Genomic DNA, 115,343 nt, shown 5'->3' with positions numbered 1-115,343 from the left:
TGTGCAAGGCCATTCACGAGCAGACCGATGTGCGTGTGCTGCTGACCGGCGAGATCTCGGACGAGCTGTTCGGCTACAAATACACCGACTACGCCCCCACCGCCGACGCCTTCCAGCAGGAGAGCCAGAAGCGCATCCGTGAGCTGTACATGTACGATGTGCTGCGGGCGAACCGCTGCATCTCCTCCAACAGTATCGAGGCGCGGGTGCCCTTTGGCGACTTGGATTTTGTGCGCTACGTCATGGCCATCGACCCGGAAAAGAAGCTGAACCGCTACGGCAAGGGCAAGTACCTGCTGCGCAAGGCCTTTGAGGGCGACTGGCTGCCGCCGGAGATCCTGTGGCGCGAAAAGGCCGCCTTCTCGGACGCCGTAGGCCACAGCATGGTGGACGACATCAAGGAGTACGCCGAGGGCCTGTACACCGACGAGGAGTTCCAGATGCGGCGGGCAAACTACTCGGCACACTGCATGCCCTTTACCAAGGAGAGCCTGTTCTACCGCGAAATTTTTGAGAAGTACTACCACGACCAGAGCCGCACCATCGTGGGCTTCTGGATGCCCAACAAGGCATGGCCGGGCTGCAACGTCAACGACCCGTCCGCCCGCGTGCTGGCAAACTATGGTGCCTCCGGCGTGTAACACCAGAGCATTTTGAATGCGCTCCGCTGCGCTTTGCGCATAAATAGCGGAAAACATATTTTATCAGAACAACGTCGGACAGCCTGCGGGCTGTCCGACGTTGCATTTTTACGGGAAGAATGTGCTTTCTGCCATTGGCAGCGGCTGCCTTATTTCTGCATAACAGCAAGCAAAAAAGCCCCCGCCGACAGAGGGAAAAAAGTGTCGGCGGGGACTCGGGGTAATGTCAAATCAGGGGTTCAGGGCTCAGTCTTCTGCGGCTTCGTCCAGATTGCCCAGCTTCTTGGCCTGCTCCACAACGGCAGGCACCAGCATCTCGGGCAGGGTCTCATAGCGGGCAAACTCAGTGGTGAACCAGCCGCGGCCCTGCGTGGTCTGGCGGATAAAGGTGGTAAAGTTTGCAAGCTCTGCCAGCGGCACCTCGGCGATGATGGTCTGCAAGCCGTCCTCGTCCGGCTCCATGCCCAGCACACGGCCGCGGCGCTTGGTCACATCGCCCATGATATCGCCGGTGTTGTCGTTCGGCACATGAGCTTTCAGGGTGTGGATGGGCTCCAGAATGACGGGGCCGGCCTCCGGCATAGCGGCCTTGTAGGCCAGCTTTGCGGCCATGATAAAGGCCATTTCAGAGCTGTCCACCGGGTGGTAGCTGCCGTCCAGCAGAGTAGCCTTCAGGCCGACCACGGGGTAACCGGCCAGCACGCCCTTTTCGGCAGCCAGACGCACGCCCTTTTCCACGGCGGGGAAGAAGTTCTTGGGCACGCTGCCGCCGAACACCTTCTCCTCGAACACCACCTGCTCGCTGTCGCAGGGCTCGAAGTTGATGATAACGTCGCCGAACTGACCGTGGCCGCCGGTCTGCTTCTTATGGCGTCCCTGCTTCTGGCAGGCCTTGCGGATGGACTCGCGGTAGGCGATGCGGGGAGCTTCCAGACCGATCTCCACGCCGAACTTGTTCTTCAGCTTGGCCTTGACCACATCCAGATGCTGCTCGCCCAAGCCGCCGATGACCTGCTGATGGGTCTCGGCGTTGTTGATGTAGCACAGGGTGGGATCTTCTTCCATCAGGCGTGCCAGTGCGCTGGAGATCTTGCCCTCGTCGCCCTTCTTGGCCACGGTAACTGCCATGAACAGGCTGGGCTTGGGGAACACAGGCGCAGGCAGCTTGACCACGCGGTCTGCATCGCACAGAGTATCGCCGGTTTTTGCGCTCACCAGCTTTGCCACTGCACCGATATCACCGGCACCGATGCCATTGTTTTCAATCTGCTTCTTGCCGAGGACGGTCAGAGGCTTGGTGATCTTTTCCACCTCGCCGGTGCGGGCGTTGGTCAGCGGTTCGCCTGCGGTCACCTTGCCGCTGACGACACGCAGATAGCTCAGCTTGCCCACGAACGGGTCGGCCACGGTCTTAAAGACGTAAGCGGCAGTGGGCTCGTCCTCGGTGCAGTGCAGCTCCACCGGCTCACCGTTGGCATCCTCGGCCAGCGTGCTGGCTTCGTGCTCCGGGCTGGGCAGCAGCTTGTGCATATTGAACAGCAGCATATCCAGCGCCTGCATGTTCACGGCGCTGCCGCAGAACACGGGGGTGATCAGGCCGTCCTTAACGCCCTTGCGCATACCCTCCACGATCTCCTCGGTGGTAAAGGGCTCGCCGCCAAAGAACTTTTCCATCAGTTCATCGTCAGTTTCTGCAATGGCTTCGCTCATGGCCTCGATCAGGCCCTGGAAGCGGTGGCCGATGTCCGGCAGCTCCACCTGGATCTGCTTGCCGCTCTCGTACTTGAAGGCCTTCTGGCTGAACAGGTTGATGTACACAGGGGTGCCGTCATCCAGCTTTGCAGGCACGACACAGGGGCAGACGGTGGAGCCGAAGCGGATCTTCATATCCTCAAGGATCTTGAAGTAGTTGGCGTTTTCCAGATCGCACTTGGAGACGAACACCATGGTGGCCTTGCCGTTCTTGCGGGCCAGCTGGAACGCCTTTTCTGCGCCCACGGTAACACCGCTGCGGCCGGACACACACACCAGCACGCTCTCGGCGGCGCGGATGCCCTCGTACTCGCCTGCTTCAAAGTCGAACAGACCCGGTGCATCGATCAGGTTGTACTTGATGCCCTCGTACTCCACCGGCACAACGGAAGCCGACAGGCTGGCCTTGCGCTTTGCTTCCTCGGGATCAAAGTCCGAAATCGTGGTGCCGTCCTCAACCCGGCCCATACGCTCGGCAGCGCCCGAAAAATAGACCAGTGCTTCGGTCAGCGTGGTCTTGCCGCTGCCGGCATGGCCGGCAATCAGAATATTGCGGATGTTGTTGCTTGCGTATTCCATATCGGTTTTTCCCTCATTTCCGCCGCACGGAGCGTTCTCTCCGTTTTTGTGGCATATTTTACAAAGATAATACCACACTTGAAACGATTTTTAAATATATCGTTTCAAAATTTGGCAAAAACGCCTGCCAAACTTCCGGGCACTGTTTTGTGCAAGTTGACATTGGGGGAGATCTCCCCGCAGAAAAAGCAAGCCCCCGGTGCCGCACACAGGTGCGATGCCGGGGGTGTTTTCGTTGCAAAGCGTATGATTTTATGGTATGCTGTAGATGCCGCTTCGGCGGCGATCAGGTGCTGTCTGCATTGCAGGTGGTCTAACTCCTTCCGGCTGCGCGCCAGAGGGGACGAAAAACTTTTTGCTTCCCCTGATGCGAAAGCGGAAAGGGGGGATGCCTCATGACGTTTGAACAGGTCGTGCTGCTGCTCACGCTTCTTGGCGGAGCAGTGTACATTACCTTCGAGATCACATGGACGATTTCCAACGGCAAAAAGAAATGACCGCTCATGCCCTCAGAAAGCAAGCGGTCATTCTTTACGACTGATTCGCCGGATGAGGAGCTGACCATTGCAGTCAGCACCTTTTCTATTCGTAGTATAGTGTATTTTACCGGGTTTGTCAAGCGGCGGCCGCCGGGGGTGTTTTCGTTGCAAAGCGTATGATTTTATGGTATGCTGTAGATGCCGCTTCGGCGGCAAGGGCGTTGACCCAAAACGCAAGGCGGCTCTGTGTCCTCACTGGTTCTGCATGTTCACCCCAGAGTGAAGCAGGTGTCAGGAGGGCAGCTTTTTGAAGTGATCTTTCCTGATGCTTTCGGCGGAAGGAGGGATGTTGGATGTCGATCTCCGAGATTCTGATGCTTCTGACGCTTATCGTCACCATCGTACATGTGACCTTTGAAATCACATGGAAACTCGAGCAGAGAGAAAAACACCATGACAACGACAAAAAGAAAAAGTGACCGCCAGCGCTTCCCCAAGCCACGGTCACTTGATCTTTTGGTCATTTGATCCATGAGGAGCGGAGCCGTTTTGCCGGGCAGCGCTCTTTCTATTCGTAGTATAGTCTATTTTTCCGGGTTTGTCAAGCCGCAGACCCGTTGGAAAGGGCAGGAGGTTTTACGCGATGAAACGCGAGGATTATATCAACTGGGACGAATATTTTATGGGCATTGCGCTGCTTACCGCCATGCGCTCCAAGGACCCCAACAGTCAGGTGGGCGCGTGCATCGTAAGCCCGGAAAACAAGATCCTTTCCTTGGGCTATAACGGTATGCCCATGGGCTGCAGCGATGACGAGATGCCTTGGGAGCGGGAGGGTGCGCCCTTGCAGACCAAATATATGTATGTCTGCCATGCCGAGCTGAACGCCATTCTTAACAGCGCCCACAACAACCTGAAGGGTGCCCGGGTGTATGTGACCCTGTTCCCCTGCAACGAGTGTACCAAGGCCATCATCCAGTCCGGCATTGCCGAGGTGGTGTACTACGGCGACAAATACCACGACAGTGATTCCAGCATTGCAGCGCGGTTCATGTTCGAGCACGCCGGTGTCCGGCTGACCCCCTATAAGCCCACCGGGCGCCGGGCAGAGCTGGAGCTGTAAGCATAACCTTTTTATTGCAATTCGCAATAATTTATGTTATTCTACCCATAAGACGCTGATTGCATCATTGGTGGTCATGCTTTCTGTCCCGTATCGCTGATTCTTCCTGTACATGGAACGAAGCAGAGGTTCAGGGAGGGAAACTTTTTTGAAGAAAACCTCCCTGCGCTTTGAAGGCGAAGGGAGGGATATCGTTTGAATCTGACAGAAGTTTTGAATCTTCTCATGGTCATTCTCACACTGTTGGGACTGATTTTGGAAGTAGTCCGTCTGACCGTCGAGGTCATGGATAAGAACTCGCAGAAGAAAAATGACGACAACAAAAAAGATTGACCGCCTCAAGCCTTCCAAACCGAGCGGTCAATCTTTTGACTAATACGGGACAGAAAGCTGACCTATGCAGTCAGCGTCCTTCTATTTATAGTATAACCTTCTGTGTGTTCTTTGTCAAGACAAGCACGAATGTTCCCTCTTGACCTTCCCGATGCAACGTATTATAATAGAATCACAGCTTGAATAAATATTCAGTAGTTCTTGCATAGAGAGGGAAATATACAATGGAACTGAAAAATCGGAGCTTTTTGAAGCTATTGGACTACACCCCTGCTGAGATCGGGCAGCTGCTGGAGCTGGCCGCTGACCTGAAAGCCAAAAAGAAGGCCGGTATCCGTCACGACCAGCTGCGGGGCAAGAACATTGCCCTGATCTTTGAAAAGACCTCCACCCGCACCCGGTGCAGCTTTGAGGTGGCCGCCCATGATCTGGGCATGGAAGTGACCTATCTGGATCCCTCCGGCAGCCAGATCGGCAAAAAGGAATCCATCGCCGATACCGCCCGGGTGCTGGGACGGATGTTTGACGGCATCGAGTATCGGGGCTACGGCCAGCAGATCGTGGAAGAGCTGGCGCACTACGCCGGTGTGCCTGTGTGGAACGGCCTGACCAACGAATTCCACCCCACCCAGATCTTGGCCGATTTCCTTACCATTCAGGAACATTTCGGCCACTTGAAGGGCATTCACTTCGTTTACTTTGGCGACGCCCGCTACAATATGGGCAACAGCCTGATGGTGGGCTGCGCCAAGATGGGTCTGCACTTCACCGCCTGCGCCCCCAAAAAGTACCAGCCGGATCCCGCGCTGGTGGAACAGTGTCAGGCCATTGCCGCCCAGACCGGGGCTACCCTCTCCTTTGAAGAGGACCCCGTCAAGGCCGCAAAGGGCGCAGATGTGCTGTATACCGATGTGTGGGTGTCCATGGGTGAACCGGTAGAGGTTTGGGCTGAGCGCATCCACGATCTGGCCCCCTACCAGATCAATCAGGATCTGATGAATATTGCAGGCCCGGATGCAGTGTTTATGCATTGCCTGCCCGCCTACCACGACCACAAGACCACCGTGGGCAAGGAGATGGGCGAGCGCTTTGGCCGCGATGCCATGGAGGTGACCGACGAGGTGTTCGAAGGCCCCCAGAGCATCGTGTTTGACGAGGCCGAGAACCGGATGCACACCATCAAGGCGGTCATGGCGGCCACCTTGGGATATCAGGAATAAAGAGATAAGCCCGGAAGTTTCGCAGACCTTCCGGGCTTATTCTATCTAATAATTTTCCGCTCAGCGATCATTCAGAAACTGCATTCTGCAGTTTCAGCACGCCTGCCTGGGTCAGGCGCTTACGCAGCAGCGCACCCACGATGCAGGACACCACGATCTTGCCCAAGTCCAGCGCAATAAAGGGGTAGACGCAGACGGTCAGCGCGTAGCCCAGCTCGCACTGCATCTGGAACACGAACCATGCCGTGCCCAGCACATAGCAGGCGGCATCGCCCAGCACCAGACCCACAGCGGAGACCACCGGGTTGCCCTTGCTCTTTTCAATGAACATACCGCCGATGAAGGCCAGCAGCAGATAGCCCACCAGATAACCGCCGGTAGGGCCTGCCAGTTTGGTAAGACCGGCACCGTAGCCAGAAAACACCGGAATGCCGATGGCGCCCAGCGCCAGATAGATGACCACGCTCAGGGTGCCGAACTTCGGCCCCAGCAGCCATGCGGTCAGGCAGATGACAAAGTTTGCCAGCGAGATGGGCACGGCTCCGATGGGCACGGTCAGCGGGCCAAGCACGCACAGCACGGCAGCCATCACGGCGGTGACGGCCATCTGGTAGGTGGTCAGTTTTTTGTCTTTCATAGTCAGTTTTCCCCTCTGTTTTTTCGTTTTGCAAGGCATCTGTGCCCGAGTATACCGCACCGGTGCGCCGCAGGTCAACGGAAAAGTTTGTAAGGGGTTTACAATCAACAGATATATTGTAATCCGTCGAAAAATATGATATTCTAAGAATACGGCGCTGATTGCATAATCGGTGGTCATGCTTTCCCATCCCGCAGCACTGCTTCTTCCTGTACATGGAACGAACCAGCGGCTTGTGGGAGGAGAACTTTTTTGAGCCAGGCCTCCCAAACCCTGAAGGCGAAGGGAGGGATATCTGATAGATCTGTCGGAGATGCTGAACCTGCTGATGGTCATTCTTACGCTGTTGGGATTGATCATCGAGGTGATCCGCCTGGCCCTTGAGGTCATGGATAAAGCTTCACAGAAGAAAAACGATGACAACAAAAAAGATTGACCGCCCAAGTCTACCAAACTAGCGGTCAATCTTTTTGACTAATGCGGGATGGAAAGCTGACCTTTGCAGTCAGCGCCCCTTCTGTTTATAGTATAATCGCACCATCGTGTTTTGTCAAGGAGGTCCCCATGGGTGGAGGTCATGTATCGCGGCCGGATTTCGGGATGCCGCAGCCGGATGCGGCGTACCCGCTGACCGAGTTCTATCTGCTGGCGCAGCAGGCGCTGGAAAAAAGCGGCAGCTTTATGCTGCCCGCCCTCTACGCAGCGCTGCACGCCCCCGCCCGGCGTATCTACCGGGAGGAAGCCGCCGGGTATTTACAGCTTGTGGCAGCTCCGGCAGAGGGTCTGACCCGGCTGCTCTCCCCTGCCCGGATGCAGCTTTTATACAGCAGCTTACAGGTGCAGCCGGACGGCACCCCCGCCGCCCTTTTGCTGACCGAGGAGTGCACCCGCCTGACCGTGGCAGTGCAGCTGCTGCCGCCCTTTGTGTGGGAGGACCCGCTGCCGCCGCTGCCGGATGTTCCGGCGGCGCTCACCCTGCAGCTGACCATGCAGGACGTGATGGCCATCGACACCGCCCCTGCCGCACTGGCGCAAAAACTGGTGCACAGCACCGATGGCAAATGCTGGCTGCACCACCCCAAGGCCGAGACCTTTCTCTCCGAGCGGCTGGCGCTGCTGCAAAGGGTCTATAAATAAGGAGGCCCCCTTTTCCTTTTTGCGTTTCCGTGGTATACTGACCGGTAAACCGGCAGGATATCCAACCTCTGTCGGAGAACGTGGACGTGCCATGCGGCCCGGTGCGTCCGGCACACAAAAAATGGAAGAAACCGGGTTTTGTTCTGCAATAATCGGGGATGCTGAGCCGTATATTGAGTGAACGTCCCCGTGAGAACCACAAACATTCCATCGAGAAGCCCGCTTCCGGGCATCCAAGGAGAGTTTATAACAATGGGACAGCTGACCAGAAACGAAGTATTTACCTTGGCGGTGCAGCGTTACAGCGACGCCGTCTACCGCACTGCGGTGCATAATTGCCGCTGCACAGCCGATGCTGAAGATGTGGTGCAGGATGTGTTTGAAAAGCTGCTGCACTACAACGGCATCTTTGAGAGTGAGGAGCATCTCAAAGCATGGCTGCTGCGGGTGGCCATCAACCGCTGCCGGGACCTGACCCGCGCCGCCCACCAGAAGGACACCGAGCTGGACGAGAACCTGCCCGCCCCCGATGTCCTTGCGGAAGACGGCAGCGTGCTGGATGCCATCCGCACGCTGCCGGAAAACTACCGCAATGCCATCTATCTGCATTACTACGAAGGATACACTGCGGCAGAGATCGGGCGGATGATGGCGGTGCCCACAAACACGGTACTAAGCTGGCTGCGGCGCGCACGGGCACAGTTACATACGATGCTGAAGGAGGAGATCGAAGATGAGGTGGTATGAATATAAAATGGAGGTCGATGACCTGACTGCCCCGGACGATCTGAAGGCAAAACTGCTGGCCATGACCGACACCCTGACTGCGGAGGAAAAGGCTGAACCCATGATGGCCGCCCCTGCCCCGCAGACCGCTGCACCCGCAGCACCCCTGAATATCGAACCCAAGAAGAAAAAGCCCATTCACTTCCCGGTAAAGCAGCTGGGCACGCTGGCCGCCTGTCTGGCCGTGTGCGTGCTGGGTTACAGCACCCTGCATCTGGGCATCGGGATGGGCAGCGCCAAAAGCAGCGCACCCGCCCTGTACGCAGCCGAAGGCGCTGCCAACAGCTCCGCTGCCTCTGTGGCAGCGGGCGGTTTTGATCTCCAGCACGCCGCGCTGGACAGCGCCCCCGAGGCGGTGAATTATAGTCTGGAGGCAGACGACCGCTCTCTGGAAACGGAGTACAGCGGCACCGGCAGCACCGAGGCTGCTGCCCCTGCGGTGGACAGCGCCAAGATCATCTACACTGCCAACCTGACGCTGGAAAGCAAGGACTACGAAGCCGCCCGCAGTGCGTTGGACAGTGCCCTTGCCGAAGCGGGCGGCTATCTGGAATCCAGCAGCGAGTATTCCAGCAGCGGTTCCAGCCGCTCGGTCAACCTGACCTACCGGGTGCCGCAGGCCAACTACCAGAGCTTTCTGGACGCCGTGGCCGCTGCCGGCAATGTGACCTACCGCAGCCAGCAGGCCGATGATGTGACCACCCAGTATATGGACGTGTCCGCACGGCTTTCTAATTTGCAGGCACAGCGCACCCGCTTACAGCAGCTTCAGGCACAGGCCGAAACTCTTTCCGACCTGTTGCAGATCGAGGATTCCCTCACCGAGGTGCAGTCCCAGATCGAGAGCTGGCAGAGCCAGCTGGACTGGTACAGCAACCAGGTGCAGCAGTGCACCGTGTATATCGACCTGAACGAGGTGCAGACCTACACCCCTGCGGACGAAGGTTTCTTCTCCCGCATCGGCACCGCCTTTACCTCCGGCTGGGGCAACTTTGTGAACGGCTTGCAGCAGCTGGTGGTGGGGCTGGCCTCCGTCTGGCCGCTGGCCGTGCTGGCGTGCGCTGCGGTCGCCCTTGCGCTTGCATGGCGCAAAAAGCACCCGAAGAAGTGACCTCATAAATTTTCCACATAAAGGCTTCCCCCGGCTGGGGGAAGCCTTTTGTTCCACCCCGCTGAAAACGACCACCCCTGTCCCACCGGGCTGCTGCACCGGGAGACAGGGGTGTTTTTTGTATATTTTGCAGTGATTATTACACGCCGGAATAGGCCGAGAAGCCGCCGTCCACCGGCAGGCAGATGCCGGTGATGAAGCCCGCTGCGTCATTGTTCAGCAGGAACAGCAGTGCGCCCACAAGGTCCTTTTCGCTGTCGCCGAAGTGTCCCATGGGGGTGGCGGCAAGGATCTTTTTGGTGCGGTCGGTGGGGGTGCCGTCCTCGTTGAAGAGCAACTTTGCGTTCTGCTCGCTGGCAAAGAAGCCCGGCGCGATGGCATTGACCCGGATGCCCACCTTGCTGAAGTGCACCGCCAGCCACTGGGTAAAGTTGGTCACAGCAGCCTTGGAGCCGGAGTAGGCAGGGATCTTGGTCAGGGGCAGGTAGGCGTTCATGCTGGAAATATTCAGGATGTTGCAGCCCTCGCGGCCTACCATCTGGCGGGCGAAGGCCTGCGTGGGCAGAAGCGTGCCGATGAAGTTCAGGTTGAACACCATCTCCACGCCGCTCTCGTCCAGATCAAAGAAGGTGACAGTGTCGCTTTCCAGATCGGCCATCTCAAAATATTCCTTGTCCGTGTTGGCACGGGCGTTGTTGCCGCCTGCACCGTTTACAAGGATATCGCAGGGGCCAAGGTCTGCCAGCACGTCCTCGGCTACCTGCAGGCAGTTGGCTTTGTTCATCACGTTGCAGGTGTAGCCTTTGGCGATGCCGCCCTCGGCTTCGATCTCGTCCGCAAGCTCCTTGAGCTTATCCATGTTGCGGCCCAGCAGCGCCACCTTTGCACCGGCGCGTGCCAGCGCCTTGGCAAAAATGGAGCACAGCGTTCCGCTTGCGCCGGTGACGACCGCCACCTTGCCGGTGAGATCGGTGTTCAGTACATTCTTTTCCATAACATCCTCCTGTTACAGTTACATTCATTGGCTAGAGTATAACAGAAAAAGACGGTCTTTGCCAGAATATTCTTATTATAAAATGGGAATGTTTTACGCTTTTTCGTGGGCAATAAGCACGATATCTTCTGGATACCGTGCAGACGGAATCGTGCAAAATCGCAAAAATGACCGTTTTTACCTTGAAAATCTTCTAACTCTTCCAAAGCAAAACCAGTATGATAAAAGCATGACAAACACATACTGACTTCGGCTCCGCGCGGCCTGCGGAGCCAGAGCAAGAAGCGAAGAAGAAAAGGAGATTTTTATGGCATCTGAAAGCAAGAGTGCCCTGCGTCCCTTCGGCATGAAGGACAAGCTGGGCTACATGTTCGGTGATTTCGGCAACGACTTCACCTTCATCCTCTCGTCCCTGTTCCTGATGAAGTTCTACACCGACGTGATGGGCGTTTCTGCCGGTGTGGTGGGCATCGTAATGATGGCAGCCCGCATCGTGGACGCCTTTACCGATATCACCATGGGTCAGATCGTAGACCGCTGCAAGCCCACCACGGACGGCAAGTTCCGCCCGTGGCTCAAGCGGATGTGCGGCCCTGTGGCCATTGCTTCCTTCCTGATCTTCCAGTCCGGTCTGGCCGGGATGCCTTACGGCTTCAAGGTGGCTTGGCTGGCAGTCACCTACATTCTGTGGGGTTCCATCTTCTACACCTCCATCAACATCCCCTACGGCTCCATGGCTTCTGCGGTCTCTCCTGAGTCCAAGGACCGTGCCGAGCTGTCCACCTGGCGCACCATTGGCTCCAGCCTTGCAAGCCTTGTCATCGGCGTGGGCACCCCGATGATCGCCTACGTTACCGTGGACGGCAAGACCATGCTCTCCGGCTCCCGCATGACCATCATCGCCGGTGTGTTCTCCGTTTGCGCCATCATTTGTTACCTGCTGTGCTTCAAGATGGTGCAGGAGCGCGTGCAGCTGACCACCAAGAATGAAAAGCTGGACTTCGGCAAGCTGGTCAAGAGCATTGCCACCAACCGCTCCCTGATGGGCATCATCGCCGCCGCCCTGATGCTGCTGCTCTCTCAGCTGACCATGAGCGGCATGAGCAGCTATGTGTACCCCAACTACTACGGCAGCGCCGCTGCACAGTCTCTGTCCAGTCTGGTGGGCATGGCAGGCACCCTGCTCATCTGCGCTCCCACCGCTGTCAAGCTCTCCCAGAAGTTCGGCAAAAAGGAGCTGGCTACCGCCGGTGCTGTCGTGGGCGCTGTTTCCTACCTGCTGTGCTTTATCCTGCGTCCTTCTAACCCCTTCGTCTTTGTCGCCTTTGCCGCTGTGGCTACCATCAGCATGGGCTACTTCAACACCGTGGTCTGGGCTATGATCACCGACGTCATCGACGACACCGAGGTGCGCACCGGCGTGCGTGAGGACGGCACTGTGTACTCCGTCTACTCTTTTGCCCGCAAGCTGGGTCAGGCTATCTCCTCCGGCCTCATCGGCGCTCTGCTGACCATGATCGGTTACTCTGAGGCTACCGCCTTCGACCCCGCCGTCACCGGTAAAATCTTCAATCTGGCCTGTCTTGCACCCTTTGCAGGCTTTGTGGCACTGGCGCTGATCCTTGTTTTCCTCTACCCGCTGAGCAAGACCCGCGTGGAGCAGAACGTTGCTACGCTGGCTGCGCGCCGTGAGGGCAAGGAAAACTAAGCTATTTTCCCTTCCTTATCATTTACCTCAGTTGCGCAGAACAGGCACCCTGCCAGAACACAGAAATGTGCCCGGCAGGGTGTTTGTTCTCAGTGAAAAAAAGCGGTATACTGAACCTGTACGAACCACCGCACAAAAAGGAGCAGACCATGAACGTAGATCCCTTACAGGTGCTCAGCAAGCTTGCTGCCGTTTACAATATCCCCGCCTGCCGGGTGACCCCGCCCTTTGCCGGGCTGGAAAATTTCGATTACGGTCTGCGCAAGGCACTGGACCCGGAATTTGACTGGCAGGAGTTCGGCTATACCCTGCTGAAGCACACCCCAGAGCAGACGCTGCTGATCGTCGAGGGCATCTTTGAGCTGAAGTTTGCCCTGTTCCGCGTGCCGGACGAAAAGGACACCGTGTTCATGATCGGCCCGTGGACGGACGGCCCCCGCAGCGAGGAATCCCACCGGTGGACGCAGAAAAATCTCGGTAAAGCCGGGGACGAGGCTGTGCAGGAATATTACAACGGCGTTCACACCCTTTCCGGCGATGACTTTGCCACCGCCATCTACTCCGTGGTCTCTGTGCTGATGGGGCAGCGGGAGCTGCGCACCCAGAACGTGAAGGAGTTTCTGCCCTTTATGTTCCAGCCGGACACCCGCTACTTCACCGAGCCAAGCTTTGAGCGGGATATCCCTGTTGCCATGATCGAACAGCGCTATCAGGTCGAAAACGAGATGCTGGAAGCTGTGACCCGGGGCGATGAGAATGCCGCGATCCTCAGCTTCCACCAGTTCGGCCGCTTTTCGCTGGGCGATCGGTTTATCGGGACGCTTTACCGGGAAAAGAGCCAGTTCATTATTATGAACACCCTGCTGCGCAAGGCCATTGAGCAGAACGCGGTGCACCCCTTTTATGTAGATAAGATCTCCTCCAGCTACGCCCGCCGCATCGAGGCGCTGGACACGGTGGAGGATGTGCAGGCCACGATGCAGCAAATGATACGGGACTACTGTGCCTACGCCCGCCGCTACTCCCTGAAGGGCTACTCCCCCACGGTGCAGAAGGTGATCAATCACATCAACCTGAACCTCTCGGAGCCGCATACCCTGAAAAGCCTTGCGGCGCTGTGCCACATCAGCCCGTCCTATCTTTCCTCCCTGTTCAAGCAGGAGACCGGCAGCACCCTGATCGATTATATCAACACCCAGCGGGTCAAGCGTGCCGCCCAGCAGCTGACCACCACCGACCGCTCCATCTCCGAGGTAGCAGAGGAGATGGGCATTCTGGACGTAAATTACTTTGCCAAAATCTTTAAGCGTACCTTCGGCATGACCCCCACCCGCTACCGCCGGGAGACCCGGAAAAAATAAAAAAATTTACGATTCCGGCACAAAAATGTTCTAGCAGTTCCAGCGTTTTCCATGCTAGAATAACATCAGTAAAAGAAGATACCCGAACCTATCACGATAGAAACAACACAAGAAATAAGACAGGAGAATTCATCATGCGAGAGATCATTTCCCTGAACGAAGGCTGAACCCTGAGCTTCCCCAAGGGCGAGCGCGCCGCTGAGGCTGTTACCCTGCCCCACACCTGGAACGCCGTGGACGGCATGGACGGCAACGGCAGCTACCTGCGCACCACCGGTGTGTACAGCCGCACCTTTAAAAAGCCCGATCAGCCGCTGGCGGGCGGCCGCGTGTATGTGGAGGTGCTGGCAGCCGCGCTGGATGCCACCGTCAAGGTGAACGGCACTGTTGCCACCACCCACGAGGGCGGCTTTTCCATCTTCCGCGCCGACATTACCGACCTGTGCCGTGACGGCGACAACGAGCTGACCATCGAGGTCAGCAACGAGGACACCCCCTCCATGTACCCCGCTTCTGCGGACTTTACCTTCTACGGCGGATTGTACCGCGGCGTGAATCTGATCAGCGTGCCGAATGCGCACTTTGATCTGGACTACTACGGCGGCCCCGGCATCATGGTCACCCCCAAGCCCACCGCAGACGGCGGCGCAACCTTTGAGATCAAGAGCTTCGTCACCAACCCGGACGACAGCTTTACCGTGATGTACAGCATCGAGGACCCCTACGGATGCGAGGTCGCTTCCGCTGTGCGCCCCGCTGACAGCACCGCTGTTACCATCTATGTGCCGGACGCCGAGCTGTGGAGCATGGACGAGCCGAACCTTTACACCGTGGTGGCACGTTTGCAGCGCAACAACGAAGCCTTTGACGAGATCTACGCCAACGTGGGCGTGCGCAGCTACACCGTCACCCCGGACGGCGGCTTCTCCATCAATGGCGAGGCCACCCCGCTGCGCGGCGTTTCCCGCCATCAGGACAAGCTGTACAAGGGCAACGCCCTGACCGTGGAGGATCACTATCAGGACGCACAGATCATCAAGGAGCTGGGTGCCAACACCATCCGTCTGGCACACTACCAGCACAGTCAGGATTTCTATAACGCCTGCGATGAGCTGGGCTTTGCCGTCTGGGCAGAGATCCCCTTCATCAGCGTGTTCAAGTCCGGCAAGGACGCCCACGAGCACTGCCGCCGCGAGCTGACCGAGCTGATCGTCCAGAACTACAACCACCCCTCTATCCTGTTCTGGGGCATCTCCAACGAGATTTTGATTGGCGGCATCAGTCAGGAGCTGGTGGACTGCCACCACGACCTGCAGAAGCTGTGCAAGGAGCTTGACCCCACCCGCCTGACCACCATCGCCCACGTCTCCAGCACCCCCACCACCGGCCCCATGCACCGCATTACCGATGTGGAAAGCTACAACCACTACTTTGGCTGGTACGGCGGCAAGATCGAGCAGAACGGCCCGTGGCTGGACAAGTTCCACGCCGAGAACCCGGATATCTGCCTTGGCATCTCCGAGTACGGCTGCGAGGGCATTATCAACTGGCACAGCAACACCCCCCAGTGCAAGGACTACTCCGAGGAGTATCAGGCACTGTACCACGAGTATATGGCACAGGCCTTTGAGGACCGCCCGTGGATCTGGGCAAGCCACGTCTGGAACATGTTCGACTTCGGCTGCGCAGCCCGCAGTGAGGGCGGCGTGAAGGGCCGCAACAACAAGGGTCTGGTCACCATCGACCGCAAGACCCGTAAGGACAGCTTCTATGTCTATCAGGCCTACTGGGCAAAGGACCCCATGGTGCACATCGCAGGCCGTCGTCACGCACAGCGCGCCGGTGAGACCACCGAGGTGAAGGTGTACTCCAATCAGGACACCGTGACCCTGTACTGCAACGGCAAGGAAGTCGGCACCCAGACCGCACACCGCGTGTTCAAGTTCAATGTTGCACTGGACGAGGGCTTCAACGTGTTGATGGCTGTGGCCGATACCGTGAAGGACAGCATCACGCTGGAAAAGGTGGACGCCGAGCCTGCCTGCTACACCCTGCCGGAGTTCAACGAGCGTCAGGAGGGCGTGGCCAACTGGTTCAAGCAGATGGGCAGCATGGACCTGACCGCTCCCATGGAGTTCCCCGAGGGCTATTACAGCATCAAGGACAGTCTGGAAGAGCTGGCTAAGAACGAGGAAGCCTTTACCGTTACCGCCAAGGCGGTCAAGCTGGCCACCAACTTTGATATCAAGCCCGGCGAGGGCATGTGGGCCATGATGCAGAAGATGACCCCCGAGGCCATGGCAGGCATGATCTCCACCATGCCGGACGGCTTTATTGAGAGCCTGAACGCCCAGCTCATCAAGATCAAGAAGTAATAGGCAAAAACATATAAAAGGGATACCGGAACATCTGCGGATGCTCCGGTATCCCTTTTTGTATGAAATGATAGCAAAAAAGCAGGTCAAATTCGTAGAATTTGACCTGCTTGGTGGTTGCGGGGGCCGGATTTGAACCAACGACCTTCGGGTTATGAGCCCGACGAGCTACCAGACTGCTCCACCCCGCGATATTTACTTTTTGCCCTTCAGCGGTTCTCGCTGACTGCTCAAGTATAATACCACAGGGTAGGCAGAATGTCAACCCTTTTTGAGAAATTTTTTTCGTTTTATGCGCTCCGGGTCTTGCGCAGCGCCGGAGCGTATAAAAGCCGCACCCCGCTGCCGTGGGATCGGCCTGCGGGGTGCGGCTTTTTATGATGAAGGAGAAAGAAGATAGCAGTTTAGCCCTTGTCTGCGCCGGAGGTGATGCCCTCGACATAGAACTTCTGCATGATGACGAACAGGATGGAGATGGGGATGGTATCAAAGAAGCCCTTGCAGATCAGGTAGCCCAGACCGGACGAACCGGCCTAGACCATGATGAGGCCCGCATAGGAGTTGGTCAGGTTGAGGTACTTCAGCACGAAGTAGACCGCGATCATGGCCAATACGCCCGGGAACAGGTTGACTCTGACCGAGAGGTTCTGCAGCAGCTTGCGGCCCTTGAACCGGCAGCAGCTCAGCGCGTAGGCCACCATCAGCACAAAGCAGGTTGAGATCACGCAGTTGAAGCAGGCCACCACAAGGGTGTTCGTGAACCAGCGCGGGAACTGCGCCACAGAGTCCGGGTGGAACAGAATGTTGACGTAGTTGCTTACCGTGTAGCTTGCCGGGAAGAACCGCCGCACATTAATGCCCCGGTCGGTGGAAAAGGAGGTGACCAGCAGCCACAGAATGGGCACCAGCCAGATGCCTGCCAGCAAAGCCAGCAGCAGATGCCGCAGAATGCTGCGGACAGTACGGAGGATGCGCCCGCGGCGCAGCTGCGCTGCGGTTTCCGTCCGGCGTGCCGGAGAAACAGTTGCCTGTGTCAAGAGAATGTCGCCTCCTTTTTATTAAGGAACCGGAAGCAGACCAGCGTGAACACGGCACAGATGATGAACACCATAATGCCGATGACAGCGGCTATCTTGTAGTTGTACTGTTCCTGCGTCAGGCGGAACAGCCATGTGACCAGCAGGTCCACCTCTTTGGCGCTGGAGGATGCCAGTGCCTGATCCTTTGTAATGTAAACGTCCTGCGTGAGCAGGTAGATGACGTTGAAGTTGTTGACGTTCTTGACGAAATCCGTGACCAGTGCAGGCCCCTGCACGCTGAACAGATAGGGCAGCTTGATGTAGATGAAACTCTGCCACGGCGAAGCACCGTCGATGGTGGAGGCCTCCAGCATATCGCCGGGGATGTTCATCAGCACACCGGTGGCGATGATCTTCTGGTAGGGCACGCCCACCCAGACATTGATAAGGACGATCATGAACTTTGCCCAGTGCTGATCGGTCAAAAACGGGATATGGTTCATGTTCTGCCCCAGCAGGCCGATGGTCTTTAAAAAGTCGGTCACGCCTGCATTGGTCATCAGAGTGTTGAAGATACCTGCGTCCGAGAAGAAGTTGCGCACCAGCAGCAGGGTGACGAACTGCGGCACCGCAATGGTGACCATGAACAGCGTGCGCCAGAGCTTCTGGCACTTGGTCTTTTTGTTGTTGATGAGCATGGCCAGAAATACGCCGCCGAAGAAGGTGGTAAAGGTGGCAAAGAAGGCCCACACCAGCGTCCAGCCCAGCACCCGGCCAAAGGCGTAGCTGAAGGTCACCGTCAGCGACTGCCCGCCGAACAGGGCGGCAAAGTTTGCCAGCCCCACCCATGTGAACAGGGCGGCGGGCGGCATGTGCTGCTGGTCGTAGTTTGTGAACGCCACGGCGATCAGGATGAACAGCGGCACAATGGTAAACACCACCACACCCAGCACCGGCAGGGTGAGCAGGGTCACATAGAACTTCTCGTTCAGGTACAGGGTGATGTCCTGCCGGAAGTTGTTGGGCTTTTTCCCGGCGGCAGCAGCCTTTTCCAGCATGGTGTCCATGCTCTGCACATCCTCGGCAGTCAGAACGCTTGTGTCATAGTACAGGAAGTAGCTGTTGTCAGCGGTCATGGGGTAGGCGTAGAGCTTATCGTTCAGGGTGGCAGCGCCCACAGAACCAGGCAGGTTGCGGCTCTTGATATCGTCCGGGTTCAGCAGGATCTCCTGCAGAGCGCCGGCGTTCACCAGCTCGTTCAGCTGGTCGTCTGCAAAGGCGAAAACGTCTGCGGCAGACTCCGGGTCAGCCAGAACGGTGTCCTTTGCGCTGGACTCGGACTGCACGCCGATCTCAATGGTTACATTACCCTTGTCTGCATTCTGCTCGATAAAGGCATCGGCCATCTCGCGCAGCATGGTCTGGTTCTCTTCTGCGCCCCACATGGTCAGCTTTACATCGCCCCAGCTCTCCGCAGCAGAGGCAGCCGTGCTGGAAGCGGCAGCAGAGGAAGCAGCGCCAGAGGAAGAGCCACCGCAGGCAGTCAGCAAACCGGCAGCAGCCACAGCACCCATGGCAGCAAGGAAGTTGCGGCGGGAAATCAGCTTTTTCATGATCCAGTTCTTCTTCGTTCTCAATCTGAACTCTTCAGGCGCTCTTTGTTGCGCACGCAGGTTGCGCGCATTTGAGCAACTTTTTTCTTGTAACCATAGAATGCTGCATTCTTTTGTTCACGTCAATGGACGAAATTCACGGGATTGTTGGGTCAAAACTGGAAAATATGACGGTAAAATCGGGATGCACGGGCAAAAATGCGCAAATTTAGCGCAACCTTCACCCGCAAAAAGCAAAAATGCCCGCTCCGAAGAAGGAGCAGGCACGGAAAGTGCGTTATTTGATGCTGCGGGAGCGTTCCATCCACTTGGTGGAATCCCGCAAAATGACCTGATAACCCTCCAGCTGCCGCATCACGGTCTCCTTGCCCGCCAGCCGGTCCAGCAGCATCCGGCAGGCTGTCTTGCCCAGCTGTTCTGCATCATACTGCACCGCCGAGACCGAGGGCGTAATGCTGGCAAGCATGGAGCTGTCGTACAGGCTGGCGACCCGCAGGTCGTTGGGCACGAGGATATGCCGCATCCGCAGCTCCCGCATGACCTCAAAGGCCATCTCATCATCACCGCAGAGGATGCAATCCGCTTTCTGCTCCAGCGCAGCTTCCAGTGCATCAATGGTCTGCCCGGCAGATTCCACACCGGAATGAACCAGCCGCTGGTCTACCGGTACGCCAAATTCCGCGAACCCACGCAGATAACCGCGCGTGCGGTCGGTATTGACCGCATAGATGGTACTGCCCACCAGCAGTGCGATGCGCTTGGCGCCCAGCTGCAAGAGAATGCGGGTCATCTCGCAGGCGGCAGCGACCTGATCGTTGTCTGCCTGTGGGATGGTCTTGTCCTCGCTGCGTCCGATGAGCACGAAAGGTGTCTCGTATTGCCGCAAAAGGTCGATGCAGGGGTCGTCCGCCATGGCGTAGGTCAGGATCACGCCGTCCACCTTGTGGTTGGCCAGCTGTCGATGCAATTGCGGGTACTCGGTGTTGGAGGAGTAGCAGAGCATCAGGTCGTAGCCGCGCTGGTCCGCCATGGTGCAGATGCCGCCCATGCACTTGCGCAAAAAGGGCAGATCCAGCGCAATAAACCGCTGCGGCACGATCATGGCAATGTTGTTGGTGCGCAGTTTTTCCCCGCTCTTTGCGGAAACCGGCTCGGAGCGGGTGCGTCCCATATAAGCGTACACCTTGGCGCGAGTCTCCTCGCTGATGCGTCCCTTGCCGGAAAGTGCGCGTGATACCGTCGTTTTAGAAACACCAAGCGCATCGGCCACCTGCTCGATCGTCATTTTTTCGGTTTCCTTTGCAGCCACGGAATATCCTCTCCTTTTCACAGCTCTGCGCAACAGAGCGCCACCCCAGCATACCGGGATAAGCCCGCTTTGTCAAGTATGAAAGCAAACAAAAAGCGTTCTGCTTTTTCGGCAGAACGCTGAAAATTGGTATTTTTGCTCCTTACAAAATCTGCTCGCCGCTTTTCCAGACGGCCGTTCCGTAACGGTTCAGCGCAACACCGCCTACTTTGACCGGATGCTCATTGCAGTTCTGTACAAAGACGAACGTACCGCGCCGCGCCGCCAGAACGCCGTCCGGCAGCATTTCCGGCCATGCCGGTGTCAGACCGACCTCCCGCGCTGCATCGCAGTAAAATGCGCGATAAAACGCAGCATCAAAGCGGCTTGCCAGATAGTACGCACGGCCTGCGCCGTAAGCATGAACCGCCACGGCTGGGCAGCCGGTAAAGTAATCCTCGGTGTAAACGCTGAGCGGCACAGCTGGGTCGGTATCCTGCAGTGCGGCCACCTCGCAAAGCACAGAAGCCTGTGCTTCCGGCAGCTTTGCGCCCTCCACAGGGGCGCAGCGGCGGGTTTCGCCGTCATACATCCCGTCGATCTCGGTGCGGCGCAGACCCAGCAGCTCGGTCAGGCCGTAGGGCGTGTCCCCCAGACGGCACAGATCGCTTTCGTCCACCACACCGCTCCAGTAAGTGACAACAACGGTGCCGCCGTTCTTTGCAAAGGCGCAGAGCTTTTGCGCAAATGCGTCCGTCAGCAGGTAAAGCATCGGAACAACGACCAGCCCATAACCGGTCAGGTCTGCTTCCTGATCAACAAACTCCACCGCGATGCCCTCGCGTGCAAGGGCGTTGTAGTGCAGCTTCAGCTCGTCCCAGTAGCCCATCCCGGCATTGCGCGGCCCGCAGGAGCCTTCCAGCGCCCACTTGTTCTCCCAATCGTGAACGATTGCAGCCTGTTTTTCGCGTCAAATCGTTGTAATTTCAGAAAGCATCTCCAGCTTCCGTCCCACTTCCATCGTTTCCCGGAAGGGGCGGGCGTCCTCCCGTCCATCGTGCCCGATGACCGCACCATGGAGCTTTTCCTCTGCGCCGCGGCTGGCACGCCACTGGAAATAGAGCACGCTGTCCGCGCCGTGCGCCACGGTCTGCAAGGCGGAAAGCTCTGCGATGCCGGGCTTTTTCTGTTTGGAGACAGGCTGCCAGTTGGTAAAGCTGGGGCTGGACTCCATCAATAGGAACGGCTTGCCCTTCATGGAGTAATACAAATCGTGCATCATGGCGGTGTCCAGCGCGGTCTCTTCCACAGTCTCGATGGGCTTGTGCCATGTGGGATAGTTGTCCCAGCTGGCAACATCGATCTCTCTGACCATCCTTTCCGGGATAGCCTTGGTTCGGGTTCGTTATGTAGCGATAGAAAGTTAAAAATTTGCTCCGGCTCCTTCGGGAGCCGAGCTGGAACTCTAAGTAAATATGTTATATTAAATTGTTGGAATGGACTACCACAAAAATCGAGCCGTGTCAACAAAAAGTTTCGAGAGCACGCCGCTTTCGGCAGATTGCGAGAAAATACTCTGAAAACTTTGGCGAAAAGAGAGCCGGATAGCTCGTTTTACTTATTTGTTTTTTACCAGCAGTGCCTGATACGGTTCCAGCTCCACATCCGCCAGCCAGACGGAAGTGCCCTCCGGGGTGTGATACTCGCCGCCCAGAGCGTCCATACTTGCCCCTGCCGGATACTCGGTAAAGTTGAACAGTCCCACCAGCGTTTCCTCGCCGCGCTTGCGTACCAGTGCCAACACACCAGGGTTGTGGCTGTCCCATGTGGTCACCCATGCATCCGGGGCAAAGCAGGGGTCTGCCCGCATTTGGCGCAGCTGCTCCATACCCTGCCACAGCTGGTTTTGCAGCGTGCCCTTTCGGGTGCGCTGCTTGGCATCTTCCCAGTTGAATTTGCTGCGGTGCAGATTGCGGCTGTCCTCCACACGGTCGGGGTCATTTTTGTAGTCCCAGCCGTTGAGTTGTGCGATTTCATCGCCGCAGTTCAGCATGGGGAAGCCCTGCAAGAACGCCATGGCAGTATGCAGCAGCAAGTCGCGCTTCACGGCATAATCCAGAGCGATCTTATCGTCCTTTTCCAGTGCCTGCTCCACGCCGCACAGGCTGGCGGTGGTGCCGCAGCTTCGGGCATCGCCGGTGGCAGGGTCGTAGTTGTACAGCTCGCCCTTTGCCCAGCTGCCGGGGAAGCTGCCCTCGTAGAAGTGGTACAGATATTCCTTGTGCTTCTGCGGGTCAATGCCCAGCCGGTTTTCCACTGCCTCATCCAGACCCCAGCCGATGTCATCATGGCAGCGCAGATAGTTCACGAACCAGCAGTTGTCCGGCAGGGCGTGCAGGGCATCCAGCTGTGCTTTCAGCAGCCGGGTGTCCCGGCTGGCAAGGGCACTCCACAGGTTGACCATGGTGGACACGTTGTAGAGCATATGGCATTCCGGCTTTTCGGGAGTGCCGAAGTAGGCGGCAAGCTCCTTGGGCGCCATGACCACCTCGCCCTTGAGAATGACCGCCGGGCAGACACATTCCAGCACCATGCGGAGCATCCGCACGATGGTGTGCACCTGCGGCAGATTGCGGCAGGTGGTGCCCAGCTGCTTCCAGATGTAGGGTACCGCATCAATGCGGAACACCTCTACACCCAGATTTGCAAGGTGCAGAATGCTCTTGGTCATGTCCACGAACACCGCCGGGTTTGCGTAGTTCAGGTCCCACTGGTAGTCGTGGAAGGTGGTCAGCACCCACTTGTGCATTTCCTCGCACCATGTAAAGTTGCCGGGTGCGGTGTTGGGGAACACCTGCGGCACCGTCTGCTCGTACTGGTCGGGGATGGTGCGGTCGTCATAGAGGTGGTAATACGCCTGAAACCACGGGTCGCCCGCCTTTGCCGCCATGGCCCAGCGGTGGGTGCTGGCGGTGTGGTTCATGACAAAATCCAGACACAGGCTGATGCCGGCTTTCCGCAGCTCCCGGGTCAGGTTTTCCAAATCCTTGTTGGTGCCAAGGGCAGGGTCTACGGTGTCGAAATCCTCCACCGCATAGCCGCCATCGTTGTGGGGATGGGGCATCTGCAGCAGGGGCATCAGGTGCAGATAGGTCAGCTTCTGCTCCTTGAGGTAGGGCAGCTTCTTTGCCAGTTCTTTCAGATTTCCGGCAAAGAGGTCGGTGTACATGGTCATGCCGAACATATTGCCCCGCTTGTACCACTCCGGGTCGGCAGAGCGTGCCTTGTCCAGTGCTTTCAGCTCGGCGCTGCGGGCGTTGTAGGCGTCTGCCATCTCCCGCTCCAGAACCTCCAGCCCTTCCCGGTTGTGGTACAGTTCCATGAACAGCCATTCCAGCTCGTCCTTGTGCTTGGCAAACCGGGACTCAAATTCCTGCTTTGCTGCCATGGTTCAGCCCTCCACTTCTGCAAGGGTGGGCATGGCGGGGATAGCACCATGTCGGCTGGTGGTGATGCTGGCCGCTTTGTTGGCAAAAGCCAGAATGCCTTCCAGCTTGTCCACCGTCAGGGTGTCCAGCTCCTCCTTGCAGAGCTTGGACAGGGCAGCGCCAAAGAAGGTATCGCCTGCGCCGTTGGTGTCGCCCACCTTGCAGGGAACGCCAGCCACATGGCCGGTCTTGTCCCCAAAGCGGTAGAATACGCCGTTTGCACCCAGGGTGACAAAAATCAGCCGGATGCCGTTCTGGGCAAGCTGGGCTGTGCCCTCGGCACAGTCGGTGGTGCCGGTGAGCAGAGGCAGCTCTTCATCGGACACTTTCAGGATATCCACCAGCGGCAGGGGTGCTTTCATCTGGGCAATGGCATCCTCTTTGTTCTTCCAGAGGTTGGCGCGGTAATTCGGGTCATAAGTAATGACAGCACCCAGCTTTTTGGCGCGGGCAGCAGCGTCCAGCGTAGCGGTGCGGGAGGGGTCAGCGGTCAGGCTGACAGAACCGAAGTGGACGATTTTAGCGGCTTTCAGAGCGCCCTCCGAAATGTCCTCTTTGCTCAGCATCACATCGGCGTTGGCGCTGCGGTAGAAGCTGAAATCCCGCTCGCCGGTGGCATCTACCGAGACCACCGCCATGGTGGTGGGGTGGTCTGCATCCACCGCTATGCCGGAAACATCCACCTTGTTCTCTGCCAGAACCTCTTTCAGGTAGCGGCCAAAGGCATCCGCCCCCACCTTGCCGATAAAGGCAGTCTGTGCCCCCAGCCGGGCGGCAGCCACAGCCAGATTTGCCGGAGCACCGCCGGGATTTGCGGCAAACTGAGGGATGCCGCGCTCATCCTTGCCGGTCTGGGTCAGGTCGATCAAAACTTCACCAATCGTTACAATATCCATGGTTGCTCTCCTTATCATTCATCATAGCGGGGTGTCTGCTCCGGGAACTGTTGACTGATTTTTTCTTCAATGCCATAGGCGGCATTGAAATCGTTGTACAGCAAAAAGAAGCAGACGAACCAGATAAACCACACACCGAGGAAGGGCACAAGAAACCCCGTCCACGGCAAAAACAACACAAACAGCAGCCACCATACCAGCTGAAGTGCGGCTGCACCCAAAACGTGCCTGCCGTATTTCAGGCAGAACAGCACAGCGTTTTGCAGGCGGTGGAGGTTGCTTTCCTCAAACAGCACCACCTGCGGCCAGAACGCAGTAAACAGCATGAACAGGATCAGCAGCCCGGCCAGAAAAACAGCCATGGTTCCGATACCGGGCATCCCTTCGCCGGAGAACAGCACCATGCCGAAAAACAGCTCGATGCCGAGTGCCAGACTGAACACCACACCGGGCAGAAGGGATGCTTTCCAGTTCTGTTTCATGCCCTTGCAGTAGTTCTCCCACCAGCCCCGGGGCGCATCCCGATAGCTGCGGAACAGCGCGTCCATCAGGCAGGAGATGGCCGGACCCACCAGCAGTCCGCCCACCACGCAGACCGGGATCAGCACCAGCAGACTGGAAGAAAGCAGTGCGTACCCCACTCCCAGCCCGTAGGGGATGCACAGACCCAAGGTGACAAAATCTGCAAAGAGAAAGCTTTTCCAGTCCCGTTCCAGCAGCTCCTGATACCGGGGCAGACCAGTGGCACGCTGGCCGTGGATGATCGGGTCACTCGGAAAGAATAAGCCCATTTCTACGCCTCCTTAATAGGTGCAGCCGTTCAGAAATTCGGTCAGTACAGCCAGTGCATCGCCGGTGTAGCCTTCCTGACAGGAAAGCTCCCACTCTATGGCACTGGTGCCCTTCTGTCCAAAGGCGGCAACGCCAAAGGCATAGGGGTTGCTTTCGTCCTGATAGGTAAACTGAATGACAGTGTACTCCTGTCCGGCAGCAGTCAGGGTCTGTGTGTCGGAAATATCGTAGTTCTGCTGCGCCAGCTCCTGCCAGCCGGAAACTGCGGAAGCTGCCTTTTCTTCGGTCTTGTTTTCCTGCACCACCAGCGTCAGCTGGGCATCGTAAAGGTTCACGGTTTTTCCCTCGCTGTTTTCATAGGGCTGGGGTTCTCCGCTGACCCAAGAAGCATAGTACAGACCGTTGGCTGCAAGAATGTCCTTGTTGTCCAGCAGGGTAAAGCCCTCCGGCGGGGCAGGGGCAACCAGCGTTTTGCCCACCGGGGCGGTGCCGTCGGCATTTACCAGCGGGTCACTTTTCAAATTTTCATCCTTCACACCGCAGCCAGTACAGAGAACTGCCGCCAGCGCAAGTGCTACAACACACAGCCATTTCCGTTTCATGGAGTTGCTCCTTCCGTCAGAATCTCCCACAGCCGCTGTGCCCCTTCGCGGGCAAGGGTGGCTTTTTGGTTTTTTGCTTCCTCATAAAAGGCACGGCGGCCCAGAGATAACCCCTTGACCAGCTCTGCGCTTTCCCCGGTGACCGTAGTACCAAGGACGGTAGTGCGGTAGCTGCCAAGGTCTGCGGCCGCCAGCACCGGGCAGTCTGCCCAAGACACGGTCTTTCCGGCGGCGGTATAGTCGTTGTCGCCCGGCGGAGTGCCGTCCCAGTTGGCAAGTGCCTGATAGTCCAGCTGAAAATGCACCGGGTCATCCAGCAGCAGGAAATAGCTTTCCTCCGCATTCATATCGGAGAGAAACTGCATCTGCGCCGCAAGCGCATAGGTGGAAGCGTTTTCCACGTCCTCTGTATCGCTGACATACTGGTTGAGCTTGACCGCAACGATTCCGTCACCGTTCAGATCCTCGCCGTACTGCGCAAGGGCAGCTTCAATGGCGTGGGCGGTATCCTCCGGCAGAGCACTTTTGCCCACATAGGCGATCTGGTAATCCGGCAGTGTTTCGCCCCAGTGCAGAGCGTTTGCCAGCCAGCTGATGCCGACCCAAAGCACCACAGCCGCAATGATAAGGTAGAGCCAGTGGTAATGCAGCCAGTTTTTGAACCGGTACCACCGGCCTTTTTCCGGGGCGGTCATGCCTTGGTGGTGCCGCCGTAGGCGTAGCGCACCGGCAGGCACAGCAGAGAGGGGGTGTTGGGGTTGGTCTCGCCCAGCACCAGCTCCACGCAGGTCTCAGCCATAGCCTCCACCGGCTGGATGATGGTGGAGCAGTAGTAGTCCTGATCTCCAAAGGCGCGCAGACCGTCGTAGCCGATCACCTGCACATCCTCCGGCACGCGCTGCCCCATCCGGCGCAGCGCCTTGATGACGGCGACCGCCAGCTTGTCGGTGACGCAGAAGATGCCGTCAAACGCCAGCCGTCCGTCCTTCAGGTTCTCTTCTAAAAAGTGCTCGAATTCACTAAAGTGCTCGGATTCACTGAACGGTGCACCGTCTATCAAAATTTTCTGGGTGCAGGGCAGCTGCATGGCTTCGCACTCGGCGACAAAGCCGTCCCGGCGCTTGTTGGTCTCGCTGGCAAGGGGAGAGCCGGTGCGGAGGAAGGCAAGGCTCTTGCAGCCGTTTTCCACCAGCTTCTGGGCCGCCAGGCGCCCGCCGTTGTAGTTATCGGAGGCCACGCAGGTGGTGCTGCCACTGAGATAGCGGTCGATGGACACCGACCGCACATCCGGGGGGATCTTCAGGTCGGGGTTGTAGGTCAGGGCAATGATGCCGTCCACCTTGTTCTGCGCCGCCATCTGTACCATTTCCTGCTCCTTGGTGTAGTCGTATTCCGTATCGCACAGCAGCATCCGGTAGCCGCGGTTGACCAGCGCCCGGTTGATGTAGTGTGCCACCATACTAAAGAAAGGGTTCAGCAGGTTGGGCAGGATGACCGCCACAGTGTAGGTGCGGTTGTTCTTCAGCCCCTTGGCGTAGGCGTTGATGTGGTAATCCAGTGCTTTGATCGCCTGTTCTACCTTTTTACGGTACTCGTCACCCACCGGGATGCCGTTGATGACCTTGGATACAGTGCCCAGAGAGACCCCTGCCTCCTTGGCCACATCCTTCATAGTAGGGGCGGTGTTCTGTTTTGCCATGCGGTCCACTCCTTTGTTCGTGAAACGTTTTTATATCAAGCGGATATATCAAAGGGAATCTTGCTGCATCCCCTGTAGTTCTGAGGTTCTTGCAGCTTCAGTATAGCATGGTTTTTCCAGAATGTAAAGACTTTTTCGTGAAATTTCATGAATCGTTTCACGAATGCACGATGATGCATTTTACACAAAAATATCCTACCACAAGTGTACAAAACGTTGAAAAAATGGATACAAGGCTTTTTTTGCGCAAAATTCTGTTGACACAAAAACGCTGGCGTACTATCTTTGTGTTGCAAGCCGTATAACGTTTCACAAAACGTCAAAACCGATCCCCGAACGGCAGGGGCCCCGCCCACGGGCCTGTGGGCAGCGTAAAAACAAGAAGGAGGAGTTTTTATGACGCAGACCTCTCCAGCTGCTGCACGTCAGCTGGACGCCATCCCGGTCCACCGCAAAAGCCTCAGCCAACAGCTGCGGGAAAACTGGCAGCTCTATGTGATGCTGCTGATCCCGGTGGTGCTGACCATCGTTTATAAGTACTGGCCCATGTACGGCATCCAGATCGCGTTCCGGGATTTCAAGGCAAGCCGGGGCATCACCGGCAGCGAGTGGGTCGGCCTGTACTGGTTTGAACGGTTCTTCACCGCACCCAACTGTGTGCGCATGATCAAGAATACCGTGCTGCTGAGCCTGTACAGCCTGCTGTGGAGTTTCCCCATCCCCATCATCCTGTCCCTGTGCATCAACCAGCTGCGCTTTGCAAAGTTCAAGCGGGTGGTGCAGACGGTGCTGTATGCACCCCACTTCATCTCCACCATGGTCATCTGTGGTATGATCAAGATTTTCCTCAGCCCCTCGGGCGGTCTGCTGAACCTGATTTTGGGCACCAGCGTGGACTTCCTCTCGGAGAGCACCGCATTCCGTACCATTTACGTGGCATCCGGCATCTGGCAGGAAGCCGGATGGGGCACCATCATTTATATGGCTTGTCTGGCTGCTGTGGATACCAGCCTGTACGAAGCCGCTAAGATCGATGGCGCGTCCATGTTCCAGCGCATTCTGCACATCGACATTCCGGAACTGGTACCCATGATCGTGCTGCAGCTCATTATGAGCGTAGGCAACCTGATGAACGTGGGCTTTGAAAAGGTGCTGCTGCTGCAGACCGAGCTGAACAAGGCCACCAGCGACATCATTGCCGTGTACGTCTACGAACAGGGCATCATCAACGCCAAGTACAGCTATTCCACCGCTGTGGGTCTGTTCAACACGGTGGTCAACATCATCCTGCTTATCGTCGTCAACCGCATCGCCAAGAAGGCGGCAGACGTCAGCTTTGTGTAAAGGGGGCGAACCGTTATGGCAAAAAACATTGCAGCATCCCGTCAAAAGAAGCCCGGCGGTCTGTCCGATAAGGTCAGCGACATCGTTCTGGTGGTCATCTGCGCCGCCGTCATGCTCATCGTGGCCTACCCGCTGTACTACGTTCTGGTGGCATCCTTCTCGGATCCCTACGACGTGTACGCCGGCAAGACCTTCCTGCTGCCCAGCCAGTTCACCCTGAAGGGCTATCAGGCGGTGTTTGCAGACAGTGCGCTGTTCTCCGGTTTTATGAACAGCATCAAGTACACCGTTATCGGCACCATCTACTCGGTGGTCATGATCTATCTTGTGGCTTACCCGCTGAGCGTGAAGGATATGCCCGGGCGCAAGTACATCAGCCTGTTCTTCGTCATCACCATGTATTTCGGCGGCGGTCTGGTGCCTACTTACCTCATCGTCAAGCAGACCGGTCTGCTGGGCAGTATGTGGGCGCTGTTCCTGCCCGGCGTGGTGGCTGTGGGCAACGTGATCATCGTCCGCAACTTCTTCGAGAACAATATTCCCCGGGAGCTGCTGGAGGCCGCCGAGATCGACGGTGCCTCCAAGTGGACCGTCTTTGTAAAGATGGTCATCCCCCTGAGCCGTTCCATCATGGCAGTTATGGTGGTGTACAGCATGGTGGCCTGCATCTACGGTCTGCCCGCTGCCGAGCAGATGGGCACTGCCGGTATCGGTGACGACGCGGATTACAGCATCTTCACCATTCCGCAGTTCTCCATGATCAACAAGCGCTGGCTGGACGAGCTGGGGCTGGAAGTGCCCACCACGCTGGACGAGCTGCACACCGCCCTGAAGGCCTTCAAGGACAACGATATGTCTGCCAAGGTCTACGGCAACGCTCCCGGCAGCACCATCCCCATGTCCACCGGCTTTGACGAGTGGTGCTGGGGTCAGAACATCTTCTACGCAGGCTTCGGCTTCACCAACTGGCCTAACGATGTGTGCAACGATCTGGTGCTGCAGAAGGACGGCAAGTGCCGCTTTGTCTGTGCCGAGGACAACTACCGCAAGGCGGTCACCTACTTCCACGACTGGTACGCCGAGGGTCTGATGGACGTGGAGATGTTCAGTCAGGATACCAACCAGCTGCTGGCTAAGGGCGCACAGGGCTATCTGGGCGTTTCCACCTGGTGGTACATCGAGGAACTGATGGGCGATTACGCCAAGGACTATGTGTTCCTGCCCGTGCTGGACGGCCCGGACGGCACCCACAACGTCACCGTGCGTACCGGCGGCGGTACCAACAGCGGCAACCTGAACGTGACCAACAAGTGCCAGAGCCCCGCCAACCTGCTGAAGTTCTTTGACCAGTGGTATGACGGCGAGACAGTGATGCAGCTGCAGTACGGCCCCATCGGCGTGTTCTTCACCGAGCAGGATGCCAACGGCAAGTGGAAGTCCATCACCGAGGAAGAAGCCAAGGCAAAGTACAACAAGGGTGCCGGTGAGCTGAAATCCACCTACGAGGTCTGGGGTCCCAAGCTGATCCTCAGCGAGTACTACGACGAGTATTTCTACATGGAGGACCGCGCCATCGAGCGTCTGACCGACCTGAAGGACTTCTGGATGCCCTTTGTGGACGACACCACCACCTACCCCATCGACTGCGTGTTCACCAGCGAGGAACTGGACACCATCGACCGCTACCGTGCTGATTTTGAGAATGCAGTCTCTGAGCAGGAAGGTCTGTGGCTGAAGGACGGCGGCCCCTCCGACAGCGAGTGGGCAGCTTATCTGGACACCCTGACCAATAGCTGCGGCATGGATAAGCTGCTGGCAGCTTACCAGAGCGCATATGACCGCTACAAGGCGAACGCCTGATTCTAAGACGCAAGGAGGCATCCGCGATGCCAAGTGAAATTTTGAAAAAAGCCCGTGCCTACGAGGCCGAGCACGGCGCTGCCATTTCCCCGGCGGAACGCCCTGCCTACCACATGACCCCCTATGTGGGCTGGCTGAACGACCCAAACGGTTTCTCTTATTATAAAGGGAAGTTTCACCAGTTCTATCAGTATAATCCCTACGATGTGCGGTGGGCACCCATGCACTGGGGTCACGCCGTCAGCACCGACCTGCTGCACTGGGAGTATCTGCCCTGTGCACTTGCCCCGGATTCCCCGGCAGACAATGGCCCCGGCTGCTTCTCCGGCTCTGCCACCGAGATGGATGACGGCAAGCAGCTGCTAATGTACACTAGCGTGGTGGCAGAAAAGCAGCCCAATGGGGAGATGCGGGATATCCAAACCCAGAGCATCGCCATCGGTGACGGTCTCGACTACGAAAAGCCTGCCTGCAACCCGGTGCTGACCCAGAAAGACCTGCCGGAAGGCTTCAGCAAGTTCGATTTCCGGGACCCCAAGATCTGGCGTGAGGCCGACGGCACCTACTCTGCCGTCACCGTCTGCCTGGCCGAGGACGGCAGCGGCGCAGCGGCACTGTTCCAGAGCAAGGACGGCTTCGACTGGCACTTTGTCACGGTGCTGGAACGCTGCAACAATCAGTACGGCAAAATGTGGGAGTGCCCGGACTTCTTCCCACTGGACGGCAAACAGGTCTTGATGCTCGGCCCTATGGAGATGCTGCCCAAGGGCGAGTTCCACAACGGTCACAACGTGATTGCCTTCATCGGCAGCTACGACGAAGCTACCCACACCTTCACCAGGGAAAATGTGCAGCTGATGGACGGAGGCATCGACTTCTACGCCACCCAGACCACCCTTGCCCCGGATGGCCGCCGGATCATGACCGCATGGCTGCAGACCTGGTCGGACACCGAGGATAAGCCCCAAGGCTGCAAGTGGTTCGGACAGACCATCTGTCCGCGTGAGCTGCACATCAAGGACGGGCGCATTGTTCAGGCCCCGGTGCGGGAGCTGGACGCCGTCCACGGCAAGCGCACCTTCCACGAAAATGTGACGGTGCAAAGCGAAACGGCACTGGAAGGCATCAAGGGCCGTGTGGCCGACCTGACCGTTACGGTGCAGCCCGGCGAATACCGCTCCTTTACCCTGAAGCTGGCCGCCGATGCAGACCATTACACCAGCCTGGCCTACGATCCCTACACCTCCGAGCTGACGCTGGATCGCAGCTATGCCGGTTCCCGTGCCGACATCGTTCACCGCCGCAGCTGCAAGGTGCGCAGCCAGAACGGTGCGCTCAAGCTCCGCATCCTGCTGGATAAGAACAGCATCGAAGTTTTCGCCAACGATGGCGAGCAGACCATGACCGCATGGATCTACACGCCCCAGTCTGCCGACGGCATCACCTTTGCCGCAGACGGCAAAGCAACCATCACGGCAGAACAGTTCGAGCTGAATCTGTAACCTGATATTCCCTTCATTTCTCCTTCATTTCCTTTTGAATACAGCCCCGCTTTGGCTTCTTCTTCACCAAAGCGGGGCTGTGTTTGTTATATTATTGATCTTCCAGCCTGCCGTGGTCGCAACCAAGCGAGAGATAATGCTCAATCTCACCACCCAGCACAAGCTTGGCGTACTCCAAGGGCTTGTTGTAGAGCATCCAGTCCAGCTCTGCCCGCTGTGCCGGGGTGTTGCCGTATTCGTCCTCCACGGCGATGCAGTCGATGGTAAGGGTAGTGCCACCCTCGAACCGGGCTTCTACCCGGTTGGTGTCCATGTTGTAGCGGCAGGAAAGCCGTTTGTTCATAAGGAAACCTCCAAGTTCTTCACAGTTGCTTCTTCTGCGGTGGAGAGTTTCAGCTGTCCGTTTGCAAATATATAAAGCCACTTCCTGATGCAGCCCTTTACAGGTCTACACTCATCCACCACACGCCCGATTCTTACACCAAACGCGAACTTGTCGGGGCGAGGCCCCTCCATCTTGCTTACGCAAGACCGTTCTGTCGCTTAAAAGCCCCACTGGGGCTTTCATTGCTCCACTTCGCTGCGCAAACGCGAACAACGCTTTTTTGCTCTGCACAAAATCCTGCATCGTTTGGCGTAAAATTGGCGTATGGCGTAGTTTTCGCTGGAAATGAACGCTTGCTAAACTGCCCGTCATAGTACAACCACCCCTTCCTTTGTGATTATCCCAATTATATTGAGAAAATCGGGATTGGTGTAGTTTGCGAATAATAAGAAAGACCTTGGGAGAAAATATCTCTCAAGGTCAATAAGTGATTCCTCAGTTAGAATTTTATCTTTCCTGTCGGGCAATAAGAGTGGTTACACTATAATAAATCATCACTAAACCCGCACTTAAAATTGCCCCGCCAATAATATCAGTAATCCAATGAACACCGGATATCAACCTGCCAATTACCATAAAAGCAGTAAATGCAATTAAAGCAAAGGCAAATGCTCTTTTCATTTTTGTATTTCTAATTCTACTGTTTAGCTGCATAACAGCTGTCGGCATAACACACATAACAAGCAAGGTTGTCGATGATGGATACGAAGCTTCAAGAAAACCGTTAATCAATACCGGGCGGTAATTGACAACATAAAATTCAAAAAACAAATATGCCGCCATTACAACAATATAGAATGCTCCCAACACCAAAATACTGGAATCGACCTTGAATAAGCTTTTTCTTTTAATAAGCTGTATAAGTCCAAGCAACGCAAATCCCAAAATAAAGCAAAGCGGTATCAGTCCTAACCAGTCCGTAACGGTATATATTGCCATATGCACACCTGTCAGGCTGTGGATAAAGCCGTTCAAGGTTGCAAATCCAACAGAAGAGTTTTGTGGCCCGATGGGCTGAACATCAATAAGGCTTATTGCCACTGTCCACAAAATAAATAACACTACCATTGCTATTCCTGAAAGCAATACTTTTTGACTTTTTTCTTTTTTCATTTTTATCAATCCTTTGCCATAATTATTTGGCTTTCGCCTGTTTACAATATAGGCGGAATGAATAAAAATGAAAAGAATTTCACCGTCACATTGGCGACACGCTTCGTATCATCGCCATTTTATCAGCATCAGAGACTTTATCGCCAAGGAAACAAAAGTGAAAAAGGCTGCATAAGGTTGAAGTGTTATCATAAATTCTATTGTAGCAACTGTGCTTAACACAATGGATATTTGATGTTTGTGTTTCAACCAAAACACTGCTTCATAATTTTGTAGAGCGAGAAGCAAAACACCTGTAAGTACAATTCCAAATACAATAATTAAATACGGTATTTTGATATACTGCGGGGTACCTGTCAGCGAAAGTAAAGATACCTCTTTTATAATCTCATCACCCTTTTGTCCAAAGAAAGGCAGAAACAGAAACATAATCAAACTGCAATCGAGTAAACCAAACACTAAGTCTCTTGTATGTTTTTCCTTTTGCTTATTATCCTCGTCAGCAATTTTAAGTATTTCTTCACCGGACAATAACTCATCTATCGACACTGAAAAAAACTTTGAAATTGCTTTTAATGACTCGATATTGGGAACTCCTCTGCCGGATTCCCACTTAGAAATTGCAGTGCGAGACACAAATAACGCTTCCGCAAGTTCTTCCTGCGTGAGTCCTTTTTCTTTCCTCAACTCTTGTAATTTTTCACTTAATTCCATAATAAACATTCCTTTTGCACTCAAATACGAATGTATCCTTTATTAGAAATGGGCAATCCCACTATGGGACTGCCCATTCATTCCGTAAATTATGCGATTTTTTAGTCTCTGCACCGTTTTTAGCACCGATTGGTGTAAATTTGGTGTAAAGAGGTAAATTTATTCGGTTTGGAAAGTCCCGAAACCCGCATAAATACTGGGGTTTTCTTACTTGTCGTTCGGTAAGGACTTCATTGTGGGGACGTGGCAAGAACTAGCCCTGTTTTCGTCCAACAGGCTCCAACAACGTCCACGATCCCGGTGGATTTCTTGAAGAACCCTCCAACAAACTCCAACAGCGTCCACGAAAGTTGTGTACAGTTTTGGTCACAGCCCTTTTTTGACGGAGCGTGACGGAAACCGCGACAACGGGTGTTGGTCACTGTCAAACCGTGATAAACGAGATGTGCTTCTTTGTCCAGCAGAGGAGAACATTTCTGTTATTTTGAATCTATGCCTTACCGCACAAGCAATGCGCTTTGCAGAGAGGTCATGGATTCTTTCTTTTTCTCTTGGGTTGCTTCTGCGTATACATCCATTGTGGTGGAAATATCCGCATGACCCATGATTTCCTGAATGACCTTCAGGTTGGTTTCGTTCTCGCAGAAGCGAGTGCAGAATGTGTGCCGCAGGATATGGCAGCTAAACTTTGGCAGAAGAACCGGGTCACGATTTTCTTCCTTCGCCTTGGATTCTTCTTCCTTATTGTAGTCTGCACAAATCGAGCGGATAGTGCGGTTGATGGCGTTAGGAAGATAAACCTTGCCATCGCCAGTGCAGAAAACGAAGCCGGAGTACCCATCAATTTCATCGGTACAGAAACCAATAACCTTTTGATACTGGTATTCTTCCAGAAAAGCATCGAATACTTCATCAAGCATCGGGATAATGCGGATGCCAGCTTTCGTTTTAGGGGAATTCACATGGTTGGTGCAAGTGCCATCTTCCTGCACACGATAAACAAGGTTGTGATTGATGCTGATCGTGCGGTTCTTGAAATCAACATCCTGCCACCGCAGACCTAACACCTCGCCAATGCGACAGCCAGTACCGAGCATTACGGTAAACAACGGATACCACCCGCGGTATTCTTCGCTATTGGCGATGTAATTGGTAAACGCACGCTGTTCTGGAACAGTCAGCGCATGACGCTTTGTCTTTTCCCAGCAGTGACTTTTCTTAATTTCTGCCATAACGCCCTCCGTGGGATTCAAACGCAGCAGTCCATCGCGGACAGCCATCGTAAAGGTTGGATGCAAAAGTGTATGTACGATTTCCATGCTGTTAGGCTTGAATCCTTTTTCTAAAATCAGTGAGTAATAGAATTTCTTAATATCGCTGTACTTGATTTTGCTGATACGAAGTTTTCCAAATCCATCCCGAACATAATGGTTGTACATATATTTATAGTTCGTCATGGTGGACTGTTTCAGATCATACTTCTGTGAAATGTAATCATCAAACAGCTCGTTCAATGTAATGCGCTCGGCACGGTCAGGGTCAAGACCATCTTCGATTGCTCTGCGTATTTTAACTTCCTTTTTTCTAAGCTCGCTCAACTCCTTTGCATAGACCGACCTGTGTTCGCCACGAAGCGTAGTATAGCGGAACACATAGCGGCCATCTTTTCGCTGCGATTCACCTTTCTTCAAGGCATAACCACGAGAATCTTTTCTTGTTGCCATTCTTCTCACCTCGTAAAATTCGATTTAAGGAGAACAGTCATATCCTGATGACGACCTATGTAGTACGGTACGTCCGTCCTGTTCTAAGGATACACAAGTTGCTCCTGTCCTGCAACGATGACGAAAAAGTAATTTCTTTTGATACTTTTCCTATATGTAATACCCCGAAGAACGGAGTATTTAGCCTTACATTCTAAAGGTGTCCAAATATTCCTCAAAAATTTCCAGATTCACAAGGACAACGCGCCGGATTTTGTAAATTGCCCCGGCTTCTTTGGCAAGCTCTTCAAATGTATGCAGCCCCATCGAGTACAACTCGGCACCTTCCTGATAGCGGACGAATTTTTTCTTGCCAGCCTTTACCATAGGTTCCAACTCTTTGACTTCGGTTCGTGCAAATGCCATATATCTACCTCTTTTCAGTTTCTGTTTGCTCCATCTCCAATTCGTACTCGTCAAAATGAATTATCCTATTTGTTTATTCCGAGGCTTCTCAGCAGAGCTTCCTCAATTTGTTTCATTTCCCATTCGCTTGTCAGCCCCATGAAATTGTTGATACGTTCTTTATCTATCGTGAAAATCTGTTCCAACAGCACAACAGATGGTCGGCTGAAAGCGGGGTTCTTGTCAATAAGAACGTGCGTTGGCTGATTAGGCTTTTTGGAAATACGTGAGGTCACAGCAGCTACAATTACGGTCGGAGCGAACTTGTTTCCAACATCATTTTGAATAATGATGACAGGACGCTTTCCACCTTGCTCTGAGCCGTAATGTGGATCAAGGTCAGCAAAATAAATCTCGCCACGTCGAAAGCCAAAATTCTTAGTCACATAAACGATAGCGGTCAACCCCCTTTTCGCTATGTAGGCAAAGACCGTTCTCCCGGACGGTCTTTGCAGTGAGAAAGGAAAACTGCCATGAGCATGAAGCGTTTTACTGTTTAATGGGAAGGCTCTTGGTACGGCTGGAGCCGTTGTAGGCTTTCAAAATCTGATGCATATACTTTTGATAGTTCGGTCCGCTCATGGCCTGACCGCTGCGATAGATTGTCACGGGGCTTGTACGCTTGAGCTGACGAATCAACCGCACCGGGTCGTATTCGTGATCGTACAGAGCGATGAAACGGACAACGCCTTGCAGTACCTCGGATCGAAGCGAATCAATGTCGCCTTCCCATGCTTCGGCCAGAACACGGAGAGCCTCCGTATAAATGCGTTCGCCATGCTGCCGATACTCACCAAAGGCCGTAGCGATGCAAGCGATTTTCCATTTTGCATGGCTCTGATTGAAGCTCAGGCCAAATCCGGCACGCTGGGTAGCACTCTGAAATGCGATGGCTTCCGGGTCGCCGCCATGAATTTTGGCGCGCAGCTTTGCACCTGCCGTAAGCGGTGCCGAGATACCCGTCTGCTGTGCAAACAGCAGGGCTTCTTCCTGTTCGGTCAAGCCAGAGTACACCTTGCAGACGATGTTGAGATCAGAATTGTTGTTCAGCAGCTTGCGAGCAGCGATGGTGTGCTGACCATCAAAGACATAGTAGTGACCGTCACGATAACTGACCTTGGGTGCGTTGGCAATGCGCTCGTCAAACTCAGCAGCGATGCGCTTGACGCGGCTGGCGTTGAGATGCCGCTGGTAGTAGCTACGAGGAACTTCCAGAAACTTACTGTTGATGACCATTTCGTGATGAACGAGTTTAATCATAGGCAAATTCTCCTTCCAGTTTAACGATATACTCTTTTGCTTTCTGCAAAAGTTCAACGACCTTTTGACGAATGTTCGGATTTTTAAGGAACTCTGGATAATGTTCAAAGCAGACGTCCAGACGATAGATCATTGCATCCGCTGCCGATTCCACCTCACTGAGCATTCCTTCTGCATCGGCCACCTGCTCAACGGATTCCATCTTATTGGACAAGACACGGATGGTTTGCAGTTCAGTCAATGCTTTTTGAGGTTTAGGCGGCTCCTCTATGACAGCAGGTATCGTTTCTACACTGCATGATAGTTCTTCCACAGCATCGGGCTGTTTCTTTTTCGCTTTTTTCTTTTTTGTAGTGGATGAAGATTTATTGGTGGACTTCTTTGGTTCCTTTGGCATACAGATTTTCTCGACAAGTGCAGAGCGTTCTTCAGGAGGGGTTCGGGCAAGCGACATAATGTCTTTGGCCGTGCCTTTTACTGTACCTGACAGAATTTTCTGACGGCTTCCGGGTGAGATTCTCTCCGCTTCGTCTACGCAGTTTGCAAACTTTTCAGCACGAATGACCGTAATTCTGTTGACCCCATTTTCTTTTGCAATTCGATCACATGTTTTTTCTCCGCTGATCAAGTTATCATTATGATAACTTGATTTTGCATCTGTACTTTTGCGATCACCGCCATGGGCGACTTTTTCGGCTTCATACTGCTTTCCTAATAGATAATTTTTCTGTTCCGGCGAGAGGTTGCGCCGCCCAAGCTGGTTTTTACAAATCCAGATGATTGCTTCAAAGCGATCTGCAAATTCCTTCTCATGGACGGTATACGGGATGTCAGGATGCTTCTGGAGAATAGCGTATCGGTTATGACCGTCAACAATCAGCCCGTTCCAGACGATGATAGGATTGATAACCTTGCCATCATTGACGATGTTTTTCTCAAGTTGTTCCAGCTCCTCAAAAGTGAGTGGTGGAATCTTGCCCTGAAACTCCGGGTCAACTTTAAGCGCAGTCAATTTCATCATCGAACCGTCCTTTCTTAAAATAAGTGGCTTTAGGGCTGGTAGGCTGAATGTAATAGTCATAGCCAAAATTGGTCTGGCAGTAGGTGCAAGGTTCTCTGGTGAGCTGGTAGGGGTCTGCACGGCGGACGCGGATACCGCGCGCATTGCGGAATGCATTCAGGCAGCGGGGGCAGAGGGTGGTCAGGGTCGATTCATCGGGCTTGCGAGAAAAATTACGGCTCATAATCATTACCTCCGTATCGTTGGTGTGAATATTCGGTATGGAAAAAGCCCACCGCCTTGATTCAAAAGAATCCCGGTAGTGGGCTTTGGAGTCTTAGTTAAGTGTTCCACCCTATTTGTCCTCAACGCCCGGTGGATTTGGAATACACCTCGGTAAGCGGGGATTTGCACCAGCCGCTTTCATTGGCCTCTCGGCCACCCCGCCTTCTTTATGGCCGGGCCGCGAATTACGGAAGTCTCATTATTCTGTCCAAGGGAATGATATTCAGTTTTCAAGGTACGGCTTACAACTCCGGGCTTTTCCCTCGTTTTGGGGTAGTGCCCTTGCTGTGACCATAGTGTACTTGAAAACTGAACGCTTTTTTAGGACGTAACTGGTCCGGTTTTCCACTCAAAAACCGGACCTACTATGTCCGGTTTTAAGAAAAATAAATCGTTGATGCGATAAAATGAAATTTACGACTTTCAAAAAGCGAAAATTGAATTTTTTCATAGAAAAAGCCCTCCCGGACGGAGACTATTACAAGTCATCCGTCCGGGAGGGCAATCGCATTACAAGTCCCTCGCTATTTCATCTAAGTTACGAGCAATGCGATGTAATTTAGCATAAAGCTGTCTCTTCAGTTGTTCTTCACGCTCCGATGGAGCCTTTCCCAATAACAAATAATCAAGTGAAGTATTGAAAGTTGCCACCATTTCAACATAAAGGTCAATTGATGGCGTTTCTTCCCCTCGCTCTATTCTACGGATATGGCGGTCGCTAGTGTTTAACTCGATAGCAAACTGCTCCTGTGTCATTCCATTTGCTTTACGCAATTGCTGAATTCGCTTGCCTGTGGCATAAGAATCAAAGTACATATGCCAGCCCTCCGACCACAGTCCAGCGCAGCCAATCGCCGCACCACAGGGTCAGAGAACAGACAGACATTCGGCGGCGGCATACCTGACCGCCGGGGCTAGGTTTGTACTCAATCAATTTCTTTTTCATGATTCTTCGTCCTTTCTTTGTCGTCGTTGATGGCAAGGCGGGCGGAGCATGGAAAATGTACAGTACACCTTCCATGATAGAAAAAGGGTGAAACCCTATTACTATCCATGTGAAATCAGGGAATCGTATTCAATAAACTCAAAACTGCTTCCTGCTGGTCGGGGCGCAGCACCGACCAGCGATCAATGACCTGCATCTGCTGGGGAGTAAGTACTACTGGGGCGGATTCGTTTCCTTCTACCTTGGCAAAAAACTCAGAAAGCGTGATCTGAAAGGCATCGCAGATCTTTACAAGCGAAGGAATGGACGGAGTCGCATTGTTGTTATACCATGTGGAAATGGTGGTCGATTTCATCTCTGCATGAGTTGCTAGATCATATAGCGACCAGTTGCGTTCTTCACGGTAGGCAGTAATAGTATTCAGAATGGTGTCCACCGCCACTCCTCACTTTCGTACAGTAAACTTTTGCCTATTATACCGTACTACGCACAAAATTATAATCCTTTTCTCCGTACAAAAAATACGAAGTTCAGGAGTGCTAAAAACATGGATAAACCGTCCACACATAGCAATCAAGAAGTGAAAGAGTATTGCCATTTCGAGGCAGAAAGAATATACTTATGTTAGCTAAATTCCAATACTAGATGGAGGGACTACTATGCCTAGACCAAAAGGAAGCAAGAACGCAGTGCGTACCAAGAAAGCAAACATTGACTATGCAGCTGTTGTTGCTGAAAAGACCACTGCCAAGGAGCAAATTGAAGCCGAGATTGTTGCACTGTCTGATAACATCAGCGCACTGAAAGACCAGCTGAAAAGTAAAAAATCTGCTTTGAAGGTTGCAGCAAAGGAACTTTCTAAAGCAGAGGCAAAAAAGGCTGCTGCCGAAAAAAAGGCCGCAGAAGAATCCAAAAAGGCTGAAGCAGAATCCGTATTGAAAAAGCTGCTCGCCAGCGGTATGTCTGCCGATGAAATTATCGCCAAGCTCCAGTAAACTATTATGGGAGCCAGCAAACGAGTTTGTCCGAACTGCGGTCGCAAAATGAAGCAGCAGTTCATTGGCCTGTTCCACTGCAAATGCGGAACAAGCTGGCGACGTGATATAGGATTCTTTGAGCGAATTCCAGATATGGTGTTCTCACTGGAACGCAAAAAGGTCGGAAATAAAATCAAACAGTTGCCGACGATACGCCATAAGTAAAAAAGACCACCAGCCGTTTTTCTGGCTGGTGGCCTTTTTGCGCTCAATGCTCTGTAATGCCGAGATATTGGTCGATCTCCATGATGCCCTCCCCGCTGATTTCCACCAGATCTTCAAAGGGCACCACGGTGTCGCCCACTTGCAAGGTGCGGAACACCGGGTCGATGCGGTCTGCTTTTCCGGTCAGTGTGATGTAGTTACCCACTGCTGGAACCTCCGGGTGGGCGGTGTCCTCCTTGAAGTAGCGCACCGTGATGGTCATGCCCTTGGTGACCTGCATCAACCGGTCGGACAGAGCCGACATTTCTTCCTCGGTCAGAATGCGCTTGGGCACACGCTCGGTGCGCTGCTTTTCTGCGGCAAGCTGCTCATCATAACCCCGCAGGGCTGCAAACGGAGAAAAGATTTTGGCCCGGTTCTGAAGCGTCATTCGAGGGTGCTTGCGCAAGGATTCTTCGTTTTGAGGACGCTCCATATCAATAATGTCGGCATACTTTCGGGCCGTTTCCATCCCAACTTTACTTGTTTTGTAGTTTTCCATCGTGACCTCCTGCCCGGTGTCCGCCGATCTGTTCATTTCGCTGGCGCATTGTAGCACCATCCGTATAGCTGCTGGCCTTTAAGACTGCATTTTTTCCGTACTTTGTTTTGATACCAAGCATGGTCTGCTGGAGCTTCTTCTCCTTTTCCTGCTTCTTTGTGTCCGTGAAGAAGTCTACCTGATATATGCCCTCGTCTGGCGAAACTTTATTGGCGTTGAGCGTAAGGCGGCGCACCGTCAGTACAGGATCAGAAATACGCTCGAACAGCTTTACGCTTTCGGTAATGATGGTGCTTCCAAGGTTGGTAGGAACATCAAAACGGATTGTGCCATGTGCGGCCTTTGGTATCGTCCTGCCGTAGCGGTCAGTCTGGGTCTGACCGCGATAGCCGCCGTTATCTACATTTTCCCGGTCATATCCGACTTCCAGCGTCAGCGATTCTGTGACCAGCTTTTTCTCCGTCAGCCGGAACATCAGCGTTTCGGCCATTTCTCGGACAATGAGTTTGGCTTTATCGTTTGGATAGGGGCAGGATAGCACCTGTCCCTCGGAAATGCTGTTGGTGCTGGGCTTGTAACTTTTTATCTGCGCCATGCCACAAGGTTCATAACCCCATGCGTGGTCGATAAGCAGTTCTGCATCCACACCGAAAATCTCATAAAGCCTGTCCTCACCATGAACCGAAAACCGGGCAAGATCGCCCATCGTGTAGATACCATGCGCTTCCAGCTTTTTTACCGTTCCGGGGCCTGTCATCCAAAAATCTGTTAAAGGCCGATGATTCCACAGCAGATAGCGATATGATTGCTCATCCAGCTCTGCGATGCGAACACCGTCCTTATCTGCCGGAATATGTTTTGCCACAATATCCATTGCCAGCTTTGCAAGATATAAGTTGGTGCCGATTCCAGCGGTGGCTGTAATACCCGTAGTGTACAGCACCTCCCGCACCATCGTCATGGCCAGTTCGTGTGCGGTCATTTTATAAAGCTGAAGATACCCGGTGGCATCGATAAAGACTTCATCAATGGAATACGGGTAAATGTCCTGCGGAGACACATATTTAAGATAAACTTTGTAAATTTGGGTGGAAACGTCCAGATAACGCTGCATCCGGGGCGGCGCAATTATGTAGCTCAAGCCCAGCGATGGGTCAGCATTCAGCGCATTTGCATCAAAGGACAAACTCGCAAAATGATATTTACCATCCTCACCATGCACGGCCTTTTGGTGCCGGATAGCGTTTTGCAGTCGCTGTGCATTGACTTCTTTGACACGCTGCACGGCTTCAAAAAGCCTTGCACGTCCGGGTATCTTATAGGTTTTCAGTGAGGGTGATACTGCAAGGCAGATTGTTTTCTCCGTCCGGGATGCGTCAGCCACCACCAGATTAGTGATCAGAGGATCAAGATGGCGGTCAACGCATTCCACGGACGCATAGAAACTTTTGAGATCGATCGCCAGATAAGTGCGCTTTGCAGCCATCTTCTACACTCCTTTATTTGGATTCCACCTCCACGAACCATCTTCCAAACCGGGATGGAAATCGTGGGTCGCTGCGTTCAAAGAACAAATACTTTTCTTGACCTTTTACCATTACAGTATAGCAATCGCCGGGTAGATCGGCAATGGTATTTGCAGGGCGAAAATCTCGTACCTGTTCGATGGGATAGGTTCGCCCATCACCCCATGTAATTTGTCGGGGCTGCATATAACCTGTTGCATCAAAATCAGAAGTGACCTTAACATACACTTTTTCTGTTTTGCGATGGCAGCTCTGATTCATCATGTACAACTCCTTTCAAACGCGGATACAACTTTTAATTTTATTATAATAAGTTCGTAGGCTGTTTTCAAGAGGAAATTGTAAAACGCAACGTCAATCAAACAACAATAAAGCGTGTTCGCATTCCGGCGATGAAATGCGGACACGCCTTCGGCTTTATGATTCTTGAGTTCTCAGCGCATTTTCAAGCATTTGACGGTAATCTTCGCAAACCTTTTGAGGGGATACAATCTTAACCAATGTAAGCGGTCAATCTTCATCCGTATTATAATCAACTCCACTTTATGAGATAATAGACTCTAAGAAGTCTCAGAAATCCAAAAAGTCCAAGGCAAATAGCAAGGAACTATTAAAAGACGCAAAAGTCTCGGAAGTTTCAGATATCGAACGAGACGTATCAGAAGTCTAAAAAGTCTCAAAGGATGGAGCGTGAACTATGGCCGGTGAATATCATAGCCTGAAAAAGCAGCAGTATCTGAATCTGATCAAAGAGTGTGCGCACAGCGGAAAGAACAAGCGCGAGTGGTGTTCCGAAAAAGGAATCAAGTATTCCACATTCATGCGTTGGCAGGCTTTGCTACGGGATGAGGTGGCAGAGCAGGTCATGGAACAGCAGGCGATCGTACCAGTGAAAATTGCTCCACCGGCATCTGGCACTCGTATTCCAGATCGTTCATCCCGGCAGGAGGTCGAGATCCGGAAAGGAGAACTGTCGATCTCTTTGCCGAATTCAGTGTCTGCCGCATACATCCTGGAAATCATAAAAGGTCTTTCCTGATGCTGGGGGATATCCGACAGGCGAAGAATGTGTACATCGTTACAGGCTACACAGATATGCGAAAAGGAATACGAAGCCTGGTGCCCTATGTGATGCAGAATTTCAAAATGGATCCATATGAAAGCGGCCTGTTTCTGTTCTGTGGCAAGAAGTGTGACCGCATAAAGGCACTGCTTTGGGAACCGGATGGATTTGTTCTTCTGTATAAGGTACTGGACAACGGCAGATACCAGTGGCCCCGGAATGAAAAAGAAGTCAAAGAGCTGACATGGGAACAGTTCACTTGGCTCATGCAGGGCCTGAGCATCGAGCAGCCCAAAGCGATCCGTCCAGGCAAGCCAAAATTCTATGTGTAGTTTTCAACAGTGCTTGCGTTTTTCGCGTAATATTCTGACCAAACGAACCGCCTTTTTGACCGTAATTTTCTCCGTGGCAATCTCCCTCATTTTGCTGGAAATCTGCTCTTTTCTCCTGTATAATCTTCTTGTGAAGAATGCAGAAGAAAGGCGGCAAAGAATATGACGGAGATTGATTTGAGCACTCTGACCCCGGAGATTGCCGCCTACATTCGCGCTCTTGAAGCGAAGAACCAGAAGCTGGAAGAAGAAAACCGCGCCCAGAAGGATGCGCTTGTCCGGCTGCAGTCTCTGAACGAGCAGCTCGTTTGCCTGCGCAAGCGTATGTTCGGGCAATCCAGCGAGAAGATCGAATACGTCGACTGCAAGCAGTTGGATTTTTTCAATGAAGCGGAAGTCTGCTGTGATGCCGCAGCTCCCGAGCCGGGGAAAACTGTTCCGGTAGCAGCCCATTCACGCAAAGCAAAGCGTACCAAGGCTGAGCTCACCGAGGGCCTGGAACACCAGAAGGTCTTATGCGAGCTGCCAGAGAATGAGCGGATCTGCGCCCGGTGCGGCACTGAGATGGTTCGGATCGGTGAAAAATACATTCGCTCTGAGCTTACCATTATCCCCGCAAAACTCTCTGTGATTGATTATTATACAGCAACCTACAAGTGTGCTCACTGTGAGCAGGAAACGGGTGAATGCTACATTGAGCAGGCGAAAGCCCCGGTTCCGGTCATGAAGAAAAGCATGGCTGCTGCTTCCACAGTCGCTTATGTTATGCAGGAAAAGTTCCAGAAAGGCGTACCTCTCTACCGACAGGAAGAATATTGGAAGAGCCAGGGTGTTGACCTGCGACGGAACACAATGGCAAACTGGGTCATTCGAAGTTCCCGGTGGTTTGCCCCTTTATGGGATGCCTTCCGGGATGAACTTCTCCAGAGTGGCATTGTCAATGCAGACGAGACGGACTGCCACGTTCTGAAAGAGGATGGCCGCGAATCGAAACAGATGTCGAAGATGTGGGTGTTCTGCTCACCGGAAAAGAACATTGCGCTTTACCAGTACAAACCCAGCCGTAAGGGCCAGGTAGCAAAAGAGATGCTCAAGGGCTTCTCAGGCTATCTGCAGACCGACGGCTACTCGGGTTACAATGCGGTAGAAAATGTAACTCATATTGGCTGCTGGGCGCATGCGCGGCGTAAATGGGTGGACTGCTTCGTGGATAACAAGCCTGTGGAGGGCAGCAAATCTCAAAAAGCGTTTGAGTACGTTGAGAAAATCTTTGCGCTGGATTCGTCGTGGAAGGATCTGCCGCCGGATGACCGAAAGTCACATCGCCTGGCAGAACTGAAACCTGTTATGGATGAGTATTGGGAGTTTCTGAACAGCTTTGAATCTGACAAAAATTCAAATCTTGGCAAGGCACAGACTTATTCATTGAACCAGAGGGAAGCCCTGGAAAGTGTTCTGCTGGATGGCCGTCTGACGCTTACCAACAATCTTGCAGAGCGGACCGTGAAGCCTTTCGTTATGTCCCGAAGGAACTTCCTGTTTTGTGACACCTCGAAGGGTGCAGATGCAAGTGCGCTGTGCTTCAGTATGATCGAAACGGCAAGGCGAAATGGTCTTGATCCTTTTGGGTATCTGCTGTTTCTGCTGCAGGAGCTTCCTAAACTTGGTGAAATGCCTGCAATGGAACAGCTCAAACCTCTTTTTCCGTGGTCTGAGTCCATCCCGCAGTATTGCCATCTTACCTGATTTTCTGCACCTCCTGTCCGAGGTGCTTTTTCTTTTGCCCTTGATGGGTGATTATTGACCGCTTACTAACCAATCCATTCCATCCAAAGACCCATCTTAAAAAGGTAGGGCTTACGCACACTTTAATCCATGCAGTAAAATGCTCAGAATCGGCGGTTTTGGTTTCAACATCATTTCCAAAAACATCAATTAACGCCTTCATCACAATCTGATGACAGAAAAGCTCAACACACGTTGTGTTATCTGCTCCAAACATCTGGAAAATTGATTTTCGGTACAGATTAAGATCAAACCCATTTGGCATAGGTTCGCAGTCATCTTCCAAAACTTCCGGCCTTTTCGCAATACGGTCAAGTCTGAAATTTTGTACCTTGCTACGCCCATCGTTATATCCCACCACATAATAGAAGTCTCCGTCCCAAATCAGTTCGTAGGGACTTACAAGGTATGGCTTTCCATCATGCTTAAGAAATTGTCTGCCAGCGACATCATAATCTATGTACTGAAAAGATATTTTCTTTTTGGAATCAATAGCCGAATTGATAGCATCAAGAATATAATATCCCTTTTCATTATCCGACTTTACTCTCTCGGACACATCAAGATGTCTTTGAAGCTGCTTAGCGTTGTATTCGTTCGTTAGTGATAAAAGATGTGAAATCAGTTCTTTACTTTTTCGTTCTGTTATGAACTTAGACGAAAGGACAGCATCGACTAAAACTTTCAGCTCTGCAAGATCAAATACTTGTCCATCATAATAGTATTTATTTTGCGTTGAGTGTATCACTTCGACTGGAAGACCGCCCTGTTTCATGACCTCCAAGTCTTTACCTAGAGTATTTCGATTGACATCTATGGAATAGCGATTCTTTAGGATTTCGATAAGCTCCATCGTAGAAAGCGGATGATTTTCATCTGAGCATTCAATAAGGATTTGATACAGATAGATGAGTCTATACTTGCTTTTGTTTTCCATTTCAGAATCACCCCCTCATCTTATTTTTTCATCAAAACGCAGACTGCACAATCAGAATATGCCTCAATAATTCTAGCAGACATATTGTCCTCGATAATATAATTGAGGTGACTCGTATCCTTACAAAAGAACTTTTCAATCAGTTGCCGTGCAAATAGGTCTCCTGCAGTAGTGGAAGAAGCGACTGTTCCAATCATTCCGTACCCATCCGCATAAGCGCGAATAGTTGAATTGCGGAATGGTGTTATGTCGTCTTTTCTTAGGGTTATTTCAAGATCATTTTGGAAGAGACTTTCTTCACCTTTTTTCGTTTTTCTAACAATAACGAATGTCACCATTTGACTATACTCTGGATGTTCATGGAAGTATGGCATCTCATTTGCAATGGCATATTGCTCTGCATAAGAATCGTTTTGAACAATCAAGCGATAGCGATTACGCAACGATGCTGAGCCAAATGCTTGAGGATCAATACTTTCTACTGACTCAGGGATATAGATTGTTGAATACTCGCAGTGGTCAAATGCGTCTGCATCAATTTTCTTTACTGTTTCTGGCAAAATTATACGCTGGATATTATACCTCATTTCAACATCTTCATAAACAAGTTTTCGGTTCCAGTTCATTGGTGAAAATGCCGCAGAACAAATACGTGTCACGGGGCAATCGTTTATCATCGACGGAACATAGACACAATCGACAGCAGCTCCCTTGAATTGGACAATCATTGCGTTCCTTTTCTTTGAATCAAATTTATAAGCCCACTCAGACTTCAACGATTCTGTATCCTGCTTATGAATCTCCCAATAATCGGAAACGATTTGCGTTCTTTTTTCTATTGCTTCACGGTAATCATTATACAGAAGAATGTCTAAAGTGCTAGATAACACCTTCTGCGGAAGCATATTGTAGTCAATTAAATATCGAAGTATTATCCGATCGTGGCGCACAACTGAATAATAAAAAAGCTGCTCTCGATATTTACTGATGTATTCGTTGGTTTCTTTGATGATTTTATCTGCAAAGAAAACGCCACTTTCCGTTGCATACATAAAACCTCTTATTACAGCAAAATTGTCAAAGCCATGCAGCCATTTATTTATACTTTCTTTCATGAGAATTACAAGGGCGTCTTTTGGAGGTACTAGGGAACTCGATTTCTTACTACTACCATAGACAACTAAAACATTCGGGACACTGGGCACGCTCTCTGGCAGGTCACCTAAAAAAACAAATCTTCGCAGGTTTGGGCATAGTCTAAAAGAGCCCCCCTGAATTGATTTGAGTGATTTTGGAAAGACTACGGTATCAAGGTTCGGACACTCCGAAAAGCAATAATTACCAATCGATTTCACACCGTCAGGAATCCTGATACTAACTATATCGCCGTTTTTCTCCAAATAATAATCTGGCAAATCCGTAAGACCATCTACATCTAGTGTCTGAGCGGAAGAATAATCGGTAAGGTCTACATAGGCTTCATGTTGGATAGAGTTGCTATTTTCGGTGTTCTGCCCATCATCGTTGTCGGTAATAAAATTCGGCAATTGATTTGTTACCCAGTCCACTTCTGCAGGCGTCAAATCATAGTCATCGCATAAGTCTAAGAGGGAATCGAGCGTGAGCTTTTTATTTAGAGTCTTTACTGATTCAATCAATTTTTCACAAGGGTTGTTCATCGCAATTATCCTTTGCTTCATTCAAAATAGCAATAGCGTATTGTGGATATGCCTCAACAATTGTGGCCGAGGCGCACGTACCAATCATATCACAGATTTCTTTAGAACTTGTGCACCCTGACCGTATGGTGCGGGCACTATTTGCAATATGTCCTACACATCCGACTCCATCTATTTCAACGCGAACAGCATAAGGATCGTATTCATTTTCTGGCTCCTTGTAAATCTCAATGGTAGTCCCATTTTGAAGAAATTGTCTGTTACCATAGGCATGTATACCAACAATCGTGAACCGCGTTTCCGAACTTTCCACAGCTTCTTGAACTGGCAAACGGTGCTTTAAGGCGTATTGCATTGCATAAGAACCTTTTGGAGCAATAACCGTCAAGTTACGGCATCCCTCAAACGCATTTTCGCCAATTGAAGTAACCGACGCAGGGATATTGATTGTGAGATTAGAGCAATACTCGAACGCATTGTCAGCTATACTCTGTATTGTATTCGGCAATTCGATTTCCTTAATCAATTTGCGTAGAACATATCTTTCGTCACTCGGTTTTCCGAGTATCGAGCGACTGCGGTAAAAATCACGCAAACATGAGAAGGCATATTGAGAAATGTGAGAAACGGTAGTCCCATCAATCATATTGGGGACACGAATATAATCGATATTATCCCCTCGATAGGATGTTATAGCTATAGTGGAATTATTATCCACTCGTACATATTTCCAATATTTTTTTATAGCTTCTTCGGATAAAGGAAATACCTTTTCATAATCATTTAAGACTTGAATTTTTGTTGTCAGTTTACTCCTAAGCTCTTCTGGAAAAATCGAATCTAATGTTTTTTTATGTATTCTGTTTGGGAGTAAATCATAATTGTATAGATACTCCATCAAAGAGGAGTCATGCTTAACAACACCATAATAAAACAGTGCTTCATAGTGTTGCTTAATGTAGCTCTGATTCTTTTTGTAAACCACGTCGTCAAAGGTATCTCCGCGAAGAGCCGCATAGGCAAAGCCCTCAATACACAAAAAGCAATGTTCTCCGAATATTTCATAACAGTCAGAAAGAGCTGTTGAGTATAAAATGATTTTGAGCTTATCGTATATCGACAGACCGCCCCGCAGCATTTGATTTTTTTCTACTTTTCCATAAATGACAAGCCTATCAACATTAGAATTCAAAAGTGGCAATAAATAAAGACTCCCTTGTGGAAGATCACCCCTAAACACAACTTCTTTTAGCTGTGCACAACCTAAAAAACAATCATCTCCAATATATTTCACAGATGACGGAACGACGATTGATTTCAGATGTTTGCAATTTGCAAATGCGCCGTTTCCGATAGTTTCAATTGTATCGGGAATCACTACGTTTTCTAATTCTTGATGGTTTTGAAAAGAATAATCGCATATTTCGTTACAATTGATTGGAATGGGAAGTATGCTAATTTGCTTTTCTTGGGTTCCATGTACAGAATCTGATGGTATGTCATTCGTTTTGATTCGATGCAACTCTAATAATTTTTCGGCTACCCAGTCAACTTCTGCTGGTGTCAAATCATACTCGTCACACAAATCCAAAAGATAATCTAACGTGACTTTTTTGTTTGAACTAATTACAGAATTGACCAATTTCTCGCAGTGTTCATTCATCCGTATTTCCTCATATACTAAAGCCTTATTGAGTCCACCATGCCGACTGCCCTTTTGTAGCTTTTCCTCCGCATTCCTTGAAATGAAACACATATCCCATCAAGCTGAGTCGATTGATGATCGTCTGAATTTCAGTTCCACCTAACACCCATAAAACACCCTTTTTAGGTCGATTATCTATATATGAAACATTCAACGATTTCAATGCCTCAATTAGATCGTCCTTTGGTTTCACTGATGAAGTTTCCTTACGGAAAAGATTTTTTTCCAAAATCTTTGTGGATAAAAAAACTACATCAATGGGCGGCAAAGAATATTTGTCACATATATCTAAGAATTCCGATGTGGAAATTTTTCTTCCTTGGCGAATCAGATTTGATAAAATCTTTTGAATCTTTTCACTCATATAAATAAAAAGCCTGTGCCCGATATGAGCACAGGCTTACACCATGTTAATTATTGGTTTCAGTCTTGATAAAATATTTTGCCATCTCTTCATCCGAAATATCCGCATTAAAGCGTTCATCGAAGTCGGTGACAAAATCCGAAAGACGGTTCACAAAATCATCCGTAGAAGTTGCGCCCTCGACAAGTTTTTCATAGAGGACATCTACACCCCCGCGCACATAGCTGTCATAACGTTCCTCATCTTCCGGTGTGTGCTTCCGAAATGCTTTATCAATGCGTTTCTGTGCATCATGTTCATAGGCACTATCCAGAAGCATGATAAGCCTAAAATTGAAAAGCATTTCTTCGGACGAGTAGATCACGCGATCACCCATGACATTGGTGTTATAGACTTCGTTCGTTGTCGGATTTTTGGTATTGTCAAGATCAGCTCTTCTGTTATACAGGAAACCGATTAGCGGCGCATTGCACAACACATCCACATTGCGTTCAAATACCTTTGTACCCGAAATGGATTCAAACTGACTTGTCAATTTTGTGACACGATCCGCATGGGAACCTCTGAATCGATATTGTTTATCAAACATTGTTCCACTTCTCCTTATGCAAGATGGGTTTCAAACTCATCGACCTTATTGAAGCGATGGCGGCTTCCAATCTTATCACTCATGTACTTCTCAGCCAGATCACCATCGGTATCCTTGATGAAAATAATAACCTGTTCTGCGACATCGGGCAGTGCTTTACACACAGACTCAATGCGCTTTTTATCAAATGCAGACAGAGGAGCATCCATTACAAGGGGATAAGGCTCAGACTCCAGCATCCGAAGTTCTTCCGAACTTGCGTTTTTGTTCTCACGTGCCATCTTGATGATGCCAGCAATAAATGCAAAAATAACGGAAATGCTCTGTGCAGTAGAGGTTTCCACATTATCTTCTCCGTACCCATTAACGGTAACAGTAATGTGGTATTTTTCATCAATCGAAAGTGATAAACCACCATCATAAATATCATTGAAGATTTCGTTGATCGTAGCCTGAAGTTTCGTCCGAACCTCAGTTTCGCTTTTTTTATATACTTCGGACAGCTGATTATAAATTTCAAGCGCATAGGAACGGCAGATTTCAATCATGCGATTTTTGTCGTCCTTAAGGCTAAGCTCTCGTCTATTCGTATCTGCTGTATCCCGTTCACGAGTAAGACGATCCTGCTCAGAAGTCAAATCTGCAATTCTACGAACCTGATCAGATGCCGATTTTCTGCAAACGAAAATTTCGTTTTGAAGTTTACGAACCTCCGCAGCGACATCAACGCTTGTGGCCAACTGGCTTTCAACCCGGCGCAGATCATCCTGCGCATCGGTGATTTTATCAGCATCATCGCTAATAAGTCCATAGGATGCAGCAACAGAAGCGGAAAGATTGGTTTTCCCCAGTGTGGCGATTCGATTCTTTGCATCCTTTTTGAACTGCGATACAGTCGTGCTAATAGACTGCGGAGGCAAATAGTCCATCAGAGCCTTAACATTTTCGTATGCAACGGTACCTTCATCTAAGTGTGTCCCACAGATACATTTTTTCTGACGGAGCAAATACTCGATGGTTTTTACGTGCATATATGGAATGTCTGCATTAGGGATGGTTTCATCCTTTAGCATCTGCAAGGCACGGTAGATGAGGCTCTTGGAGAAGAAAGAGCTTGCCCCCATATCAAATGTGTGGAACATTTCCTTGCAGGTCTGAGCCTGATGTTTCTGTGCGCTCTTTATCTCGCTTTCATGCTGCTCCTTCTCTCGTTGCAACTTCTTTCCATCATCATATTTTTTAATTTCTTGTGCTTTTTCAAGCATCCGCTGCTCGGCCTGCTCTCGCTGTTCCTCTGCCGTTTCAAGCTCCGTAGCGATTTCATCAAGCCGATTTTGACAACGCTCAACCGTTGCAGCATACTGCGAAAGTTTTACATCGCTGTTCCTATCAAATGCCTTGTCAAAACTTCCAACAACACCCGAACTGCCCTTGAAATGGCTGATTGCAGAAAGCATACCGTTCAGACCAAGCAAACCGTTGACTGCCTGAGCAAAATCATCGCTTTTCTTGTTGCCGGCAATGTCTTTACTCATTTTTTCAATACGTTCGCCATCGAAGAAGAAGTACCGTGACAGTTCCTTTGGCAAGATGTTTTTAACGACATCTTCACACGCGGTCTTTTTCTCATACACGAGAGTGCCATCAGGTTGTCTTGTTGCAATGGCAAAAACAGAATTTTGAGGGGTGAGTTTAGTATAGTCTCTTACATACACCTGCTCTCTCGTCAGGACGTAGTTCAGTAGACCATGGTTGAGGCAAAGCTCGACTCGAACAGTCTCCTTTGAACCCGGAATCATCTTGCTGGCAACTTTAGAATTGAGCAGCCGCTTGTCGGAGAAAGAAGTTTCACCGTACATACACCAAAAGAAAGCCTGTGCAAAGGTGGTTTTACCGCTGCCGTTTTCGCCAAGGATGATTGTAACATTCTTACCATCAGAGCCGTCCGCAAACGTAATCGACTCATTTTGGAACTGCCGGAAATTTTCCAGCTTTATTGATTCGATAAGCATTTTACTTCCTCCTCGATCATTTTTTTGATTTCCGCAACCATTTGAGAATCGGACTTTGCTCTGGATTTATTGTTTCGGTTTTCTTGAATAATTATCTTATTCATCAGTCTGCGAACAACTTTTTCATCCACCTGATTAGAATCCATTATTTTGCCCCTCCTTTTTATAGGCAATAAAATCAGCTTTTACAGTCAATCTCTTTCGCAAATTCGGCTTCGACCCCAACCTCTTCAATGGTATCAATATGATAGACTTCTTGGATGTCCCAAATCAAAGATTGGGCATCCATACCATTTAATGCTTGTGCCGCAAATTCCTGCATACGCGCACATTCATTCTTTACAAGTGATACATCCCGGCTAGCTTGCTCTACCGTAAGCCCCGGAACTTCATCCAACGGTCTTGGTAACGTCACAAAGTCATAAATCTCAGCAAATCTTTTTCCGGGAGCTTTTCTAAGCACACGGCCTCGACGCTGGATATATTCTTTTGGATTTGTTGTGCTTGCAAGGATAAAGGCGGTTTTAATTCCCGGAATGTTCACACCTTCATCCAAACACTTTATTGCAACAATCGCTTGGAGTTTTCCGTTATCTTGGAATTTTTCTTTAATGGTAGCTCGTTCTTCGATGTTTTCGCGTGATGTAAAACGCGCAACACGCATTCCCAATTCATTTCCAAGCAGATGAGTGACAGCATCAATCTGTTTAATATCGCTGCTATCCGTTTCCGAATCATCTGCGTTTTCATCGAGAATATTGGTTGCACCGCAGTAGACCAAAATATTATTTTGGTCTTTATACGGTTCTATCTGCTTACGAAGCTCAGATATTTTTGCAATTGCTCCGGCGACTACCCGCGACCGCTTTATGGCAAGCATTTCACCGTAAGAATCCAATTTGACGCTGCCATTTCGTCCCTGAATGATGTGCTTTGTCATCTCTGAGGAAATTTCAGAGTATTTTTCCAGCTCATCATCCGAGAGATATACCACAATAGGATAGTATTTATAGGGCGTCAGCTTTCCATCCTTGATTGCTTGCTCCAACGTATAGTCAATACATTTCTTTCCAAAGAACTGGTATAGAGCTGCCGTTCCTTCTTCATCTCGATGGCGATCCATCGTTGCAGATAGTGCCAGTCGATAAGTAAATCGGTCATCCAACAGTTTACGGATTCTCTGCGCGCCAAAGTTGTGAGCTTCATCAACCATCAGAAGAATCGGTGCCCGAATCTTATCAATTTGGCTCTGGACATAAGAACCCGCAAAAGTTGCATTCGTGCAAACAAGGCAGAAGAAACTCTTCTTCGGTATCATACGCTGATCACGAATGGCCTTTTCCAACCGTTTTTTCCAGTCTTTTTGCGGTGATGAACTATACCCTACAATAGGTTTGATGTTGAATTTTACAATATCCTCAACCCACTGCTCCACAAGATGCTGATATGGACAGACAATAATAACGGCTAGATGGTCATTCAAATCTTGTGACAGCTTTGCAACTGCTGCCAATCCACTTATGGTCTTGCCAGCACCCGTACACATCGAGAATATTCCTTGATAATTTGCGCCTGCCCATGCAGCAACTGCCGCCTGCTGATAGTCTCGCAGTTGAATTTCAGCGGGCATTCGTGCGCCAACAGCTCCAGTGTCATCATTTTTAGCAGGACGTGCTGGCATTTTGAACTGCTCTTCATCAATTTTGAAGTTTACAGGTGAGAGCTTTCGGAATTTTTTGATGAAAACTTGCGTTACTTCAGGGGCAGCAATGACTTTTATTCCGCTTTCTTTATTTCCCCAAATTGCATCAAATGCCTTTTTCTTGAGGGACACCTGCTCTTTTTCATAATCGCTCTTCCAGCTGCAAAAAACATCTATGGTCTCGTAGTTGACTTCCATGGCCGTTGCCGACTCATTCATTGAGCCAGAAAACGCAACTATATTGCCAGATGAATCTTCCATCAGACCCATCTTCTCGTGGTACATTCCTATTCCACCATTATTTTCGGTATAGGCGAGTTTTATATCAAGGATTCCATCCTCAATCAGTTTCGTCAGCAGGTTCAGACGTTCCAACGTATAATAATCATTCGATACATCTTCATCTTGAATCTGCTTCAAAACCTTTTCCTTGATGTACGTCTCACGATTTTGATAGCCTTCTTGAATAGCTTTCACATCTTCTTCGGAGAGATAGGGAGACGCTACAATTTGGATTTTTCCACCATTGGAAGCCATATCGCAGATACCTTTTGATATTTCCGCCAAAGCAGAAGATGAAAAAAAGCCAACAGCACGCTTATAGGACACCGCTTCGTGAAGAATCGGAAGATAAAAATCCTGAACGACATTATCGATAAGGGATCGATATTCACTTTTGATAACACAGTCTGAAAAAGACATGACACGATCTCCTTAAATGTTTTGATCGATATAATCCAGTGCGTTGGTTAGGGCATTGTAGTCCTCTTCGCTTGTAAAATGTCCAACGCTGAATCGAATGGTTCCAGCCGGATAGGTACTCAAGAACTTATGAGCTAATGGTGCGCATTGCAGTCCTGTCCGAACAGATACACCATGCTCGCTCAACAGACTGCCAGCAATATCACTGCTGATTCCATCGAAAAGACACGACACAATGCCAACATACTGCTGTGCTGAAGCATTGCCTACAATAGTAATAAAATCGTATTGGGACAGGATTTCAAGCAACTTCTTACGATTTTTTTGCTCATGCTCGAAAATATTCTGAATCCCGATTTTCTGATTCCATTGTAAAGCAGCATTTAATCCTGCAATTCCAGCAATATTAGAAGTTCCCATTTCATACTTTTCGGGCAGACTATCCGGCATATCCTGATTTGCCGAATCATAGCCTGTGCCTCCAAAAAGAACCGGGGGAAGATTTATATCTGGCTTCATTATAAAGCCGGATATTCCAGTCGGGCCATAAAGAGTTTTATGCCCTGCAAACACTGCAAAATCGAATGTGTTGCGTCCCACATCACAATCAACAAGTCCTGCTGTCTGCGACATATCCAGCACGGTGTAACTACTGTATGCTTTCGCTAAATCAAAAATTTCTGCGGCGGGAGCAATCAGGCCAATCACATTGCTGGCATGACTTACGACAACAACATCGGGCTTGCAATCATCAAACTTATAGCGAATTTTTTCCAAATCGTATTTCAGATCCGATGTTACAGAGAGCTGGTGAACCTTGATGCGCCCAAGATTTTCAAAGTGATGTAGCGTTCGAGTAACGGCATTATGCTCAAAGGGGCTGATATAAAAGTTTTTCATGCCCATTTCGCACAACCCTTGCAGGATAATGTTCAGGGCAATCGTAGCTGTCGGTGTAAAAATCACCTGCTTTGCAGGGCAGTGTAAAAGATTTTGCAGCCGCGCCCTTGTATCAGCTACAAGTTCACCAGCAGATTTAGCAATACCATAATCACCACGCCCGACATTTCCACCACACTGACGATAGAATTCATTCATAAAGGAATAAACATCGTCAGGCTTTGGAAATGTGGTAGCTGCATTGTCAAAGTATGCCATAACATTTTCTCCTTTGAGGTTTTAGCACAGCTCTCTTAACACGTCCATCAGGATTTGGCGTTTTTCCTGTTCGGAAACTGCCTGTCCCATGCCGCTAATCGCAGACTCGATCGCATTGTACAGCAGCTTTCCGCGCTTGCTCGTTTCCACTTTATCAAAGCGTTTTGTTACCGTACAGCCCGCTTCATCCTCATAAGTCAACTGATAACCATTGATGGCTTCGGCTTCCTTATGGGGGGCTTCCTGACGGAATTTCTCGGCGGTCATTTTATACTGCTTGACGTTTTCCAATGCAGTAGCCTGTGTGTTGGCATCCCAATCGCTCAGATTCAGGTCGGTTGCGAGTTTTGCAAGGTTCAGGGTCAAGATATGCTCACTTGCCTCTTTATTTGCAAGGAATAATTGAAGCATTCTATCGGTTCCGTCCGAAAATAATTGCTCGTGAATAGACGGATCGAGTCGATTCATCCATTCGGTGACTACACTCGGCAAAGATTTTCTGCCTAGAATCGCTTCATCCTGCCCCTCACCGAAGAGCTTCTTGACTTCATCGCAGAATGCGAATTCTAACTGACCAAGCATCTGATCATAGAAGAATTTAATCTCGGAAACAGCGTTCACTGTTTCTGAGCCACATTCTGTTCCTCCAGTGATAAGAGCAGGAAGCCGCTCAAATAGCAAAGTGTGGGTGCCAATGTTTTGCTTGAGCATCCGAATAAATTGACGCTTGAGCTTGTCAATCTGCTGCCCTTTGGGGTCATATTTAGCTTCCTTAGCGTACTTAGGCAGCTCCATATACCACCGATGCATAGCAGCTACAACATAATTGTAGCCAGAGGCAGCTTTTTCAGCATCGACAACGTAATCCTTAAAGACATTTGCAAGGGCATCTACATATTCGTCTTTTTCGTTGTTCCAGTCCAAACACTGCAAAGTGAAATCCTGTGGAGCTGCTTCGATTTGGAGCAAGGTATCGTTGTTCAGCGGAACCTGAGAGAATTTGTCGTAGAGAACGATTTCCTTTTTGTACTCGTGGAATACGGCAGCAACATAGATAGGAACAAGACCCTTCCGCAAACCGATATAGCATTTATCGGTGGTCAAGCGAGCATACAGCTCTGCGAAGCTCATTTTCTGCTCTCGCGCTTCTTGGACAAACTTCTCAATCTCGCCCAGCAGGTTGGCCGTAAGATAATCATGCGGATGCAGATTGATTTTAGGAACACCGTTTTTTGTGTCCAGTATCCCCGTTCGGATCAGCGTACTGCGGAGAATGGAAACTTCCTGTCCAGCACCAGCCAGTCCAAGATTCGGCTCAAGTTCAGAACGCAGTAGTCCAATAACAATTTTGCTCCGGCTGTTTACCGAATTTGCTGTCAGGTGGTTTTTGTTGACTGCCTCGTTGACAATAACCGGGGTCTTGAAATACGTTTTTTCACAGATGGTAGACAAAAGGTCAGTCAAAGCTGCTTTACGGACGATCTGCTTTTCTTCTCCCTTATAAATATAGGTAGCTGCTCTCTTTTCGGGATGAGTATAGTCGCTGATATAGTGGTTGATGATTTCCCGGAGGTCTTCATAAATCACCTCGTACTCATCAAACAGAACTTTATCGGAAACGGCAAGATCTTTCAGTGTCTCGACAGCCTTATACTCTCGAACTGTAAAATCGATGGGAACAAATTTATGCGGGATAACAAAGACACAGTTTGAGCAGTAGGTACTAGTTTTCTTCACTACATCCACAATCTGTGCAATCGAATCCCTGCTGTGCGGAATAATAGCATATACAATGCCATCTGCTTCCGTACCTTGCTGCTTTGTTTTCCAGTTGACATCCTCGGTAACTTCCGATTCATCAATAAAGGTAAAGTCAAAGTACCGTGTGACTTCTTTCTCATCGTTATAGCGGAAAGGATAGATGCAGCTATCAAAGTTTGATGCATTCAGAATCTTTTTCACGACTGCGCTGCCCTGCTGGGATGCAATCGTGTCACGGATTTTAGCTTCAACATCAACGCCGGAACTTTCTTTCAGCTGAAGGAAATCGTTGCTACGCTTGAGGTAAATGACATACTCATCGTCAATAAGATTATTTAATGCCTTTTCAATTTCCGGCACCGAATACTGAATAGAGTAGATTCCAATTAGCTCATCCTTTGTCGGTTTGAGTTTTTCAAACTGCTCCAGCATATAAATCAAGGACAACGTCTTTACTAGTTTTTCCTCTAAAGAATCATCGTCAAGCTGATTTAAGATTGTGCTGGTCAAGAAGTAAATGTCATGGAGTGTTCCGTTTGAAATTTCCTTTTTGAACAGCGGCTCGAAATAATCGTAAATCAAATCGGGCGTAACGACCGAGAACTCGCTATCGTGATACTGCTTCAAGAAGGACGGAAGTGTTGCCTGTCCATTCGCCGACAAAAAAGTAAAAAGCGTCCGCTCATTCTGAGCTACGCGCTCGGACAACCGGGGCAGAATAAACGTAGAAACCGGGTGAAGAGGATAGCAAGCCATTATTGTATGTTCTATACTATCAGACTGCATATCCGAAAAGATCCGATGTGTCTCGTAGCGTTTTGCCAGCGCATTGAATTCTTTTTTATGCTCGGCGCAGAACAGATTCCAGAGCTTTTGATTTTTCTGGATGACTGTTGCAATAATCTCGTAGGTCTGCGTAAAGTTATTGTTCAGGTGGATATGAATGAATCGTTCAGAAACACCACGCCAGCCATCGACCTTCTGCTTGGGCAGTCGGTCGATATAGTTTGCAATCTCCTTATGGGAAATCAGCATCAGGTGCATCTGATTTTTTCCGCTTCTATTGCATTTTTCTGCAAAGTCCTGAAGCATCTTAGTATCGCTTACAGATGCCTCCGAAATGTTTGCTTCCAGATACTTGCTGAACTCATCGTAGATGACATAGATACCCGTGTAGCCATGAGGCTTTAATGCCTGAACAACGCTTTCATATAGCTGCACGACATCAAAGCCTACAAAGGGATTAAACGTACTACCTGCTGTCAGGCTAGGGTAAATACGCTCAAATTCTTCGTAAGCCTTAATGTCATAATCTTCTAAACGAGAAACAAACGAACCGATAGAATCCGTAATCTTATTCTTGAACTGCTGATAGGTATCAGGAAAATCGTTTTTCCAACGTTCAATAACCGACACGGCAGCTTTATAGTTCGTGTCCGGCATAATATTCAGCAGATCATTTTCTTTCAGTGTTTGCTGAAGAGCCAGAAGGAATGCTTGCGTCAGACTTGTATTGCTGCCGGTAATAATAACTGGCAGCAGCTTGTTGTCGCTTGCATAGTAGTTTTGAATCAGACGGTTCAATTTATCGCGCTTCTGAATAGCCGGGAGCAGTTTTTCAAACAAGTCAAGGTCGCGTTTCATCAAGAGCGCAAGAATCGTCAGCACAATATGTGATTTTCCCTTGCCGTAAGCACCAATCAAAACACGCGAACGGTCTGTTGCGGTAGGCAGAGTACTCTGCAAAATATCTTCCATCAACTGGAGTGCAGACTGAGTCGGTATATAGCTCTTTAACTTATCATCAGCATGAAGGTCGTAGGCAATGTTCACAGAATACTGAAAACCTTCTGCGACTGAAATCATTTCACTCATTAAACTTTCCCCTTAATCAATCTTGGAAATGCACTCGTAGTAATTATCCACGCATTCCTCAAAAGAATAATTCTGCTTTAGCTGAATAACATCCAGACCCGCTGTCCGAATAATTTTGACCAGTCCAATTTTTTCTACCTGATGCAGCGCATCCAGCATGGTAATGGCATCAAGATTGAACGTTTTTCCGATGTTGCATTTTGCAGTGAGCAGCTCATTTAATCCAATTTCCATGCGGCCATTCGCCTGATCGCACATAACCGCCATTAACACCCATGGATGAATAGTTTCAGGTGTGGGAACGGCTTTTCGATATGTTTTTTTGTTCTTATCCAGAATATCAATAAGACCCAATTCACCCAGCGGGCAATCAATGTTGTTTTCAGGATTCACTCGCGCAGGATTTGTTTTGTACCGGGGCAAATATGTGTTGAGGATGCAAGCAAAGTCATCCGACATCGATCGAATGGCAACAGTTTCACCTTTCATGGAAACATAGTTCTGCAAGGCCGCAACGAAATCTTCCCGTGTAAATTCGGACATATTGAATTCATTGAAGAAAAAATACCATGCTGTCGCATCTTCTTCGTTCTTCGACAGCATATAATGCAGGAGGTAGAGCGTTCCATACTCCTCCATGTAACGATCATTTTTGAATATTTGGTTTCCAAACCCTGTGAACTTCTGAACGCGGCGTTTATTTAGAAGAGCTTCTTCCGTAAGATTCGTAGCAACTAACCAGTAGCGGAGCGACTTTACCATGTTAGAGCCGATGCCTAATACATCCATTGGATTTTCGTCTTTAGCAACAAAGACATCTGGCTTAGAATGAACCGCTTTCATACCCTTGCTCAGCCATCCCTTTCGGATGAAGAAGGTATCATGTGCTCTAAATTTCATGGCAAATTTCCCGCCTTATCATTTTGTTTTCAAATATTTGTTCATCATGCACCCGCCATCGAGATATTTAGGAGTAACGCACATTTTACAATGAACGCATTTAGCAGGATTGATGTAGTAGTAGTCTCCAATAATCGAGATTGCTCCCGCACGGCATAGCGATTCGCACTTCAAGCACTTGCGGCAAGCATTAAATTTTCGGATTTGGTATCCAACCATTCGTTGCAGATCATCATGGTCAGCAACATTCATTGTCCGAACCTTTACTGCGTGTTCGTATCCATCATGGGTAAAAGGCTGAATGGAAAGAATTGGAACATTCGTTCTAACATCAAGGATTACGGTTTCATTCAGGATTTTCTGCCCATACTCCGGCGCAATACGGCCAAAAGGAACGAACATTCCAATCAGCTCGTCATCATACGGTCGCACAAGACGATAGATTTTCGCGTGGTCCTCGGCTGTGCAATTTGTGAATTTGATTTTCACATCGTTAGCTGTTGCCAGACCATTTCCGCCTTGACGAGCCTTCCATTTGCCAGAATCAACATACTCTTCAGCGTCAGGCTTTCCGATTTTTCTTGCAAACCCAATCAGGAATTCGCGCCATGCCTTTGATTTTTCCGGCATATAGATTCGAGATAGGAACTGTGCGCGCTGATTGTTATTCGGGCAGCACCAGCAGCCGACACGATCATAGCCCAGCCGATAGGCATAGTTGAAGTCGATTTCTTTGCTCAGAATATACAGCCAAATGTCAATGTCTTTCCAGAAGAAGATTGGCGATGCCACAGTCTGCTTTTGAATTTTGACGGATTCGGCATCATCCTCAATACGATTGTACTTGCTACGGCTGACAGACTCTGCCTTGCGAATACCATAGAACGTCAGAATCTGCTCATTGCGAAACAGACTATTCAGCGTCCGGGTAATAGGGCCCGTCTTGAACATCGAGCAGCACCAGCGCATCATTCGTGCCGGTGGTCCAATATCATCACAAACATCCATGAAGTTCTGTTCCTCATTTTTGGCGATCATAAAAATCGCATGGGGATGATTGTGACGATAGCGTTCTGCATATTCGCCCGTGGTCGGAAATTCCAGTGTAGTGTTACCAAAAATATGAACAATACTCGATGTACCCAATGCGTTGATTGTCAAATCGGCCGTAACTGTTGAATCTTTACCACCCGAAAAGGATATCACAAGTCGGTCTTCATCAAACTTTGACGCTGCATTCCGCACAAACCCAGAGGCTTCATCCACGAGGTAGTTGAGCCGGTTTCTATTAGCTTCACAGAATCGCTTGGCATAAATATTAAAGTATTCGTAGGTATTGCTGCCTTTATACTCCTCGATTTTCTTTGATAAGTCGTCTGTATTGGCCTTTTCAAAGAGTTTCGCCGGAAGTGCCACACGCTTTCCATCAATATAGTAGCTGCTGTTCGCCGCCCATACGGATTTTTGGACATATTCGTGCGGCTTCTTCTCAAGCAGCAACTCCAGCAAGAGCCGCTCTTCTGGAAAGACCGGGCGCAAATCAGCCGACATATATTTAGTTTTATGTCCACATAGCGGGCAAGAACCTTTATCCGCTTGCGTAGTCGTATTGATGATGGGTACCTTGCATTCCGGGCACCAATACACTTCAACAGGAATATCTTCTACCGTTTTGCTGCCGCAAATCGGACAGGTTTCATCATTCGTTTCGATGTTGCAATTTTTGCACCACATCTAAATTCTCACTTTCATGTGCAACTGCGCAGAATCAGGAAACCGAATCCTCAAGAATTCTGCGCATCTTTTTAGTGTTAAGTTTACGGAGTGATTTTGCTTCGATTTGCCGAACCCGTTCACGCGTAATAGAATATTTCTGGCCAACTTCCTCAAGAGTTAGAGGTCTGTCATCAAGAAGCCCGTAACGCAAAATTATAACATCCATTTCTCTCGGAGTTAAGATTTTCAAGGCATCATATAGAGTTTTTCTTCTTTCACTCTGTGCCAAATCATCGGTTATTCGTTCCAAAGTGGATGTGTCTACTGGTTCTTTCTCTTCTTCTGCAAGTTCTGAGAGTGAAAGCTCACACAGCGACATTCCAATCATCATCAGGATGTCAGCATCCGATATATCTGCGAATTTTTTCTTTAACTTGTTTTTTTCGTATTTACAGCGTGGCAGTTCATCACATCCGACGCACCCATCTTCCTTTAACATGAGAAAAACAGGTGCCCAGCGTTCTTTAACATGAACAGGATAGTACAGTTCCCTGCAGGGCAAAGGCATTTCGCGGTTTATCACCTGCATGATGTAGTAAGAGATAAACGAACCAATTGGCCCATCAGTATCTGGATCGTACTTATCAACTGCGGTCACTAATCCTATACAGGCAAGTGAAAACGCATCTTCAAACTGGAGCCCATATCTCTCTGTATAGGAGACTGCTACTCGCACCGCAAAACGAAGGTGCATCTCTATGACCCTTTGGCGTGCGTACTTGTTTCCCTCTACAACTTGATATTTCAGCGTATCAAATTCGCCACGCTGCGGAGGAAGGATTGATCTAATAGAATTTATAATATCCTCAGATTCTGGAGAAGCATCGATTGCTTTTTGATAAATCTCCTCATAATCCGTTTGTGCATAGTCGAAAATTTCCGCTGCACTCGTATTAACAGAATCTTTTACGACAGGAGCCTCATCATAAACAAGAATCCCCTTTGCCATTAAAGTAGACGAGAGCCAATCGACATCCGTGAAAGATAAGTCTGCACCTTCGTCTAAGATGTCGTCTGTTAAAACATATCCTTGTTTGTTGGCCAGAAAAATCAAATTGCTAAGGGCAGTATCTCTAATCATTACATTATCCAGTCTGTCGTATCCATACCGAGCGAATTATCCAAAATATTACTACTTGACATTCTCTATGAGCTGCAATGTTCGACAGATGCCATGTCCACTTGTGTACTCACAAATTTTCTCAGTAAGTCTTTGTTGTCAATTCGTTAATATTGTACACTTTTCTTTATATAAAATCAATGCGGTGTTGCTACAAATCTTTAGCACCTCATGCTTCGGTAAAATAAAGTGATTGCGGACTGAAGGGACGCATAGAGGACGCAAGCAGTGCATTCGTCTATACAAATGCCTATTTTGCGCTGCAAAATGCTTGTTGGGGACACCCCAAACCCTTTCACTCTGCACCGTTCCGATGCAGGCTGCGCATTCCTGCGGAACGCTTTTTATCCGGTGATGCTCTCCGGGTCATCGAGGACTTGCATCAGATGGGATGCCGCTTCATCTAAATATTCGTATTTATCTTTTTCTGGAATAGCCGATTTCATAAGCGGAACATCCCACTCCTGCATACATTCAGCAAGCTGCTGTTGTACGTGCTGTGCAGCCGCCTTTCGCACCTCTGGGGTGACATCCGAATCCAGAACGTAAGCAACCGTAAACTTGCCGCTGCAATCTTCAGTAAGCTGCACCATCGAATCATGTTCTTCCCAGAAGTAACAGAACCAGACGCGGCCACCGATACCCTCCATGCCGGAGCGCAATTCTTCCTCATCGCTCCACTGCGGAACGGCAGTAAGAACGTCCTGCAAGTCGGTGTAGGCTTGCTGCTCTGCCGGGGTCACTTTTTTGCAGCGGTATTCGTGTTCAATGTTCCGCTGCCAGTACAGAGCCAGCTTGCCTTGCTTGGCACGGTCGATTTCATCGTTGATGTCGGAAAGGATACTGTATCGCGGTTCTCGCATCTTGTTCACCTCGAAATCAATTCTTCGGGAATGAATACATCCCATAAGAAACATTATAGCCTAAAGAATTGCAAAAGAAAAGCGCACCAGCCAAAATTAAGCTGGTGCGCCAGAGTTGCCGCAGGATTATTCTTCTTTGGTGAGGTAAGGCAGATTGGTGATATAGGTGTCCAGAAGGTCAAGTGCCACTTTCTTCTGCATAGGGGTCAGTCCTTCAAGCCGCTTGCTGATTTCATCTTCGGTCACATGAGATGCACTTGGAACCAGATCGCACAAAAGTTCGTCTGCTGAAATATTCAGGGCATTCAAGATTTTGACAATGGTTGCAAGCCCCGGTTCCTTTAGTCCTCGCTCCACCATCCCGATATAGTTGGCAGAAAGGTCTGCTTTTTCTGCTACTTGCTCCAACGTCAAATGATGTTTCAAACGCTGTTCCCGTAATCGCTGTCCAAATAATTCTTTCATAGAGCAACCTCATCCTATCGAGTTGTTTACACTCTTTAGAATACCTGTTGCCGTTCCTTGTATACACAATCGAAAGAAACAGTGCATCACCATAGGGATTATAAGACAAAAAAAGACTGCCGGGAACCGACACGATCGTCAGCTCCGGCAGTCCAGCATTAACGCACCTGTTCTGTTCCGTGCGTCTGCTTTTCTTCTGCAAAGAACCGTTCCACATTTTTCTGTGCGCGAACCAGTTCCTGCATTTCTTCTTTGGCTTTGCGATACTCCGGGTACGCTGCTTTCTTTTGGGAGAGCAGTTCGGAATATTCTACGTTCAAATCTTTTACCTTGGGCAACTTTTTTAAGTCCGCTTCGTCAAAGGCGGCTTTCGCAGCCTTGTGGAGTTCGATCTCTTCCCGGTGTGCTTCCAGAAACTTTTTGCTGTATCCGGCCTTGCGATAGGCGGCGTACACATCGCGGGTCTTTGCGTAATTGACGATGTGTGCCCGCAGGACAGCGATTTCCCCCATGCGCTTCTCTGCCGCTTTGATGGAATCGCCCAGCGTGTGATACCGTTCTGTTGCCGCCGCTGCACGTTCCCGAAGTTCGGCCGCACTGTCAATTTTCTTTTCCTGCAAGTAGAGCAGTGTCTTGGACATTTCTTTCAAGTTGAACTTTGTTGCCCATTTTTTATATCCACTGGTTTTGCCTTCGGCCATTTTCGCAGGAATGTCCATCAGCAGACCGAACTTCTTTTCAGGCAAGGGCTGTTTAGGATGTAGCTGGTGTTCAGCTTTGCCATCCAGCACCGCTCTGATTTCTTCCTCGGTGTATCCGGCTCCCAATGTGCGAAATCGGATAAATCGCCGCTGCCCTTTGCCTTTCACTGAAGGATGTTTGACGCGCTTGACCTCATATCCCTGCTGTTCCAACGAATCCAGAAACGCAGCAAAATCTTTGGGCTTGTCGTGCAGCAGAATGTTGTCGATCACTGCACAGAGCTTGTCGCGGTTGCTCTCTTTGGGTGGGTAGAGGATGCGCTTCTGCCGCTCCCGGTAAGGCTTTTTCTGGATAATAGAAAGCTGATGCTCCAGACAAATCAGGTCACTTAACCGTTGGACAGCCAGTGCAGAGAAAAAGAAATCCCGGAATTTCCGTGTGCCATCCAGCACAGTCGAATTATAAATAATATGATTGTGGATGTGCGCCCGGTCAGTGTGAGTTGCAACAATAAAGGCGTGTTTGCCTTTTAAAAAACGCTCAGCAAATTCGTAGCCAATGCGGTTGGCTTCTTCAGGTGTCACTTCTCCCGGTCTGAAAGACTGCCGCACTTGATAGGCGATCACATCACTTTTCTGCCTGCGCCCGGTGGTCTGCTCATAAAGCCGTTTTGTCAGCATAAATTCTTCGTCCACTGTCAAAGGGCTGCACTGGTAGCTGCTGACAAGTTCGCCCTGTTCAGTCTTGTCCGGGTTCTGGATATAACTGGTGTGGTCATGCAGACAGGCGGCAATGGATTTTCCTTTATTTTTGCGCATAGCGATCAAACGTGTTGCAGCCAATTCCATCACCCCCTTTAAAAGAAAAATGCCGCACAACGGCGGCACTCTTACTTGAAAAATCTCTCATAATCGGCGGCTCCGGCAAGGTACATGGTCTCCAGCCGAATATCTTCTAATTCATTGCAGACAGAATCCAGATTGAGATAGCGTTTCCATGCTTCTTCGCTGATAAGGGAGCGCAAAGCGCTTTCCGCTGCGATTTTCTTCTGAATCAGCGCATGGTACAGTTTGTCGTCTGCAAGCTGTTCGTTCAGAATGTCTTTCGGATTATTCCGATAGTAGTCGGTCATTATTTCTTTATTCATTCGTACCTCCTAATCCGGCCAGCCAGCCGCTGAACCGTTCTGCAGCTTCCACAATGGCAGTTCCGGCAAAGACCAGAACAAAGCATCCGAACTCTGCCGCCAGTAGGATCAGGAACTGCATCCACTCATGGCAGTACAAAGTATACAGACCGCAGCCGAAGATATAGAGCATCGGCAGCGCAAGAACAAAAGCTGACAAGTTGAGCGTCCATTTCAGCATCAGAGCCATAAAAGCCGCAAACAGGTAGATTGGGAAAAGTATGATTCTAAATACGAGCCTCATCAGTAGCACCGCCTTTCTGTTTCTGGCCTTAATATACAGGAGCATAGGCACCGTGTCAACGATGCCGATACATTATGTAACCCCACAGCAATGCCGTGGGGTAAAAATCAGAGGTCAGCCAATCGAGAAAGAATCTGCTTGCCAATGTCGATTAGCTCGTCCAACCGGGTGCGCAAATCCTCTACGTCAGCAGCGTAAACCTGACCGCACTCGTTGGCGCGTTTGGCATATTGGTTCAAGTTCGTACTGCACATTTGCAAGAGGTAGGCCATACGGCGCAATTCCTGCAAATCAAGATGCAGGCAATAGCCATCCAGAGCCATTTTACGGATATATGCGCTTAGACTACGGATGCCCATGCTCAACATCTTTTCATAAATGCGGCTTTTTTCTGATTTTGTGATGCGCAGGATAAGAATTTCATCTCGTTTTTCCCTCATCGTGCATCACCATCCTTGTCCAGAAAACTTTTTAACGGCTTAACGGTTTCTGTCTTGTCCGCCTTTTCTTCCAGAGCTGCCAGCACCGAGGGGCGGCGAGGTTCGTCCTCCTGTTCTTCCTCATCCTGTTCCGGTTCGTGACCTTTTTCATCCATATCCAACTGTGCGTTCAGCTCCGCAAGGCGAGCCGACTTTTCAGCCAGTTCTTCTTCCTGTGGGAATGGCTTTTCCACTTCGATTTGCGCCGCTTCTTGCTGTTGTTTCAGGGTAGCCAGTTCGTTTTCGGCAGAAGTGATTCGTTCCGGGAAATTGTTCAGCGAATTATCCAGCCGGATGATGCAGCCAAGAGGGTCTTTGCCCAGTGCTACCGGGTATTTCCGCTGGCCTTTCAAAAGAGCCTGATACTCGCTGTGATAGGTGTCGAAGCGCAGGGACAGTTCAAAGCCACGGTAGCTGCCGATCACTTTTTCCTCACTGTTGGGCAGTTCGGAGCAAGCGAGGAGAAGGCGTTCGCCAGCAGTTTTTTTCTCATCGTAGGTCACGCCCTTGATGATAATACCGCAGAAGCCCTCCTTTTCCTGCGGATGGGCGGCGGCAACTTCTGCATCCGCTTTCACTCTAGCTAGATAGGCGTTCGTTTCCTGAATGTCAGCCGGGAATTTTGTGAGCAGCTTATCTTCCAGACGGAACTTCTGGCTTTGGTGGTCGGCTTTCAGCACTTTCAGTTTCGCCACCTGCACATCCAAATCCATCTTTTCCTTGATGAGCGGATTTCCAGCACACAATGCCTTGATCTCTGCATAGGACAAAGCCTGTTCGTCCACATCATCGCAAGAGCGTACCGGGGATTTTGAAGTCATAATTTGGCTGATAAATCGCTGCTTATTCTCCAAGGTCTGATCGGGTAAGAGGATGGCATTACTGCCAGCCCCTCCCCTAAGAACCGTACGTGAGAGTTTCCCCTCATACGGCTCAAGCCTTTCATAAAGCTCCCATCAGGGAACCCGGCTCAACAAAACAAGAATCGTTTTTGTGCAATACGGCACGGCATTCGGGATGCACCATTTCCAGCCATGGCGACTTCCCGCTTCGGAACACCTTATGAACCTTGAAACTCGTTTCCGAGGTAATAGGCTCATTGCATACTGGGCAACAGCGGTGTTGATTTCTCCATACTTTCAGGAGTTTTTCGCGTCCGTTAGTGCTGTTCAACATTTTCTCACCATCGCGCTCTTCATAATAACCGTTCCATCGCTCATCGAAGGGATTTGCGTTAGAGACGATTTTCTTAAAGCGGATGATTTTGGTGTCCGTTGCATATTCAAGAGCAAAGTAGGATTGCTCACCGTTCTTCTTGGTGCGTTCCTCTGCGGCAAAAGTCCAGTTTCGGGTTCCGATGCGATGCCAGTATTTCGCTGCTATCCACCGTCTGCCTTTGTTCTTATGCCTGCGCTTTGCCCACTGCCAAAGACAATTGTAAATCTGATAGTCGATTTTGCTGAATGTTTCAGCGGATACAACAAATCGCTGGTTATTGACCCATCCACGGATAACCGGGTTGAGCTGGCGAATCAGGAAATCCTGCTTTGCCGATTTGTTGCTCTTGACGATTTCACGCACCTTTTTCAGCAGAGAGCCGACCGACTGCTTCGAGGGCTTGATTAGAAGTTTTCCGTTATACTTACGGATGTTCTTGCCCAAGAAGTCAAATCCATCATCAATGTGAGTGATGACCGTCTTTTCTTCAGATAACTGCAACCCACGTTCCGTCATGAAATCTCTGATAATAGGGAGCACTTCTTCACGCAGAAATTCCGGGCTTTCTCCGGTTACGATAAAGTCGTCAGCATAGCGCACGAAGTTCATCTTATTAAAATGAGTTTTACCATTGACCTTTTTGCGGGTCGGCAGTCGTTCCTTTAAGAGCCGTTCCAGTCCATCCAGCGTCATATTCATCAGAGTAGGCGAGATGGCTCCACCTTGCGGTGTGCCTTCCTCAGTGGGGAAAAGTTGCTTTGTATCAACGTATCCACACTTTAACCACTTCTGTAAAACCTGCGTATCCATCGGGATATTCTCCATGAGCCATTCATGGCTGATGTGGTCGAAGCATCCCTTGATGTCACCTTCAAGAATCCACTGAGGAGACTTGCCCTTGTTCAGGTCGGTGAAACACTGCTCGATTGCATCGTGTGTGCTTCTTCCGATTCGGAATCCGTAGGAGTTGAGGTCACCGTAGGTTTCAGCAAGCGGTTCCAATGCAAACTTGTGTAGGGTCTGCATGGCACGGTCTGTCATTGTCGGAATGCTCAGAGGCCGCAGTTTGCCGTTTTTCTTCGGAATATAAACACGTTTCAGGGGCTGAGGACGGTATCCTCTCCGTTTCAGTTTACTGATTGCCTTGAATTTTGCCTCAGGAGTTAGCCACAATTCATGGTCAACTCCAGCCGTATTTTTACCATGATTGCTTGTTACCCGCTTCACTGCCAAGGCTTTGGCGTAAAACGAGTGAGTTAACAGCCATTGCAGCGTTTTTACCTTGCTGTAATGATCTTCTTGTTGAGCCTTTACGATACGCATTTGCAGCTTTTTAACATAAGCACGAGCCTTGTTCCAGTCGATGCTGTCCCAATTTCCCGCTCTGCAAGTCGGTGCACACGATTTCTCGTTCATTTGCAATTCCTCCTTTTTGAAAAGTTCTGTAAATTCTCTCGTAAAGAAAGACCATAGATGGAAGTCTGCCTGCTTTCGCACGAGGTGATGTTGCAACCTCTATCCGTTCCCATTACAGGGTCGGCATTCGCTTTTTCCATCTTTCTTCTACCCGCATTTCATAAAGTCCCCTTACGGTTTCCGTCCGATTGCTCGGAGAAATACGGGCTTACCACGTTCCACTTATTCAACAGTATGGGTTAGGCTTCGCCTCTCCGCCGACAGCTTTGTGTCCATGTATCCCCACTGTACAGGGGGATAGCCAGCTGCGTTACCATTTTGGTTCAGGCTTGTCAGCAACTTTAGCCTGTTCAGCTTTAACGACGTTTATCAGCGATTCACATTACATTAACCATACCATACAAGTCAGGCTCCCCGACCGCATCGTTGCTTGCAGTCTATTGCTTTCGCCTTGCGGTTTCTGCTTGAACCCTTTCGGGTGGGGCTACCCTTGTCCTGTCACGCTTCCTCACAGCCGTTACCAGCTGCTTTGTTGACAGTAGACTACTGCTAATGGAATAACAGGTCTGGTCATTGCCAGACAGTTGAATTAAGCGACTTCGTGTCGCACATACAAGTACGAGTCAAATGTCCCTTCCGTGACGTAATTGAACACCTTGACTTCCTTATTCATGTTGCCCTGCCGGATGATTCGCCCGTTGCGCTGGGTCATGTCGCTGGGCTTCCAGCCGACATCCAAGTGATGCACCGCCGCAAGCCGCTGTTGGACGTTCGTTCCGGCTCCCATTTTTGCGGTGCTGCCGAGCAGAATCCGCACATCGCCGGAGCGCACTTTGGAGAACAATGCGGCCTTTTTTGCTTCGGTGTCGGCATTGTGGATGAACTCAACTTCACTTTCCGGCACCCCGGCGGCGACCAATTTCTTGCGAATATCATCGTAGACATTAAAGTTGCCATCGTTCTTTGGTGTCGAGAGGTCGCAGAACAGAAGCTGCGTCAGCTTTTGCTCCTTGCCATCCGCCCAGATTTGCAGCACGTTCCGAACACAGGTGTTCAGCTTGCTGTTGGGGTCGTCCGGCAGGATGGGGTTCATCAGGCGAACATCCAGACCAATCTTTCGGCCATCGTTGGTGACGCACAGCATATTGTCCTCGGACGCATCCACCGCGCCGGAGTGGATTTTCGCAGCGCGTCTGCTCAGCTCCTGCACCATTTCTTTCTGAATCTCGGACGGTTTCGCTACCACGGTTTCAAACTTTGCATCCGGCACAGGCAGATGAAGCTGATCGCTGGTTTTAATGTCGGCAACCTCTTTGAACATCGACATCAGTTCCGGGAGGTTGAAAAACTTCGCAAATCGGGTGCGCGCACGATAGCCCGTACCCTCCGGGGCAAGTTCAATGGCGGTGGTGGTTTCACCAAAAGTAGATGCCCAGCAGTCGAAGTGTGTCAGCCCTTTTTGCTGGAGTGTGCCATATTGCAGATAGCGCATGACCGTGTACAGCTCCGACATGGAGTTGCTCACGGGCGTTCCAGTAGCAAACACCACGCCGCGCCCGCCTGTGATCTCATCCAAGTAGCGGCACTTTCCGAACATATCGCTCGATTTTTGCGCTTCACTTGTAGACAAACCAGCGACATTGCGCATTTTTGTCGTGAGGAAAAGGTTCTTGTAAAAATGGCTCTCATCCACAAAAAGCCTATCCACGCCCAACTGCTCAAAGGTGATAACATCGTCCTTTCTCGCATCGGAGCGTAGCTTTTCCAGCTTGGTTTCCAGCGTTTTGCGTGTCTTTTCCATCTGCTTGATGCTGAAATTTTCGCCAGCAGTGGCTTTCAGTTCGTTGATGGCGGCAAGCGTTTCATCAATCTGCTCCTGAATAATGCGTTCTTGACGCTCATAGGACAACGGGATGCGCTCAAACTGTGAATGACCGATGATGACCGCATCGTAGTCCCCAGTCGCAATTCTAGCACAGAATTTTTTGCGGTTGGCGGTTTCAAAGTCCTTTTTTCGAGCCACCAGCAGCTTGGCATTGGGGTATAGGTGCAAAAACTCTGCCGCCCATTGCTCCGTCAGATGATTTGGCACCACAAAAAGACTTTTCTGACACAGCCCCAGCCGTTTGGCTTCCATTGCGGATGCTGCCATCTCAAACGTCTTTCCGGCTCCCACTTCGTGTGCAAGCAACGTATTACCGCCATAAAGCACATGAGCGATGGCGTTACGCTGGTGTTCCCGGAGCGAAATTTCCGGGTTCATACCGACAAAGTGGATGTGGGAACCATCGTATTCGCGCGGTCTGTTGCTGTTGAACAGTTCGTTGTACTGCTTCACCAGTGCAATGCGCCGCTGGGGGTCTTGCCAGATCCAGTTGGCGAAAGCGTCTTTGATTACCTGCTGTTTCTGCTGCGCCAGCATGGTGTCCGTTTTGTTCAGGACGCGCTTCGGTCTGCCTTCTTCATCTTCAATGGCATCATAGATGCGCACATCTTTCAAGTTGAGCGTATCTTCCAGAATCTTGTAGGCATTGGCGCGGGATGTGCCATAGGTTTCGGTGGAGGTAATGTCGACTCTGCCCATAGCCGACTTGCCCTCAATGCGCCATTCTGCGGTATAGGGAGAATATCTCACTTTAACTGCATGACGCAGATAGTAGGGAATCTGGAAGGTTTCTGCCATAAACTTTTGGATGATCTCCGGCGCAAGCCATGTTGCACCCAGCCGCACATCAATTTCAGACGCTTCAAGGTCTTTCGGCTGCGCCTTTTCCAATGCGGTGACGTTGACTGCAAACTCCGGGTTGGTTTCAGCAGCAAGCTGTGCTATGCGCAGTTTTGCCCGGACATTGCCGGACAAGTATTCATCCGCCATTTGCCAGCCTGCTTCCGGGTCGGTGGGGTCTGCGCCGGGGTCTTTGAAGATGACGCCCGACAATTCACTGGTAATGCGCTCATAGTCACCGGGAGTACCGAGCAACTCTGCCATATAGGGCAAGTCCACCCGGCCATGTTCTCCGATGGAAACCGCCAGAGCTTCCGTGGGCGTGTCCACGTTGGTGACGGTGTGTTCCGGGCGGATGGTGCGTTTTGTGAACATTGCCGCTTTGGATTTGAGCTGACCCTGCTCATCCAGATTTTCCAGAGAACACAGCAGATAGTAAGAGGAATCCTGCTCAAATAATCTGCCGTTCTTACGGTCATTCAGCAGACCGTACTTTGCGGAAAAGGCATCGTAGGCGGTGTTCAAACGCTCCTGTGTTGCCTTGATATCCTCGTCCGGGTAGTCGTTCAACTGCTGGTCGATAAGTTCGTTGACAATCTGCCGCAGCTCCACCATCCCGGTCACACGGCCTTTGTCAGTGTCAGAAAGCTCCACCTGTGTCATGACCGAATTTTCCCGGTAGTACACCTCACCGTCTACCACCGTATAGGAGAAATTCTTCACATCCGGGTCAGCCGGAAGAATGTGCTTTTCATTTTCAGCATCCGCAATATCTGGTGTTTCCACCTCAACTTCAGCGTACTGTCCCTCAATATGCTGGATTGCTTCGGCAAGCTGGTCGGCCAGCACTGCGCCCTCGATGGGGCGCACGGTGCATTCCTCACGGCCATACTGGGTGCTTTCAGAAGTCAGCTCACCCAGCACCATCTCCGGGTGGTCTACAAAATACTGGTTGATGGCAAAGCCATCTTCCGTTTTGCCGAGCTGTACCCAGTCTGGCTCATGGTCGATAGGGCGGTCACGCTTTTGCAGAAAAATAATATCGCTGACAACTTCTGTTCCAGCATTTGCCTTGAACGCATTGTTCGGCAAACGGATAGCTCCCAGTAAATCAGCGCGTTCTGCAATGTGCTTGCGGGCAGAGCTGTCTTTACTGTCCAGCGTGTAACGGCTAGTGACAAAGGCCACAATGCCGCCCGGACGCACTTGGTCGAGGGCTTTGGCAAAGAAATAGTTGTGGATGCTGAAACCTAATTTGTTGTACGCCTTGTCGTTGACTTTATACTGGCCAAAAGGTACGTTACCGACAGTCAGATCGTAAAAGTCATGCCTGTCGGTAGTTTCAAATCCGGCCACTTTAATGCTGGCTTCTGGGTAGAGTTTTTGCGCAATGCGGCCTGTGATGCTGTCCAGTTCCACACCGTACAGGCGGCTATCCTGCATGGTGTCCGGCAGCATACCAAAAAAGTTGCCAACGCCCATGCTCGGCTCCAAAATATTGCCGCTGCGGAAGCCCATGCGCTCCACAGCATCATAGATGGCACGAATCACGGTGGGGCTGGTGTAGTGGGCGTTCAGGACGGAGCCACGGGCGGCGGCGTACTCATCTTCGGAGAGCAGTCCTTTCAGTTCGGCGTACTCTTTTGCCCAGTTGCCCTTGTCCGGGTCAAAGGCATCCGGCAGACCGCCCCAGCCGACATACTGTGATAGAATTTCCTGCTCTTCGATGGTGGCTCCACGGTGTTCCTGCTCCAACTGGAACAGGGTGCGGATAGCTGCAATGTTCCGGGCGTATTTCTGTTTTGCACCGCCCTCGCCCAGATGATCGTCCGTAATGCGGAAATTTCCAGCAGCTTCCGGCACAGGTTCGGCATTCAGGGCTTCGTCTGCGGCGGCTGCATCCGGGAATGTCTGCCATTCGCCGTTGACCTCCACAGAAATAGGCAGCTTGTCCAGTGATTCATCAGACGTAGGCTCATCCCGTCGCAGACTGTCCTCGAACTGCTGTTTGTTCAACACCTCGTTGCTCCACGAATAGCCCTGCGCACTGGTGTCGATGCGCACATCGGTTTCACCAACATAGCCGACCTTTCCCTCGATGGTTCGGGTAGGCAGTTCAACAACGACATCATCCCCGACCTTATAATCGACTGCTTTTTCGGGAGCGGTATCAAGAGCTTCGTCTTGCTGTTCGTACAATTCCCGGACAACAGACAGCGGTTCTTCCCGAAAAATCGGCACCCGCATATCGGCCAGTGCCATATCCTGCAAAGAAACTTTGCCCTTATCAAAGTCCACCCTATCAATCCGAAATTCACGGCTATCCATATTGATAACGGAGCCGATGGGAAGGTAATCCTCTTTGCGCAGGTGCTTGGTTTGATGGTGAGTGCCGTTCTCGTTTAACCCGGCAAGGTAAACATCGTTGCCCGCAGACCACAATTCTTTTGACCTTCTTGTCCATAAGCGAGGAGAAAAGCCTGTGACCTGAACTTCGCCCAGCGCGGTGTCTCTCATGAACAAAGCACTGTTGATGATTTTGGCAACTTTAGCGGCATCTTCTCCATAGAACATAAAATTGCCACCTGCTTCAAATCCAACGAGAGTGTCCGGGTACTGTTCCTTTAATGCCGTGTATTCGGCAGCACTGGCGGCGTTCAGCTCAAGGGGGAAGTCAATGGTTCTTTTCTCTTTATCCGACAGATAGCGGTCAGACTGAATCATCAGGTCGATATATTTTTCGACCTGATTCCAGCGGAGAAGCACTTTCTGATGTTCTGGATAGTGTTCAAACGTCAGCCCCTTGCTGTCATGATCGAGCCAGCCACTGCTTCCGTCCAGATAGGTGTGCGAGGAACCGCCGGGGCCATGCGGTGCATATTCTTTCGCAAGTGCTTTTGCCCGAAGGCTTCGGTCAGGCTGCAACTGATAAATTTTCCAAATCCGAAGTTTGCTGTTCTCAAAGTTGGAACCTCTCCGCAGAGCGTTTTCAATGTCAGCCTGTGATAAAGAGAAAGCGGAGGGCGATTTTTCGCTCTCCGCTTGGTCGATGGATTCAATTTGTTCCGCTTCGGTAGGAATGCGGGTGTCGAAGAAACTTAGCTGTAGATCAGCTCGTTCATCACCAGTTCCTCGGCCTGTGCTTTCAGACTGTTCATGTGCTGCACCCACTCCATCTGATGCTGCTCCTTGTTCGGAGCCGGGTTCTTCATCAGCAGTTCCTGCATGGTCTGCCGCATCCGGCTCTCTGCGGTCTGCTCCACTTCCAACAGGTGTGGATGCAGAGTCCCCGACAGGAGCATCGAGTTGTACAGCACCGGGCGATGCTGCATCAGGTAAGTCCGGCGCAGTCGCCCGTACTTGCCCAGTGCTTTTTCCTGCTGGGGCAGGGTCAGGTTCGGGAGCTGGTAGTCCCCGATGGTCGAGTAGGTCAAGTTCCTGCTGTTCATATTCATTTTGGCTCCTTTCTACGTTGCGGCGGCGGATGGTCGTCTTTACGGTTCGTTCGATGTTGCGCAGCACATCCCGGCTGCACTCGCTGACTGCGGTGCCCAGCGCATACACGGCGGCAGGAGTGGAAAAGGAGAAGATGGCCTGAAAATCGTCCCGGTCAAAATGTCCCTCCGGCTCAAAGCCGCAGCGTTCGAGGACGGCATAGGTGATGCTGATTGCGGCGGCACTTTTGAACTGGAACTCCTGTCCGGCTTCATCATACCCCATCAGGAGAGAACCGTCAACGATGTCGAGAATGTCACCGCTGTTATTATCCCAGTAGGAATCCACCAGTCTGCCGCAGATGTCCGCGATTTGCTGGGTGATTCGTTCATGTCGGATACCGTATTCTCTGGCAAGCATTTCCGACACAGGCTGAACCAGATCGGGGCCGAGTTGCCACACCTCCGGGTCACGCGAATTGCGGCGCACCCCGGTGTCCGATACATCGAAAACATAGTGCAGGCGCGGCACACTGCTGGACTGGTCTAACAGGGCGATGCCCTTGGAACCTCTGCGCACATAGCGGTTCATACGGTTATTCCAAATGTCGAAGCTGGCACAGGCGGTGGCATCGGGACGCTGGGCGTAGATCATGAGCTGGTCTGCATAGCTGTACTTGTACAGCCGGGATGCAGTGGTCAGGTAGTCCGTCCAATTTTCCCAATATCGGGTCAGTTCTTTTGCCGTTTGCTGGGCAAGGTTCAGGTATTCTTGTGTTTTATTTGGCATTGCGTTCCTCCTTCCGATTTCAAAATATAAAAAGAGCGGGCAGCTATTGGAGCTGTCCGCAAATGCGTCAAATGTGAGATTAAGAATTATGGAAGATAGTATGTATTGATTACTCTGCGCAGTGAACGTTCAAAGTCAGAATCTTTAACTTTTTGTGAAAAGGAATTATTTTCATCTCGATTAAAATTCGTTAGGACCCTCCAATGTTCTTTTTCTGGAGAATCGGGTCGCATTCCTGTGATTTTGAAAAGAGGAGTCAATTCATTGGATAGTTCTCTCTTTTCCAGCTTTTTGTCTAGGACATACATTCGAAATCGAGATCCAGCCAACTCTGAAGTCTTCCAAGCATCTCTAAAGTCAGAAAACATCAGTTGATCCAGTGAACTCGAATATACCACAATTGCCGTTATTTTGTTATAGACATCCGGCCGAAGAGGTTCCTTAAACGGGAGATTCAGCCCGATGTCCCGATGCGTTAATATTCCATTTAGTTCATTTGTAAGTAACGACCACGGCTCCAGAAAACTTGCAGATGGGAAATCACTATAAGACCAATTTATATATAAAATGTTATATTGATTTTCTTTTGGCGTATCGAATTTTGAAGCAGCACTATTAAGGAACGAAACCAATTTTGTAACACGGGGAAGTAGACATTTCATGTTATTCAAACCGCATAAATGCTGTACTTTTTTTCTTCCTTCATCTGATAATAAGATTGTTGGGAGTGCCACTCTCTGCTTTGGATTTTTTAGAATTGGAAATCTTGGTGTTTTCACTTCTACATTGACCTGAATCTTTTGTGAAACACCATTGATTGAGGGCAAAACATATTCAAACCGTGCCTCTGGGTTCGCTCCGTGTATACCAACTGGCGGTTCATAAATATATGTACTCCAATCTATCCGACAGTAAAAACACAAAATTTCAATTTCTGAAAGGGCTTGAAAAAAGGCATCCGCACTATAATTGTTTTTTCCTGCCGATAGCTGATTGACAACAAAATTACGAATCTCATCACTTCCAAATCGCTGTTCTAGCACTGCTAGTTTCGTAGAGAGATTGGCAATAAAGTTGTCCGAAAACTGTCGAAAATCTATTTTTCCATTCGGAGATAACGGAGTAAAAACATCCATGGTTGTGTTTGAAACAAACTGATATTCCCAGTCAAATTTGTTTAGACGATGTTCAAGCGCCATAATTAGGAAATGATTGTTTGAAAAATTATCAAACCACCCTCTTGTCCATGCTCTTTCCATAAATCCAAATGGATCAAAACTATCAAATGGGAATGGTCCATCACTTCTTTTCATATACAAACCTCCTACAACACTAAAAACATGAGATGTGATGCTTGATCTATGTTATGTATCCGTTTAGCAGTCTCCATGAAATCAAGCAAATCAGCGGCAAAAAGCGAGCGGCCATTTTCAGGTCACTCGCTTATGGAATCTAAGGTACTTTATTCGTATTTTGCAGCAAATTTTTCTGCCATCTCCAGCAGACGGTCAAACGTCTGCTTCTCCTCCGGCTGCTCAATCAGTTTTGCAAGCAGGGCGCGGAATACATCGGTGCTGTCCCGCCCCAGTGTTGCTGCGACATTGTCGATGCAGTTTTGCAGTTTTTTGACGGCATCATCGGACGGTTTGGATTTTGCAAGTAAGTCCGAAAGATAGCTGATGAACGGATAGGTAGAATCATCATTGAGGATTTCGTTGGTTTCTTTCTCGATCTCCTGGTTTTCTTCAGGAGAAATCTCGCCTTTTTCATTCAGAATCTCACGAGAAGATGTGCGACCTTTCAGAAAGGTAGCAAAAAGCAGGCGGTCAAGGGGAGAACGCTTGGTAGTATCCATTGGCTATCCTCACTTTCTGTTTTGAATCTTAATCGATAAAGTAACATTAGTATAACATGAATCCGATAGTGCTATCAAGACCACATCTTTTAGGGTTAATATTTTTTCGTACATATTGTCACAAACAGTAAACTATTATGAACGTATAAGACGCCATTTGTTATTTACAAACCCCTTATTGTCCTGCCCGATATTCTTTATAGCTGAAGATTCAATATGTGTCGTTTCATTTGCAGCATCACTTCCAGAATCATAGTTGCAATACCGTGTTACAAGTTTCTGAAGCTCTTTGTCTTTAGTGTAAAGGTATCTCTTATATGTGACCGCTGTGGCAAGAATCAGCAAATCCATAAAGGAATTTCTGTAGTTGGCTTTCACATTGTACTCGCCTTTGATTTCTTCATAGATACGGTACATCACATCCACAATTTCTTGAGTTATCGGAGCCACAGATAAATCATTATCTATTAAGAACTGCACTTTATTACGAAATGTTATATAATCTTTCCTGCTATACGTATTTCTTGCAAAAAACAGCAATCCATCAAGATCTTTTCGATTTATTAGTTGACTGATGGCCTCGTTTGAATAAATCACAATGTTATCGAATTCGCTGTTAAAATCGAGGACGATCTTATCAGCTCTATGTTTTCCTATTTCACATCCTTTTCTTCTGAAGCGATAGTGAGTAGGTAAAGGCGGATGGTTGATTGCCAATTTGACAGGGTACATTTTTGCGCGATTACAGTCTTTTTCCATAACGCTCAGAAACTCTAACGCAACAACAGATGAAATTTGACCGCCCGTTATATCACATTCCTGAATAACGTCCTCGATGTCTTTATCAAGTGAGTTCTTATTGTCGTTAAATTTGTAGAAAAGGATTTGCGTATCAAAGAAATCCATATATCATACTCCTTAATGGTCTGGCACAAAAAAGAAAAAGGATCCCTGATAGAGAAAGTAATTTGATTATAGCACACAATCTACAACCACAAAAGAGGATATGTACGCCGCCAGCAGGCGGCAAAAATCAGTTGAGCGGAAATTCGACCTCTGCGAAATCGGCATCCGACATGAGTTTCAGTTTTTCGATAACACCCTCGGACAATTCGCGCAGGGCAGTTTCATCCGGCAGAAGATAGCACTGCATCAAACGCAGTTCCTGCATCAAGCCTGACCTGGAGCCGGGATTGTAGAGCATCATCAGCATCAGCTCTTCACCATCAAAGTTCATGGACATCCCTCACTTTCCTACACCCGGCAGGGTTGCACTCCGGGACATCGCATTTTTCTTTTGCGCCAGCCAGTGAAGTCACCTTTTCCAATGTGGAAGGGCGGTGGTTTGCGCCCAGTTCTTCTGCTTCTGCGGCTCTGTCCATCACAAAATCATAGTCCTGCAACAACCGCCGACCTTTTTCCATGTGATGTGTTTCCAGAATTTGCTCACGGACTTCCTGAATGGTCAATTCCGGCGCATCGACCTGACCACCATCCATCACGGAAAAGTCGCTGTGATAGATAGTGTAATCCCAACCTTCATCGGTGGACTGGATAGCAATATAGCCTTTACCACCCAATTCCCATGCACCCTGCTCATCTTGCGTCTGGATTTCCGGGTAGAAGTCTGCGTGGTTCCTACCCATAATATCGGCAAACTGGCAGATGTGGAACACATTGCCCAGACCGCCCATATCAAAGTGGTAATCATCCAAATGTTCCAGCTTTGCCGTAAAACTGCGACCATCCGGGTAGTCAATTTGAATCACACCGCCATCGGGAATGCGATAGAGATCGTCATAGTGGCTGTTGATGAGTCGAATATCCTTTGGCATCGTTTCAGGCTCCCAGATACGCCGTTTGTGGATGCCGGATGCGGGAACACTTTCGAGGATTTTTACGCTTTCGAGCTGGATGACCTTGCGCTCATCATCCGAAAGTTCAAACAGATACCAGTTCCGGGCAGCAGCAATGGCGTTTTTGCCATCCGGCGGTAGATTCTTTTCGGAGATCTGCCCGCTTTCCAACTGTTCGCCTGTTACCTTATTATAAGTGGCAAAGCCGACGCCCGCGCCATTTTCCCGGAGGTGCAGATAGCGTTCATCGTTGATAAGATATACTGCTTCTTTCTTCTGTTCCATCAGCGACCATCCTCAAATTCCAGAGAGAACTTGCTGCGGCCATCGGCTTCGGTGGACAGCAGGACGGTGGCGTTGTACACCTTGCCCTTGGTACTCTTGCAGTCCTTCAGCCGGATGCGGCCATCTCGCAGCAGCTTGTCGGCCACATGAGCGTCCATCCGCTTGCCCAGACGCTTGAAGAAGGCGTTGTCTTTCCACAGAACAAAGCGGCAAGGATTGGATTCACAAAACCAGCCCTTTTCACGCTCCACAACGGAATTGCCACAGTTCGGGCAGACACCAATCACTTTATTTTTCATAAGCGCACTCGCTCCTTTCACGGTCTCGGTGGTGTTTACCAGCGAGGAGATCATATCGTTGATTTCAGTCATAAATGTTTCTGGCTCCATCTCGCCACGCTCCACGTGCAGCAGTTTTGTTTCCCAGTCAGCAGTCATGTCGGCAGACTGGATTTCTTCGGGCATTACGGTGATAAGGGCTTTACCTTTGTCGGTGGGCAGCAGCACCTTGGTTTTCTTGTCGCCCTTGCGCTCCAGAAAGCCTTTCTGTACCAGTTTTTCGATGGTAGCAGCACGAGTAGCTGGAGTGCCGATGCCCTGACGCTCTGCATCCTCTGGCATACTGTCCGCGCTAGCTGTTTCCATAGAGTGCAGCAGAGTATCCTCGGTGAAGTGTTTCGGAGGGAATGTCTGTCCCTCTTTCAGTTCAGCACCAGAAATGCCGCACTCGCTCTGCTCCTGCACATCCGGCAGAGCAGCAGGCTCTTTCTTTTTGTCCAGCAGATCGTCCAGCATTTTGCGCTCGATGCCTTTCCAGCCCTCGTCCAAAACTACCTTGCCTTTTGCCGAAAATTCTTTCCCGGCGCAAATGGTGGTCAGGGTGGTTTCCGCATAGCGGTGAGGTTCGCCAACAGCGCAGAGCAGACGCACCGTAATCAGCCGCAGGATGCTTAATTCTCCGGCGGGCAAAGCCGAAAAGTCTGCCTGTGCCACACTTGCCGTGGGCAGCAGTGCATGGTGGTCACTGACTTTGCTGTTGTTGATTGCTTGCTCTGCATGGACAGGCACGGCTTCATGCACATCAAAGGCTCCCGCAGCAGCCGACATCAGCCCCGGCAGTGATGCCGCCATATCCTCAGTCAGAAAACGGCTGTCCGTGCGCGGGTAAGTGATGAGCTTTTTCTCGTACAAGCTCTGTGCATAGTTCAAGGTCTGCTGTGCTGTAAAGCCCAGCAAGCGGTTGGCATCCCGCTGGAGCGTAGTGAGGTCATAGAGCGGCGGTGGATTTTCGGCCTTTTCCTTGCGCGTGATTTTCTGGATCGTGGACACCATCTCCTTTCTGCACTCCGCAAGCAGCTTTTCCGCGTCCGCTTTTTCAGAAATGCGGCGGCTTAATGCCACAAAACCGCTTGTCAGCTCCAGAGCCACCGTGTAGAACTTTTCCGGGACAAAAGCAGCAATGGCGGCTTCTCGTTCCACCGTCATGGCAAGTGTCGGGGTCATTACTCTGCCGACTGCCAAAGGCCGACCATACAGGCAGGAAAAAAGCCGGGAACAGTTGATGCCGACCATCCAATCGGCACGTTCCCGGCAGAGTGCAGCCTGATACAGTGCATCATATTCTGTTGACGGTTTCAGATTTGCAAAGCCCTCCCGGATGGCATTGTCCTCCATGCTGGACAGCCACAGCCGGGAAACAGGCTTTTTACACCCAGCCTGTTCGTAAACCAGCCGGAAAATCAGTTCGCCTTCACGCCCTGCGTCCGTTGCGCAGATAATGCTCTCCACATCGGCGCGGTGCATGAGCTTTTTCAGGATTCCGAACTGCTTTTTTGTGCTGGCAGACACAAGGTACTGCCACCTTTGCGGCAGGATAGGCAGATCGGCTACATTCCATTTGACGTACTTTTCATCGTAGGTGCTGGGCGGAGCCAGTTCTACCAGATGGCCGATACACCAACTCACGATATAGCCGCTGCCCTCAAGGTAGCCATCCTGCCGCCCCTGCACCCCCAAAACCTTGGCGTAAGACATGGCAACGGACGGCTTTTCGGTCACGATCAAAATTGCGATAAGCGTTCCCTCCAATCTATTTCGGATTATGGTATGTAGGCGGCAACCGCCGCCCTAAAATCAGATAGGAGTTACATCCTGTTCCTCGGAAATATCCTCATCTTCCGAATCATCCTCCGGGGGAATCTCAAAGTCACCCGTATCCTCGGTGTAGTCCACGTCCGGGTCAATAGCTTCTTTTTCTGCCTGTTTCTTGTTCTTCTGCTGGATGAAAAAATAGAAACCGCCGCCCGCTACCAGCGCGATCAGTGCCACGATACCGAGAAACGCCGCAGCATATTTTGTCACCTTGTTTTCTTTTGGAGCGTCTGCCGCTTTTTCCGCTTCCTCTGCGGCTTTCTTTGCTTCTTCCTCGGCTTTCAGCTTGTCCAGTTCAGCCTGCTTCGCCGCTTCTTTTTCAGCATTGTAGGCTTCTGCATCTTCTTCCTCCATCAGGGTCAAAAGGTCGCCTTCATCCACCAAATTCATGAAGTGAACGGTCTGCTGTCCTTTGGCATTGCGGTCGATTACCAGATAGAAGGTGGCACCCGACTTGCTCACCATCGTAATGAACTGCTGGCCGGAGCCGTCCGAATAATTGGTGTAGTAATCGTCCACCAGTGTCAGATTGCCTTCCGGGGTCAATGCGCCCGTTTCCTCACCCGTAATGGTGACAGCATCTTCTTCCTCCACGATTTCCGGCAAAACAGGTTCTTCTACCGGGGTGGTATCGCCCTCATAGGCGAAAGCAGGAGCGGCCATGCCGATGCACAGCACTGCCGATACCAGCAGTGCGCCGAATTTCTTAATCTTCATCATTGGTATCTTCCTCCTTTGCAAATACAGCACCGACCACGGCCAGCGCAGCCGGGTTCGGGGTGGCGTTGGCCGACTGCCGCAGCAGAGCAGCAAGCTGTTCCGGGCTGACCTTTGCACTACGCACCATTTCGTTTACCTCGGCGGCTTCGGCCTCCTGAATCCGTCGTTCCAGAATTTCGATGCGGTTATTCAGCTTGATGCGCCGCTCTTTCTCTTTTTCGAGCATCGCTCGCAGTTTTTCCAGTTTTTCGCTCATAATAGAACCCTCCAATCATTTTGAAAGCCGTCCGAATCCGGCAAGATACTGTTGCCAGTAGGACGAGTGGATGTCAGCATATTTGATGGGGTCTCCGGCACTGACCATCATGCCATTACCGAGATAGATTCCGCAATGGCTCATCCCCGGCGTATCATACGTTCCTTTGAAGAAAACCAAGTCACCGGGCTTTGCTTCGGCTTCGGAAATATGCTGGCTCTTCTGCCATAATCCGTTTGCGGTGGTGCGCCCAACATCATAACCAGCTTGATTGTAGACCCAGCAGACATAGCCGGAGCAGTCGAAGCCTGTTTCCGGGGTGGAGCCACCCCAAACATAGGGAGTGCCAACATATTTTTTGGCTTCCTCATAGATAGCGGCAAACTCCGTGTCAGTTAGAGCTTCCGCAGGAACCGTGTAGTCGATGCCGGGTGCGCCGGAGACATCCGAGCCACCGGGCGGCAGACCGCCGTTGAACAGGTAAGGCCGACCGCCCAGTGTGTCCTGAAAAATCTCGTACCGTTTCCACTGATTTTCGGTCAGCTCTTCCCGGATAACAACTTCCAGACCACGGTTTTCCAGTTTGGTGTGGAAAATCTTGTACTCATACGGCACCTGCGTAGGAACTGGGATGCCCGCAGGACTAATGACCCATACGGTCTTGTACCGAATCTGCACCTCGACCCACGTTGTCAGCTTGTACTGCTTTTTGAAAATCTCCTGCAACTTACCCTGCACTTCTGACCGGGTGTAATCGTCATACAGGGTAGTCAAGAAGGAAGTGAGCTGCCACGGGTCATGTTCGATGGGGTCAAGATGGTACTGGTACTCGTTGTAGCCCGGATGGTCTTGCGGAGTGCGCTTGATTTTTTTGTCCAGTTCCTTTTCTAGCTTCTTGTAATCCTGTTCTGCACCGCGAATGTCCCTGTCCTCGGCAGAATAAATCGTCTGCCCGGATACTTGGGTACTGCCCGAAAAGAGGATGCCGCAGGAGGAAAAACCAGACATCACCATCAGGATGAGCAAAACAAAAACGCCCACGATCACAAGAACGTGCGCGTTACTCTTTGCGGCGGTCATAAGGCTGTTTACTGCCGAACCGACCACAGATTTTCCCTTGTCCACTACTTGTTCTACACCAGACCGTGCGGCAGATGCACCGCCGGATACGGCTTTTTTGCTTCCAACGGTCTGTGCCGCTGTGCCACCAGACCGGGCTGCGGCATAGTAGCTCTGTCGAATGTCATGTTTCTGCCGCCATCGGGAGAGCCAATTGGAACCACCCTCACGGGTACCGATGCCGGAATCTCCTGCATTTTGTGATGCAGTTGGTTCCGCAGAAGATTTTGCGGTTTTGGAGTTTTTCTTGCCCTGCACCTTGGCTTTCTTTTTCAGTTTCCGGGCATAGCGGCTCTTGGAAATATCGCGGACATTTCCAGCGGCCTTTTCACCCTCGCTCAACGCCTGCACACCGACATTATCTTCCTCATACTGGTCGATTTCCCGATGCACCGCAGTCCGGGCAGCATTGGCAGCGTACATCTCGCGCTTTTGCGCTTTGCTCAAACGGCTCAGTTCGTCCGGGGTCAGTTCTGCCTTGCCAAATCGCAAATGCTGGTTTTTTTCTGCGGCCTTGTCCGCATCGAGTTTCAGCTTCTTCTTTTTGGGCGTGGACTGCTCGACCCTCGCTTTCTTCGGGGGAGAGCGTGTCTTTTTGGCTGACGTTTCCTCTTTGAAGTTCAGCTTCGGATTGCTCATTCCTTTTTGCCCTCCGAAACCTCACCCAGCTTCGTGGTCATGATGCGATACAGTTCCAAATCGGTGGGGAATCTATCCACGAACGGGAGAATAACATTGCCGAAGAAAAGCAGTCCTTCACCTTCACCGGAGTGCGTCACATAGGAAAGCTGATGGGGCGAGATGTTGAGCTGCTTTGCGAGGATTTGACGGTCGCCAGCGGCCTGATTCAGCATGATGATCATGTCGCTGTTCTCGAAAATATTCTCGACCTCACGCGAAGAAAGCAGGTCTTTGACGTTCTGCGTTAATCCAGTCGGCACTCCGCCCCATTTTCTGAACCGCTTCCAAATCTCCACAGAATAGGCCGCAGTCTGCTCCTCTTTTAAGAGGAGGTGCATCTCGTCCATATAATATCGGGTGGACTTTCCGCTACTACGATTGGCAGTGACACGTCCCCAGACCTGATCCTGCACGATGAGCATACCGAGCTTCTTCATCTGCTTGCCCAGTTCTTTAATGTCATAACAGACGATTCTGTTGTTGACGTTCACGTTGGTGCGGTGGTTGAACAGATTCAGACTGCCCTTGACGTAGATTTCCAGAGCGGTAGCAACATGATGAGCTTCTTTCTCGTCCTGCTGGAGCAGGGCGTTGTACAAGTCCTCCAGAATCGGCATATTCTCCGGGCAGGGGTCAGCAAAATATTTCCGATAAATCAGATGCACACAGCGGTCAATGACCGTCTTTTCCACCGGGAGCAGACCTTCCTTGCCGCCGACAACCAGTTCGCACAGAGAAAGAATAAAGTCCGCTTTCAGGGACAGCGGATTATCTTCTTCCGAATAGTTGGCGTTAATGTCCATCGGGTTGATGAACTGGGTGCTGTTGGGGCTGATTTTAATGACCTGTCCTTTCAGTCGGTTTACCAGTGGGGAATATTCGCCTTCGGGGTCGTTGATGATAATATCATCATCCGTCACCAGAAAGGCATTTGCGATTTCACGCTTTGCCGAGAAACTTTTGCCGGAGCCGGGAGTACCGAGGATAAGTCCATTCGGATTTTTCAGCTTCTTTCTGTCCACCATAATCAAATTGTTGGAGAGAGCATTCAAACCGTAGTACAGAGATTCTTTGCCGGACTGGTAAAGCTCCTGTGTGGTGAATGGAATGAAAATGGCCGTACTGCTGGTAGTAAGGCCGCGCTGAATCTCAATCTGATTATCGGCCAGCGGCAGAGAGGACATAAGCCCCTGTTCCTGCTGGTAATCCAAGCGGCACAGATTGCAGTTGTGCTTCTGTGCGATGGAACTGGCCTGAAAGACGTTGTTTTCCAGTTCCTGCTCAGTGCGGCCGGTGTTCAGCACCAGAAAAGTGACAAGGAACATCCGCTCGTTCTGACCCTGCAATTCTTTCAGCAGAGCCTTTGCATCCCGGCCATAGGTTGCCAAATCGGACGGAATGATGTCGATGTCGTACCCGGCACGGATTGCTTTCTTCTGTTCCTCGATCTTGCTGCGATCGAGTTCCGTAATGGTGCGCTTGACCGTTTTGATGGCGCGGTTCTGGTCTACCGACTGGATGTGCATGGTGACGATCTGGCTGGAATCCATATCCAAAAAATCTTTCAGAAGCTGGTCGCTGATGTCGGAGGCCGTGATGCTCAGAAAACTGGCGGCGCAGTAGATGCCGCCCATCTGGAAAGTGCGGCTGTTTTTGAAGGCGAAAGCAGTCGGTGCAATGGCATCTTTCACCGAAAGGCCGCTTTTCACGAGATCTTTCCAGTCAAAATGGAACTTGGATGCACCGTCCATGTTGAACATATCGTGCATGAGTTTCAGCCGCTCGGCACCGTTCAGGGGCTTTGCCTGCACCCCCAGCCGATGAAAATTGTTGAGCAAATCATTCTGAACATGGTCGAGCCGGGTCTTGACGGTTTTCATGCTTTCACCCTCCACGCCGAAGGTGATGAACTTGGTCTTGGTTAAACCGTTATTGCCCTTGGCAAGCTGCTGGCGCAGCATCTGCGAATACTCGGCACGAACATCATCGAAACCATCTTTCTGGAACGGAATACGGATGCTCTTTTCAAACTCGCTGCTATCCGTTGCCATGTTCACAAAGGACAATTCAAACTTGATGCTGGAATCGAAGAAGTTCAGAAAACTGCACCATTCCTCGAAAATCGCAGTCTTGTCCTCCTGCTGGGCAAGCTGGTAATTGATGTCTTGGTAGGCGATCGTCCGGGTGTAGTAGTTCGGCTTCACCCGGCAAGTGCCATCCTCAAACATCCGCTGCATGGGGATGGACTGCTGCGCTGTCCGGGGAACAGTGGGCTTCGGCGGCTTTTTCTTGCCGCCCTTACTGGTCTTTTTCCAAAACGGCATGGGCTGACCCTCCTTTCATAAGCAGTACATAGTAGTTGTTGGTCTTGTAAGGTCGAATCTTCGGGCGCAGGAACCGCGCCTGAATATAGTGCGACAGCAGCTTTTCCAGCGGCTGACCGTTTTTCTCGTACATACCGAGAAAAAACGCAGGCAGCATGACTGCCATCATGCCAAGGGTGGCAGCAGAGTTGCCGCCGGAATCCCGGAGCAAAAAGAAAAGCGGCACTCCAATCAGTGCCGCCGTACCGAAACAAAGCAACTGCCGCTTTGTCAGATTGAATGCAACCTTCGATTTCACTTTCGTAAGGTCACGCGGAACAGAAATATACGCAGCCAATAAAGCACCTCCTTTAATGCGCTCCGAGAACAGATTTTGTCACAGAGCTGGTTTTGAACAGGCTGAAACAGAGCAGAACGGTGTAGCCGACAATGCCCCAGATCGAATTGATGGCATCGCCGGAAATCGCCACATTCTGAATCAACACGGCATAGATGGCCACGCAGATGAGGATGAGAAAGCCCTGAAATCCCAGCGCAAACAAGCATTTCAGATAGTTCTGTCCCATGTGGCTCTGTTCATGGTTGCCCCATGTTGCCATGGGAATCGGCGCAAGGCTCACCATACAGTAGATCTCAATCATGCGTCCGTACACAATGACGAAAATCACGATTGAGAGGATTCTCATGGTGATGCCGATGAAGAAGCTCTGCAAAAAAAGCCCGAAGAGTGGACCGACATCCATTTGCATCAGACTGGCTTCCAGCATCGACAGGCCGATTTCATTGACGCGAGTATTGCCCGCAATAATGCCGCTGGAATCGGACACGACTTTCTGCGTCAGGTCAAAGACTGCCATCACAATATCGAACGTGTTGGAGATGAACCATACTGAAACAGCGGTCTTGAAAATCCAGCGCATAATAAGTGCTGGCTCAAACTGCGCCATGTTGTTATGCTGGGTTATCATTTCAATCAGTTCATAACAGGCGATAAATGTGAGGATAATGCCCGCAATCGGCAGAACCACGTTCCGGGAGAGCGATTCGATCATCGCAAAAACGCGTGGTTCAAAGGCCGATGGCCGTGTGCCGACCTGTTGCGCAATGTCACCGACCTGCTCATTTACGGCATCGAACAGCCCGGACAGGTTTGACATGATGCCAGCCGTCAGGATACCCTTTATCCAATCGGCTATGGCTTTGAGAACGGTTTCCATTCAGCAGTCACCGTCCTTTAGGTGAAGTGGTTGATAAGGGTCTTGAGAAGGTTCAGAACAAAAATAATGTGGGTCAGAAGCTGCATAATAGCACCGCCTTTCGTTGATGGGTGGATGGTCTTGCAGCAATTCACTTCCTATTATAATAGGGGCTGTTATCCACAGCGAGGATTGAAGCGATTGCGTATGTACAGGCGGAATAAATCCGCCCGCTGTTCTTAACCGAACAGGCCGCTCAGCAGAGGAATCAGGGTAATGCCGACCAGCGCGACACCGCCGCCAGCCATGAGCTGCTTCATACCCTGACTCTTGCTGCCGGGGTTATCGTTGCCATAACCTTCCAGCAGGTTGATGGCACCCCAAACGCCGAGGCCAGCACCCAGAGCGACAACCAGAGTCTGAAGAACTTCGATAGCAGAGTTAAAGAATTCCATAGTCGTTTCTCCTTTATAATTGAAAACTTGTAGACCGTCCGTACACACCTGAAGCCATAATAGTTGAGCCGCAAGCTGCGGTGGGAGTTGACTTGCTGGTGTACCTCTCTGGCCGGGTAAAAATAAAGCCGCCTACCGAATCAGGCAGACGGGAGCGAATCAGCGTCCACCACGATGAACTCATCACCGGGGTGGATTTCTGTTTTTCGGTTCAGATATTTTTCAATATCGAATCGGTTCTTTTCGTCAAAATCAGAAGTGAGCTTGTAGTTCGGGTGCTGAGTCAAATCGTACTTGTCCGAGAGAAAAGGCCGCACACCGCGCAACTGCAAAATGCACTTGCCGCCATCCAGCACAGCCAGCTCATCTCGACTTAATAATTCGTGACCCAATTTGGAGTAATTTGTGCCGTAAGATGGGGAGTTCCCACGCGTATCCGAAGTGTTGTACGCATCAATCGTTTCCTTGCCCAACATTTCAGACAGGTCTTTCAGTGTGCCGGGTTCTGAACCGCCGAGAAAAATCTGACTGTCCATATTGCCGATGATGGTGTCGGCATTATCCTTGTAGATAGCCTTTAACTGGCTTTTCGCCTGCAAAACAAGGCAAGCCGAAATCTCACGGCTGCGGATGGTTGCCACCAGCTTTTCCAGATTAGGAATCTGCCCGATATTAGCGCATTCATCAATCAGACAGCGTACATGAATGGGCAGCTTGCCGCCGTACACATCGTCTGCTTTGTCGCACAAGAGGTTAAAAAGCTGGGTGTAGACCATCGAAATCAGGAAATTAAAGGTGCTGTCCGTATCCGACATGATGAGGAACAGAGCTGTTTTCTTATCGCCCAGCGTATCCAGTTGCAGCTCATCATACATCGTTAAATCGCGCAATTCTTGAATGTCGAATGGGGCAAGCCTAGCACCGCAGGAAATGAGGATGGATTTTGCGGTCTTTCCGGCAGCTAATTTATAGAGCTTGTACTGCCGTCCTGCAAAGCTGTTCGGCTTCTTTTTGGCTAAATCCTCAAAGAGCAAATCAACTGGATTTTGGTATTCTTCATCGTCCTCCAGCACCTGCATGGTATTGAGCATTTCCAGCAGCGTAGCGAAATTCTGTTCCTCGACAGGGGCTTCATAATGCAGATAGGCGATAAGAGCGGTAAGCAAAAGACGTTCACTTTTCTCCCAAAATGGATCGCCGCCAGACCCCTCACCCTTGGTGTTGGTCATAAGCGTTGTCACCAGCTTCAAAATGTCTTTTTCGCTGTGAACGTAGCTGAACGGATTGTAGTGCATCGACTTTTTGAAGTTGATGGTGTTCAGGATTTTTACCTTATAACCGTTTTTCAGCATGGCTTGCCCACATTCAAGCACGATCGTACCTTTCGGGTCAGTGACCACATAGGAACTGTGACATTGCAGGAGGTTTGGTTTCAGCCAAAATCTCGTTTTGCCGGAGCCAGAGCCGCCGACCACCAGCACGTTTTTGTTTCTCGCGTTCTTGGGGTCAGGTGGGCGGTTGCTCATCATCAACCGCTCTGTTTTGGTTAAAATAATGTTGTCGGCAAACTTCGGAGCTTGAAAAGGTTCAATGTCCTTGGGTGTACCCCATCGGGCAGAGCCATATTCCATGCCGTGCCGATATTTCTTTGCATTTTTGCTTCGCAAATATACGGCAAGCCGTAACCCTGCGCCGCAGAAAAAGCCGATAAGCAAATCCAATGGGTGCAAACTGGGCAGCGGATTCGCAAAGGCTAAAGGCAGCGTTCCCACCATAGACATGATTTTATCGCCCAGTTCTTTGCCCTCGGCCAGCCGCCATGCTTCACCGAAATTTGTTGCCACCAGTCCCAGCAGGATATAGGGTAGATACAGAGCAAGCAGCTTCGTCAGCTTTTTTGTGGTCATAGTCCGCGCTCCTGTTCCTTGCGGCGCACCTTGCCGGGAAGTTCTGCTGCGGCTTGCACCAGCTCATGCAGCTTTTCCAGTACAGAGGGTCGCTTGGTTTTACTCAGAAGGGATGCGGAATATTCTTTAAAAGCCGCATTAAATGCCTCCACATCTGGGGCTTTGAAAAAGACCAGATACCGGGGCGGCATTTCAGAGTTATCCTTGCGAATAGCATAGTCAATGCCATATTTTTTTGCATACCGTTCAAACCCACGGATATTTGTTTTGTCGATTTCCACACTGGAAACACCACGATTCTGCCGCAGTAGCATTCGGACGCTCTGTTTGCCGCCAGCCATCTTCGCTTGCTGCTGTTGAATGGCAGCTTTTCCGGCATTAAGAATTGTCCGGGCGGTCAACTTTGTAGTAGACACCACGATGTTGAATGTTTTCTGCTCGACTTCTTCCTGCATTTTACCACCTCCCGTGCAGAAGTTTGGATTTAACGGTCATGTTCCGCTGGGGGCTTGTTCACGGCTTTATTCTCGGCGGACTTCACAGCGTCGTCCGGGATAGGAATCACCAACAGACGATTTCCTAACTTCAAAAAGGTTTCAGGCTGGTGAAAATGCTTCTCATACTTCTGTGCCAGTTCCGGGGAAAGCGATTCAAAATCCTCCGCACCCTCTCCGACAACCAGAAAAGTTCCGGCAACAACATCATACATTTGACCATGCTCATCACGCAAGGCACGATTCAAGGGCAGCCCCGTCAGCTTACCTTCATCGTTATACACGATAGCAACCGGATCATCGAAAGGATAGCTTGCCGCAATGGTGCCACCGACAGCATCCTGAAAATCTTTCAGTTCCGTGCCAATGGTGGCTTTCTGCGGATACATACCGGGCTGAACCAAAAGAATCTCCATTTTTCTGTTCTCGGAAAGCTCCTGCTCACCCACGGTTTTGAAATCGACACCGACAAAATCTGTGGAATCGAGAACATAGTCCTCATTGTTCCACGCTTCTGTAACGAGCCGCTCTGCTTCTGCCCGCGAATCGGCTTCAACAGAAACCGTGCGTTGGAGCGTTTCTGTAATTTCCACATCAAACTTCTTCATGCACACCTTAGTCGATGCAGATGCAGGTCAGCTTGTCGCGGTCGATCATCAGAGTGACACTGTTGCTTTCCAGATATTTCTGGATGGTGTACATATCGCTCATCGTCAGAGATGCAAAATTCCTCTCATCATCGAAGCGGTGGAAAATCACCGGGCCGACCAGATACCGCTTGCCCATCAGCTTAATGACCTGCTTGGGGTTGTAGCGGAAGCCCAGCGGTTCATCTTCGGAAATGGCGATGCCCTCATCTGCTTCATCGAAGCAGGGCAGGATATGCGGCGCATCGTCAGGCCGGATCACGGTCAAATCCAGAACGGGAGAAACTGCTGCAAAGTATGGCTCTGCATTGCCAAGTTCGTTCTGCATGACCATGTGCATGAAAGAGAAGAAGCCGGACACCGTATCGTCGATATGGTCGATTTTCTTGCTCATGGTGCCGATGGTCTTTGCGGTATTGAAATCAATCGTATTGTTCATGGGCGTTACCTCCTAATTTTTTTGCAAAATAAAAGACCCAATCGGGTCTTATCGGTTCATGCGCTGTCAACGCTCATTGCTACGCTGACGCTTTTTCTGCCACGCATCCAGAAGCTGTATTATTTTTTCTTCCATTTGCCGGGGCGTGTAACTGCGCGGAAAGTATTTTCGCAGGATGTCGTTTTTGATAGTTACTGTGTCCAGTTCGCCTTTCTTTTCTTCTCCCATAATGGCAACAACGGCATCAGAGGTGAATTGACCTTTCTGTGCCAGTTCTTTGATGCGCTTTGCCTGTGAAACGGAAGGTGCGTTTTGCGTATCGTCCATCGCCTTTATCATTTCCTGCTGTTGCTCAGGCGAGAGATAAGACAGCTCTACGGCAGGATTGAATGAAATCATTTTTTCGTCCACCATATTGAGCAGTTCAGGAATAAGGTTCGTAAGTCGGACATACCGCTGTACTTGTCTGCCGCTTTCATCGGTGGCTTTTCCTATCACGTCAGCAGCCTCCAACTTCCCGACAACTTGTCGGGAAGTTAAATCCGACCTAGCACCTTGATTTTTTAGAGCATCCAGCTTCATTTTGTACGCGAACGCTCTTTCGCTGGGTGAGATGTGTTCTCGCTGCAAGTTGGAATCAACCATCAGAATCGTGGCGGCATCATCGTCCATATCACGCACGATGACAGGCAGAGTTTCCAGTCCGGCCATCTTTGCGGCGAACTGGCGGCGGTGGCCGGAGATAATCTCGTAGCCGTCACCATCCGGGCGCGGCCTTGCGATAAGCGGAGCCAGCACACCAAACTGAGCAATGCTTTCCACTGTTCGGGTCATGGCTTCATCGTCCACAACTTTGAAAGGATGGTTGGTGAACGGATGCAGCTCATCAATGGGGATTTGCTGTACCTGCTCTCTTTTTTCTTCTTGCCGTTGCTCCTCGGTGGAAAATAGCAGCTCATCTAATCCTTTCAGAGCTAAGTTTCCGTTGTTTTTCGGCATTTGCCAACACCTCCCTCGTTAAAGATTGGTAGGCTGCGGCCACCTTGCCTTTCGGGTCATGCTGGTAAATGCTTTCTCCCGTTGTGCTGATTTCAGCAGCACGAACAGAATGGGGAATCGTCTGCTCGAACACATGGATCTTCCGACCGTAGCCTTGTCGGATTAAATTGACAATCTGCTTGCCATAGGTGGTGCGGCTGTCCGTCATGGTCAGCAAAATGCCCTCGATTTTCAGTTTTGGATTTATCTGCCGCCGAACTTTGCCAATCGTCTGCAAAAGCTGTTCCAGACCTTTTGCTGAAAGGTACTGTGCTTGCATCGGAATCAGTGTCGTGTCTGCCGCTGCCAGTGCGTTGATGGTAAGCATCCCCAATGAGGGAGTGCAATCCAGCAGAATATAATCGTACTCGCGTTTAGCACTGTCCAACACCTGCTTGAGCATCTTTTCCCGGTTCATACTGTTCACAAGGGCGACTTCCATTCCTGCCAATTCAATGTTGGCCGGGATAAGGTCAACGCCCTCTGCATGGTGCAGGATACCATCACCGGGCTGGATGGGCTGGTCGTTCATGGCTTTCTGCATAAGGGTGGACAATGTGGTGGACAGCTCATCCGGCTGCTGCCAGCCCATACTGATGGTAAGTGAACCCTGCGGGTCAACATCCACCAGCAGAACCTTTTTGCCCTCCATTGCCAGACCGATACCAAGATTTTCACAGGTAGTGGTCTTGGCCGTGCCGCCTTTTTGGTTTACGATGGCGATTGTGGTAGCTTTCTTTGCGATAACATCACCCCGCTTTCGGAGAGCCACGCGCAAAGTCGTGGTTCGTCTTGTTCTGATAATAAAGGTTCATGGTCGTGGGCGCATTGAACAATGCTGCCAACAGGTACTGCTTCATGTTCCGCACAGGGGAAGTGTTCTCTGTCAGACAGCCCAGCACAAAACGGATGTGGTCTGCGGTCAACTTTTTTAAGCGACTGCGCACTACCTCGGCAGGCTTGTCGTCCCCGGCAATCCTCAACATCTTGCGTTTGGTGGAGCAGGTGTCCACAAGCAAGTCTACGATCTGATAGATGACGTCCTCATCGTCCGGGCAGAGCCGGAGCAGCAGTTCGACCTCCAACACCTGATAAAAATAATCTTCAAGCTGTTCCCGCTGGGTAAGTCTGTCCGCTCCATCCGGGAGGAAAGGATTGTTCCTCTCAGTATTATTCTTATCAGTCTTATTAGATTGCGATTTTGGCTGCACCTGAACTGCATTTTCAGCAGCACAAGAATTGCTATTTGCGCAATTCCGTACTTGCGCTTTTGGCAGTCCAGATGAAAAGTTCTTGACGTAGATCAAGCTAGGTCTGCCAAGTCCTCGCCGTTTGCGTTCGATAAGGTCGGCCTGTTCCAGTTCCCGGAATAACTTGACCGCCTTGTGTTCGGCGCAGCAGAGGGATTCCTGTACCTCTCGGACGGTGTAGATGATATACACGCGCCCTTGCTCATCCAGCCAGTTGTTCTTTACAGACAGGCTCATGCGGTCAAGCAGGATGCCGTACAGCGTCCGGGCATCCGTAGAGAGCTGCCGGAAACGGCTGTCCTGAAAGAGTGCTTTCGGTATGCGGAAGTAGGAAAACAGTTCACCCGACTGCCCATAGAAGTAGTCGAGCGTCATTTGGTGTAGCCTCGAATTTTCAACTGTAAGTGTGTGTTCATGTGCAAAACCTCCTTGTCTGATTTTTGCAAAAGAAAAAGCGCACCTTCAATTTTGCGGAAACTGAAAGTGCGCTATGTAAAGCTGATTCAATTATTCACGAAAGGATTCCAGATATTCGTCCAGCACTTCTACGTTCACCAGTGCAATGCGTTTCAGCCGGACAATGGCGTGGGCATCCTGTGCGACTTGTCGGAAGGAGTTTTTGCCCATTGAGTAGAGGACTGCCCCTTCCTCATAGCGAACGTATTTCTTTTTCTTTCCAGCCAGCAGTTTTTCCAGTTCAGGAACTTCAACCGAGTTTCGCTTATGTGCCATGGTATTCTTCTCCTTTGTCAAGGTTATGTGGTATACTTGCATATCAGGATATAGAAAAAGGACACTCCACTTTCGGCTTTTGCCGATGGTGAAATGTCCTCTTGACTGTTTTCTCGTTTACAGTTTTCTGCTGGATGTGGAACAGGCGAAAATCCGTCACGCTCCGTTTGAGACTTTTGCCTTCTCCGACAAGCCCCTAAGAAATCCGTTTGAACATTCAGATTTTTAGTACATTCAGGGTCGGATTTTCAGTTCATGCGGACTGTCGGGGACACAAGGATTACCACGTAGCTTAGTTGGATTCCGGGCGCATCGTCGGGAGAATGCAAACAACGACTCTATCTTTATCCATTATGCTCCATTAACATCCTTGATAGATGCAGAAGAAACAAAGGAAAAGCCACCCCTTTATAGCAAGTTTCTCTCCATGATGAATGATTCTTATGCTACAGAACTAAGACTTTCCAAAAAATCAAGTGCTTCAAATACAGTCGAAAAAGTTACGCAATATTTGCAGAGCCATTGATTTCGTTCATCTGTATCTTCAATACAAGGAATCTCCGAAATGTTTTGCAACCGCTTTTTTGCATACTTTACTGCTGTTGGATAGTTGGGAGCGATTTGCCAAATGGAATCTTTATCGCCTTTCTTGTAAATTGAAATAAATTTTTTAACATCTTTTACAAGGTTATTTTTGTCAGCCTCAGTTTGAGTAGGAGGAGCGCAATCTTTGAAATGTAGCATAAACCAATACTCAATGCAGCCGGAGGTCATCAGAAGTCGAACACGAATATTGGGCTTTTTTCGAAGCTTTCGGAGATAGTTAATAATTTTTAGTCGGTCAGCCCATACTTCGTCACTACTATCTTTTAATTCAGCATCAAAAAAGAACCAGATTTCATCCGTTGCTTCAGCAGTATCTCTATACTTTTTATCTTTTTCGAATCTACTTTTCGTGTCCTCGAACAAATTTGTAGAAGCTCTCTTTGCACATCGCTTAATTACAGCCACATCAGAGAACTGATCCTTCAAATAATCAATATACTGTTGCTCACTTTCACCTTCATAAAATACATAAATTAAGGGCTTGACACGTTTTATCTGACGAGGCATTATTCTATCTCCTCAATTTCAACGTTTGGTATTGCACCATACTTGCCAAGAATATAGTTCTTTTGAATGTTTTCTTCTGTTCGTGTTCCGAGTTCACTCACACTGTAAAGTTCAGAAACACCATCTGCGTTATGCTTATCCACAAAATAGAATTGGTCTTTTCTTAACAAATCCATGCCCATAAGTTCTGTATTGTGGGTTGTAAAAATAAGCTGTGCACCGTGTGGGTTTGCATTCTTGTTCTGGAACTTTGCAACGATATATGCCACCAAAATAGGATGTAACTCACGATTGATTTCATCAATTAGTAGAAGTCCACCCGTTCGCAAGGTTGATTCAATTGCTGGAGCGATTGACATCAATCTACGCGTTCCGTCTGATTCGTCATCCAAATCCAATTTGTAAAGACCTCTCGATCCGTCCTTGTTTTTTCCTTTGTGAGTTGTTTTAGCGTCAACTTGTCCTACTCGCATTTGCTGCATTTGGATATTCGGACTGGATGCCAACGCTTGTGCAAATTGTGATAATGCATTTTTTAGTTCATCTGGCATATTTTCAGGAAAGGCAGAATTATTGTCAATTTCCCGATTATTAACGTCAAATTGTACATCCTCAATGCCAAGATCAGCAGCTTTTGCGTAGTTTGAAATTGCTTTTAACATAAGAGGATCTTCCGAATAGGTAATCAATTGATCAGGAATATCTGTATAGTCTCTTGAGAATCGCACATCTTCTCTAAACCATTGCATCGCCTTAACGCAAGCAGAATCATTCATTGTGCATGCGACAGAAAAAAACAGTTGGTTCTCTGATACCATCTTACCAATTAGTTTTCGAAGTGCTTTATCCTCTGTAAAGCTGAAATTTTGCTCTGCTCTAGTAAAAACAGTTGCCTTTTGTCCTTTTGGTGCGTGGAATAGGTATTCTTTTAGAATCTTCTGCCGTGTCGCAGAAAATCCATACCAGTATTTTACATTGTTTTTTGTATAAATGAATTCAAACTCTGTCGGTTGCTCTGCAGAGTAATCATTCAACGCAAAAGAATGAATTGGAATCTCAGATTTTTCATGCTGTGTCCGCTGGGCATTTTTTATAAACTGAACTGCTAGCCAAAAAGCACGAATAACATTACTCTTGCCTCCGCCATTTTTTCCATAAATTGCCGCTGCCGGTAGGATTTTTTGACTTTTGTAATGAATCAAGCAATCTTTTTTACTACCCAAGCCTATTGCTTCCATAGACAATATAGCTTCGTCACGAAAGGAACGATAATTTTTAAATCGAAATTCTATCAGCATATTGCAACCCTCCAATGCTAGAGTATCACACTTTTGACAGAAATTCAATCGAAATAATCACTTTTTCGAAAATAATCAATCAAATTTAGAGAAAAGCGCACCTTCAATTTTGCGGAAACTGAAAGTGCGCTATGTAAAGCTGATTCAATTATTCACGAAAGGATTCCAGATATTCGTCCAGCACTTCTACGTTCACCAGTGCAATGCGTTTCAGCCGGACAATGGCGTGGGAATCCTGCGCAATTTGCCGGAAGGAGTTTTTGCCCATCGAGTAGAGAACAGCTCCTTCCTCGTAGCGAACGTATTTCTTTTTCTTTCCAGCCAGCAGTTTTTCCAGTTCAGGAACTTCAACCGAGTTTCGCTTATGTGCCATGGTATTCTTCTCCTTTATCAAGGTTATATGGTATACGTGCATATCAGGATATAGAAAAAGGACACTCCACTTTCAGCTTTCGCTGATGGTGAAATGTCCTCTTGACTGTTTTCTCGTTTACAGTTTTCTGCTGGATGTGGAACAGGCGAAAATCCGTCACGCTCCGTTTGGGATTTTTGCCTTCTCCGACAAGCCCCTAAGAAATCCGTCTGAACATTCAGATTTTTGGTACATTCAGGGTCGGATTTTTAGTTCGTGCGGATAGTCGGAGACGCAAGGATTACCACGTAGCTTAGTTAGATTCCGGGCGCATCGTGGGGAAAAGCAGCACGTCACGGATAGATGCACTATCAGTAAGCAACATCACCAGACGATCCACGCCGAAGCCCAGACCGCCCGTGGGGGGCAGACCGTACTCCAGTGCGTTGATGTAATCGTAATCCACCTGTGCCTTGCACTCGGGCTCCAGTGCCTTGCGCTCGGCCACCTGACGCTCGAAGCGGCCCTTCTGGTCGATGGGGTCGTTCAGCTCGCTGAAGGCGTTGCCGTACTCGGTGCAGTCGATGAAATACTCGAAGCGCTCGGTGAAAGCGGGATCATCCGGCTTGCGCTTAGCCAGCGGGCTGATCTCCACAGGATAATCGTAGATGAAGGTGGGCTGGATCAGTTTGTCCTCCACAAAGGCATCGAAGAACTCGGCCAGAATGGCACCCTTGGTGGGCACCTCGGGCAGCTCCACGTTGTGTGCCTTGGCGGCGGCGATGGCGTCTGCATCGGTCTGCCAGTCGTTGAAGTCCACACCGGAATACTTCTTCACGGCTTCCACCATGGTCAGGCGCTCCCAGTGGCTCATGTCGATCTGCTTGCCCTGATACGGAATGACCAGACTGCCGCAGATCTTGAGGGCAAGGCGCTTGTACAACTCCTCTACCAGATCCATCATGCCGTGGAAATCGGTAAAGGCCTGATACAGCTCAATGGTGGTGAACTCCGGGTTGTGCTTGGGGTCCATGCCCTCGTTGCGGAAGATGCGGCCCACCTCGTACACGCGGTCCATGCCGCCCACGATCAGGCGCTTGAGGTACAGCTCGGTCTCGATGCGCAGCACCATGTCCATGTTCAGGGTATTGTGATGGGTGTAGAAGGGGCGTGCAGAAGCGCCGATCTCGAACGGGGTCAGGATGGGGGTATCCACCTCCAGGAAGCCCTTCTCGTCCAGATAAGCGCGGATCTCCTTCAGGATGCGGCTGCGCTTGATGAAGGTGTCCTTCACCTCCGGGTTTGCGATCAGGTCCACATAGCGCTGGCGATAACGCATCTCGGTATCGGTCAGGCCGTGGAACTTCTCGGGCAGGGGGCGCAGGCTCTTTGCCAGCAGGGTCAGCTCGGTGGCGCGCACGCTCAGCTCGCCGGTCTTGGTGCGGAACACCTCGCCCTTCACGCCGATGATGTCGCCCACGTCCAGCTTCTTAAAGGCGGCGTAGGCCTCGTCGCCCAGCTCGTCGCGGCGGACATAAAGCTGGATATCGCCCTTGTCGTCGCGCAGGTGGGCAAAGCTTGCCTTGCCCATGACGCGCTTGGACATCATACGACCTGCCAGTGCCACCAGCTTTCCGCTGTCGGTCTCGTTGGGCAGTTCCTTAAATTCTTCCTTCAGGTCGGCAGAATACGCGTCCTGCGGGAACTTGGTCAGGGTAAAGGGGTCGTTGCCGGCGGCCTGCAGGTCGGCCAGCTTCTGGCGGCGCACCTGTACCTGCTCGCTCTCGGACAGACCCGAAGCGGGGTTTCTCTTTTGCTCTTCCATGGTTACTCCTACTTAGTTTGCAGAATGGGTGATAGCCAGCACAGTGTACTCCACGGTCTGGCCGGTGGGCAGCAGCACTTCGACCTTTTCGCCCACAGCCTTGCCCATCAGGGCGTGGCCCACGGGGCTCTCATCGCTGATCTTGCCGTTGAAGGCATCAGCTTCGGTGCGGCCCACGATATCGTATTCCTCGGCTTCGTCCTCGCCGGTCTCACGGATGGTGACGTGGGTACCCACGGAGACGTTATCCACGCTCAGCTCGCTCTCGTCGATCAGAACCGCGTTCTTGATGGTCTGCTCCAGCTCGGCGATGCGGTTCTCCACCAGACCCTGCGTATTCTTGGCCTCGTCGTACTCGCTGTTCTCAGACAGGTCGCCGTGGCTGCGTGCTTCCTTGATCTCTTCAGCCAGTTCCTTGCGGCGGACGGTTTTGAGGTATTCCAGCTCCTCCTGCATTGCCTTCAGACCGGCAGCGGACATCTTGATCTCTTGTGCCATTTGAGAATCTCTCCTTGTTATTAGCTGTATTTCTTTCGCGCAGCCACAAAGCCGCACAGGAATGCCATTTTGACTACACTATTATAATAGCAAGCCGGTGCCTTGTCAACAAAAAAGGCGGCAGTATGGAGGAAAAAGCAGCGCTTGCCGCGTGCCTTTTCCATGCAGTCCCGGAAATCGAGCTTTCTCCCCTGCTTGCATGAAAATGCGATCCCGGAAAGTCCGCAGACCTTCCGGGATCGCTCTGACATCTTTTTACTCAGACCAGCTTGGGCACTTCTGCGGTCAGCAGCTCGGCCAGACGGGCGTGACCCTTGCAAGTCAGGTGCATAAAGTCCACCTCGTTAAACTCGCATTCGGCGGCGTCCATAAAGTGCACGCCCTGCCGCTCGGCTACGATGCGCAGCTGCTCGGCGACGCCGCGGGATTTTTCCATGCAGCCTGCGCCCATGACGGCATCGTGGAAGCCGTCCTTGATGCAGGGCGGCGCCACCACCAGAATGTTAGGTGCCTTGCCGCCCCAGCAGTCCACACTCTTGACCTTGAGCAGCAGCCGCTCCATGCCCGCGCCGATGCAGGCAGCATTGGCTCCAAAGCGCTCTTTGACGTCGTTCGTGCCCAGCATGATGATGAGCAGGTCGATGACCTCGTGGCTCTTGAGCAGGGCGTAGGCCACGCTCAGCGCATCCATGGACTCATGCAGCGGGTCCACGAACACGGTAGTGCGGCCGGAAAGCCCCTCCTCGGTGACCAGATACTCCTCGCCCAGCGCCTTTTGCAGGCGGCAGGTCCAGCGCTCGTCCTCGTTGAAGCGGATGCCGTGGTCGGCGCAGTCGTTGGGGTCGGCGCAATAGCCGTGGGTGTTGGAATCACCCAGACAGAGAATATGCTTTTTCATAACCGAATTACTTCTTTTCCATCATCTGCCGGAAGTAGTATACAGCGCCTACCATCCCGGCATCGTTGTGCAGCTGCGCGGCGCGGATCTCCAGCCCCTCGGCAAAAGCGGGCATGACGGATGCTTTCACCTTTTCAGCGATAGGCTCGATGAGCAGTTTCTGCTGAGCAGACACGCCGCCGCCGATCAGGATCAGCTGCGGGTTGAAGATATGCACCATGCCTGCAAGCCCCTGTGCGATCTCGTCCGTCCATGCGTCCAGCAGCGCCAGCACGGTCGCATTGCCCGCTTCTGCGGCGGCAAAGATGGCGCGGCCGTCCTTCCATACCGGGTCCTTCTCCTGCGCGGCGCGCACAAGGGCGGTGGTGGCAGCGTAGCGTTCCCAGCAGCCCTTTGCGCCGCAGGTGCAGTCTACACCGTCCAGCGCATGGGTGCGGTAGTGGCCCAGCTCGCCGCCCAGACCCCGCGCGCCTTCCAGCAGACGGCCGCCGGTCAGGATGCCGCCGCCCACGCCGGTGCCCAGCGTCACGCCGATGACGTCCGTATAACCCTGTGCACCGCCGACCCACACCTCGCCCAGCGTCATGCAGTTGGCGTCGTTGGCCACCGTGACGGGCAAGCCAAAGGTCTTTTCCAGCTCCTCCTTGATGGGTGCGCCGATGTAGTTGGGCAGGTTGCCGCAGGTGCCCGCCACGATGCCCTTGCGGCTGTCGATCTGCCCGGTGGCAGAAACGCCGATGCCCGCAAGGCTTTCCGCCGGGACGTTCTGCGCGGCAAGGAAGGCTTGTGCAGCCTTGAGCACCGTGGTCAGGATGGGGGTGCGGTAGCCGTCAAAGCTTACGCTCTCCTCGGCTTTCGCCAGCACCGCGCCGGCTTCGTCCACAATGCCCAGCTTGACGGCAGTGCCGCCGATGTCGATACCAAGATAGTGTTTCATAGCAGGCACTCCCCTGTGTTATTTTTTAGCGGCGTTGATGGCACCGGTAAAGCGTGCGGTGATCTCTGCCGGGCGGGTAATGGCACCGCCCACCACCAGTGCAAAGGCACCGGCTTCCAGCGCCTTGACCGCCTGCTCCGGGTAGTGGATATGACCCTCGGCAATGATCTTTGCCGGGCACTCTGCGGACAGCTTGCGGATGAAGTCAAAATCGATATCATCAATGCCGGTGGTCTCTGGGGTGTAGCCGCGCATGGTGGTGCCCACAAAGTCGGCGCCTGCCTCGGCGCAGAGCATGGCGTTTTCAAAGTTATCGCAATCGGCCATCACCAGCTGCTCGGGGTACTTTGCCTTGATGGCGCGGATGAACTGCGCGGAGGTAGAGCCGTCCGGGCGCAGCGCACCGGTGCCCTGCACGGCAAGGATATCCACACCGCAGGCCACCAGCTCGTCCACTTCCTTCATGGTGACGGTGATGTACATGGGCGTGCCGGGGTAGTCCTTTTTGATGATGCCGATGATTGGCAGGTCCACCACCTGTTTGATCTGGGTAATGTCCCGCACGGTGTTGGCGCGGATGCCCACAGCGCCGCTCATGGCGGCAGCCTTGGCCATCAGGGGCATGACGCCGCCCTCCTTGGTGTACAGCGGCTCGTGCTCCAGTGCCTGACAGGACACGATCAGCCCGCCCTTGATCTGTGCAAACAGTTTTTCCTTATCCATGGTCTTACTCCTCCATTCTGATCTTGACAACAGCCTTGCGCACGCTGACACAGCCGTGCTGTACAAGGCCGGGTTTATGCAGCTCCTCCGGGAAGAACAGTACAAAGCGTCCTTCGCCCAGTGCACCGGTCACTACGCTGGCACTGTCCTGAAAGCCGCAGTCCCCGGTAAATTCCCCGATCTCCGCGCCGGGCAGATTGGTGTAGCCCCAGCCCTCGCTGCCGGTAAAGTCTACCTGTAAATCAGCATAAAGCTTGTGGTACTCCGGGTGGTAGCCCGCGTCCGGGTGCAATGTGGCGTCCATCAGGTTGATGAACACCTTATCCCCGTCCACCTCGGTGCGCCCCAGCGGCAGGGCGGCAAGGTCGTGGGTAAGCAGATAGTCAATGGCGGTATCCAGATTGGGGTGCAGTCCCCTGTACCGGCCCAGATGCTGCAAAGTATCGCAGATCATTCGCGTTTCCTCCAATAAAAGAAGCGCCCGCCTCCCCTCTGAAAAAGAGACGGAGAGGGGCGCTTTTATCCTGTTACAGCTTTGCGATGGCAGCTTCGATCATGGCCTGTGCTTCGGCCACAATGGCTTCATCCTCGGGGATCAGGCCGGGCATCGGGGCGCGCACGCTGCCCAGTTCCAGCCCGTACATCCGGCGCAGGATCTCCTTTTGCACGGCGTACAGATTGCCGTGGGCAGAGCACATCTTGTAGATGATGCGGTTAGCCTCATACTGGATGGCACGGGCCTTTGCGATCTCGCCCTTTTCCAGATGGGCGTTCATGGCCAGATACAGCTCCGGCATCACGGCATAGGTGCCGCCGATGCCTCCGTCTGCGCCAATGACGCGGCCGGAAACAAACTGCTCGTCCGGGCCGTTGAACACCACAAAGCCCTCCTCGCCGCGGGCGGCGATACCTGCATCCTTGAACATCTGGATGTCCTGCGTGGGCATGGAGCTGTTCTTCACGGCCACCACGTTGGGGTTCTTCAGCATCTCGTTCAGCAGGCTCATGGTCAGCGCCGTGCCTGCCAGCTGCGGAATGTTGTAGATGACGAACTCGGTGTTCGGGGCGGCAGCGGACATATCGTTCCAGTACTTGGCAATGGCGTACTCCGGCAGGTGGAAATAGATGGGCGGGATGGAGGCAATGGCGTCCACGCCCACGCTCTCGGCGTGGCGGGCCAGCTCCATGCTGTCGGCGGTGTTGTTGCAGCCAACGTGGGCGATCACGGTCAGCTTGCCCTTGGCTTCGCTCATTACAGCTTCCAGAACGGCCTTGCGCTCATCGACATGCTGGTAGATGCACTCGCCGGAGGAGCCGCCCACATACACGCCCTTGACGCCCTTGGCGATCAGGTGGCGGGTCAGCGCCTTGACCCCCTCCACCGAGATGTTGCCATCCGCGTCATAGCAGGCGTAAAAGGCAGGGATGACACCCTGATATTTTTTGATATCTTTCATGTTTCAAGCCCTTCTTTAATTATAATTGTAAGTTGTATCAAGCTCGTACGCTTTCCAGTTCGGGCAGCGGCATCAGCGCCCTCTTGCGGTACCCTGCATCCGCTTCGACCCTTGGACAGGTCTCGCGTCTTGCAGACCGCTGCGCCAAAAATTGCTCCCTGTTTCGGCCGCAGGCCGCGGTCGCAATTTTATCCTTTGACCGCGCCCATTGCGATGCCCTTGGTGAAGTACTTCTGGAAGATGAGGAAGATGATGATGATCGGCACAGCAGCCAGTGCAGCGCCTGCCATGATCAGGCCGAAGTCGGTGCTGTTCTCTGCCTGCAGCTTTGCAATGCCCAGCGAGATGGTCAGGTTGCTGGTGCTGGACAACATGATCAACTGCATGAAGTAATCGTTCCAGCTGTTGATGAAGGTAAAGATGGCCAGCGCGCCGATACCGGGCTTGACCATGGGCAGCACGATCTTGACAAAGGTTCGCGCCTCGCTGGCACCGTCGATACGGGCAGCCTCCAACATTTCGGTGGGGATGCCCTCACTGAACTGCTTCATCAGGAACACGCCGAACGGCCAGCCCACGATGGGGAAGATGACCGCCCAGATGGTATTGTACAGGTTCAGTGCGCTCATCTCGCGCAGCAGGGGGATCAGGATGACCTGCTTGGGCAGCGCCATGGCACACACGATGAGGGTGAACAGCAGCTTGCGGCCTACAAAGCGCTTTTTGGCCAGCGCGTAACCGGCCATGGCGGCAGTCAGGCAGGTAAGGATCATGGACACGACTGCCATGAACACGGTGTTGATCATCCAGCGGATGGCGGCGGGAGTCATGGGGCCTACCGAGAAGTAGACAGGCTCGCCGTCGGCGCTGAACTTGGAGCCGAAGGGCACAGCCAGCTGCCACAGCGGGGCACGTTTCCCGGCAAACAATTTCTGGTAGTTGGTCAGCACCCACTGGCTGGGCCACCACTCGGGGGTAGTGGCGTTGATGGCAGCACCGGTCTTGAAGGAGCCGGTGATGATCCAGTACAGCGGGAAGGCGAACAGCACCGCCATAATGCTGATGAGGATGATCGCCAGAATGGCGTAGGCGCTCATCTTTTTCAGTTTACTGGGATGGCGCTTCAACGGTTTTTGCTTTTTTGCAGCAGTTGCACTCATTGTTCCGCACCTCCTTAATTATCCTTGTTGCCCAGCTTGAACTGGACAGCAGACAGAATGGCGATGATCACCGCCAGCACCACGCCCATGGCGTTGCCGTAGCCGTACTTGTACTGCTTGAAGGCGGTGTAGTAGATGTAGTACATAATGGTATCGGTCTTGTGGTTGGGGCCGCCGGAGGTCAGCAGCTGGATCAGTGCAAAGCACTGGAAGGAGTTGATGGTGGTGATGACCAGAATGTACAGGGTGGTGGGCATAATGGCCGGCCACTTGATCTTCCAGAAGCACTGGAAGTCGGTCGCGCCGTCCACCTCGGCAGCCTCCACGATGGACTGATCCACGTTGCCCAGTGCCGAAACGTACAGCACGATGGGCTGACCCACAGAGGTGGTAAGCAAAATCAGGATGATACAGCCCAGTGCGAACCGCTCGTCACCCAGCCAGTTGATGTTTTTGTCCAGAATACCAAGGCTCTTGCCCAGATAGTTGAAGATGCCGTAGTAGTTGTTGTACATCCACTTCCACACCACGGTAACGGCGACCGAGCCGGTGACCACGGGCAGGTAGAACACGCAGCGGAAAAGGCTTGTCGCCCACTCCGGCAGGTCTACGATGGCGGAGGACACCCACAGTGAGAAGATGCAGGTGATGGGCACCGACACGATGACGATGACGAAGGTGTTCTTTAATGCACCAAGGAAGATAGGGTCGGCAAACAGGGTCTTGTAGTTTGCCAGACCTACAAAGATATCCGCGCGGTTCATGGTGGAGTCAAAGAAACTGGTCACCACGCAGAGGATCATGGGATAGATGACGAAGCCCAGAAAGAAGATCAGACTGGGCAGCAGGAAGCAGTAGGAGGCGAAGGTTTCGCGCCGTACCAGCGCACTGCTGCGTTTGGGCTCTTTCATTGCCGTCTTTGCAGCCAAGAGGATCACCAGACCTTTCGTTTGAGAGTGTTTTTTCCGTAAAGGGCCCCTCCCTCACCCGGAGGAAGGGGTCTTGCGGTTCAGCTATGATGCAGTTCAGAGAAACTAGCGCTTATGCCTCGGCAGCAGCGGCTGCGTTTGCGTTGTCCACGAAGGTCTTGACGGCAGTCTCGACGGCCTCGCCGGAGCCCACGCGCTGCAGCATGTTCCACCACTCGGTGCGGGCAGTGGTCCAGCCCGGGGTGATCTGGTAGTAGTCGCCCAGATAGCCCATGAACTTGCTGTACTCGCTCATGACCTCGTTGCCGGCGTAGATGTCGCCCACGCTGGTGCGGACGGGGAAGTAGGTGGAAGCCAGCACGCTGTCCTTGACCTGAGAGGGGTCGGCAGCGATGAACTCGATAAAGGTCTTTGCAGCCTTGATCTTGGCCTCGTCGCCGTTATCAAAGATGCCGAAGCCCCAGATGCCGCCGCACAGCTTCGGGTCGCCGCTTTCGGTGGGGAATGCCATGGGGAAGATCTCGTCGCCGCTGATGGTCTGGCCTGCGGCAGCGGTGTCAGCGTTCAGCTGCTGTGCAATGTTCCAGCAGAAAGCCATCTGCAGGGTACCGTTGCGGAACAGGGTGATCTCCTCGCCGCCGTTGATGGAGGGATCGAAGTTGACGCCCTTTGTATCGTACAGAGTCTGAATAGCCTTGATGTTCTCGGCAGAGTCGGCGGTGTACTTGGTGTGGGCTGCATCGGTAAAGGTGCCGCCGTACATATTGTTGATGATGGCGCGGGTGCCCTGATCGCCGCCCTGACCGCTGCAGTAGATGGCTGCTACATTCTCGTAGCCGCCCTTGTACAGTGCGTCCACGGTCTTGAGGAAGCCGTCAGTGCTCCAGGTGTGCTTGTCGGTGTCGATGTACTGGTCAGCGCCCACTTCCTTGACCTTGGTCATGTTCACGGCCATGCAGTGTGCGGTCATGCACAGGGGGTACTCGTAGTAGTCGCCCTTCTCGTTGTGACAGGCAGACTCCACAGAAGCGTAGATGTCCTTCTTGGCGTCATCGGTCCACAGGTCGTTCAGCAGAGCCATAACGCCCTTGGCACCCCAGTTGGCCACCAGACGCTCGGGGCCTTCCATGACCAGATCGGGTGCGCTGCCGCCCTCGATGGCGGTGTTCACCTGATCGTCGCCGTTGGTGTAGTCCAGATACTCCACGGTCACCTTGATGTCAGGGTACTTTGCGTTGAAGCTGGAGATCAGGTTCTGGACGGTGTCGTCATTGCCCCAGCCGCCGATGGGGTATGTCCACAGCTTGATGCTTGCGCCGGTGCTGGCAGTGCTTGCAGCAGCAGAGGAAGCGGTGGAGGAAGCAGCAGTGCTGGTGGAGGAGGAACCGCCGCAGGCGGCCAGTGCACCGGCAGCGCCCAGAATACCGGCAGCCTTCAGGAACGAACGGCGGGAAATGCAGTTTTTCATGGTAGATTCTCCTTGTTCATCTTTTTCGACCCATCGGGGGATCGTGCTCCGTTTTGCTCGTAGCGGCTGCTCGTGTCCGCAGCCGTTGTTTGTAGCCTAATTATAGAAAATTATTTTCATTTTGTCTATTCATTCTTTTCATAAATTTTCATTTTCAAACCCAGCAGCCTGCACAAAATTGTGGGATATCAGAAAAAACACAATATTTCCATCCACTTTACTTGTCAAAATAGTTACAAAACGGTACACTTTCCACTGCTTCTTTGAAAATTGCTTTCAGTTTCAAAACCACAAAAATGAAAAGCATTTTCACCATTTGGGCCGTTTTTTTCGTCAAAACTGTGCCCTCTGCACAGAAGCGGCGGGCAAAATGTGGTCATTACGCCTCTTGCACAGCGGTGCGGTTTCTCTTATACTTTTATATAAGAAGGTAAGCACCAAAACGGCACCGGTGCACCACCGGCAGCCGAGTCAGGAGAGGGAAGAATGTCTACGAATTTTTGGGAGCTGCTGCAGCAGCATCAGGGCGACCTGACAAAATCTGGCCGCACGGTGGCCGAATATCTGGTGCAGCACGCTGCGGAGGCACAGTATCTGTCCATATCATCTCTGGCCAGAGAGTGTCAGGTGGCCGAGGCCACGGTGTTCCGGTTCTGCCGGGCGCTGGGCTTTGAGGGCTACCACGAAATGCGCATTGCGCTGGCGCAGGCCAATGCCACCGGCGTGCTGGTGAACCAGCAGGAGCCCGCCCCGGACGCCGACACTGCTACTTTGTGCGAGCACGCTTCGGCGCTGTTCATGACCGCCATCAACGGCACCCAGAACGCTCTTTCGCCGCAGGCGGTGGAGCAGGCAGTGACGCTGCTGCACAGCGCCCGGCAGGTGTTCTGCATGGGACAGGGCGGCAGCATGGCTGCCGCCAACGAGATCTGCGCCCGGTTTGCCTGCATCACCAACAAGTTCCGCGCCGTTGCCGACAGCCACATGCAGGTCATGGCTGCCAGCCTGATGACCGAGCAGGATGTGGTGCTGTTCGTCTCCTACTCCGGCGCCACCCGCGACCTGATGGAGACCCTGCGCACCGCCAAGGCCAACGGTGCAAAGATCATCCTGCTCACCCACTATGAGGACTCCCCCGGCGCAAAGCTGGCAGACATCGTGCTGCTGTGCGGCGCACAGGAAAGCCCGCTGGATTCCGGCAGCATCCCCATCAAGGTGGCGGTGCTGTATGTGGCCGAGGTACTGATTTTGCGGTACATTCTGGACGATAAGCCCGGCAGCACCGAAGCGCAGGAGCACACCACCAAGGCGCTGACCGTAAAAATGCTTTGAGCGTCGGCCTAAAATAAGGGAAAGTTTCTCATTGCGTTTGATACTTTCAAAAATGGCTGACGGCGTGCGCCCTCTCAGTCACCTGCGGTGACAGCTCTCCCAAAGGGAGAGCCAAGAGCACTGCCGGAAACTTTCTCATTATACTTAAAACTTTTGCAACGAGCGTAACGGCTTGGCTCTCCCTTTGAGGAAAGACTTCCCCCGCTCCGGGGGAAGATGTCGCGCAGCGACAAAAGGGGGAATCTGGCGCGGGAGCGCCTGAGAGGGCGTGTTCCCCCTTGAGGGAGCTGTCACCGCAGATGACTGAGGGGGTAAACCTCCACAACAAAAAAAGGGGCTGTTGCATGTGCAACAGCCCCTTTTCTTATCAATGCTTTTGCAGCGCTGTACGCTTAGTCGCGGCGGCGGCTGTTAAGACCCAGCAGACGCACCACATACAGGAAGATGTTGATGAAGTCCAGATACAGGGTCAGTGCGCCGTAGATGGAAGCCTTTTCCGCCAGCTCGCTGTCCCCTGCGTAGTAGGAGTACATCTGGCTCAGCTTCTGGGTGTCGTAGGCGGTCAGCAGCATGAACACCACCAGACCGATGCCGGAGTACAGCACCGTGGTCATAAAGCCCATGCCGAACAGCACACCAACGAAGCCGGTAACGATCAGTGCAAACAGCGCCATCATCAGCTTGGGGCCCCAGCCGGACAGATCTTTGTGGGTGGTGGTGCCGTAGACTGCCATCAGGCCGAAGTACAGCGAGGTGGCAAGGAAAGCCAGCACCAGTGTGCCCAGATCAAAGGCAAGGAAATAGTAGCTCAGCACCATGCCGTTGAGCAGGGCGTAGCCCAAAAACACGCCTCTTGCCGCACCCACGGACATATTCTGCACCCGGGCGCTCAGCACGAACACCAGCGCCAGCTCGGCAATGGTGAACAGCAGGTACAGCGAGTTGACCACGTAGAACAGCGGGGTGGTCGCAGTGACAAACGCCGCTGCAAAGGTGATCAGCAGTCCCAGCGCCATCCAGCGGTAGGTGCGGGTCATATAATCAGCCGAGGTCATTGTAGGCTCTGCATAGCCACGGTTATAATTATTGTAACTCATCTGGGTTCCTCCAGTCTATTCTGCGGAGCATTTCTCTCTTGCTCCGGTCTACGGAATATAGTATACTGCATAGAAATGAACGTTTCATGAAAAAGGCTGTGATATTGTATGTCCCTTGGACTTTATCTGCATATTCCCTACTGTTTTTCCAAATGTCGGTACTGCGATTTTTATTCCCGCCCCGGGGAGCGGGGCGTACCGGATGCTTATGTGGACGCGCTGCTGCGGGAGCTGCACCGCTTTGCGCCGGACGCGCCCCTGCGGCCGAACACCCTTTATTTCGGCGGCGGCACGCCCAGCCTGCTCACCCCTGCGCAGGCAGAGCGGCTCATCCGGGCAGCAGCCCCCGTGCCCGGTGCAGAGATCACCTTGGAGGCAAACCCCGAGACCGTTACTGAGGACAGCCTGCGGGGCTTCCGGGCGGCGGGGGTGAACCGCATCTCCTTCGGGGTGCAGTCCGCCCGGGACACCCAGCTGCGCACCCTTGGCCGCCCGCACAATGCCAAGCAGGCACGGGCAGCCTTTGCCGCTGCCCGGCACGCCGGGTTCAAAAACATCAGCGGCGACATCATGCTGGCATTACCCCACTATACGCAGGCCGAATTTGACGAGACACTGGAGCTGATCGAAAAGGGCGGTGCCACCCACATCTCGGCTTACCTTTTAAAGATCGAGCCGGACTCCGCCTTCGGCAAGCACCCGCCGGAGGGTCTGCCCACCGGCGATGAAGCCGCCGATTTCTACCTTTACGCCGTGGAGCAGCTGGAGCACCACGGCTACCGCCAGTACGAGATCTCCAACTTTGCAAAGCCGGGCTACGAGGGGAAGCATAACCTCATCTACTGGGACTGCGGCGACTATCTGGGCCTTGGCCCTGCGGCGCACTCCTGCATGGGCGGCAAGCGGTTCTGTTACGCGCCGGACACCGCCGCCTTTCTGCAGGACGCCGCCGCGCCCATCATGGACGGCAGCTGCGGTGCAGAAGATTACCTTATTTTACAGCTGCGTCTGCGCAAGGGGCTTGACCTTGAAGCCTACAAAGCCCTGTACGGCAAGCAGTTTTCCACCGCGCAGCTGGCCTTTGTGCAAAACTGCGTCCGCGCCGGGTATGCCACCTTTGATGGCCGTACCCTCGCCCTGACCCCCGCCGGGCTTATTGTGCAAAACAGCATTCTTGCACAACTGCTCTGACAGGTGGGCGAAGCAGAAATAGCAGGAAAAAGTATCGTAAAACAAAACCGCAGCGTATTTTGATACGTTGCGGTTTTTTGGTGGGCGTGGGTGGATTGCGCGAGCCGCGCAGAAAAGGAGCCCGGGTCGCGGCTCCCAGCGGCTGCACCGTGCCTTGGGCGGCACGCGCATCCTGCTGGCCGCAGCCCCAACAGCTCCTCCCTGTTTCTGCCGCTGGCAGCGGTCGTCGCTGTTGCACAGGGGCTTTTTTCCCCGCCGGACTATTCGGCGGGTCTTACGAGTTGCGCTTGCCGCTTTTTCCGCAGCCCCTTGACAGGGCTTTGAAAAAGCGGAGCGCTGCCCCAGCCTCGCCTCCCTGTTTCCGCCGCAGGCGGCGGTCGGCTCCGCTGCTGTTCGAATCCACCCTTGCAGCCCCTTTTGCAAGGCAGATAAAACAGAAACTCCGGTACCCATTGGATACCGGAGTTCTTGGTGGGCGCGGGTGGATGTCGCGAGCCGCGCATCTAAAAAAGCCCCGCAGGGGCTTTTTTCCCCGCCGGACTATTCGGCGGGTCGATGCTGTTCGAATCCACCCTTGCAGCCCCTTTTGCAAGGCAGATAAAACAGAAACTCCGGTACCCATTGGATACCGGAGTTCTTGGTGGGCGCGGGTGGATTCGAACCACCGAAGCTGAAAGCAGCAGATTTACAGTCTGTCCCCATTGGCCACTCGGGAACACGCCCATATTCATTTGTTGTGCATCCGTGCACCGGACGACTTGTTTATTTTAGCATGAGAAAGGGGTTTTGTCAACTACCTTTTTTCACTTTTTTCGGCAATGCAAAAAGAACCGGCAGCTTTCGCTTCCGGTCACAGCTTTCCCTGTATGCAAAAGGGGGCTGCTGCACAGGATCTTGTGCAGCAGCCCCTCTTTTATTGGTTTCTTATTTCAGCACCGCACCCAGATTTGCACTGGTGACCATGCGGGCGTAACGGCTCAGCCAGCCGGTCTTGATGTTGGGCTCGGGCGCAACGTATTTTGCCTTGCGCTCTGCCAGCACTGCATCGCTGACCTCCAGCGTGATGGAGGCGTTGGGGATGTTGATGGTGATGATGTCCCCTTCCTCGATCAGGCCGATGGGGCCGCCGGAGGCTGCCTCCGGGCTGACATGGCCGATGGCGGCGCCGCGGGATGCACCGGAGAAGCGGCCATCGGTGAT

General features: G+C 51.2%; 108 protein-coding genes and 2 tRNA genes (2 of these 110 cut by a window edge). 21 read left to right on the top strand and 89 right to left on the bottom strand.

The window, feature by feature from the left end; genetic code table 11:
* Nucleotides 1-641 carry the final stretch of an asparagine synthase B gene (gene asnB, locus ACXPUX_RS05915; protein ID WP_458830750.1) on the top strand. Its footprint begins 946 nt before the window's first position, so 641 of the gene's 1,587 nt are visible here — the last part of the coding sequence; its start codon lies beyond the left edge, outside the window; the stop codon is at nucleotides 639-641.
* 246 nt (nucleotides 642-887) lie between these two features.
* On the opposite strand, the gene ACXPUX_RS05910 is transcribed toward asnB, so the two are convergent.
* The gene (locus ACXPUX_RS05910; protein ID WP_458830748.1) at nucleotides 888-2,972 is read right to left on the bottom strand and encodes an elongation factor G; all 2,085 of its coding nucleotides are present in this window, start codon (nucleotides 2,970-2,972) and stop codon (nucleotides 888-890) included.
* Nucleotides 2,973-3,804: 832 nt separating this feature from the next.
* On the opposite strand from ACXPUX_RS05910, the gene ACXPUX_RS05905 reads away from it, so the two are divergent.
* From ACXPUX_RS05905 to argF, 4 genes are all read left to right on the top strand, one after another.
* Nucleotides 3,805-3,930: a hypothetical protein gene (locus tag ACXPUX_RS05905; RefSeq protein ID WP_256469117.1), complete on the top strand. Its 126-nt coding sequence runs from the start codon at nucleotides 3,805-3,807 to the stop codon at nucleotides 3,928-3,930.
* Between the two features lie 164 nt (nucleotides 3,931-4,094).
* Nucleotides 4,095-4,574 (top strand): deoxycytidylate deaminase, encoded by a 480-nt coding sequence (locus tag ACXPUX_RS05900; protein ID WP_112091154.1) that lies wholly within the window; start codon nucleotides 4,095-4,097, stop codon nucleotides 4,572-4,574.
* Nucleotides 4,575-4,769: 195 nt separating this feature from the next.
* Complete coding sequence (locus ACXPUX_RS05895) at nucleotides 4,770-4,907, top strand: hypothetical protein (RefSeq protein ID WP_179859753.1); 138 nt, start codon at nucleotides 4,770-4,772, stop codon at nucleotides 4,905-4,907.
* A 224-nt stretch (nucleotides 4,908-5,131) separates the two neighbouring features.
* Nucleotides 5,132-6,127, top strand: coding sequence for an ornithine carbamoyltransferase (argF, locus tag ACXPUX_RS05890; RefSeq protein ID WP_117929603.1), 996 nt, complete (start codon nucleotides 5,132-5,134; stop codon nucleotides 6,125-6,127).
* 67 nt (nucleotides 6,128-6,194) lie between these two features.
* Here argF and ACXPUX_RS05885 read toward each other — a convergent pair whose 3' ends face one another.
* Entirely contained in the window at nucleotides 6,195-6,764 is a 570-nt protein-coding gene (locus ACXPUX_RS05885) for a biotin transporter BioY (protein WP_458830745.1), read from the bottom strand.
* A 313-nt stretch (nucleotides 6,765-7,077) separates the two neighbouring features.
* On the opposite strand from ACXPUX_RS05885, the gene ACXPUX_RS05880 reads away from it, so the two are divergent.
* The 4 genes from ACXPUX_RS05880 (at nucleotide 7,078) to ACXPUX_RS05865 (ending at nucleotide 9,798) form a co-directional block, all read left to right on the top strand.
* Complete coding sequence (locus ACXPUX_RS05880) at nucleotides 7,078-7,200, top strand: hypothetical protein (protein ID WP_458830743.1); 123 nt, start codon at nucleotides 7,078-7,080, stop codon at nucleotides 7,198-7,200.
* Nucleotides 7,201-7,328: 128 nt separating this feature from the next.
* Entirely contained in the window at nucleotides 7,329-7,901 is a 573-nt protein-coding gene (locus ACXPUX_RS05875) for a hypothetical protein (RefSeq protein ID WP_458830741.1), read from the top strand.
* Nucleotides 7,902-8,153: 252 nt separating this feature from the next.
* Entirely contained in the window at nucleotides 8,154-8,648 is a 495-nt protein-coding gene (locus tag ACXPUX_RS05870; protein ID WP_458830739.1) for an RNA polymerase sigma factor, read from the top strand.
* Nucleotides 8,635-9,798, top strand: a complete 1,164-nt coding sequence (locus tag ACXPUX_RS05865) for a DUF4349 domain-containing protein (protein WP_458830737.1) — start codon at nucleotides 8,635-8,637, stop codon at nucleotides 9,796-9,798. Before ACXPUX_RS05870 ends, ACXPUX_RS05865 begins: the two co-directional genes overlap by 14 nt.
* A 139-nt stretch (nucleotides 9,799-9,937) precedes the next feature.
* Here ACXPUX_RS05865 and ACXPUX_RS05860 read toward each other — a convergent pair whose 3' ends face one another.
* Nucleotides 9,938-10,792, bottom strand: a complete 855-nt coding sequence (locus ACXPUX_RS05860) for an SDR family oxidoreductase (RefSeq protein WP_249240595.1) — start codon at nucleotides 10,790-10,792, stop codon at nucleotides 9,938-9,940.
* Nucleotides 10,793-11,099: 307 nt separating this feature from the next.
* On the opposite strand from ACXPUX_RS05860, the gene ACXPUX_RS05855 reads away from it, so the two are divergent.
* From ACXPUX_RS05855 to ACXPUX_RS05845, 3 genes are all read left to right on the top strand, one after another.
* The gene (locus ACXPUX_RS05855; RefSeq protein WP_458830735.1) at nucleotides 11,100-12,500 is read left to right on the top strand and encodes an MFS transporter; all 1,401 of its coding nucleotides are present in this window, start codon (nucleotides 11,100-11,102) and stop codon (nucleotides 12,498-12,500) included.
* A gap of 149 nt (nucleotides 12,501-12,649) precedes the next feature.
* Entirely contained in the window at nucleotides 12,650-13,861 is a 1,212-nt protein-coding gene (locus ACXPUX_RS05850; RefSeq protein ID WP_458830734.1) for a helix-turn-helix domain-containing protein, read from the top strand.
* Nucleotides 13,862-14,031: 170 nt separating this feature from the next.
* Entirely contained in the window at nucleotides 14,032-16,236 is a 2,205-nt protein-coding gene (locus tag ACXPUX_RS05845; protein WP_458831173.1) for a glycoside hydrolase family 2 protein, read from the top strand.
* A gap of 114 nt (nucleotides 16,237-16,350) precedes the next feature.
* On the opposite strand, the gene ACXPUX_RS05840 is transcribed toward ACXPUX_RS05845, so the two are convergent.
* The 12 genes from ACXPUX_RS05840 to ACXPUX_RS05785 form a co-directional block, all read right to left on the bottom strand.
* Nucleotides 16,351-16,427 (bottom strand) — tRNA-Met (locus tag ACXPUX_RS05840).
* 342 nt (nucleotides 16,428-16,769) lie between these two features.
* The gene (locus tag ACXPUX_RS05835; protein WP_458830732.1) at nucleotides 16,770-17,273 is read right to left on the bottom strand and encodes a hypothetical protein; all 504 of its coding nucleotides are present in this window, start codon (nucleotides 17,271-17,273) and stop codon (nucleotides 16,770-16,772) included.
* On the bottom strand, nucleotides 17,270-18,868 hold the full coding sequence (locus ACXPUX_RS05830) for an extracellular solute-binding protein (protein ID WP_458830730.1): 1,599 nt from the start codon (nucleotides 18,866-18,868) through the stop codon (nucleotides 17,270-17,272). Before ACXPUX_RS05830 ends, ACXPUX_RS05835 begins: the two co-directional genes overlap by 4 nt.
* A gap of 277 nt (nucleotides 18,869-19,145) precedes the next feature.
* A complete protein-coding gene (locus ACXPUX_RS05825) occupies nucleotides 19,146-20,177 on the bottom strand; it encodes a LacI family DNA-binding transcriptional regulator (protein WP_458830728.1) in 1,032 nt (343 codons plus the stop codon).
* A gap of 142 nt (nucleotides 20,178-20,319) precedes the next feature.
* On the bottom strand, nucleotides 20,320-21,108 hold the full coding sequence (locus ACXPUX_RS05820) for a beta-galactosidase trimerization domain-containing protein (protein WP_458831171.1): 789 nt from the start codon (nucleotides 21,106-21,108) through the stop codon (nucleotides 20,320-20,322).
* An 18-nt stretch (nucleotides 21,109-21,126) separates the two neighbouring features.
* A complete protein-coding gene (locus ACXPUX_RS05815; protein ID WP_458830726.1) occupies nucleotides 21,127-21,531 on the bottom strand; it encodes a beta-galactosidase in 405 nt (134 codons plus the stop codon).
* A 243-nt stretch (nucleotides 21,532-21,774) separates the two neighbouring features.
* Nucleotides 21,775-23,604: an alpha-amylase family protein gene (locus ACXPUX_RS05810; RefSeq protein WP_458830724.1), complete on the bottom strand. Its 1,830-nt coding sequence runs from the start codon at nucleotides 23,602-23,604 to the stop codon at nucleotides 21,775-21,777.
* A 3-nt stretch (nucleotides 23,605-23,607) separates the two neighbouring features.
* On the bottom strand, nucleotides 23,608-24,540 hold the full coding sequence (locus ACXPUX_RS05805; protein WP_458830722.1) for a carbohydrate kinase family protein: 933 nt from the start codon (nucleotides 24,538-24,540) through the stop codon (nucleotides 23,608-23,610).
* A 14-nt stretch (nucleotides 24,541-24,554) separates the two neighbouring features.
* Nucleotides 24,555-25,331, bottom strand: a complete 777-nt coding sequence (locus ACXPUX_RS05800; RefSeq protein ID WP_458830720.1) for a hypothetical protein — start codon at nucleotides 25,329-25,331, stop codon at nucleotides 24,555-24,557.
* Between the two features lie 12 nt (nucleotides 25,332-25,343).
* A complete protein-coding gene (locus ACXPUX_RS05795) occupies nucleotides 25,344-25,934 on the bottom strand; it encodes a hypothetical protein (RefSeq protein WP_458830719.1) in 591 nt (196 codons plus the stop codon).
* Nucleotides 25,931-26,629, bottom strand: a complete 699-nt coding sequence (locus tag ACXPUX_RS05790) for a hypothetical protein (protein WP_458830717.1) — start codon at nucleotides 26,627-26,629, stop codon at nucleotides 25,931-25,933. Before ACXPUX_RS05790 ends, ACXPUX_RS05795 begins: the two co-directional genes overlap by 4 nt.
* Entirely contained in the window at nucleotides 26,626-27,633 is a 1,008-nt protein-coding gene (locus ACXPUX_RS05785; RefSeq protein ID WP_458830715.1) for a LacI family DNA-binding transcriptional regulator, read from the bottom strand. The genes ACXPUX_RS05790 and ACXPUX_RS05785 overlap by 4 nt, the downstream gene beginning before the upstream one ends.
* Before the next feature lie 396 nt (nucleotides 27,634-28,029).
* On the opposite strand from ACXPUX_RS05785, the gene ACXPUX_RS05780 reads away from it, so the two are divergent.
* Genes ACXPUX_RS05780 through ACXPUX_RS05770 form a run of 3 tightly spaced genes read left to right on the top strand, consistent with a single transcriptional unit; the run spans nucleotide 28,030 to nucleotide 32,339 of the window.
* Nucleotides 28,030-28,977 carry an ABC transporter permease gene (locus tag ACXPUX_RS05780; RefSeq protein WP_458830713.1) on the top strand — a complete coding sequence of 316 codons (948 nt, stop codon included), beginning with the start codon at nucleotides 28,030-28,032 and terminating at the stop codon, nucleotides 28,975-28,977.
* Nucleotides 28,978-28,992: 15 nt separating this feature from the next.
* A complete protein-coding gene (locus tag ACXPUX_RS05775; protein ID WP_458830711.1) occupies nucleotides 28,993-30,837 on the top strand; it encodes an ABC transporter permease subunit in 1,845 nt (614 codons plus the stop codon).
* A 26-nt stretch (nucleotides 30,838-30,863) separates the two neighbouring features.
* Nucleotides 30,864-32,339, top strand: coding sequence for a glycoside hydrolase family 32 protein (locus ACXPUX_RS05770; protein WP_458830710.1), 1,476 nt, complete (start codon nucleotides 30,864-30,866; stop codon nucleotides 32,337-32,339).
* A gap of 91 nt (nucleotides 32,340-32,430) precedes the next feature.
* Here the strand turns inward: ACXPUX_RS05770 and ACXPUX_RS05765 are convergent, their stop codons facing one another.
* The 12 genes from ACXPUX_RS05765 to ACXPUX_RS05710 all read right to left on the bottom strand — a co-directional run bounded on the left by ACXPUX_RS05765 (nucleotide 32,431) and on the right by ACXPUX_RS05710 (nucleotide 40,646).
* On the bottom strand, nucleotides 32,431-32,682 hold the full coding sequence (locus tag ACXPUX_RS05765; protein ID WP_458830709.1) for a DUF6061 family protein: 252 nt from the start codon (nucleotides 32,680-32,682) through the stop codon (nucleotides 32,431-32,433).
* 489 nt (nucleotides 32,683-33,171) lie between these two features.
* Nucleotides 33,172-33,837, bottom strand: coding sequence for a phosphatase PAP2 family protein (locus ACXPUX_RS05760; protein ID WP_022156502.1), 666 nt, complete (start codon nucleotides 33,835-33,837; stop codon nucleotides 33,172-33,174).
* Between the two features lie 108 nt (nucleotides 33,838-33,945).
* Nucleotides 33,946-34,551, bottom strand: coding sequence for a helix-turn-helix domain-containing protein (locus tag ACXPUX_RS05755; RefSeq protein ID WP_302190695.1), 606 nt, complete (start codon nucleotides 34,549-34,551; stop codon nucleotides 33,946-33,948).
* A 497-nt stretch (nucleotides 34,552-35,048) separates the two neighbouring features.
* Nucleotides 35,049-36,275, bottom strand: a complete 1,227-nt coding sequence (locus tag ACXPUX_RS05750; protein WP_417949499.1) for a tyrosine-type recombinase/integrase — start codon at nucleotides 36,273-36,275, stop codon at nucleotides 35,049-35,051.
* Nucleotides 36,276-36,461: 186 nt separating this feature from the next.
* Nucleotides 36,462-36,680: a DUF6462 family protein gene (locus tag ACXPUX_RS05745; RefSeq protein ID WP_055190037.1), complete on the bottom strand. Its 219-nt coding sequence runs from the start codon at nucleotides 36,678-36,680 to the stop codon at nucleotides 36,462-36,464.
* Between the two features lie 65 nt (nucleotides 36,681-36,745).
* On the bottom strand, nucleotides 36,746-37,123 hold the full coding sequence (locus ACXPUX_RS05740; protein WP_458830708.1) for a type II toxin-antitoxin system PemK/MazF family toxin: 378 nt from the start codon (nucleotides 37,121-37,123) through the stop codon (nucleotides 36,746-36,748).
* Nucleotides 37,124-37,208: 85 nt separating this feature from the next.
* The gene (locus tag ACXPUX_RS05735) at nucleotides 37,209-37,979 is read right to left on the bottom strand and encodes a DUF6551 family protein (RefSeq protein ID WP_055190039.1); all 771 of its coding nucleotides are present in this window, start codon (nucleotides 37,977-37,979) and stop codon (nucleotides 37,209-37,211) included.
* A complete protein-coding gene (locus ACXPUX_RS05730) occupies nucleotides 37,972-39,000 on the bottom strand; it encodes a ParB N-terminal domain-containing protein (RefSeq protein WP_458830705.1) in 1,029 nt (342 codons plus the stop codon). Before ACXPUX_RS05730 ends, ACXPUX_RS05735 begins: the two co-directional genes overlap by 8 nt.
* Entirely contained in the window at nucleotides 38,978-39,223 is a 246-nt protein-coding gene (locus ACXPUX_RS05725) for a hypothetical protein (RefSeq protein ID WP_117949741.1), read from the bottom strand. Before ACXPUX_RS05725 ends, ACXPUX_RS05730 begins: the two co-directional genes overlap by 23 nt.
* A 551-nt stretch (nucleotides 39,224-39,774) precedes the next feature.
* A complete protein-coding gene (locus ACXPUX_RS05720; RefSeq protein ID WP_117949743.1) occupies nucleotides 39,775-40,080 on the bottom strand; it encodes a helix-turn-helix domain-containing protein in 306 nt (101 codons plus the stop codon).
* Entirely contained in the window at nucleotides 40,070-40,210 is a 141-nt protein-coding gene (locus ACXPUX_RS05715) for a hypothetical protein (protein WP_458830703.1), read from the bottom strand. The genes ACXPUX_RS05720 and ACXPUX_RS05715 overlap by 11 nt, the downstream gene beginning before the upstream one ends.
* Before the next feature lie 115 nt (nucleotides 40,211-40,325).
* On the bottom strand, nucleotides 40,326-40,646 hold the full coding sequence (locus tag ACXPUX_RS05710; RefSeq protein ID WP_458830701.1) for a helix-turn-helix domain-containing protein: 321 nt from the start codon (nucleotides 40,644-40,646) through the stop codon (nucleotides 40,326-40,328).
* Between the two features lie 253 nt (nucleotides 40,647-40,899).
* On the opposite strand from ACXPUX_RS05710, the gene ACXPUX_RS05705 reads away from it, so the two are divergent.
* Nucleotides 40,900-41,205, top strand: coding sequence for a hypothetical protein (locus tag ACXPUX_RS05705; RefSeq protein WP_256266576.1), 306 nt, complete (start codon nucleotides 40,900-40,902; stop codon nucleotides 41,203-41,205).
* A 250-nt stretch (nucleotides 41,206-41,455) separates the two neighbouring features.
* Here ACXPUX_RS05705 and ACXPUX_RS05700 read toward each other — a convergent pair whose 3' ends face one another.
* Genes ACXPUX_RS05700 through ACXPUX_RS05690 form a run of 3 tightly spaced genes read right to left on the bottom strand, consistent with a single transcriptional unit; the run spans nucleotide 41,456 to nucleotide 43,743 of the window.
* A complete protein-coding gene (locus ACXPUX_RS05700) occupies nucleotides 41,456-41,953 on the bottom strand; it encodes a YolD-like family protein (RefSeq protein WP_458830698.1) in 498 nt (165 codons plus the stop codon).
* Nucleotides 41,931-43,439, bottom strand: a complete 1,509-nt coding sequence (locus ACXPUX_RS05695; RefSeq protein ID WP_458830696.1) for a Y-family DNA polymerase — start codon at nucleotides 43,437-43,439, stop codon at nucleotides 41,931-41,933. The genes ACXPUX_RS05700 and ACXPUX_RS05695 overlap by 23 nt, the downstream gene beginning before the upstream one ends.
* Before the next feature lie 13 nt (nucleotides 43,440-43,452).
* Nucleotides 43,453-43,743 (bottom strand): hypothetical protein, encoded by a 291-nt coding sequence (locus ACXPUX_RS05690; RefSeq protein WP_458830694.1) that lies wholly within the window; start codon nucleotides 43,741-43,743, stop codon nucleotides 43,453-43,455.
* 433 nt (nucleotides 43,744-44,176) lie between these two features.
* Here ACXPUX_RS05690 and tnpA point away from each other — a divergent pair, with 433 nt between their 5' ends.
* From tnpA to tnpC, 3 genes are all read left to right on the top strand, one after another.
* Nucleotides 44,177-44,518 (top strand): IS66 family insertion sequence element accessory protein TnpA, encoded by a 342-nt coding sequence (tnpA, locus tag ACXPUX_RS05685; protein WP_441915329.1) that lies wholly within the window; start codon nucleotides 44,177-44,179, stop codon nucleotides 44,516-44,518.
* Entirely contained in the window at nucleotides 44,518-44,874 is a 357-nt protein-coding gene (gene tnpB / locus ACXPUX_RS05680) for an IS66 family insertion sequence element accessory protein TnpB (RefSeq protein WP_441915331.1), read from the top strand. The genes tnpA and tnpB overlap by 1 nt, the downstream gene beginning before the upstream one ends.
* Before the next feature lie 162 nt (nucleotides 44,875-45,036).
* Entirely contained in the window at nucleotides 45,037-46,620 is a 1,584-nt protein-coding gene (gene tnpC, locus ACXPUX_RS05675; RefSeq protein ID WP_458828701.1) for an IS66 family transposase, read from the top strand.
* On the opposite strand, the gene ACXPUX_RS05670 is transcribed toward tnpC, so the two are convergent.
* The 56 genes from ACXPUX_RS05670 to ACXPUX_RS05395 all read right to left on the bottom strand — a co-directional run bounded on the left by ACXPUX_RS05670 (nucleotide 46,613) and on the right by ACXPUX_RS05395 (nucleotide 110,523).
* Nucleotides 46,613-47,596 (bottom strand): helix-turn-helix transcriptional regulator, encoded by a 984-nt coding sequence (locus ACXPUX_RS05670; RefSeq protein WP_458830692.1) that lies wholly within the window; start codon nucleotides 47,594-47,596, stop codon nucleotides 46,613-46,615. The genes tnpC and ACXPUX_RS05670 overlap by 8 nt on opposite strands.
* A 20-nt stretch (nucleotides 47,597-47,616) precedes the next feature.
* Complete coding sequence (locus ACXPUX_RS05665) at nucleotides 47,617-49,275, bottom strand: leucine-rich repeat protein (protein WP_458830690.1); 1,659 nt, start codon at nucleotides 49,273-49,275, stop codon at nucleotides 47,617-47,619.
* A complete protein-coding gene (locus tag ACXPUX_RS05660; RefSeq protein ID WP_458830688.1) occupies nucleotides 49,259-50,938 on the bottom strand; it encodes a leucine-rich repeat protein in 1,680 nt (559 codons plus the stop codon). Before ACXPUX_RS05660 ends, ACXPUX_RS05665 begins: the two co-directional genes overlap by 17 nt.
* Before the next feature lie 25 nt (nucleotides 50,939-50,963).
* Nucleotides 50,964-51,344: a hypothetical protein gene (locus ACXPUX_RS05655; protein WP_458830686.1), complete on the bottom strand. Its 381-nt coding sequence runs from the start codon at nucleotides 51,342-51,344 to the stop codon at nucleotides 50,964-50,966.
* Between the two features lie 46 nt (nucleotides 51,345-51,390).
* Nucleotides 51,391-51,933, bottom strand: a complete 543-nt coding sequence (locus tag ACXPUX_RS05650; protein ID WP_458830685.1) for a hypothetical protein — start codon at nucleotides 51,931-51,933, stop codon at nucleotides 51,391-51,393.
* 14 nt (nucleotides 51,934-51,947) lie between these two features.
* A complete protein-coding gene (locus ACXPUX_RS05645) occupies nucleotides 51,948-53,945 on the bottom strand; it encodes an AAA family ATPase (RefSeq protein ID WP_458830683.1) in 1,998 nt (665 codons plus the stop codon).
* The gene (locus ACXPUX_RS05640; RefSeq protein WP_458830682.1) at nucleotides 53,927-54,091 is read right to left on the bottom strand and encodes a hypothetical protein; all 165 of its coding nucleotides are present in this window, start codon (nucleotides 54,089-54,091) and stop codon (nucleotides 53,927-53,929) included. The genes ACXPUX_RS05645 and ACXPUX_RS05640 overlap by 19 nt, the downstream gene beginning before the upstream one ends.
* Nucleotides 54,092-54,123: 32 nt before the next feature.
* Nucleotides 54,124-56,349: a DEAD/DEAH box helicase family protein gene (locus tag ACXPUX_RS05635; RefSeq protein WP_458830680.1), complete on the bottom strand. Its 2,226-nt coding sequence runs from the start codon at nucleotides 56,347-56,349 to the stop codon at nucleotides 54,124-54,126.
* 12 nt (nucleotides 56,350-56,361) lie between these two features.
* Nucleotides 56,362-57,507, bottom strand: coding sequence for an aminotransferase class V-fold PLP-dependent enzyme (locus tag ACXPUX_RS05630; protein ID WP_458830678.1), 1,146 nt, complete (start codon nucleotides 57,505-57,507; stop codon nucleotides 56,362-56,364).
* A gap of 21 nt (nucleotides 57,508-57,528) precedes the next feature.
* Entirely contained in the window at nucleotides 57,529-61,143 is a 3,615-nt protein-coding gene (locus ACXPUX_RS05625) for a restriction endonuclease subunit S (RefSeq protein ID WP_458830676.1), read from the bottom strand.
* A 12-nt stretch (nucleotides 61,144-61,155) separates the two neighbouring features.
* Nucleotides 61,156-62,043: a DUF4007 family protein gene (locus ACXPUX_RS05620; protein WP_458830674.1), complete on the bottom strand. Its 888-nt coding sequence runs from the start codon at nucleotides 62,041-62,043 to the stop codon at nucleotides 61,156-61,158.
* 18 nt (nucleotides 62,044-62,061) lie between these two features.
* Nucleotides 62,062-63,777 (bottom strand): phosphoadenosine phosphosulfate reductase domain-containing protein, encoded by a 1,716-nt coding sequence (locus ACXPUX_RS05615; protein WP_458830673.1) that lies wholly within the window; start codon nucleotides 63,775-63,777, stop codon nucleotides 62,062-62,064.
* Nucleotides 63,778-63,811: 34 nt separating this feature from the next.
* Nucleotides 63,812-64,900, bottom strand: coding sequence for a sigma-70 family RNA polymerase sigma factor (locus ACXPUX_RS05610; protein ID WP_458830671.1), 1,089 nt, complete (start codon nucleotides 64,898-64,900; stop codon nucleotides 63,812-63,814).
* Nucleotides 64,901-65,283: 383 nt separating this feature from the next.
* On the bottom strand, nucleotides 65,284-65,811 hold the full coding sequence (locus ACXPUX_RS05605) for a hypothetical protein (protein WP_458830669.1): 528 nt from the start codon (nucleotides 65,809-65,811) through the stop codon (nucleotides 65,284-65,286).
* Between the two features lie 117 nt (nucleotides 65,812-65,928).
* Nucleotides 65,929-66,267 carry a helix-turn-helix domain-containing protein gene (locus ACXPUX_RS05600; RefSeq protein WP_458830667.1) on the bottom strand — a complete coding sequence of 113 codons (339 nt, stop codon included), beginning with the start codon at nucleotides 66,265-66,267 and terminating at the stop codon, nucleotides 65,929-65,931.
* A 158-nt stretch (nucleotides 66,268-66,425) separates the two neighbouring features.
* Nucleotides 66,426-67,811 (bottom strand): relaxase/mobilization nuclease domain-containing protein, encoded by a 1,386-nt coding sequence (locus tag ACXPUX_RS05595; protein WP_458831169.1) that lies wholly within the window; start codon nucleotides 67,809-67,811, stop codon nucleotides 66,426-66,428.
* Between the two features lie 47 nt (nucleotides 67,812-67,858).
* Nucleotides 67,859-68,116, bottom strand: a complete 258-nt coding sequence (locus tag ACXPUX_RS05590) for a hypothetical protein (protein WP_458830665.1) — start codon at nucleotides 68,114-68,116, stop codon at nucleotides 67,859-67,861.
* The gene (locus tag ACXPUX_RS05585) at nucleotides 68,109-68,315 is read right to left on the bottom strand and encodes a hypothetical protein (protein WP_458830663.1); all 207 of its coding nucleotides are present in this window, start codon (nucleotides 68,313-68,315) and stop codon (nucleotides 68,109-68,111) included. Before ACXPUX_RS05585 ends, ACXPUX_RS05590 begins: the two co-directional genes overlap by 8 nt.
* 191 nt (nucleotides 68,316-68,506) lie before the next feature.
* The gene (locus ACXPUX_RS05580; RefSeq protein ID WP_458830661.1) at nucleotides 68,507-68,839 is read right to left on the bottom strand and encodes a plasmid mobilization protein; all 333 of its coding nucleotides are present in this window, start codon (nucleotides 68,837-68,839) and stop codon (nucleotides 68,507-68,509) included.
* Nucleotides 68,836-69,699 (bottom strand): hypothetical protein, encoded by an 864-nt coding sequence (locus ACXPUX_RS05575; RefSeq protein WP_458830659.1) that lies wholly within the window; start codon nucleotides 69,697-69,699, stop codon nucleotides 68,836-68,838. Before ACXPUX_RS05575 ends, ACXPUX_RS05580 begins: the two co-directional genes overlap by 4 nt.
* Before the next feature lie 121 nt (nucleotides 69,700-69,820).
* Nucleotides 69,821-71,512, bottom strand: a complete 1,692-nt coding sequence (ltrA, locus tag ACXPUX_RS05570; protein WP_458828744.1) for a group II intron reverse transcriptase/maturase — start codon at nucleotides 71,510-71,512, stop codon at nucleotides 69,821-69,823.
* 589 nt (nucleotides 71,513-72,101) lie between these two features.
* Nucleotides 72,102-78,461, bottom strand: coding sequence for a DEAD/DEAH box helicase family protein (locus tag ACXPUX_RS05565; RefSeq protein ID WP_458830657.1), 6,360 nt, complete (start codon nucleotides 78,459-78,461; stop codon nucleotides 72,102-72,104).
* Nucleotides 78,462-78,547: 86 nt separating this feature from the next.
* Nucleotides 78,548-79,774, bottom strand: coding sequence for a hypothetical protein (locus ACXPUX_RS05560; RefSeq protein ID WP_458830655.1), 1,227 nt, complete (start codon nucleotides 79,772-79,774; stop codon nucleotides 78,548-78,550).
* A gap of 149 nt (nucleotides 79,775-79,923) precedes the next feature.
* Nucleotides 79,924-80,316 (bottom strand): hypothetical protein, encoded by a 393-nt coding sequence (locus tag ACXPUX_RS05555; protein ID WP_458830653.1) that lies wholly within the window; start codon nucleotides 80,314-80,316, stop codon nucleotides 79,924-79,926.
* 135 nt (nucleotides 80,317-80,451) lie between these two features.
* Nucleotides 80,452-81,222, bottom strand: a complete 771-nt coding sequence (locus ACXPUX_RS05550) for a PIN domain-containing protein (RefSeq protein ID WP_458830651.1) — start codon at nucleotides 81,220-81,222, stop codon at nucleotides 80,452-80,454.
* 127 nt (nucleotides 81,223-81,349) lie between these two features.
* Nucleotides 81,350-81,553, bottom strand: coding sequence for a transposon-transfer assisting family protein (locus ACXPUX_RS05545; protein ID WP_458830649.1), 204 nt, complete (start codon nucleotides 81,551-81,553; stop codon nucleotides 81,350-81,352).
* The gene (locus ACXPUX_RS05540) at nucleotides 81,543-82,457 is read right to left on the bottom strand and encodes an LPD16 domain-containing protein (RefSeq protein ID WP_458830647.1); all 915 of its coding nucleotides are present in this window, start codon (nucleotides 82,455-82,457) and stop codon (nucleotides 81,543-81,545) included. The genes ACXPUX_RS05545 and ACXPUX_RS05540 overlap by 11 nt, the downstream gene beginning before the upstream one ends.
* Entirely contained in the window at nucleotides 82,457-84,490 is a 2,034-nt protein-coding gene (locus tag ACXPUX_RS05535) for a DNA topoisomerase 3 (RefSeq protein ID WP_458831167.1), read from the bottom strand. Before ACXPUX_RS05535 ends, ACXPUX_RS05540 begins: the two co-directional genes overlap by 1 nt.
* Before the next feature lie 99 nt (nucleotides 84,491-84,589).
* Nucleotides 84,590-85,327 (bottom strand): DUF4366 domain-containing protein, encoded by a 738-nt coding sequence (locus ACXPUX_RS05530; RefSeq protein WP_458830645.1) that lies wholly within the window; start codon nucleotides 85,325-85,327, stop codon nucleotides 84,590-84,592.
* Complete coding sequence (locus ACXPUX_RS05525) at nucleotides 85,314-85,583, bottom strand: DUF4315 family protein (protein ID WP_097781999.1); 270 nt, start codon at nucleotides 85,581-85,583, stop codon at nucleotides 85,314-85,316. The genes ACXPUX_RS05530 and ACXPUX_RS05525 overlap by 14 nt, the downstream gene beginning before the upstream one ends.
* A gap of 15 nt (nucleotides 85,584-85,598) precedes the next feature.
* On the bottom strand, nucleotides 85,599-87,341 hold the full coding sequence (locus ACXPUX_RS05520; protein ID WP_458830643.1) for a C40 family peptidase: 1,743 nt from the start codon (nucleotides 87,339-87,341) through the stop codon (nucleotides 85,599-85,601).
* Nucleotides 87,338-89,707, bottom strand: a complete 2,370-nt coding sequence (locus ACXPUX_RS05515; RefSeq protein WP_458830641.1) for a VirB4-like conjugal transfer ATPase, CD1110 family — start codon at nucleotides 89,705-89,707, stop codon at nucleotides 87,338-87,340. The genes ACXPUX_RS05520 and ACXPUX_RS05515 overlap by 4 nt, the downstream gene beginning before the upstream one ends.
* Nucleotides 89,682-90,044 carry a PrgI family protein gene (locus ACXPUX_RS05510; protein WP_458830639.1) on the bottom strand — a complete coding sequence of 121 codons (363 nt, stop codon included), beginning with the start codon at nucleotides 90,042-90,044 and terminating at the stop codon, nucleotides 89,682-89,684. Before ACXPUX_RS05510 ends, ACXPUX_RS05515 begins: the two co-directional genes overlap by 26 nt.
* Nucleotides 90,045-90,057: 13 nt before the next feature.
* Nucleotides 90,058-90,924, bottom strand: coding sequence for a VirB6/TrbL-like conjugal transfer protein, CD1112 family (locus ACXPUX_RS05505; protein WP_118554115.1), 867 nt, complete (start codon nucleotides 90,922-90,924; stop codon nucleotides 90,058-90,060).
* A 218-nt stretch (nucleotides 90,925-91,142) separates the two neighbouring features.
* Nucleotides 91,143-91,358, bottom strand: coding sequence for a Maff2 family mobile element protein (locus ACXPUX_RS05500; protein ID WP_055186938.1), 216 nt, complete (start codon nucleotides 91,356-91,358; stop codon nucleotides 91,143-91,145).
* A gap of 140 nt (nucleotides 91,359-91,498) precedes the next feature.
* Nucleotides 91,499-93,265, bottom strand: a complete 1,767-nt coding sequence (locus ACXPUX_RS05495) for a VirD4-like conjugal transfer protein, CD1115 family (RefSeq protein WP_348801366.1) — start codon at nucleotides 93,263-93,265, stop codon at nucleotides 91,499-91,501.
* The gene (locus ACXPUX_RS05490) at nucleotides 93,262-93,720 is read right to left on the bottom strand and encodes a PcfB family protein (RefSeq protein ID WP_128117793.1); all 459 of its coding nucleotides are present in this window, start codon (nucleotides 93,718-93,720) and stop codon (nucleotides 93,262-93,264) included. Before ACXPUX_RS05490 ends, ACXPUX_RS05495 begins: the two co-directional genes overlap by 4 nt.
* Nucleotides 93,721-93,749: 29 nt before the next feature.
* Nucleotides 93,750-94,367: a DUF3846 domain-containing protein gene (locus tag ACXPUX_RS05485; protein WP_332376128.1), complete on the bottom strand. Its 618-nt coding sequence runs from the start codon at nucleotides 94,365-94,367 to the stop codon at nucleotides 93,750-93,752.
* A 7-nt stretch (nucleotides 94,368-94,374) separates the two neighbouring features.
* Nucleotides 94,375-94,845, bottom strand: a complete 471-nt coding sequence (locus ACXPUX_RS05480; protein WP_458830636.1) for a hypothetical protein — start codon at nucleotides 94,843-94,845, stop codon at nucleotides 94,375-94,377.
* Between the two features lie 66 nt (nucleotides 94,846-94,911).
* On the bottom strand, nucleotides 94,912-95,844 hold the full coding sequence (locus ACXPUX_RS05475; RefSeq protein WP_371292515.1) for a ParB/RepB/Spo0J family partition protein: 933 nt from the start codon (nucleotides 95,842-95,844) through the stop codon (nucleotides 94,912-94,914).
* Entirely contained in the window at nucleotides 95,801-96,628 is an 828-nt protein-coding gene (locus ACXPUX_RS05470) for a ParA family protein (RefSeq protein WP_458831165.1), read from the bottom strand. The genes ACXPUX_RS05475 and ACXPUX_RS05470 overlap by 44 nt, the downstream gene beginning before the upstream one ends.
* A gap of 4 nt (nucleotides 96,629-96,632) precedes the next feature.
* A complete protein-coding gene (locus ACXPUX_RS05465; RefSeq protein ID WP_410476592.1) occupies nucleotides 96,633-97,508 on the bottom strand; it encodes a DUF6017 domain-containing protein in 876 nt (291 codons plus the stop codon).
* 132 nt (nucleotides 97,509-97,640) lie between these two features.
* Nucleotides 97,641-97,865, bottom strand: a complete 225-nt coding sequence (locus ACXPUX_RS05460; protein WP_055190045.1) for a DUF6462 family protein — start codon at nucleotides 97,863-97,865, stop codon at nucleotides 97,641-97,643.
* A 441-nt stretch (nucleotides 97,866-98,306) separates the two neighbouring features.
* On the bottom strand, nucleotides 98,307-98,978 hold the full coding sequence (locus ACXPUX_RS05455) for an RloB family protein (RefSeq protein ID WP_458830633.1): 672 nt from the start codon (nucleotides 98,976-98,978) through the stop codon (nucleotides 98,307-98,309).
* Entirely contained in the window at nucleotides 98,978-100,276 is a 1,299-nt protein-coding gene (locus ACXPUX_RS05450; protein ID WP_458830631.1) for an AAA family ATPase, read from the bottom strand. Before ACXPUX_RS05450 ends, ACXPUX_RS05455 begins: the two co-directional genes overlap by 1 nt.
* A 148-nt stretch (nucleotides 100,277-100,424) precedes the next feature.
* On the bottom strand, nucleotides 100,425-100,649 hold the full coding sequence (locus tag ACXPUX_RS05445; protein WP_458830629.1) for a DUF6462 family protein: 225 nt from the start codon (nucleotides 100,647-100,649) through the stop codon (nucleotides 100,425-100,427).
* Nucleotides 100,650-100,941: 292 nt separating this feature from the next.
* A complete protein-coding gene (lysS, locus tag ACXPUX_RS05440) occupies nucleotides 100,942-102,453 on the bottom strand; it encodes a lysine--tRNA ligase (RefSeq protein WP_458830627.1) in 1,512 nt (503 codons plus the stop codon).
* Between the two features lie 12 nt (nucleotides 102,454-102,465).
* Nucleotides 102,466-102,951 carry a transcription elongation factor GreA gene (gene greA / locus ACXPUX_RS05435; protein ID WP_458830625.1) on the bottom strand — a complete coding sequence of 162 codons (486 nt, stop codon included), beginning with the start codon at nucleotides 102,949-102,951 and terminating at the stop codon, nucleotides 102,466-102,468.
* Between the two features lie 259 nt (nucleotides 102,952-103,210).
* Nucleotides 103,211-103,849, bottom strand: a complete 639-nt coding sequence (locus tag ACXPUX_RS05430; protein ID WP_458830623.1) for a GDSL-type esterase/lipase family protein — start codon at nucleotides 103,847-103,849, stop codon at nucleotides 103,211-103,213.
* 7 nt (nucleotides 103,850-103,856) lie between these two features.
* Nucleotides 103,857-104,786, bottom strand: a complete 930-nt coding sequence (locus ACXPUX_RS05425; RefSeq protein WP_458830621.1) for an ROK family protein — start codon at nucleotides 104,784-104,786, stop codon at nucleotides 103,857-103,859.
* Between the two features lie 18 nt (nucleotides 104,787-104,804).
* A complete protein-coding gene (locus ACXPUX_RS05420; RefSeq protein ID WP_458830619.1) occupies nucleotides 104,805-105,509 on the bottom strand; it encodes an N-acetylmannosamine-6-phosphate 2-epimerase in 705 nt (234 codons plus the stop codon).
* A gap of 4 nt (nucleotides 105,510-105,513) precedes the next feature.
* On the bottom strand, nucleotides 105,514-105,963 hold the full coding sequence (locus ACXPUX_RS05415) for a YhcH/YjgK/YiaL family protein (RefSeq protein ID WP_458830617.1): 450 nt from the start codon (nucleotides 105,961-105,963) through the stop codon (nucleotides 105,514-105,516).
* Between the two features lie 73 nt (nucleotides 105,964-106,036).
* A complete protein-coding gene (locus ACXPUX_RS05410) occupies nucleotides 106,037-106,966 on the bottom strand; it encodes a dihydrodipicolinate synthase family protein (RefSeq protein ID WP_458830615.1) in 930 nt (309 codons plus the stop codon).
* Nucleotides 106,967-107,154: 188 nt separating this feature from the next.
* Nucleotides 107,155-108,126: a carbohydrate ABC transporter permease gene (locus ACXPUX_RS05405; protein WP_458830613.1), complete on the bottom strand. Its 972-nt coding sequence runs from the start codon at nucleotides 108,124-108,126 to the stop codon at nucleotides 107,155-107,157.
* A 14-nt stretch (nucleotides 108,127-108,140) separates the two neighbouring features.
* Nucleotides 108,141-109,037, bottom strand: coding sequence for a carbohydrate ABC transporter permease (locus ACXPUX_RS05400; RefSeq protein WP_256266809.1), 897 nt, complete (start codon nucleotides 109,035-109,037; stop codon nucleotides 108,141-108,143).
* A 130-nt stretch (nucleotides 109,038-109,167) separates the two neighbouring features.
* Nucleotides 109,168-110,523, bottom strand: a complete 1,356-nt coding sequence (locus ACXPUX_RS05395; RefSeq protein WP_458830610.1) for an extracellular solute-binding protein — start codon at nucleotides 110,521-110,523, stop codon at nucleotides 109,168-109,170.
* A gap of 486 nt (nucleotides 110,524-111,009) precedes the next feature.
* On the opposite strand from ACXPUX_RS05395, the gene ACXPUX_RS05390 reads away from it, so the two are divergent.
* Entirely contained in the window at nucleotides 111,010-111,855 is an 846-nt protein-coding gene (locus ACXPUX_RS05390; RefSeq protein WP_458830608.1) for a MurR/RpiR family transcriptional regulator, read from the top strand.
* A 392-nt stretch (nucleotides 111,856-112,247) separates the two neighbouring features.
* On the opposite strand, the gene ACXPUX_RS05385 is transcribed toward ACXPUX_RS05390, so the two are convergent.
* Nucleotides 112,248-112,952, bottom strand: a complete 705-nt coding sequence (locus tag ACXPUX_RS05385; RefSeq protein WP_458830606.1) for a Bax inhibitor-1/YccA family protein — start codon at nucleotides 112,950-112,952, stop codon at nucleotides 112,248-112,250.
* Nucleotides 112,953-113,060: 108 nt separating this feature from the next.
* On the opposite strand from ACXPUX_RS05385, the gene hemW reads away from it, so the two are divergent.
* Nucleotides 113,061-114,143, top strand: coding sequence for a radical SAM family heme chaperone HemW (gene hemW / locus ACXPUX_RS05380; protein WP_458830604.1), 1,083 nt, complete (start codon nucleotides 113,061-113,063; stop codon nucleotides 114,141-114,143).
* Between the two features lie 638 nt (nucleotides 114,144-114,781).
* On the opposite strand, the gene ACXPUX_RS05375 is transcribed toward hemW, so the two are convergent.
* Nucleotides 114,782-114,866, bottom strand: a tRNA-Tyr gene (locus ACXPUX_RS05375).
* Nucleotides 114,867-115,067: 201 nt separating this feature from the next.
* On the bottom strand, nucleotides 115,068-115,343 hold the 3' portion of the coding sequence (ilvD, locus tag ACXPUX_RS05370) for a dihydroxy-acid dehydratase (protein WP_458830602.1). The gene runs 1,383 nt beyond the window's last position; only the last 276 of its 1,659 coding nucleotides appear in the window; its start codon lies off the right edge, out of view; it ends in the stop codon at nucleotides 115,068-115,070.

This window comes from Faecalibacterium sp. PGM34 (genome assembly GCF_054456555.1).
The sequence above is the reverse complement of the archived record's forward strand: the minus strand, read 5'-3'. Positions and strand labels throughout refer to the sequence as shown.

Excerpts from the sequence above, each read along its gene's own strand:
- ACXPUX_RS05910 (WP_458830748.1), bottom strand. The coding sequence starts at position 2,972 with ATGGAATACGCAAGCAACAACATCCGCAATATTCTGATTGCCGGCCAT.
- ACXPUX_RS05905 (WP_256469117.1), top strand. The coding sequence starts at position 3,805 with ATGTCGATCTCCGAGATTCTGATGCTTCTGACGCTTATCGTCACCATC.
- ACXPUX_RS05900 (WP_112091154.1), top strand. The coding sequence starts at position 4,095 with ATGAAACGCGAGGATTATATCAACTGGGACGAATATTTTATGGGCATT.
- argF (WP_117929603.1), top strand. The coding sequence starts at position 5,132 with ATGGAACTGAAAAATCGGAGCTTTTTGAAGCTATTGGACTACACCCCT.
- ACXPUX_RS05885 (WP_458830745.1), bottom strand. The coding sequence starts at position 6,764 with ATGAAAGACAAAAAACTGACCACCTACCAGATGGCCGTCACCGCCGTG.
- ACXPUX_RS05880 (WP_458830743.1), top strand. The coding sequence starts at position 7,078 with ATGCTGAACCTGCTGATGGTCATTCTTACGCTGTTGGGATTGATCATC.
- ACXPUX_RS05875 (WP_458830741.1), top strand. The coding sequence starts at position 7,329 with ATGGGTGGAGGTCATGTATCGCGGCCGGATTTCGGGATGCCGCAGCCG.
- ACXPUX_RS05870 (WP_458830739.1), top strand. The coding sequence starts at position 8,154 with ATGGGACAGCTGACCAGAAACGAAGTATTTACCTTGGCGGTGCAGCGT.
- ACXPUX_RS05865 (WP_458830737.1), top strand. The coding sequence starts at position 8,635 with ATGAGGTGGTATGAATATAAAATGGAGGTCGATGACCTGACTGCCCCG.
- ACXPUX_RS05860 (WP_249240595.1), bottom strand. The coding sequence starts at position 10,792 with ATGGAAAAGAATGTACTGAACACCGATCTCACCGGCAAGGTGGCGGTC.
- ACXPUX_RS05855 (WP_458830735.1), top strand. The coding sequence starts at position 11,100 with ATGGCATCTGAAAGCAAGAGTGCCCTGCGTCCCTTCGGCATGAAGGAC.
- ACXPUX_RS05850 (WP_458830734.1), top strand. The coding sequence starts at position 12,650 with ATGAACGTAGATCCCTTACAGGTGCTCAGCAAGCTTGCTGCCGTTTAC.
- ACXPUX_RS05830 (WP_458830730.1), bottom strand. The coding sequence starts at position 18,868 with ATGAAAAAGCTGATTTCCCGCCGCAACTTCCTTGCTGCCATGGGTGCT.
- ACXPUX_RS05815 (WP_458830726.1), bottom strand. The coding sequence starts at position 21,531 with ATGGTCAGAGAGATCGATGTTGCCAGCTGGGACAACTATCCCACATGG.
- ACXPUX_RS05810 (WP_458830724.1), bottom strand. The coding sequence starts at position 23,604 with ATGGCAGCAAAGCAGGAATTTGAGTCCCGGTTTGCCAAGCACAAGGAC.
- ACXPUX_RS05805 (WP_458830722.1), bottom strand. The coding sequence starts at position 24,540 with ATGGATATTGTAACGATTGGTGAAGTTTTGATCGACCTGACCCAGACC.
- ACXPUX_RS05800 (WP_458830720.1), bottom strand. The coding sequence starts at position 25,331 with ATGGGCTTATTCTTTCCGAGTGACCCGATCATCCACGGCCAGCGTGCC.
- ACXPUX_RS05795 (WP_458830719.1), bottom strand. The coding sequence starts at position 25,934 with ATGAAACGGAAATGGCTGTGTGTTGTAGCACTTGCGCTGGCGGCAGTT.
- ACXPUX_RS05790 (WP_458830717.1), bottom strand. The coding sequence starts at position 26,629 with ATGACCGCCCCGGAAAAAGGCCGGTGGTACCGGTTCAAAAACTGGCTG.
- ACXPUX_RS05785 (WP_458830715.1), bottom strand. The coding sequence starts at position 27,633 with ATGGCAAAACAGAACACCGCCCCTACTATGAAGGATGTGGCCAAGGAG.
- ACXPUX_RS05780 (WP_458830713.1), top strand. The coding sequence starts at position 28,030 with ATGACGCAGACCTCTCCAGCTGCTGCACGTCAGCTGGACGCCATCCCG.
- ACXPUX_RS05775 (WP_458830711.1), top strand. The coding sequence starts at position 28,993 with ATGGCAAAAAACATTGCAGCATCCCGTCAAAAGAAGCCCGGCGGTCTG.
- ACXPUX_RS05770 (WP_458830710.1), top strand. The coding sequence starts at position 30,864 with ATGCCAAGTGAAATTTTGAAAAAAGCCCGTGCCTACGAGGCCGAGCAC.
- ACXPUX_RS05765 (WP_458830709.1), bottom strand. The coding sequence starts at position 32,682 with ATGAACAAACGGCTTTCCTGCCGCTACAACATGGACACCAACCGGGTA.
- ACXPUX_RS05760 (WP_022156502.1), bottom strand. The coding sequence starts at position 33,837 with ATGAAAAAAGAAAAAAGTCAAAAAGTATTGCTTTCAGGAATAGCAATG.
- ACXPUX_RS05755 (WP_302190695.1), bottom strand. The coding sequence starts at position 34,551 with ATGGAATTAAGTGAAAAATTACAAGAGTTGAGGAAAGAAAAAGGACTC.
- ACXPUX_RS05750 (WP_417949499.1), bottom strand. The coding sequence starts at position 36,275 with ATGGCAACAAGAAAAGATTCTCGTGGTTATGCCTTGAAGAAAGGTGAA.
- ACXPUX_RS05745 (WP_055190037.1), bottom strand. The coding sequence starts at position 36,680 with ATGGCATTTGCACGAACCGAAGTCAAAGAGTTGGAACCTATGGTAAAG.
- ACXPUX_RS05735 (WP_055190039.1), bottom strand. The coding sequence starts at position 37,979 with ATGATTAAACTCGTTCATCACGAAATGGTCATCAACAGTAAGTTTCTG.
- ACXPUX_RS05730 (WP_458830705.1), bottom strand. The coding sequence starts at position 39,000 with ATGATGAAATTGACTGCGCTTAAAGTTGACCCGGAGTTTCAGGGCAAG.
- ACXPUX_RS05725 (WP_117949741.1), bottom strand. The coding sequence starts at position 39,223 with ATGAGCCGTAATTTTTCTCGCAAGCCCGATGAATCGACCCTGACCACC.
- ACXPUX_RS05720 (WP_117949743.1), bottom strand. The coding sequence starts at position 40,080 with ATGTACTTTGATTCTTATGCCACAGGCAAGCGAATTCAGCAATTGCGT.
- ACXPUX_RS05715 (WP_458830703.1), bottom strand. The coding sequence starts at position 40,210 with ATGAAAAAGAAATTGATTGAGTACAAACCTAGCCCCGGCGGTCAGGTA.
- ACXPUX_RS05700 (WP_458830698.1), bottom strand. The coding sequence starts at position 41,953 with ATGGAAAACTACAAAACAAGTAAAGTTGGGATGGAAACGGCCCGAAAG.
- ACXPUX_RS05695 (WP_458830696.1), bottom strand. The coding sequence starts at position 43,439 with ATGGCTGCAAAGCGCACTTATCTGGCGATCGATCTCAAAAGTTTCTAT.
- ACXPUX_RS05690 (WP_458830694.1), bottom strand. The coding sequence starts at position 43,743 with ATGATGAATCAGAGCTGCCATCGCAAAACAGAAAAAGTGTATGTTAAG.
- tnpA (WP_441915329.1), top strand. The coding sequence starts at position 44,177 with ATGGCCGGTGAATATCATAGCCTGAAAAAGCAGCAGTATCTGAATCTG.
- tnpB (WP_441915331.1), top strand. The coding sequence starts at position 44,518 with ATGCTGGGGGATATCCGACAGGCGAAGAATGTGTACATCGTTACAGGC.
- tnpC (WP_458828701.1), top strand. The coding sequence starts at position 45,037 with ATGACGGAGATTGATTTGAGCACTCTGACCCCGGAGATTGCCGCCTAC.
- ACXPUX_RS05670 (WP_458830692.1), bottom strand. The coding sequence starts at position 47,596 with ATGGAAAACAAAAGCAAGTATAGACTCATCTATCTGTATCAAATCCTT.
- ACXPUX_RS05665 (WP_458830690.1), bottom strand. The coding sequence starts at position 49,275 with ATGAACAACCCTTGTGAAAAATTGATTGAATCAGTAAAGACTCTAAAT.
- ACXPUX_RS05660 (WP_458830688.1), bottom strand. The coding sequence starts at position 50,938 with ATGAATGAACACTGCGAGAAATTGGTCAATTCTGTAATTAGTTCAAAC.
- ACXPUX_RS05655 (WP_458830686.1), bottom strand. The coding sequence starts at position 51,344 with ATGAGTGAAAAGATTCAAAAGATTTTATCAAATCTGATTCGCCAAGGA.
- ACXPUX_RS05650 (WP_458830685.1), bottom strand. The coding sequence starts at position 51,933 with ATGTTTGATAAACAATATCGATTCAGAGGTTCCCATGCGGATCGTGTC.
- ACXPUX_RS05645 (WP_458830683.1), bottom strand. The coding sequence starts at position 53,945 with ATGCTTATCGAATCAATAAAGCTGGAAAATTTCCGGCAGTTCCAAAAT.
- ACXPUX_RS05640 (WP_458830682.1), bottom strand. The coding sequence starts at position 54,091 with ATGGATTCTAATCAGGTGGATGAAAAAGTTGTTCGCAGACTGATGAAT.
- ACXPUX_RS05635 (WP_458830680.1), bottom strand. The coding sequence starts at position 56,349 with ATGTCTTTTTCAGACTGTGTTATCAAAAGTGAATATCGATCCCTTATC.
- ACXPUX_RS05630 (WP_458830678.1), bottom strand. The coding sequence starts at position 57,507 with ATGGCATACTTTGACAATGCAGCTACCACATTTCCAAAGCCTGACGAT.
- ACXPUX_RS05625 (WP_458830676.1), bottom strand. The coding sequence starts at position 61,143 with ATGAGTGAAATGATTTCAGTCGCAGAAGGTTTTCAGTATTCTGTGAAC.
- ACXPUX_RS05620 (WP_458830674.1), bottom strand. The coding sequence starts at position 62,043 with ATGAAATTTAGAGCACATGATACCTTCTTCATCCGAAAGGGATGGCTG.
- ACXPUX_RS05615 (WP_458830673.1), bottom strand. The coding sequence starts at position 63,777 with ATGTGGTGCAAAAATTGCAACATCGAAACGAATGATGAAACCTGTCCG.
- ACXPUX_RS05610 (WP_458830671.1), bottom strand. The coding sequence starts at position 64,900 with ATGATTAGAGATACTGCCCTTAGCAATTTGATTTTTCTGGCCAACAAA.
- ACXPUX_RS05600 (WP_458830667.1), bottom strand. The coding sequence starts at position 66,267 with ATGAAAGAATTATTTGGACAGCGATTACGGGAACAGCGTTTGAAACAT.
- ACXPUX_RS05590 (WP_458830665.1), bottom strand. The coding sequence starts at position 68,116 with ATGAATAAAGAAATAATGACCGACTACTATCGGAATAATCCGAAAGAC.
- ACXPUX_RS05580 (WP_458830661.1), bottom strand. The coding sequence starts at position 68,839 with ATGAGGGAAAAACGAGATGAAATTCTTATCCTGCGCATCACAAAATCA.
- ACXPUX_RS05575 (WP_458830659.1), bottom strand. The coding sequence starts at position 69,699 with ATGACTTCAAAATCCCCGGTACGCTCTTGCGATGATGTGGACGAACAG.
- ltrA (WP_458828744.1), bottom strand. The coding sequence starts at position 71,512 with ATGAACGAGAAATCGTGTGCACCGACTTGCAGAGCGGGAAATTGGGAC.
- ACXPUX_RS05565 (WP_458830657.1), bottom strand. The coding sequence starts at position 78,461 with ATGCCAAATAAAACACAAGAATACCTGAACCTTGCCCAGCAAACGGCA.
- ACXPUX_RS05560 (WP_458830655.1), bottom strand. The coding sequence starts at position 79,774 with ATGAAAAGAAGTGATGGACCATTCCCATTTGATAGTTTTGATCCATTT.
- ACXPUX_RS05555 (WP_458830653.1), bottom strand. The coding sequence starts at position 80,316 with ATGGATACTACCAAGCGTTCTCCCCTTGACCGCCTGCTTTTTGCTACC.
- ACXPUX_RS05550 (WP_458830651.1), bottom strand. The coding sequence starts at position 81,222 with ATGGATTTCTTTGATACGCAAATCCTTTTCTACAAATTTAACGACAAT.
- ACXPUX_RS05545 (WP_458830649.1), bottom strand. The coding sequence starts at position 81,553 with ATGAACTTTGATGGTGAAGAGCTGATGCTGATGATGCTCTACAATCCC.
- ACXPUX_RS05540 (WP_458830647.1), bottom strand. The coding sequence starts at position 82,457 with ATGGAACAGAAGAAAGAAGCAGTATATCTTATCAACGATGAACGCTAT.
- ACXPUX_RS05535 (WP_458831167.1), bottom strand. The coding sequence starts at position 84,490 with ATGTCTTACGCCAAGGTTTTGGGGGTGCAGGGGCGGCAGGATGGCTAC.
- ACXPUX_RS05530 (WP_458830645.1), bottom strand. The coding sequence starts at position 85,327 with ATGATGAAGATTAAGAAATTCGGCGCACTGCTGGTATCGGCAGTGCTG.
- ACXPUX_RS05525 (WP_097781999.1), bottom strand. The coding sequence starts at position 85,583 with ATGAGCGAAAAACTGGAAAAACTGCGAGCGATGCTCGAAAAAGAGAAA.
- ACXPUX_RS05520 (WP_458830643.1), bottom strand. The coding sequence starts at position 87,341 with ATGAGCAATCCGAAGCTGAACTTCAAAGAGGAAACGTCAGCCAAAAAG.
- ACXPUX_RS05515 (WP_458830641.1), bottom strand. The coding sequence starts at position 89,707 with ATGCCGTTTTGGAAAAAGACCAGTAAGGGCGGCAAGAAAAAGCCGCCG.
- ACXPUX_RS05505 (WP_118554115.1), bottom strand. The coding sequence starts at position 90,924 with ATGGAAACCGTTCTCAAAGCCATAGCCGATTGGATAAAGGGTATCCTG.
- ACXPUX_RS05500 (WP_055186938.1), bottom strand. The coding sequence starts at position 91,358 with ATGGAATTCTTTAACTCTGCTATCGAAGTTCTTCAGACTCTGGTTGTC.
- ACXPUX_RS05495 (WP_348801366.1), bottom strand. The coding sequence starts at position 93,265 with ATGACCACAAAAAAGCTGACGAAGCTGCTTGCTCTGTATCTACCCTAT.
- ACXPUX_RS05490 (WP_128117793.1), bottom strand. The coding sequence starts at position 93,720 with ATGCAGGAAGAAGTCGAGCAGAAAACATTCAACATCGTGGTGTCTACT.
- ACXPUX_RS05485 (WP_332376128.1), bottom strand. The coding sequence starts at position 94,367 with ATGAAGAAGTTTGATGTGGAAATTACAGAAACGCTCCAACGCACGGTT.
- ACXPUX_RS05480 (WP_458830636.1), bottom strand. The coding sequence starts at position 94,845 with ATGAACAATACGATTGATTTCAATACCGCAAAGACCATCGGCACCATG.
- ACXPUX_RS05475 (WP_371292515.1), bottom strand. The coding sequence starts at position 95,844 with ATGCCGAAAAACAACGGAAACTTAGCTCTGAAAGGATTAGATGAGCTG.
- ACXPUX_RS05465 (WP_410476592.1), bottom strand. The coding sequence starts at position 97,508 with ATGACGCTCGACTACTTCTATGGGCAGTCGGGTGAACTGTTTTCCTAC.
- ACXPUX_RS05460 (WP_055190045.1), bottom strand. The coding sequence starts at position 97,865 with ATGGCACATAAGCGAAACTCGGTTGAAGTTCCTGAACTGGAAAAACTG.
- ACXPUX_RS05455 (WP_458830633.1), bottom strand. The coding sequence starts at position 98,978 with ATGCCTCGTCAGATAAAACGTGTCAAGCCCTTAATTTATGTATTTTAT.
- ACXPUX_RS05450 (WP_458830631.1), bottom strand. The coding sequence starts at position 100,276 with ATGCTGATAGAATTTCGATTTAAAAATTATCGTTCCTTTCGTGACGAA.
- ACXPUX_RS05445 (WP_458830629.1), bottom strand. The coding sequence starts at position 100,649 with ATGGCACATAAGCGAAACTCGGTTGAAGTTCCTGAACTGGAAAAACTG.
- lysS (WP_458830627.1), bottom strand. The coding sequence starts at position 102,453 with ATGGAAGAGCAAAAGAGAAACCCCGCTTCGGGTCTGTCCGAGAGCGAG.
- greA (WP_458830625.1), bottom strand. The coding sequence starts at position 102,951 with ATGGCACAAGAGATCAAGATGTCCGCTGCCGGTCTGAAGGCAATGCAG.
- ACXPUX_RS05430 (WP_458830623.1), bottom strand. The coding sequence starts at position 103,849 with ATGAAAAAGCATATTCTCTGTCTGGGTGATTCCAACACCCACGGCTAT.
- ACXPUX_RS05425 (WP_458830621.1), bottom strand. The coding sequence starts at position 104,786 with ATGAAACACTATCTTGGTATCGACATCGGCGGCACTGCCGTCAAGCTG.
- ACXPUX_RS05420 (WP_458830619.1), bottom strand. The coding sequence starts at position 105,509 with ATGGATAAGGAAAAACTGTTTGCACAGATCAAGGGCGGGCTGATCGTG.
- ACXPUX_RS05415 (WP_458830617.1), bottom strand. The coding sequence starts at position 105,963 with ATGATCTGCGATACTTTGCAGCATCTGGGCCGGTACAGGGGACTGCAC.
- ACXPUX_RS05410 (WP_458830615.1), bottom strand. The coding sequence starts at position 106,966 with ATGAAAGATATCAAAAAATATCAGGGTGTCATCCCTGCCTTTTACGCC.
- ACXPUX_RS05405 (WP_458830613.1), bottom strand. The coding sequence starts at position 108,126 with ATGAGTGCAACTGCTGCAAAAAAGCAAAAACCGTTGAAGCGCCATCCC.
- ACXPUX_RS05400 (WP_256266809.1), bottom strand. The coding sequence starts at position 109,037 with ATGAAAGAGCCCAAACGCAGCAGTGCGCTGGTACGGCGCGAAACCTTC.
- ACXPUX_RS05395 (WP_458830610.1), bottom strand. The coding sequence starts at position 110,523 with ATGAAAAACTGCATTTCCCGCCGTTCGTTCCTGAAGGCTGCCGGTATT.
- ACXPUX_RS05390 (WP_458830608.1), top strand. The coding sequence starts at position 111,010 with ATGTCTACGAATTTTTGGGAGCTGCTGCAGCAGCATCAGGGCGACCTG.
- ACXPUX_RS05385 (WP_458830606.1), bottom strand. The coding sequence starts at position 112,952 with ATGAGTTACAATAATTATAACCGTGGCTATGCAGAGCCTACAATGACC.
- hemW (WP_458830604.1), top strand. The coding sequence starts at position 113,061 with ATGTCCCTTGGACTTTATCTGCATATTCCCTACTGTTTTTCCAAATGT.